General features: G+C 45.1%; 106 protein-coding genes and 1 pseudogene (2 of these 107 cut by a window edge). 58 read left to right on the forward strand and 49 right to left on the reverse strand.

Annotated elements, in window-relative coordinates; translation table 11 throughout:
* Both L5L91_RS11775 and L5L91_RS11780 read right to left on the reverse strand, forming a co-directional pair.
* Nucleotides 1-748 carry the 5' portion of a ketopantoate reductase family protein gene (locus L5L91_RS11775; protein WP_263236635.1) on the reverse strand. It extends 209 nt beyond the left edge of the window, so only the first 748 of its 957 coding nucleotides appear in the window; its start codon is at nt 746-748; the stop codon falls past the left edge of the window.
* 50 nt (nt 749-798) lie between these two features.
* Nucleotides 799-1,161: a VanZ family protein gene (locus tag L5L91_RS11780; RefSeq protein WP_105250138.1), complete on the reverse strand. Its 363-nt coding sequence runs from the start codon at nt 1,159-1,161 to the stop codon at nt 799-801.
* Nucleotides 1,162-1,316: 155 nt separating this feature from the next.
* Between L5L91_RS11780 and L5L91_RS11785 the strand changes: the two genes are divergently transcribed.
* Complete coding sequence (locus L5L91_RS11785; protein ID WP_006080274.1) at nt 1,317-1,802, forward strand: YajQ family cyclic di-GMP-binding protein; 486 nt, start codon at nt 1,317-1,319, stop codon at nt 1,800-1,802.
* A gap of 123 nt (nt 1,803-1,925) precedes the next feature.
* Here L5L91_RS11785 and L5L91_RS11790 read toward each other — a convergent pair whose 3' ends face one another.
* The 4 genes from L5L91_RS11790 to L5L91_RS11805 all read right to left on the reverse strand — a co-directional run bounded on the left by L5L91_RS11790 (nt 1,926) and on the right by L5L91_RS11805 (nt 5,200).
* The gene (locus L5L91_RS11790; RefSeq protein ID WP_131523725.1) at nt 1,926-3,341 is read right to left on the reverse strand and encodes an AmpG family muropeptide MFS transporter; all 1,416 of its coding nucleotides are present in this window, start codon (nt 3,339-3,341) and stop codon (nt 1,926-1,928) included.
* Nucleotides 3,342-3,625: 284 nt separating this feature from the next.
* Entirely contained in the window at nt 3,626-3,946 is a 321-nt protein-coding gene (locus L5L91_RS11795; RefSeq protein ID WP_028761869.1) for a hypothetical protein, read from the reverse strand.
* A gap of 73 nt (nt 3,947-4,019) precedes the next feature.
* The gene (locus L5L91_RS11800; protein ID WP_028761870.1) at nt 4,020-4,604 is read right to left on the reverse strand and encodes a peptidylprolyl isomerase; all 585 of its coding nucleotides are present in this window, start codon (nt 4,602-4,604) and stop codon (nt 4,020-4,022) included.
* A gap of 29 nt (nt 4,605-4,633) precedes the next feature.
* Nucleotides 4,634-5,200, reverse strand: coding sequence for a YajG family lipoprotein (locus L5L91_RS11805; protein WP_105250136.1), 567 nt, complete (start codon nt 5,198-5,200; stop codon nt 4,634-4,636).
* 227 nt (nt 5,201-5,427) lie between these two features.
* On the opposite strand from L5L91_RS11805, the gene L5L91_RS11810 reads away from it, so the two are divergent.
* The 9 genes from L5L91_RS11810 to L5L91_RS11850 all read left to right on the forward strand — a co-directional run bounded on the left by L5L91_RS11810 (nt 5,428) and on the right by L5L91_RS11850 (nt 13,691).
* Nucleotides 5,428-5,952: a porin family protein gene (locus tag L5L91_RS11810; RefSeq protein ID WP_372833719.1), complete on the forward strand. Its 525-nt coding sequence runs from the start codon at nt 5,428-5,430 to the stop codon at nt 5,950-5,952.
* 215 nt (nt 5,953-6,167) lie between these two features.
* Entirely contained in the window at nt 6,168-7,199 is a 1,032-nt protein-coding gene (locus L5L91_RS11815) for a DUF2804 domain-containing protein (RefSeq protein ID WP_263163834.1), read from the forward strand.
* A gap of 131 nt (nt 7,200-7,330) precedes the next feature.
* On the forward strand, nt 7,331-8,197 hold the full coding sequence (locus L5L91_RS11820) for a sterol desaturase family protein (protein ID WP_263163832.1): 867 nt from the start codon (nt 7,331-7,333) through the stop codon (nt 8,195-8,197).
* 169 nt (nt 8,198-8,366) lie between these two features.
* Entirely contained in the window at nt 8,367-8,990 is a 624-nt protein-coding gene (locus L5L91_RS11825) for a hypothetical protein (RefSeq protein ID WP_131523720.1), read from the forward strand.
* Between the two features lie 198 nt (nt 8,991-9,188).
* Entirely contained in the window at nt 9,189-10,583 is a 1,395-nt protein-coding gene (gene mpl / locus L5L91_RS11830; RefSeq protein WP_263181963.1) for a UDP-N-acetylmuramate:L-alanyl-gamma-D-glutamyl-meso-diaminopimelate ligase, read from the forward strand.
* A gap of 1 nt (nt 10,584) precedes the next feature.
* Nucleotides 10,585-11,244 carry a flavin prenyltransferase UbiX gene (locus tag L5L91_RS11835; RefSeq protein ID WP_263163829.1) on the forward strand — a complete coding sequence of 220 codons (660 nt, stop codon included), beginning with the start codon at nt 10,585-10,587 and terminating at the stop codon, nt 11,242-11,244.
* A 7-nt stretch (nt 11,245-11,251) separates the two neighbouring features.
* Nucleotides 11,252-11,782: a hypoxanthine phosphoribosyltransferase gene (gene hpt, locus L5L91_RS11840; RefSeq protein WP_028761726.1), complete on the forward strand. Its 531-nt coding sequence runs from the start codon at nt 11,252-11,254 to the stop codon at nt 11,780-11,782.
* Nucleotides 11,783-11,985: 203 nt separating this feature from the next.
* Nucleotides 11,986-12,924 carry an ABC transporter ATP-binding protein gene (locus tag L5L91_RS11845; protein WP_028761727.1) on the forward strand — a complete coding sequence of 313 codons (939 nt, stop codon included), beginning with the start codon at nt 11,986-11,988 and terminating at the stop codon, nt 12,922-12,924.
* Nucleotides 12,921-13,691 (forward strand): ABC transporter permease, encoded by a 771-nt coding sequence (locus tag L5L91_RS11850; protein ID WP_006080287.1) that lies wholly within the window; start codon nt 12,921-12,923, stop codon nt 13,689-13,691. The genes L5L91_RS11845 and L5L91_RS11850 overlap by 4 nt, the downstream gene beginning before the upstream one ends.
* A gap of 68 nt (nt 13,692-13,759) precedes the next feature.
* Here L5L91_RS11850 and L5L91_RS11855 read toward each other — a convergent pair whose 3' ends face one another.
* The 3 genes from L5L91_RS11855 to rluA all read right to left on the reverse strand — a co-directional run bounded on the left by L5L91_RS11855 (nt 13,760) and on the right by rluA (nt 19,064).
* Nucleotides 13,760-17,623, reverse strand: a complete 3,864-nt coding sequence (locus L5L91_RS11855; RefSeq protein ID WP_263163824.1) for a S8 family serine peptidase — start codon at nt 17,621-17,623, stop codon at nt 13,760-13,762.
* Nucleotides 17,624-17,829: 206 nt separating this feature from the next.
* A complete protein-coding gene (gene asnC, locus L5L91_RS11860) occupies nt 17,830-18,291 on the reverse strand; it encodes a transcriptional regulator AsnC (protein WP_263236638.1) in 462 nt (153 codons plus the stop codon).
* Between the two features lie 95 nt (nt 18,292-18,386).
* On the reverse strand, nt 18,387-19,064 hold the full coding sequence (gene rluA / locus L5L91_RS11865) for a bifunctional tRNA pseudouridine(32) synthase/23S rRNA pseudouridine(746) synthase RluA (protein ID WP_263236641.1): 678 nt from the start codon (nt 19,062-19,064) through the stop codon (nt 18,387-18,389).
* Nucleotides 19,065-19,267: 203 nt separating this feature from the next.
* On the opposite strand from rluA, the gene L5L91_RS11870 reads away from it, so the two are divergent.
* Nucleotides 19,268-21,184 (forward strand): peptidase U32 family protein, encoded by a 1,917-nt coding sequence (locus L5L91_RS11870; protein WP_263236644.1) that lies wholly within the window; start codon nt 19,268-19,270, stop codon nt 21,182-21,184.
* 198 nt (nt 21,185-21,382) lie between these two features.
* A complete protein-coding gene (locus L5L91_RS11875; protein WP_105250128.1) occupies nt 21,383-21,757 on the forward strand; it encodes a PH domain-containing protein in 375 nt (124 codons plus the stop codon).
* A gap of 140 nt (nt 21,758-21,897) precedes the next feature.
* Here the strand turns inward: L5L91_RS11875 and L5L91_RS11880 are convergent, their stop codons facing one another.
* Complete coding sequence (locus L5L91_RS11880; protein WP_263236646.1) at nt 21,898-24,294, reverse strand: toxin-antitoxin system YwqK family antitoxin; 2,397 nt, start codon at nt 24,292-24,294, stop codon at nt 21,898-21,900.
* Nucleotides 24,295-24,474: 180 nt separating this feature from the next.
* On the opposite strand from L5L91_RS11880, the gene L5L91_RS11885 reads away from it, so the two are divergent.
* Nucleotides 24,475-24,792, forward strand: a complete 318-nt coding sequence (locus L5L91_RS11885; RefSeq protein WP_263163818.1) for a cupin domain-containing protein — start codon at nt 24,475-24,477, stop codon at nt 24,790-24,792.
* A gap of 13 nt (nt 24,793-24,805) precedes the next feature.
* Here L5L91_RS11885 and L5L91_RS11890 read toward each other — a convergent pair whose 3' ends face one another.
* From L5L91_RS11890 to L5L91_RS11905, 4 genes are all read right to left on the reverse strand, one after another.
* Nucleotides 24,806-25,978, reverse strand: coding sequence for an AAA family ATPase (locus tag L5L91_RS11890; protein WP_263163816.1), 1,173 nt, complete (start codon nt 25,976-25,978; stop codon nt 24,806-24,808).
* 83 nt (nt 25,979-26,061) lie between these two features.
* Nucleotides 26,062-27,228 carry a dipeptidase gene (locus L5L91_RS11895; RefSeq protein ID WP_263236649.1) on the reverse strand — a complete coding sequence of 389 codons (1,167 nt, stop codon included), beginning with the start codon at nt 27,226-27,228 and terminating at the stop codon, nt 26,062-26,064.
* Between the two features lie 176 nt (nt 27,229-27,404).
* Entirely contained in the window at nt 27,405-27,851 is a 447-nt protein-coding gene (locus tag L5L91_RS11900; RefSeq protein ID WP_263163813.1) for a SufE family protein, read from the reverse strand.
* Nucleotides 27,852-27,920: 69 nt separating this feature from the next.
* Nucleotides 27,921-29,270 carry a cysteine desulfurase gene (locus tag L5L91_RS11905; RefSeq protein WP_263236651.1) on the reverse strand — a complete coding sequence of 450 codons (1,350 nt, stop codon included), beginning with the start codon at nt 29,268-29,270 and terminating at the stop codon, nt 27,921-27,923.
* A gap of 347 nt (nt 29,271-29,617) precedes the next feature.
* Here L5L91_RS11905 and L5L91_RS11910 point away from each other — a divergent pair, with 347 nt between their 5' ends.
* The 5 genes from L5L91_RS11910 (at nt 29,618) to L5L91_RS11930 (ending at nt 34,832) form a co-directional block, all read left to right on the forward strand.
* On the forward strand, nt 29,618-31,318 hold the full coding sequence (locus tag L5L91_RS11910) for a methyl-accepting chemotaxis protein (RefSeq protein ID WP_263236652.1): 1,701 nt from the start codon (nt 29,618-29,620) through the stop codon (nt 31,316-31,318).
* A gap of 280 nt (nt 31,319-31,598) precedes the next feature.
* On the forward strand, nt 31,599-32,438 hold the full coding sequence (locus L5L91_RS11915) for a MipA/OmpV family protein (protein ID WP_028761859.1): 840 nt from the start codon (nt 31,599-31,601) through the stop codon (nt 32,436-32,438).
* Nucleotides 32,439-32,447: 9 nt separating this feature from the next.
* Nucleotides 32,448-32,837: a DUF3019 domain-containing protein gene (locus L5L91_RS11920; RefSeq protein ID WP_219254491.1), complete on the forward strand. Its 390-nt coding sequence runs from the start codon at nt 32,448-32,450 to the stop codon at nt 32,835-32,837.
* Nucleotide 32,838: 1 nt separating this feature from the next.
* Complete coding sequence (locus L5L91_RS11925; RefSeq protein WP_105250123.1) at nt 32,839-33,543, forward strand: response regulator transcription factor; 705 nt, start codon at nt 32,839-32,841, stop codon at nt 33,541-33,543.
* Entirely contained in the window at nt 33,540-34,832 is a 1,293-nt protein-coding gene (locus L5L91_RS11930) for an ATP-binding protein (protein WP_263163808.1), read from the forward strand. Before L5L91_RS11925 ends, L5L91_RS11930 begins: the two co-directional genes overlap by 4 nt.
* Before the next feature lie 261 nt (nt 34,833-35,093).
* Here L5L91_RS11930 and L5L91_RS11935 read toward each other — a convergent pair whose 3' ends face one another.
* The 4 genes from L5L91_RS11935 to L5L91_RS11950 form a co-directional block, all read right to left on the reverse strand.
* A complete protein-coding gene (locus L5L91_RS11935; protein ID WP_028761861.1) occupies nt 35,094-35,552 on the reverse strand; it encodes a CC0125/CC1285 family lipoprotein in 459 nt (152 codons plus the stop codon).
* A gap of 21 nt (nt 35,553-35,573) precedes the next feature.
* Complete coding sequence (gene ompV, locus L5L91_RS11940; protein WP_168824821.1) at nt 35,574-36,347, reverse strand: outer membrane protein OmpV; 774 nt, start codon at nt 36,345-36,347, stop codon at nt 35,574-35,576.
* A gap of 232 nt (nt 36,348-36,579) precedes the next feature.
* Nucleotides 36,580-37,008: a hypothetical protein gene (locus tag L5L91_RS11945; RefSeq protein WP_173246641.1), complete on the reverse strand. Its 429-nt coding sequence runs from the start codon at nt 37,006-37,008 to the stop codon at nt 36,580-36,582.
* A 107-nt stretch (nt 37,009-37,115) separates the two neighbouring features.
* Nucleotides 37,116-38,156 (reverse strand): NADP(H)-dependent aldo-keto reductase, encoded by a 1,041-nt coding sequence (locus tag L5L91_RS11950; protein ID WP_263236655.1) that lies wholly within the window; start codon nt 38,154-38,156, stop codon nt 37,116-37,118.
* A 454-nt stretch (nt 38,157-38,610) separates the two neighbouring features.
* Here L5L91_RS11950 and L5L91_RS11955 point away from each other — a divergent pair, with 454 nt between their 5' ends.
* The 6 genes from L5L91_RS11955 to nqrF all read left to right on the forward strand — a co-directional run bounded on the left by L5L91_RS11955 (nt 38,611) and on the right by nqrF (nt 44,542).
* Complete coding sequence (locus L5L91_RS11955) at nt 38,611-39,984, forward strand: Na(+)-translocating NADH-quinone reductase subunit A (protein WP_105250119.1); 1,374 nt, start codon at nt 38,611-38,613, stop codon at nt 39,982-39,984.
* A complete protein-coding gene (locus L5L91_RS11960) occupies nt 39,984-41,216 on the forward strand; it encodes an NADH:ubiquinone reductase (Na(+)-transporting) subunit B (protein ID WP_028759366.1) in 1,233 nt (410 codons plus the stop codon). The genes L5L91_RS11955 and L5L91_RS11960 overlap by 1 nt, the downstream gene beginning before the upstream one ends.
* A complete protein-coding gene (locus tag L5L91_RS11965; protein ID WP_105250117.1) occupies nt 41,206-42,012 on the forward strand; it encodes a Na(+)-translocating NADH-quinone reductase subunit C in 807 nt (268 codons plus the stop codon). The genes L5L91_RS11960 and L5L91_RS11965 overlap by 11 nt, the downstream gene beginning before the upstream one ends.
* Nucleotides 42,009-42,629 carry an NADH:ubiquinone reductase (Na(+)-transporting) subunit D gene (locus L5L91_RS11970; protein WP_028761892.1) on the forward strand — a complete coding sequence of 207 codons (621 nt, stop codon included), beginning with the start codon at nt 42,009-42,011 and terminating at the stop codon, nt 42,627-42,629. Before L5L91_RS11965 ends, L5L91_RS11970 begins: the two co-directional genes overlap by 4 nt.
* Nucleotides 42,630-42,638: 9 nt before the next feature.
* Nucleotides 42,639-43,247 carry an NADH:ubiquinone reductase (Na(+)-transporting) subunit E gene (gene nqrE / locus L5L91_RS11975; RefSeq protein ID WP_105250116.1) on the forward strand — a complete coding sequence of 203 codons (609 nt, stop codon included), beginning with the start codon at nt 42,639-42,641 and terminating at the stop codon, nt 43,245-43,247.
* Between the two features lie 77 nt (nt 43,248-43,324).
* Nucleotides 43,325-44,542 (forward strand): NADH:ubiquinone reductase (Na(+)-transporting) subunit F, encoded by a 1,218-nt coding sequence (nqrF, locus tag L5L91_RS11980; protein WP_105250115.1) that lies wholly within the window; start codon nt 43,325-43,327, stop codon nt 44,540-44,542.
* Between the two features lie 119 nt (nt 44,543-44,661).
* Here nqrF and L5L91_RS11985 read toward each other — a convergent pair whose 3' ends face one another.
* The gene (locus L5L91_RS11985; RefSeq protein ID WP_263236658.1) at nt 44,662-44,979 is read right to left on the reverse strand and encodes an ankyrin repeat domain-containing protein; all 318 of its coding nucleotides are present in this window, start codon (nt 44,977-44,979) and stop codon (nt 44,662-44,664) included.
* Between the two features lie 166 nt (nt 44,980-45,145).
* On the opposite strand from L5L91_RS11985, the gene L5L91_RS11990 reads away from it, so the two are divergent.
* Both L5L91_RS11990 and L5L91_RS11995 read left to right on the forward strand, forming a co-directional pair.
* A complete protein-coding gene (locus L5L91_RS11990) occupies nt 45,146-45,463 on the forward strand; it encodes a hypothetical protein (RefSeq protein ID WP_105250113.1) in 318 nt (105 codons plus the stop codon).
* A 252-nt stretch (nt 45,464-45,715) separates the two neighbouring features.
* Nucleotides 45,716-46,915 carry a serine hydrolase domain-containing protein gene (locus tag L5L91_RS11995; RefSeq protein WP_263236660.1) on the forward strand — a complete coding sequence of 400 codons (1,200 nt, stop codon included), beginning with the start codon at nt 45,716-45,718 and terminating at the stop codon, nt 46,913-46,915.
* Nucleotides 46,916-47,060: 145 nt separating this feature from the next.
* Here L5L91_RS11995 and L5L91_RS12000 read toward each other — a convergent pair whose 3' ends face one another.
* The 4 genes from L5L91_RS12000 to yjjX all read right to left on the reverse strand — a co-directional run bounded on the left by L5L91_RS12000 (nt 47,061) and on the right by yjjX (nt 51,960).
* Nucleotides 47,061-47,480, reverse strand: a complete 420-nt coding sequence (locus L5L91_RS12000; protein ID WP_105250111.1) for a hypothetical protein — start codon at nt 47,478-47,480, stop codon at nt 47,061-47,063.
* A 161-nt stretch (nt 47,481-47,641) separates the two neighbouring features.
* Nucleotides 47,642-50,104: an ankyrin repeat domain-containing protein gene (locus L5L91_RS12005; protein WP_263236663.1), complete on the reverse strand. Its 2,463-nt coding sequence runs from the start codon at nt 50,102-50,104 to the stop codon at nt 47,642-47,644.
* A 241-nt stretch (nt 50,105-50,345) separates the two neighbouring features.
* A complete protein-coding gene (locus tag L5L91_RS12010) occupies nt 50,346-51,395 on the reverse strand; it encodes a bifunctional helix-turn-helix transcriptional regulator/GNAT family N-acetyltransferase (RefSeq protein ID WP_263192598.1) in 1,050 nt (349 codons plus the stop codon).
* A gap of 4 nt (nt 51,396-51,399) precedes the next feature.
* On the reverse strand, nt 51,400-51,960 hold the full coding sequence (gene yjjX, locus L5L91_RS12015; protein ID WP_263192596.1) for an inosine/xanthosine triphosphatase: 561 nt from the start codon (nt 51,958-51,960) through the stop codon (nt 51,400-51,402).
* Between the two features lie 258 nt (nt 51,961-52,218).
* Here yjjX and L5L91_RS12020 point away from each other — a divergent pair, with 258 nt between their 5' ends.
* On the forward strand, nt 52,219-54,783 hold the full coding sequence (locus tag L5L91_RS12020; RefSeq protein ID WP_263236665.1) for an acylase: 2,565 nt from the start codon (nt 52,219-52,221) through the stop codon (nt 54,781-54,783).
* Nucleotides 54,784-55,234: 451 nt separating this feature from the next.
* Complete coding sequence (locus L5L91_RS12025; protein ID WP_028761640.1) at nt 55,235-56,530, forward strand: aromatic amino acid transport family protein; 1,296 nt, start codon at nt 55,235-55,237, stop codon at nt 56,528-56,530.
* Between the two features lie 108 nt (nt 56,531-56,638).
* Here L5L91_RS12025 and L5L91_RS12030 read toward each other — a convergent pair whose 3' ends face one another.
* Nucleotides 56,639-57,082 carry a GNAT family N-acetyltransferase gene (locus L5L91_RS12030; RefSeq protein ID WP_105250107.1) on the reverse strand — a complete coding sequence of 148 codons (444 nt, stop codon included), beginning with the start codon at nt 57,080-57,082 and terminating at the stop codon, nt 56,639-56,641.
* A 213-nt stretch (nt 57,083-57,295) separates the two neighbouring features.
* On the opposite strand from L5L91_RS12030, the gene L5L91_RS12035 reads away from it, so the two are divergent.
* Both L5L91_RS12035 and L5L91_RS12040 read left to right on the forward strand, forming a co-directional pair.
* Nucleotides 57,296-57,592: a hypothetical protein gene (locus L5L91_RS12035; RefSeq protein WP_113939800.1), complete on the forward strand. Its 297-nt coding sequence runs from the start codon at nt 57,296-57,298 to the stop codon at nt 57,590-57,592.
* Nucleotides 57,593-57,801: 209 nt separating this feature from the next.
* The gene (locus L5L91_RS12040) at nt 57,802-59,136 is read left to right on the forward strand and encodes a dicarboxylate/amino acid:cation symporter (RefSeq protein WP_263236666.1); all 1,335 of its coding nucleotides are present in this window, start codon (nt 57,802-57,804) and stop codon (nt 59,134-59,136) included.
* A gap of 72 nt (nt 59,137-59,208) precedes the next feature.
* Here the strand turns inward: L5L91_RS12040 and L5L91_RS12045 are convergent, their stop codons facing one another.
* Nucleotides 59,209-59,625: an META domain-containing protein gene (locus L5L91_RS12045; RefSeq protein WP_263236669.1), complete on the reverse strand. Its 417-nt coding sequence runs from the start codon at nt 59,623-59,625 to the stop codon at nt 59,209-59,211.
* Between the two features lie 71 nt (nt 59,626-59,696).
* On the opposite strand from L5L91_RS12045, the gene L5L91_RS12050 reads away from it, so the two are divergent.
* On the forward strand, nt 59,697-59,927 hold the full coding sequence (locus L5L91_RS12050) for a hypothetical protein (RefSeq protein ID WP_028759411.1): 231 nt from the start codon (nt 59,697-59,699) through the stop codon (nt 59,925-59,927).
* A gap of 36 nt (nt 59,928-59,963) precedes the next feature.
* On the opposite strand, the gene L5L91_RS12055 is transcribed toward L5L91_RS12050, so the two are convergent.
* On the reverse strand, nt 59,964-60,980 hold the full coding sequence (locus L5L91_RS12055; protein ID WP_263236670.1) for a GGDEF domain-containing protein: 1,017 nt from the start codon (nt 60,978-60,980) through the stop codon (nt 59,964-59,966).
* A gap of 168 nt (nt 60,981-61,148) precedes the next feature.
* Between L5L91_RS12055 and L5L91_RS12060 the strand changes: the two genes are divergently transcribed.
* Together L5L91_RS12060 and L5L91_RS12065 are read left to right on the forward strand one after the other, a co-directional pair.
* Nucleotides 61,149-61,691 carry a GNAT family N-acetyltransferase gene (locus L5L91_RS12060; protein WP_198572836.1) on the forward strand — a complete coding sequence of 181 codons (543 nt, stop codon included), beginning with the start codon at nt 61,149-61,151 and terminating at the stop codon, nt 61,689-61,691.
* A 61-nt stretch (nt 61,692-61,752) separates the two neighbouring features.
* On the forward strand, nt 61,753-62,103 hold the full coding sequence (locus tag L5L91_RS12065; protein WP_263236672.1) for a hypothetical protein: 351 nt from the start codon (nt 61,753-61,755) through the stop codon (nt 62,101-62,103).
* A gap of 38 nt (nt 62,104-62,141) precedes the next feature.
* On the opposite strand, the gene L5L91_RS12070 is transcribed toward L5L91_RS12065, so the two are convergent.
* Nucleotides 62,142-62,546 carry a GNAT family N-acetyltransferase gene (locus tag L5L91_RS12070; RefSeq protein WP_263236674.1) on the reverse strand — a complete coding sequence of 135 codons (405 nt, stop codon included), beginning with the start codon at nt 62,544-62,546 and terminating at the stop codon, nt 62,142-62,144.
* 159 nt (nt 62,547-62,705) lie between these two features.
* Here L5L91_RS12070 and L5L91_RS12075 point away from each other — a divergent pair, with 159 nt between their 5' ends.
* Nucleotides 62,706-65,120, forward strand: a complete 2,415-nt coding sequence (locus L5L91_RS12075; RefSeq protein ID WP_263236677.1) for a TonB-dependent receptor domain-containing protein — start codon at nt 62,706-62,708, stop codon at nt 65,118-65,120.
* Between the two features lie 130 nt (nt 65,121-65,250).
* On the opposite strand, the pseudogene L5L91_RS12080 reads toward L5L91_RS12075, so the two are convergent.
* From L5L91_RS12080 to metK, 3 genes and pseudogenes are all read right to left on the reverse strand, one after another.
* Nucleotides 65,251-65,576: pseudogene (locus L5L91_RS12080) on the reverse strand (transposase); the annotation flags it as partial.
* A 77-nt stretch (nt 65,577-65,653) separates the two neighbouring features.
* Nucleotides 65,654-66,139, reverse strand: a complete 486-nt coding sequence (locus L5L91_RS12085) for a hypothetical protein (RefSeq protein ID WP_263236679.1) — start codon at nt 66,137-66,139, stop codon at nt 65,654-65,656.
* Between the two features lie 156 nt (nt 66,140-66,295).
* Nucleotides 66,296-67,447, reverse strand: a complete 1,152-nt coding sequence (gene metK / locus L5L91_RS12090) for a methionine adenosyltransferase (protein ID WP_028761631.1) — start codon at nt 67,445-67,447, stop codon at nt 66,296-66,298.
* A 445-nt stretch (nt 67,448-67,892) separates the two neighbouring features.
* Between metK and tkt the strand changes: the two genes are divergently transcribed.
* The 6 genes from tkt to nhaD all read left to right on the forward strand — a co-directional run bounded on the left by tkt (nt 67,893) and on the right by nhaD (nt 76,266).
* Nucleotides 67,893-69,887 (forward strand): transketolase, encoded by a 1,995-nt coding sequence (gene tkt / locus L5L91_RS12095; RefSeq protein ID WP_263139495.1) that lies wholly within the window; start codon nt 67,893-67,895, stop codon nt 69,885-69,887.
* Between the two features lie 116 nt (nt 69,888-70,003).
* The gene (gene epd, locus L5L91_RS12100) at nt 70,004-71,020 is read left to right on the forward strand and encodes an erythrose-4-phosphate dehydrogenase (RefSeq protein ID WP_105250098.1); all 1,017 of its coding nucleotides are present in this window, start codon (nt 70,004-70,006) and stop codon (nt 71,018-71,020) included.
* Nucleotides 71,021-71,155: 135 nt separating this feature from the next.
* Nucleotides 71,156-72,331, forward strand: coding sequence for a phosphoglycerate kinase (locus tag L5L91_RS12105; protein WP_168824858.1), 1,176 nt, complete (start codon nt 71,156-71,158; stop codon nt 72,329-72,331).
* A 223-nt stretch (nt 72,332-72,554) separates the two neighbouring features.
* Nucleotides 72,555-73,622: a class II fructose-bisphosphate aldolase gene (gene fba / locus L5L91_RS12110; protein WP_028761627.1), complete on the forward strand. Its 1,068-nt coding sequence runs from the start codon at nt 72,555-72,557 to the stop codon at nt 73,620-73,622.
* Nucleotides 73,623-73,827: 205 nt separating this feature from the next.
* Entirely contained in the window at nt 73,828-74,565 is a 738-nt protein-coding gene (locus L5L91_RS12115) for a YdiY family protein (protein WP_263196716.1), read from the forward strand.
* A gap of 231 nt (nt 74,566-74,796) precedes the next feature.
* Entirely contained in the window at nt 74,797-76,266 is a 1,470-nt protein-coding gene (nhaD, locus tag L5L91_RS12120) for a sodium:proton antiporter NhaD (protein WP_173246601.1), read from the forward strand.
* A gap of 193 nt (nt 76,267-76,459) precedes the next feature.
* Here nhaD and L5L91_RS12125 read toward each other — a convergent pair whose 3' ends face one another.
* Both L5L91_RS12125 and L5L91_RS12130 read right to left on the reverse strand, forming a co-directional pair.
* Nucleotides 76,460-76,984 (reverse strand): hypothetical protein, encoded by a 525-nt coding sequence (locus tag L5L91_RS12125; RefSeq protein ID WP_263236681.1) that lies wholly within the window; start codon nt 76,982-76,984, stop codon nt 76,460-76,462.
* A 10-nt stretch (nt 76,985-76,994) separates the two neighbouring features.
* Nucleotides 76,995-77,816, reverse strand: coding sequence for a cytochrome c3 family protein (locus L5L91_RS12130; protein WP_263236683.1), 822 nt, complete (start codon nt 77,814-77,816; stop codon nt 76,995-76,997).
* 438 nt (nt 77,817-78,254) lie between these two features.
* Here L5L91_RS12130 and L5L91_RS12135 point away from each other — a divergent pair, with 438 nt between their 5' ends.
* The 3 genes from L5L91_RS12135 to L5L91_RS12145 all read left to right on the forward strand — a co-directional run bounded on the left by L5L91_RS12135 (nt 78,255) and on the right by L5L91_RS12145 (nt 81,050).
* On the forward strand, nt 78,255-79,004 hold the full coding sequence (locus L5L91_RS12135) for a transcriptional regulator (protein ID WP_105250092.1): 750 nt from the start codon (nt 78,255-78,257) through the stop codon (nt 79,002-79,004).
* Nucleotides 78,997-79,551: a hypothetical protein gene (locus L5L91_RS12140; RefSeq protein ID WP_263236685.1), complete on the forward strand. Its 555-nt coding sequence runs from the start codon at nt 78,997-78,999 to the stop codon at nt 79,549-79,551. Before L5L91_RS12135 ends, L5L91_RS12140 begins: the two co-directional genes overlap by 8 nt.
* A gap of 95 nt (nt 79,552-79,646) precedes the next feature.
* Nucleotides 79,647-81,050, forward strand: coding sequence for a hypothetical protein (locus tag L5L91_RS12145; RefSeq protein WP_028761621.1), 1,404 nt, complete (start codon nt 79,647-79,649; stop codon nt 81,048-81,050).
* Here the strand turns inward: L5L91_RS12145 and L5L91_RS12150 are convergent.
* The 6 genes from L5L91_RS12150 to L5L91_RS12175 all read right to left on the reverse strand — a co-directional run bounded on the left by L5L91_RS12150 (nt 81,031) and on the right by L5L91_RS12175 (nt 91,372).
* Complete coding sequence (locus tag L5L91_RS12150; RefSeq protein WP_263236687.1) at nt 81,031-83,268, reverse strand: PAS domain-containing protein; 2,238 nt, start codon at nt 83,266-83,268, stop codon at nt 81,031-81,033. The genes L5L91_RS12145 and L5L91_RS12150 overlap by 20 nt on opposite strands.
* Nucleotides 83,269-83,458: 190 nt before the next feature.
* Entirely contained in the window at nt 83,459-84,166 is a 708-nt protein-coding gene (locus L5L91_RS12155) for a TatD family nuclease-associated radical SAM protein (RefSeq protein WP_263172500.1), read from the reverse strand.
* A 228-nt stretch (nt 84,167-84,394) separates the two neighbouring features.
* Nucleotides 84,395-87,586, reverse strand: coding sequence for an efflux RND transporter permease subunit (locus L5L91_RS12160; protein ID WP_263236689.1), 3,192 nt, complete (start codon nt 87,584-87,586; stop codon nt 84,395-84,397).
* The gene (locus L5L91_RS12165; protein ID WP_113939815.1) at nt 87,586-88,797 is read right to left on the reverse strand and encodes an efflux RND transporter periplasmic adaptor subunit; all 1,212 of its coding nucleotides are present in this window, start codon (nt 88,795-88,797) and stop codon (nt 87,586-87,588) included. Before L5L91_RS12165 ends, L5L91_RS12160 begins: the two co-directional genes overlap by 1 nt.
* A gap of 362 nt (nt 88,798-89,159) precedes the next feature.
* Nucleotides 89,160-90,419, reverse strand: a complete 1,260-nt coding sequence (gene srmB, locus L5L91_RS12170; RefSeq protein ID WP_263236690.1) for an ATP-dependent RNA helicase SrmB — start codon at nt 90,417-90,419, stop codon at nt 89,160-89,162.
* 236 nt (nt 90,420-90,655) lie between these two features.
* Entirely contained in the window at nt 90,656-91,372 is a 717-nt protein-coding gene (locus L5L91_RS12175) for a tRNA1(Val) (adenine(37)-N6)-methyltransferase (RefSeq protein WP_263167463.1), read from the reverse strand.
* Between the two features lie 528 nt (nt 91,373-91,900).
* On the opposite strand from L5L91_RS12175, the gene brnQ reads away from it, so the two are divergent.
* The 6 genes from brnQ (at nt 91,901) to L5L91_RS12205 (ending at nt 97,849) form a co-directional block, all read left to right on the forward strand.
* Nucleotides 91,901-93,313 (forward strand): branched-chain amino acid transport system II carrier protein, encoded by a 1,413-nt coding sequence (gene brnQ, locus L5L91_RS12180; protein ID WP_168824874.1) that lies wholly within the window; start codon nt 91,901-91,903, stop codon nt 93,311-93,313.
* A gap of 120 nt (nt 93,314-93,433) precedes the next feature.
* A complete protein-coding gene (gene xerD / locus L5L91_RS12185; RefSeq protein WP_105250086.1) occupies nt 93,434-94,336 on the forward strand; it encodes a site-specific tyrosine recombinase XerD in 903 nt (300 codons plus the stop codon).
* Between the two features lie 140 nt (nt 94,337-94,476).
* The gene (gene dsbC, locus L5L91_RS12190; RefSeq protein ID WP_105250085.1) at nt 94,477-95,202 is read left to right on the forward strand and encodes a bifunctional protein-disulfide isomerase/oxidoreductase DsbC; all 726 of its coding nucleotides are present in this window, start codon (nt 94,477-94,479) and stop codon (nt 95,200-95,202) included.
* Nucleotides 95,203-95,296: 94 nt separating this feature from the next.
* A complete protein-coding gene (gene recJ, locus L5L91_RS12195) occupies nt 95,297-97,021 on the forward strand; it encodes a single-stranded-DNA-specific exonuclease RecJ (RefSeq protein ID WP_263236692.1) in 1,725 nt (574 codons plus the stop codon).
* Between the two features lie 17 nt (nt 97,022-97,038).
* Nucleotides 97,039-97,374 carry a hypothetical protein gene (locus L5L91_RS12200; RefSeq protein ID WP_258547618.1) on the forward strand — a complete coding sequence of 112 codons (336 nt, stop codon included), beginning with the start codon at nt 97,039-97,041 and terminating at the stop codon, nt 97,372-97,374.
* 34 nt (nt 97,375-97,408) lie between these two features.
* Entirely contained in the window at nt 97,409-97,849 is a 441-nt protein-coding gene (locus tag L5L91_RS12205) for a GNAT family N-acetyltransferase (RefSeq protein ID WP_263236695.1), read from the forward strand.
* Nucleotides 97,850-97,915: 66 nt separating this feature from the next.
* Here L5L91_RS12205 and ahpF read toward each other — a convergent pair whose 3' ends face one another.
* The 4 genes from ahpF to L5L91_RS12225 form a co-directional block, all read right to left on the reverse strand.
* Nucleotides 97,916-99,487 (reverse strand): alkyl hydroperoxide reductase subunit F, encoded by a 1,572-nt coding sequence (ahpF, locus tag L5L91_RS12210; RefSeq protein ID WP_263236697.1) that lies wholly within the window; start codon nt 99,485-99,487, stop codon nt 97,916-97,918.
* Between the two features lie 163 nt (nt 99,488-99,650).
* Nucleotides 99,651-100,220 (reverse strand): alkyl hydroperoxide reductase subunit C, encoded by a 570-nt coding sequence (ahpC, locus tag L5L91_RS12215; RefSeq protein WP_105250080.1) that lies wholly within the window; start codon nt 100,218-100,220, stop codon nt 99,651-99,653.
* A gap of 357 nt (nt 100,221-100,577) precedes the next feature.
* Nucleotides 100,578-102,113 carry a leucyl aminopeptidase gene (locus L5L91_RS12220; protein ID WP_263172488.1) on the reverse strand — a complete coding sequence of 512 codons (1,536 nt, stop codon included), beginning with the start codon at nt 102,111-102,113 and terminating at the stop codon, nt 100,578-100,580.
* Nucleotides 102,114-102,202: 89 nt separating this feature from the next.
* Nucleotides 102,203-102,946 (reverse strand): spermidine synthase, encoded by a 744-nt coding sequence (locus L5L91_RS12225; protein WP_263172487.1) that lies wholly within the window; start codon nt 102,944-102,946, stop codon nt 102,203-102,205.
* A 106-nt stretch (nt 102,947-103,052) separates the two neighbouring features.
* Between L5L91_RS12225 and L5L91_RS12230 the strand changes: the two genes are divergently transcribed.
* The 3 genes from L5L91_RS12230 to L5L91_RS12240 all read left to right on the forward strand — a co-directional run bounded on the left by L5L91_RS12230 (nt 103,053) and on the right by L5L91_RS12240 (nt 104,611).
* Nucleotides 103,053-103,598: a mechanosensitive ion channel family protein gene (locus tag L5L91_RS12230; protein ID WP_106651494.1), complete on the forward strand. Its 546-nt coding sequence runs from the start codon at nt 103,053-103,055 to the stop codon at nt 103,596-103,598.
* 16 nt (nt 103,599-103,614) lie between these two features.
* Nucleotides 103,615-104,058, forward strand: a complete 444-nt coding sequence (locus L5L91_RS12235) for a hypothetical protein (RefSeq protein ID WP_131525118.1) — start codon at nt 103,615-103,617, stop codon at nt 104,056-104,058.
* 91 nt (nt 104,059-104,149) lie between these two features.
* Complete coding sequence (locus L5L91_RS12240) at nt 104,150-104,611, forward strand: hypothetical protein (protein ID WP_263236698.1); 462 nt, start codon at nt 104,150-104,152, stop codon at nt 104,609-104,611.
* A 137-nt stretch (nt 104,612-104,748) separates the two neighbouring features.
* Here the strand turns inward: L5L91_RS12240 and L5L91_RS12245 are convergent, their stop codons facing one another.
* The 4 genes from L5L91_RS12245 to fccA form a co-directional block, all read right to left on the reverse strand.
* Nucleotides 104,749-105,036 (reverse strand): hypothetical protein, encoded by a 288-nt coding sequence (locus tag L5L91_RS12245; RefSeq protein ID WP_263236701.1) that lies wholly within the window; start codon nt 105,034-105,036, stop codon nt 104,749-104,751.
* Between the two features lie 49 nt (nt 105,037-105,085).
* Nucleotides 105,086-105,823: a dienelactone hydrolase family protein gene (locus L5L91_RS12250; protein WP_263236703.1), complete on the reverse strand. Its 738-nt coding sequence runs from the start codon at nt 105,821-105,823 to the stop codon at nt 105,086-105,088.
* 68 nt (nt 105,824-105,891) lie between these two features.
* Nucleotides 105,892-106,881 carry a 2-hydroxyacid dehydrogenase gene (locus tag L5L91_RS12255; RefSeq protein WP_105250073.1) on the reverse strand — a complete coding sequence of 330 codons (990 nt, stop codon included), beginning with the start codon at nt 106,879-106,881 and terminating at the stop codon, nt 105,892-105,894.
* Between the two features lie 258 nt (nt 106,882-107,139).
* Nucleotides 107,140-108,933, reverse strand: coding sequence for a fumarate reductase flavoprotein subunit FccA (fccA, locus tag L5L91_RS12260; protein ID WP_113939829.1), 1,794 nt, complete (start codon nt 108,931-108,933; stop codon nt 107,140-107,142).
* A gap of 498 nt (nt 108,934-109,431) precedes the next feature.
* Here fccA and L5L91_RS12265 point away from each other — a divergent pair, with 498 nt between their 5' ends.
* From L5L91_RS12265 to L5L91_RS12275, 3 genes are read left to right on the forward strand one after another with little or no spacing between them, the layout of a single operon-like run.
* Nucleotides 109,432-109,842: a hypothetical protein gene (locus tag L5L91_RS12265; protein ID WP_105250071.1), complete on the forward strand. Its 411-nt coding sequence runs from the start codon at nt 109,432-109,434 to the stop codon at nt 109,840-109,842.
* A 5-nt stretch (nt 109,843-109,847) separates the two neighbouring features.
* A complete protein-coding gene (locus tag L5L91_RS12270) occupies nt 109,848-110,417 on the forward strand; it encodes a class I SAM-dependent methyltransferase (RefSeq protein WP_219254551.1) in 570 nt (189 codons plus the stop codon).
* Nucleotides 110,418-110,447: 30 nt separating this feature from the next.
* Nucleotides 110,448-110,738 carry a hypothetical protein gene (locus L5L91_RS12275; RefSeq protein WP_105250069.1) on the forward strand — a complete coding sequence of 97 codons (291 nt, stop codon included), beginning with the start codon at nt 110,448-110,450 and terminating at the stop codon, nt 110,736-110,738.
* 83 nt (nt 110,739-110,821) lie between these two features.
* Here L5L91_RS12275 and L5L91_RS12280 read toward each other — a convergent pair whose 3' ends face one another.
* From L5L91_RS12280 to L5L91_RS12290, 3 genes are all read right to left on the reverse strand, one after another.
* Entirely contained in the window at nt 110,822-111,007 is a 186-nt protein-coding gene (locus L5L91_RS12280) for a cytoplasmic protein (protein ID WP_106651481.1), read from the reverse strand.
* A gap of 86 nt (nt 111,008-111,093) precedes the next feature.
* Complete coding sequence (locus tag L5L91_RS12285; RefSeq protein ID WP_131524697.1) at nt 111,094-112,527, reverse strand: cytochrome C biosynthesis protein; 1,434 nt, start codon at nt 112,525-112,527, stop codon at nt 111,094-111,096.
* 275 nt (nt 112,528-112,802) lie between these two features.
* Entirely contained in the window at nt 112,803-113,228 is a 426-nt protein-coding gene (locus L5L91_RS12290; protein WP_131524696.1) for an organic hydroperoxide resistance protein, read from the reverse strand.
* A gap of 139 nt (nt 113,229-113,367) precedes the next feature.
* On the opposite strand from L5L91_RS12290, the gene ohrR reads away from it, so the two are divergent.
* From ohrR to rlmC, 3 genes are all read left to right on the forward strand, one after another.
* A complete protein-coding gene (ohrR, locus tag L5L91_RS12295; protein WP_263163773.1) occupies nt 113,368-113,865 on the forward strand; it encodes a hydroperoxide resistance transcriptional regulator OhrR in 498 nt (165 codons plus the stop codon).
* Between the two features lie 135 nt (nt 113,866-114,000).
* Nucleotides 114,001-115,176, forward strand: coding sequence for a glycerol-3-phosphate dehydrogenase/oxidase (locus L5L91_RS12300; RefSeq protein WP_263163771.1), 1,176 nt, complete (start codon nt 114,001-114,003; stop codon nt 115,174-115,176).
* Between the two features lie 109 nt (nt 115,177-115,285).
* A protein-coding gene (rlmC, locus tag L5L91_RS12305) for a 23S rRNA (uracil(747)-C(5))-methyltransferase RlmC (RefSeq protein WP_263163770.1) crosses the window boundary here: on the forward strand, nt 115,286-115,343 show its 5' end (the start). It continues 1,115 nt past the right edge of the window; 58 of the gene's 1,173 nt are visible here — the first part of the coding sequence; the start codon lies at nt 115,286-115,288; its stop codon lies off the right edge, out of view.

The raw sequence follows: 115,343 nt of genomic DNA on the forward strand, positions 1-115,343 counted from the left end.
GAGGCACGCCCTCGAGTGTGGCAACCGTGACTAACTCGTCGAGAATGCCTTTAATCATGTCACTAAAATCTGGCTCGGCGAGTGTGCCATTAGGACATTGATATAGTGCTGTAAGCGGATTAATCGCGGCATTAACGGCGAGTTTCTGCCATAGACAAGGCACAATGGCATCCACCCATTCACTGTTGGGGATAGCCGCCAGTAAAGCATTGCGATAATGCTCAGTGAGCTCTGTACCTGCAAAATGCCCAAATTGAGTTAGCCCTTGTCCAGTTTGCCTAATTTGCCAACTGGCTTGACGTAACACCCCTTGGGAAGTTGTCCCTAGGCTTAGCCCTCTGTCATCAGCTTGCGCATCAATTAGCGGCGCTAGGGCTAAATGAGGTCCCATTCCATTGTGTAACAACAAAATGTGGCATTGTCTGGGCAGTTGGTTAAGTAAGGGCAAAAGTGCATCGAGCACTTGATAGGCTTTGACGCAGACAATCACGAGGCGGATATTAACGAGCGCATTGGCCGCTAAGATAGGCACAGAATACTGGAGTGCTTGTGTTTTATGTTGATTATCATTGGCCAGCGCTAATGGAGTGACGCTAAGTGTCTGCTGTATAGATGCAATTGAATCGCGGCCGATAAGACCAACACTCATGCCCGCTGTAGTCAGTTGGTGGCAAATAAGCTGCCCAACGGCACCAGCACCTAAAATCGCAATATCCACCACGCGATTTATGTTCACAGCATGAGTCATATCTGTAGCCTTAAGGTATCGGTCATCAGTACCAGTTTGAAGCGCCTGAGTTAATCTTCTCGCAATTGCGCTGCGCGGAAGTATTTGCCATAGGCCCAATTGCAAAAGTAAAACAGTGCAATACCCGAAAAGTCGGCAATAACATCACCCACAGAAGCGCTACGGTAGGGCAAACGTGATTGCACCAACTCAATTAAAATGGCGTAGCTTGCCAGTGTGAGAGATAACCAATACCACTTAGGTTTGAAAGCAAGATAGGTGAGATAGGAGAGGCAAAAAAAGCTCCCAAGATGGCCTACCTTGTCGATATTCGGAATACTTTGCGAATAGGTTGGTCTGGAAAATACCAGATAACTGATCACGACAAAGGCTACGGCTAAAGCCAGCTTAAATAGGGTATTTTTAGTTATCACAAATATGTTTGTATTAGCTTAGAGTGGGGCAATGATAGGAAAATGTGTGGCTAAAGTCACCCATGATTACGCTTTTATTCTAGGCTTTACCTTCAACTTAGGCTTGTGTGTGGGTAAACTAGCTGCATATTAATTTGATATGGGACATAAAAACTATGCCTTCAATGGATATTGTGTCAGAAGTGAATGAAGTTGAACTGCGTAATGCGGTTGATAATACTAAGCGTGAGCTGGCGACACGTTTCGATTTTCGCGGTAAAACGGCTGACGTGGAATATAAGGATCATGTGGTCACGTTAACCGCTGAAGATGACTTCCAATGCCAACAATTAGTGGACATTTTACGTATGCAACTGAGCAAACGTAATGTGGATCCGTCTTCGATGGAAGTCGATGAGAAAGCCATCCACAGCGGTAAAACCTTCTCCCTAAAAGTGAAGTTTAAAGAAGGTATAGAAACCTTAATTGCTAAAAAACTGGTCAAGCTAATTAAAGACAGCAAACTTAAAGTACAAGCGTCTATTCAGGGCGAGAAAGTACGAGTTACAGGTAAAAAACGTGACGATTTACAAGCTGTCATGGCGTTGGCACGTGAGTCTGAGTTAGGCCAGCCTTTCCAATTTGATAACTTTAAAGATTAATCGAGCAGAATTGGTTTAACGTGATGCAGTATCGCGTTTGCCATTTCGTCTTTAAATATAAAAAAGCCCTCACACTAAGGTGTGAGGGCTTTTTTATATTGATGACATAAGTGCTATGAGACCTTAATCCGAGTTTGTTGGTGCACTTTTTGACGAATCATCCATTAATGATGTGCTTGGATGCGGGGCATACTTGTTGACTAAGACAACCAAAAACAACACTGGAAAGCCAATAACACTGGCAGCGACAAAGAAGTTCACATAGCCAAATGCGTCGACATAAGCGCCCGAGAAGCCCGCGATAAATTTAGGGAAAAGCAACATAATCGAAGACAGTAAGGCATATTGCGTTGCACTGTAGCCGTTGCTAGTGAGACTCGAGAGATAGGCAATAAATGCCGCCGTGGCTATCCCAGCGCTGAAGTTATCCACGGAAATAGCAAAGGTTAAAAAGGGCACGTTGTAGCCAATCACTGCCTGCCACGCGAATAGCAGATTGGTTACGGCAACCAGTAAGGCACCGAGGAAAAGGATTTTCATAGTTCCGAAGCGAGCTAACAGAACGCCGCCAAAGGCTGCGCCGACTAAGGTCATGATCAGGCCATAGATTTTACTTAAATAGGCAATTTCTTCCTTAGTGAATCCCATGTCCACATAAAAGACGTTCGCCATAATCCCCATCACAATATCCGAGATCCGGTAGCAAGAAATCAGTAATAAGATGAGGATAGCGCTGCGGCCATAGCGTTTGAAAAAGTCGATAAAGGGTAAAATACTGGCCGTATATACCCAAGATATGCCCGCTGCGATAATTCTAGGATAACGTGCACTTAAGCGTTGTTTTAGCGCTAATTCAGTGGCATCGGCGGCGCGGGTATCGACTTCGGGTTCGCGGCTAAAAAGCGTGGTCAAAATCCCAACAGACATCAATCCTGCCATAATCAGGTAAGAAGTTTGCCATGCCACTAAGTTGTATGCCGTGTTACCGGGTTCAACCCAAGCCGCTATGGTGAGTGCGCCTGCGGTGGCGATAATCATGGCGCTGCGATAGCCCACTTGATAGGCCGCTGCTAGTGCGGCTTGCATCTTTTCTGGGGCTGATTCAATCCGAAAGGCATCAATAACAATATCTTGGGTGGCTGAGGCAAAGGCGACCATTAATGCGAACAGTGCCAAGCGCTCGAGATCTTTGAGAGGGTCACTAAAAGACATGCCTAAGATGGCACCAACCAATAACAACTGAGCGAACAGCATCCAGCTACGGCGGCGGCCTAGAAATCGAGTTAGCAGCGGCAATGAAAGCCGATCGACTAAGGGTGACCAAGCCCATTTAAACGCATAGGCTAAGGCTATCCAGCTGAAATAACCGATTGAAGTGCGATCAACACCAGCTTCACGCAACCAAAAGGATAACGTTGAAAATACCAGCATTAATGGTAGACCAGCAGAAAAACCCAGTAATAACAGGATCAAAACCCGCTTGTGATAATAGACACTGAGGGCATCGAGTGTACGTTGAATAAAACCTGTTGCGGACATAGGCATGAGTCTAAGTGTTTAATCCGCTTAGCTTACGGGTAAGGTGCCATAGGGTTCAAGGGCTAATGGTATTCCTTTTACTTTGGAGTCCCGTTTAGCACTATAAGATGGTTGAATATGGCTCGAGAGTTAACTGCTTGTAGCTAAAAGTTTACCGCTTATCTTTATCGCTAGCATAGATCTTGATAGTAAGGAGAGCGTAATAATGTACACACGAGGAATTGGTTTACGAAATAAAAAAGGCCCTATTACAGGGCCATTTTTTATCGATAGGAATGCTGAACTTAAGGTCTTATCCCGATGCATCCCTGCGGCACTCGGCCTCCTAAACTCAGGTAGTCACAGCAATCATTTACTTGCTTACGCAGATATTGATTACCGCGGATCACACAGTCAGGCCACCTGTTAAAGCTGTGGAGCAAGTGCCAAAACACTTTTTCAGTTTCAGTTTGCGCTTCGCCAGTCGAATTCAGTTGCTGCCATTCTTCTAACGTGTCCCATAAGTAAAGTTGCACTTCATGGAAGTCGAGTTCTTCACTCAAAAACGCTTTTCCATAGAAGGCGAGTTGGGGCGCTTTATTATCGATGAACTCAGTTGCCGTCATCGTTTGCCTCCTTTCTGTTTACTATCACAGTATAGATGCAAAATTAGCGCTTTTGCTCGAAATTATATTTTGATTACTGTTTTGGTAATAATTTGGCTTTTTTCAATATGATAGGGGTAACAGGAACATCGGGCCAATTGAGCTTAGTGTTAGTTCCTGTCTCAACGACAGCCATAGCTTCGAGGACGGTTTTACCTTCAATCACTTCACCAAATACGGCATAACCCCAACGACGTTTAGAGGGATCGAGTTTAGTGTTGTCGGCTACGTTAAAGTAGAACTGACGAGTGGCTGAGTGCGGCTCGTTTTCACGTGCCATGGCGATAGTGCCCATGCTATTTGTTAGGCCATTTCCTGATTCGTTGACTATCGGCTTACCCTCGGGGAGCTCTTCATACTTGGGGGTGAGTCCGCCGCCTTGCACCACAAAGTCACTGATCACGCGGTGAAATATTGTGTTGTCGTATTCGCCTTTAACGACATGAGTTAAAAAGTTATCGACAGTGATTGGTGCACGAGTTCTATCTAGCTCGACCACGATTTTGCCTAAGCTAGTATCAAATTCGACTCTGGGATACAAGGTATCGGCCTGAATGTCGAGTGCGAGGCTATGATGACTCATAAAGATGAGTAAGAGGGCTGATATCCAACGGAGCATATTGATTTCCTTATAATAAACTGACGCTGTTATTTTTGTAGAAACTGATTAAGCTCAGGATCGTTTAGAATCTCGCCGGTAAGTTGGCCGAGCAATTTGTTCATATCCAGTTCTAAGGTTGCAAAATCGGGCGTTAAAGGACCTTTTAAAGTGCCTTTGGCTTTATAGCGTTTAACCAGCTCTTGGGTGGAGTTTTTGGCTTGAACTGCGATTAACACACTGTGTTTTGCCTCATAGCCAAAGGTCTTTTTAGTGATATCCATTTGCAATTCTTCTAATTGAATTTGCACTGAATTAGTTGCGCTTGGGTCGATTTGGTAGCCCGCTTGAGCAAAACCTGCGCGGAATACTTCATCGAGTAACAGTTTAGGCGGTTCGCTCGGGCCAACTAAACGTGTTTTTGTCCCTTCTTCAATAAAACGAGCAACATAATCGACTGTGCGTGTATCTACCGTTTCAAGAGCGATAGGTACAAGTTGCGCCGTTTGTTGGCTGATATTGGGCACTTGAGGGCTGAAAGCCATATGAGTCGGATTTTGGCTGGCACAGCCCGCGAACAGCAGGGGGAAAGTCAAGGTCAGTAATAGCCGTTTCATGGGATCTCTCGTACAAGTAAAAGTGGCTACAGCATACCAGAAATCACTTTTGATGCCACAGAACACCGTGATTCAGTTGAGGTACAGCTTTTATTGCTAATATCTTGTGCTCATTATTCACATCCGTGTTTTCTGTGCATTCACATCATTTATTCGCATAGTTACAAGGCATGGAAGGCAGGTTAAATATGGAAAAAATATCATTCACTTCGTTATTTGTTGGCCTGATGCTGGCGTCAGGCATGATGAGCTCCAATGCGCTCGCGGGCGATTCTGCCCATATACTGGGTGGTAGTTTAGGTTACGGTACCCAAGAGTTTGAAACTAAGAACGGTAAATATGATGCGGGTGACACCTTAACCAGCGACTTATATTACCGCTATATGCTCAACGAGCATTTTGGGTTTGAGGCGGGTTATTTAGCGGGTTCAGGTGGAGTGGCGAGTGCGCTTGTTAGCGTCATCAGTGAGATAAAAGATTTACGTTACCAAGGTGTTAGAACCGCCGCTTACGGTGAGTATGCTTTGTCTCGTGGTAACAGCCTGTATGCCAAATTAGGCGCTGCTTATACTCAAGTCAGCTATGAGATAGATAAACAGGATATGGACTCGGATGATGTCGGTTTTTATGGCGCCGCAGGCTGGCAATATCGATTTAAGTCAGGATTTGGTTTGAATTTGGAATACCAATATATCCCGATGAAAGAGCTTGAATTACAGGGGATCAACTTTGGTATTAGTTACCGATTCTAATCTCTCCTTATCCAACGATTAAAGCGCCTTTAGGCGCTTTAATCGTTTTACAAACAAGGAATTTAAAACATTAAACCGAATATTGACTGGCAACAAAATAACAACATTTTGTCCTTGCACTCTTTTAATGCAATGGGGGACAGGTTAGAGTAAAAATTCGATGTTTAGAATGAGAGAGCATAGATGCTCCCGCGTCTTTTTTGTAAGGCTTAGCCATGTTAACGATAGCAACGCAAATCGCCCCAGATAGCCTGATCAATTCGAAGGGGTTACCCCATTTTGGTCATTTCGATGGCATAGTCAAAACCCTAGGTTTAGCGGACTTTACCTATTTTGATACCATGGATAAACCTGCTTCAGCGTGGGCTAAGCATTTCGATTATAAACAATTTCAGTTTGTCTCTTTGGTCACGCCGCGTTATGTCCTAGGCATCGCGCTTGCCGATATTGCCTACGTCGGCAGTGCTTTTTGTTATTTATACGATATAAAAACCAACACACTCACCCAGCTTGATTGGTTAAAACCTTTGAGGTTTGGCTATCAGATGACGCCATCGCCCGCCGAGGGGCGAAGTAGTATTGGCCGTAAAGGGGCGCAGTTAAGCTTTGAAATTGTAGAGGGCGGTTGGCGGTTAATCATTGATACTAAAAACATTCAAGCCGATGTAACTTTACACTCAGCCCCCTTAAGTTTGCCTATGGCTATGTGTAGTCCTACTGGATACAACGGCTGGACTTACACACAAAAGCATAATGGTTTGACCGTTAAAGGTAGTTTGACTGTGGGTCATGAGCCGCAGCCGCTGAATCAAGCTTTAGCAGGCTATGACTTTTCGGCGGGTTACATGCGCCGTGATACCAGTTGGCGCTGGGCGTCAATTAACGCGCGGATCCATGAGGGCATTATGGGACTTAATTTAGCGGCGGGTGTCAATGAAACTGGGGCTACTGAAAATGTCTTTTGGATTAATGGTGAACGTCATTTACTCGGGCCAGTGCAATTTGAGTTTGATCGCCATGCCACGCTCGGCGCCGAGGTTTGGCGAGTCTACAGTCAAAATGGCCAAGTGGATTTGCAGTTTGCGGCGCGCAATTGTCGCAGTGAAAAGCGTAATTTGCTCTTGCTTAAGAGTAATTTTCGCCAATTCATCGGTCATTTCAGCGGCATGATTACCGATAATCAAGGACACAGTTACCAGATAAATAATGTTCTGGGGCTCGCCGAAGATCACTATGCCCGCTGGTAGCTAACGGCGACTAACGGATCGCAGCTGCCTGCGTTGTGGCGTTGAATGCGGTTTATAGAATGCAGTCAGAATTTTTATAAAAGTAACAATAAAAATAACCATAAAATAAAAATAGAACAGGATGATCTTATATGGATATCGCCTCGCTGATCCAGCACCCAGAATTGTTACTGCTGGTGCTCGCACCTTTGTTTTTCGTGTGTATTTTGCTGGAATGGTACTTTGGCGATAAAAGACAAAGGCTACCGTTAAGTGCACGTTATCGCGGCCAAGAAGTGCTGTGTAATTTCAGCCTCGCGGCCATGCATCAAGGTGCTGATTTACTCACTGGTTTGTTGATCGCTAAGCTGTATTTGGCGATTTTTGGTTGGAAGTTACTCGATATTGAAATGGGCCCATTGAGCTTTATTGCTTTGATGGTCGCGCAGGACTTTTGTTATTACTGGTTCCACAGGGCGAGCCACAGAGTCCGCTGGATGTGGGCGGCTCACGTGGTGCACCATAGCTCTGAGAATATGAATTTTAGCACTGCGTTTCGTCAGAGTTTAATGTATCCCTTTGCAGGCATGTGGGTATTTTGGTTACCGCTGGTGGTCATAGGTTTCGATCCAAACTGGGTGGTGTTTGTGGTATTACTCAATCTGGGATTGCAATTTTTTGTGCATACCCAAGCGATTAAATCACTCGGACCGCTGGAATGGGTCTTCAATACTCCATCACATCACAGGGTGCATCACGGTCGTAATCCCCAATATATAGATAAAAACTATGCGGGTGTGCTGATTATTTGGGACAAGCTGTTTGGTACTTTTGAGCCCGAGGTAGATACTGTGATTTACGGCATAACTAAGCCAGTGAATAGTTTTAATCCCTTTAAAGTGACTTTTAGTGAATGGCGAGACATGTTTGCAGAGGTCACAGCGACAGGGTTGAGTGTTAAACAACGACTGCGTATCTTGTTTGCTCCACCTTCCAGCAGTTTAAAAAGCGAGGAATAACAATCCACTGCATTTTCCAAGTTAAATAGCGCAAATGGCTAATAGAGTCTTGAATTTAGCCTTGCTAGCCTATATTCCGTTTTTTGCCACTGTTTTGGTGTAAAAATGTACAATCCCATACTTTGGTGGTACTTTTTGGGGTAAGGAATTTAACTCGGGAGGACTTATCATGATGGATGAACCTCGATTATCCGCGGAGGAGCTTGCTTGTTTTAGCGAACTTTTTTCGCCGACTCGTGTGGGCACTGCCTTGACTAACGATCCCCTGATCAATCATGTGCTCACAGTCACAACTGAAGTGCCGCAAGTTATCGCCTCGATTCTCGGTAAGGCAAAACTCACTCTATTGGCCGAAGTCGGGCCCTATAAACTCTGGTTTCCGCTACTGATGAAAGTGGATGACTTTGGTCAGTTTCAACCCACTTTAGGTGTACCTGAAGTGCTAGATGCCTCGGGAGTGGAGCGCAGTTGGCGGTTAACTCAAGCCGATGATGTGTGGATATTCGACCACGATCAAGGTGAGCAATGGTCTGTTGCCTCGCTATCTAGTTCTGGCATGGCCATTCGTGCTAAATCACAGCAGCAATTTAAACAATTGTTAGGCAGTAAAGATCTGCAATTACAATTGCCCAATGGCGAGACTATGCGCGTCGATATCGAGCCTATTCGTAGCGAGAAAGGTCTGGCTTTCGTTAAGTTTCAGGCCGAAACCGAAGAGCGTGAAGCGTTACGTCAATTCTTATTTAGTCGTCACCGTAGCCAGCACGCTCAGCTCTACCGTGACTTACGTTAGGACCTGCATTGCGACAGTTTTCGGCCTTGTGTTAGTTGACCTGTTATCTAAAAATCTCAGTTCTGCAGCTCAAATGTGAAATCTACGGATTTAAAAACTGTCATTTGCGATTGCAGTGCTTTTCACCGATTGTTACCTGCCAATCTGTCGCCCGATGGATTAGAATGGCGGTGAATTCAACACATCAGAGCGAGCGGTATGCACGTACATATTTTAGGGATTTGTGGAACCTTCATGGGTGGTCTAGCGTTATTGGCTAGGGCCAAAGGGCACAGAGTGACGGGCTCGGATGCCAATGTCTATCCTCCAATGAGCACGCAACTAGAGGACCAAGGCATTGAGCTTATTCAAGGTTTTGATCCTAGCCAGCTGGGTGAAGCAGGGCACTATCCTGACTTAGTTGTCATTGGTAATGCCATGAGCCGGGGTAATCCTTGTGTGGAAGCTGTGTTGAACATTGGCATCCCTTATACTTCTGGCCCGCAGTTTTTAGCCGATCATATTTTGCCTGAGCGTTGGGTGCTGGCAGTGTCTGGCACTCACGGTAAAACCTCGACATCTAGCATGTTAGCCTGGATTTTAGATGATTGTGGTTATGAGCCTGGGTTCTTAATCGGTGGCGTACCGCAAAACTTTGGTGTGTCGGCACGTTTAGGTAAGACCGCTTTCTTTGTGGTTGAGGCCGACGAATACGACAGTGCCTTCTTCGATAAACGTTCGAAATTCGTGCATTATCATCCGCGTACCTTAGTGATCAACAATCTTGAGTTCGATCATGCCGATATTTTTGCCGATCTGGCTGCGATTCAAAAACAGTTTAACCACTTAGTTCGCACCGTTCCTGGTGAAGGCAAGATCATTTGGCCCGCCGATTCCCATGCTGTTAAGCAAACGATTGATATGGGTTGTTGGAGTGAGCAAGAAACCTATCATTTAGCCGAATCGACCAGCGGTTGGTATGGCAAAGCGTTAAGTGATGATTGCCATCGCTTTGAAGTATTTTTTGATGGCGAATCTCAAGGCATTCTCGAATGGGATTTGATTGGTCAACACAATATTGAAAACGCCATGATGGCCATTGCTGCCGCACGCCACGTGGGCGTTAAGCCGAGTGCTGCAATTGAAGCTTTAGCTAAGTTTATGCCACCTAAGCGTCGACTCGAATTACTCGGAACCGTTAACGGTGTGAGCGTATATGACGATTTTGCCCACCATCCGACGGCCATTGCGACCACGTTAAAAGGCATGCGGGCTAAGGTTGGGCAGCGCAAGATTACTGTGGTACTCGAGCCGCGCTCAAATACCATGAAGAGTGGTGTCCATAAAGACACCTTAGCTTTTTCTATGATGCAAGCCGACGAAGCCTTTTTATATCAAGCCGATACCATCGACTGGAATATGAAAGAAGCTATGGAAGCGGCGGTGATCCCTGTGACTGTGTTACATCAAATTGATGATGTGGTCGCGAAAGTCGCAGCAACCGCCAAAGCAGGCGACACCATAGTGGTGATGAGTAACGGTGGTTTTGGTGGGTTACATAAGAAGCTGCTGGCCGCATTAGAACAGGCTTCAACTGTAGAGCAGGTTAGCTAAGATGGCCTACGCAAAGTCGACTAAGGCGATTAGCTTAGCTTGGACGGGCGCCTCGGGTGCTCCCTATGGGCTTAAGTTACTCGAGTGTCTGTTGGTATCGGGATATCAAGTGTTTATGATGATCTCCAGTGCCGCTCGAGTGGTATTGGCGACGGAACACGGCTTACAGTTAAGCGCCAACAGTGACAAAGCCCATGCCCAGCTGTTGGCTTTGCTGCACGAAAAAGGCGTGATTATTGCTGGCGAGTTAGTGGTATTAGGCAAAGATGAGTGGTTTTCACCGCCTGCATCGGGTAGCGCTGCACCTAAACAAATGGTGATTTGTCCTTGCTCAACGGGGACGTTAGCGGCAGTTGCTACCGGAATGAGTAATAATTTACTCGAACGCGCCGCCGATGTGGTGATTAAAGAGCGCGGCCAACTTATCCTAGTACTGAGGGAAACTCCTTTTAGTGCCATACACTTAGAGCATATGTTAAGCCTTTCTCGCCTCGGCGCGACCATTATGCCCGCTGCACCCGGCTTTTATCACAATCCCAAATCGGTAGAAGATCTGGTAGACTTCATGGTCGCTCGAATTCTCGATCATTTGGGCGTTGACCATGCATTAACGAGTCGCTGGGGTTATGACAAACAGTCTAACCGCGACCTCGACAATTGAGACTTATATGAAACACACCACCGAAGTGATGATCTCTGCTGAAGAGATAAGCCAGAAATTGGATCAAATGGCCGAGCTAATCAATGCCCATTATGCCCACAGTGAACGTCTGCTGATGGTAGGCTTGTTAAAAGGCTCTGTGGTCTTTATGGCTGACCTGTGTCGCCGCATTAAAGGCCATGTTGAAATCGATTTTATGTCGGTTTCCAGTTATGGCAATACTATGACCAGCTCACGGGATGTGAAAGTGCTGAAAGATGTGCAATCAGATATCGCCGGTCGCGATGTGCTGATTGTGGAAGACTTGATTGACTCAGGTAATACGTTAAGCAAAGTGCGCGAGATGTTGTTACTGCGGGAGCCTAAGAGCCTTGCACTGTGCACCCTGCTGGATAAACCTGAACGTCGTGAAGTGGATGTGAAGGTCGATTTTATCGGTTTTACTATCCCTGATGAGTTTATCGTAGGTTATGGTATTGATTATGCCGAGCAGTATCGCAATCTACCTTATATCGCCAAAGTCGTACCACTCGATTAAGTGTCCGATACAGTTTAAAACTCCCGCAGCAGGCGGGAGTTTTGCTTTTTGCGGCAATATAAAAAGTATTAATGATTGAATCATTAAAGATTGTCTTTTCAATCAATTAGCTATTTTTTTGCTTTAGTTCTGCAACCCATCATTGTAATTGTGTTTTTTAGCACCATCTTATTACTTTCTAATGTGTAAGGATCGGTACAAATATGGCGAATATTACCCATGCTCTGGTACTCGAAGGGCTTAAAAAAACCTATAAAGGCGGCGTCGAAGCGGTCAAAGGCATCAGCCTCACCGTCAATCAAGGGGATTTCTTTGCCTTGCTAGGCCCCAATGGTGCGGGTAAATCCACCACGATTGGTATTATTAGCTCCTTAGTGCAGAAGAGTTCAGGTACGGTCAAAGTCTTTGATTATGATATTGATAAGCAGCTAGAACACGCCAAGCTCTGCATTGGTTTAGTGCCACAAGAGTTTAACTTCAACCAGTTTGAAACCGTGCTGCAAATTGTGGTGAATCAAGCGGGTTACTATGGTGTGCCAAAACCTATCGCCCTTGAGCGTGCCAAAAAATACTTAAGTCAACTGGATCTGTGGGAAAAGCGCAATAGCCCTTCGCGGGAATTATCCGGCGGCATGAAGCGACGGTTAATGATTGCACGCGCTCTGATGCACGAACCTAAATTATTGATTTTAGATGAACCTACCGCAGGTGTGGATATTGAACTGCGCCGCTCTATGTGGGAGTTTCTCAAACAAATTAACCAGCAGGGCGTGACGATCATCCTGACCACTCATTACCTTGAAGAAGCGGAAATGCTTTGCCGTAATATCGGCATTATCGATAAAGGTATTTTAGTGGAATGCACTAGTATGAAGGCGTTGCTGAGTAAGCTGAATATGGAGACGTTTATTCTCGATCTTCGTCGCGATACAGAAACGGCCCCCGTGCTCGATGGCATGGCTTGTCGCTTAACCGACTCTCATACCTTAGAGGTGGATGTAGCGAAAGAGCATAATCTTAACGATGTCTTTAGCCAATTAAGCGCAGCCAATATTGAAGTGCTATCGATGCGTAACAAGTCTAATCGGTTAGAAGAACTCTTCGTCGAACTCGTGAAGAAAACTCAGGGAGCCTCAGCATGAATCAGCTCTACTTTATTGCCTTTAAAAGTATTTTAAGTAAAGAGATTAATCGTTTTACGCGAATTTGGATCCAGACCTTAGTCCCGCCAGCGATTACCATGACCTTGTATTTTTTGATTTTTGGTAACTTAGTCGGCAGCCGGATTGGAGAAATGGGCGGCGTATCTTATATGGAGTTTATCGCCCCTGGTTTGATCATGATGTCGGTGATCACTAACTCTTACTCGAATGTCGCTAGCTCATTTTACAGTGCCAAGTTTCAACGTAATTTAGAAGAGTTGATGGTGGCACCTGTGCCCCATTATGTGCTGATTGCTGGCTACGTAGGTGGCGGCGTGGCGCGCGGTTTGTGTGTTGGCCTGATAGTGACGTTAGTGGCCATGTTCTTTGTCGACATTAGCTTACATCATGCAGGTTTAGTGGTGATGACAGTGTTTTTAACTTCAGTGTTATTTTCATTGGGTGGCTTAATTAACGCTGTTTTTGCTAAAAGCTTCGACGACATTAGTATCATCCCCACCTTTGTGCTTACCCCATTAACTTACCTTGGCGGCGTATTTTACTCCCTGTCACTCTTGCCCCCATTTTGGCAAGGCGTGTCGGCACTTAACCCTGTGGTCTATATGATCAACGTGTTCCGCTACGGCTTTTTAGGCTTCGCCGATATCAGCGTGCCATTATCCATTGCCATTATGATCGGTTTCTGCGTCGCACTTTGGACCTTAGCGTATTACTTAGTCTCGCGCGGAATCGGCCTGCGTTCCTAGACATATTTCTTTAGAGCTTAATAGAAAAAGGGAGCCATTAAGGCTCCCTATTTACTGTCAACAACTCGTTACTTCATACGACGGCGCATTGCCGCCAGTGGTAACAATAAGGCGGTTAGCCAACCGAGTGAACCTCCTCCATTGTCTGTATTTTTATTTGGTGCAGCAACCGCAGTCACTTCACCAGTATTACTGTTTAATGTGCCATCATTCGCAATAACAGTAAATGTATAGGTTCCCTGCTCTTTTGGGGTAAAGCTAATATTTTTTGCTGCAGGATCAAAAGTCACTGTAGGACCTGATGTCTGTGTCCAAATATAGGTGAGTGCATCGCCATCGACATCTTTAGCATTTGACATGACGGTGATTTTTTGGCCTGTAGGCAAGGTTTCTCCTGTTGGGGCGACAGTTGGTGCATCATTGACATTAGCAACTGTCACAGTCACTTTAGTCGCTTTTGATACGTTGCCATCGGCATCTTCGACGCTGTAAGTGAAGCTATCGGTGCCAAAGAAGTCTTTCTTAGGCTGATAAGTTGCAATGCCAGCTTCACTGATAGTGACAGTACCATTGGCAGGTGCGTCTACTACAGTTGCTTTAGACAATGTACCTACAGGAGCAATATCCAAAACACGCTGTGCACTGGCGGTTATGCCATTGCCTGTGATTGATGCGCGAGCAACTTTTTGATCTGGATTGATATCATTTGCGAGCAAATCAATTTCTATTGAGGTTTCTTCTGTAGCCTCTGCCATATCGCCAGTGCCAAAGGAGAATTCTGTCGCTTTAGCCAGATAGTCGATAGTAACATTACCTGCCGTTGTGTTTTTCAGCGTCAATGTATTACCTGTTACAACCGAATCACCTTCACCATTAAAGTGGTAAGTTGTTCCAATTGTTCCGCCTATATTTTCAGCGCCGATAGTGACGTTTGAAGGCATATTTGGAATATTTATGTAATTGAATACAACCTCTTCAGTATTACCTGTCTTAATCCAAATGCTAAACGTATAAGGTGTATTTGATGTATCACCATAGAGTTGGCCTTTATTCCACTCTAAAGCTAACCATTTAACTCCATCATCATCTGTGAATACACCAACGGCTAAGTCACCACCGCCAGTATCGCCAGCAGATTTATCTGATAAATCAAAATCTGACCAGAAGGGCGCTAAAATGTTATTTGGGTTACTGCCATCAGGTAGCTTTTTGTTCGCAAATGTACCACTTGCACTTCCTCCTCCAACAATCGCTAGACCATTGTCAGACATAGTGATGCTGGTATAGCTAACACCATTGTATTTAAAGCTAGGCACAGTAAAGGTGAATGCTTGTTCATCACAACCTTCTGGACAAGTAATTGGTTTGACCCCTAGACTCACTATGCTTGGGAAACCAGCAGAGCCCTTAGTTGTCGTCATTTTAGGAAGATTAAGTGACCCAACCCAAGTAATGTTGCCTATATCTTCGTTGATTTGTAAACCATTTTGCGTCGCGCCAGCTAAGCTAACTTTTACATCATCTTTCGATGTTAGTTTCGTGCCTTCTGGTGCTTGCGCTGTAATAGTTACTGTACTGTCAAATGAGTTATTGTTAATCACAACTGATATTGGAATCGCATCGGTTGCGTTAAGTTCGGTTTTCTTGCTCATAGTCGAAATCAGTGAGGCATCACTTGACTCTTTAGCTAACACAGCCAAAGGTAAGTGAGCATCTTGCAGTCCTTCGGTGCTGCTTATCATTACATTACCAAAAATCCACTCACCATATTCTGCGAAAGTTGAGTCAACGGTTACAGTAAACGTGGCAGAGGCTCCTGCGGCAAGTTCTAAGCTAGAAGGTGATACTGTTATACCTGTACTATCGGATGAAGTTGATAAGTTCCAAGATGTTTTTGCGTCACTCTTGTTATATACCGTTCGAGTGAAAGTACATGGACCAACACAAGAGTCTGATGCGATGGATGGTTTGTCGAACGTTAATATAGCTTTGGCTGCAGCATCTAAATCCATACGTCCAGCACCCATACCAAATGGTGTGGCTGGTGTTGTTGCATCATCATCTAAAATATCATCAAATTTAGCTGTTGATGTTAAAGCAGTTTTAATATCGTTTGCAGACCAATCTGGATGTAATTGACGCATCATAGCTGCAGCACCTGCTACGTGCGGGCTTGCCATACTGGTGCCAGAGATCATATTAAAGTCTTCACCACCATCATCAGGAGAAAAAGCTGACAGAATGTTGGTACCAGGTGCTGCAATATCCGGTTTAAGAATATTTTGGTTGCCATCAGGACCGCGTGAACTGGTGCTATTTAGGTTATCAGCAAGTTCAGAAACCATGATGCGTTTAGTTTTTGCAACTATCGTACCTGTTGTTGCAGCATCTCCCATGGCTTCAATTACGGCTAAACCTGCATCTTTCGTAATCATGACTGCAGGGAATGGTTCACCAGGCATAGACATAGTCGTTGGTGCACCTGCCGCATTGTTATAAACTACAAGGGCTTTAGCGCCTGCAGCTTTTGCGTTTGTGGCTTTTAATGAGAAGTTACATGTTCCGCGAGAAATCAATGCAATGCCATCTTTGAATGAATCCGCAGCAAAGGCATCACAACCATTGGCATTTTCAGCATCTAAATTAACGGCCGCAATCACTGGAGCGGTAATATCTTCTGAAAGCACTGCATCAGAACTTGGGATAGCAAGTAAATCACCACTACCGGTATTAAAGCTATTAGCGAAAAAACGCCCTGTTGTAGTGTTAGCAACAGTTATTCCTGATTCAATACAAGCAGGGCAGCCGATAGTTTGAGGACCATTACCATCGTTACCGGCAGCGCTAACTACAACAACACCCGCAGCTTCTGCAGCTTCAAACATGGTTTTGTATGGGCTGCTAGCTGGATCACTACCAGCACTTCCCCCCCATGAGTTGTTGATTACATCTGCACCATCATTAACAGCATGCTCTAAGGCTTCCATTAACATGATGTTAGAGCCGGTTCCGCCTGTGCAATCAGGCTTACTGTAAAGAGCCTTGTAGACCATAAGGTAAGCTGCTGGTGCTACGCCAGATAGTTGAACGGGAATATCTTTATAAGTAGTTGATATCTTGTTACCGACAGCGGTACCTGCAACGTGAGTGCCGTGACCACCATAGCTAAGTGGACTCATGTATTCATTAGGACACACAGGTGATGTTGGCTGTGACCAACGCGCAACGATCAGCTTGTTGTTACAGAATGAAGCATCGACAGTCGAGCAGTAGTCATCCGATGGTCGACTACCGCTGGGGGCTGTGAAGCCTGCATCGGTAAACATGGGATTTTCCGGACGAATACCGCCATCAATAATAGCAACTTTCATTCCTTTGCCCGCATTAGCCATGCCGGAAACGGCTTCCCACATAGCCGGGGTATTAATCACTTGGTGTGATGCATCCATGCTAGTTTCATATATAGCCTCTGGGTATACAGCTTTCACTCCAGGCATTTTGGCTATTTTTTCAACACTTAGTCCTTGGCCAACAACTGTTATACCGTTAAAAAGTGTTTGGAAATGACGTTCCACTTTTGCATTTGGCGCAATTTTAGCTAAATTGCTAGCAAAAGCGTTTTGCTCTTTAGCTAGGTGACTTGAATAGCTTTTGACATTAGTAGATTGAATATCTAGTTTTTCTTTTTTCGAATTTAAAGCTGTTGCTGCGAAGTTGCCGATGCCGCCTCTATACTTAGCTAGTGCAGGAGATTCCATCTCAACAATAAAACGTTGTGGAGCATCGAGGTTAGTGGCTGATGTTTGCTGTTTAGTATATTTATCATGCGCGCTTATTTCTGGAGAGTAAGGTTTAAATGTAAATTCACTGTTAGCAATAGCTGCGCTTGAGAGTAGTGCAGCGGAGATAGCGATCGATAGTTTTGTCTTCACAACTTCTTCCTTGTCAATTAATGCTTTCAGCACTTTATTAAACGTGCCCGTAGCTGAATTGTTATAGTTTTTGCTGCACTCTTTGGTGTCAGCAATGAAGTTGTAACACAAAAGTATCGTATGGTTAACACTTTTGCGGTAAAAAAGATGTTAATCACACTTTGGTATTTGTTATGTTGTTTGTAGGTGTTTGCTGTTTTTCCTGTTTAAGGTTTAACCGCTCTGACGATTGGGTTTTGTAGGCTGATCAAGGTTTCTGTCGACTGGATTTCATCGATAGATTGAATGCGATTGATGAGCACGTGTTGTAAGCTGTCGATGGATTGGCACATGACCTTGACGAAAATACTGTAGTTGCCTGTGGTGTAATAGGCTTCGACGACTTCTTCGAGAGCGTTGAGTTTGGCGATAGCTGCGGGGTAATCGCCAGCACTTTTAAGGTTGATACCGATAAAACAGCAAACGTCATAGCCTAGGGCTTTAGGGTTTACCGTGATCTGCGCACCTGTAATGATCCCCGCTTGCTTCATTTTTTCTACCCGAACATGGATAGTGCCGGCGCTAACGCTAAAGCGTTTAGCGAGTTCGGCAAAGGGTGTGCGGGCATCCTGCATTAGGGCTTCGAGGATATGATTATCGAGTTGATCGCGCTGAAATGCGGTATCCATAAATAAACTCTCTATAACGTAGTGAATTGTCATAAAGTTACGTTTTTTTATGGGGAATTGCTACCGATTTTGCCCGTATTATTTGATTTTAGTGATCATTGTTCGCCCAAAGGCTCACAAAAAGGGACTTTTGTGCTAAAAGTCATACTGACACCTGAGTAGGGATGTTTGATGGTGAGCTCTGCTGCATGTAGTAATAGTCGAGGCGCTAAGGATTTTGCCAGTGAGTCGGCATAAAAACCATCACCTAAGATCGGATGTCCTAGCGCCATCATATGCACCCGTAATTGGTGTGAGCGGCCTGTGATTGGCGTCAGTTTAACCAGCGTTGAGCGTTTGGCGCGGCTCATTACTTGGTAGTGAGTCAAAGACGGTTTGCCAACAAGATGATCGACTTTCTGTTTAGGGCGATTTGGCCAGTCGCAGATCAGTGGATAATCAACGCTGCCAGTGTCATTTTTGACATGGCCTGCAACCCTTGCATAATAGGTTTTGCTGGTTTCTCTATCGTGGAACTGACGTTTTAATTCCCGCTCGGCGCTACGAATAAGGGCGACAACGATCACGCCAGAAGTCGCCATATCGAGGCGATGGACGATTTGGCAATGGGGATGCTCAGCTTTTACTCGAGCATAGACACTGTCGTAATGGGCGGGGTCGCGACCGGGCACAGACAACAATCCTGAAGGTTTGTTGATGACGATAATGTCTTTATCTTGATAAAGAATATCGAGCCAAGGAGTGGTCGGTGGTTGGTAAATAAAATCAGTCATAAATAGTGCCTATTCGTCAATGCGGGGCAAAGATACTCTGCTCGGCTTGAGGGTGCAAGTGTGAGGCCCAAAGATCGGTTGTGCTATTATCCTCGCTGACAAAAGTAAAGCGGATTAGTTGATGATTTGCTGATAGAGCTGTATTTGAGTTTTTGTTATACTCCTGTCCTTTTCGTTAATGATCATTTTGAGTCTGTGAAGCCATGAGCCAGCCAGAGATATACACTCCCGAGAATCTTTCTCACGTCCATAACCGTCTTGAGTTATTGGCGCCTGCAAAAAATGCTGACTACGGTATCGAAGCCATACGCCATGGTGCCGATGCGGTATACATAGGTGGTCCTGCATTTGGTGCGCGGGCAACGGCGGGTAACAGTGTTGAAGATATCGCGCGCCTGTGCACTTATGCTCATCAATATCATGCTCAGGTATTCGTCGCCCTCAATACCATTTTGATGGATAACGAACTGGCCGACGCCGAAAAACTCATTTGGCAATTGTACGAAGCGGGAGCTGATGCGCTGATTGTGCAGGATATGGGCGTATTGCAGCTCAATTTGCCGCCGATTGCCCTGCATGCCAGTACCCAAATGGATAACCGCAGTCCAGAAAAAGTGGCGTTTTTAGAGCAAGTTGGTTTTTCTCAGGTGGTGCTTGCCCGTGAATTGGGCTTAAGCCAAATCCGTGATGTCGCCGCGCATACTAATATGCAACTCGAATTCTTTATCCACGGTGCTTTGTGCGTGGCTTACAGTGGTTTGTGTAACTTGAGTCATTCCTTTAGTAACCGCAGTGCTAACCGCGGTGAATGCTCGCAAATGTGCCGCCTGCCAGGGAATCTTAAAACCCGTCAAGGGGATGTATTAGCGCAGAATGAACACTTATTGTCTTTAAAAGACAACAACCAAACCGAAAACCTTGAGGCGCTAATCGATGCGGGCATTCGCTCGTTTAAGATTGAAGGTCGCTTAAAAGATTTAAGTTACGTTAAAAACGTCACTGCGCATTATCGCCAAAAGTTGGATGCGATTATGGCGCGTCGCCCTGAGTTTAAGGCTTCGTCCCACGGCCGCTGCGAACATAGTTTTACCCCGGATCCTGAAAAGACCTTTAACCGTGGCAGCACAGATTACTTTGTTAACGAACGTAGCCAAGGAATTAAAGATTTCCGCTCGCCCAAATACATAGGCGAAGAAGTCGGTAAAGTGGTCAGCATAGGTAAATACTTTATCCAAGTGAGCTCTAGCCATGAGTTTAATAACGGCGATGGCTTAGCGTTTTTCCCCGCGAATTTTGCTATGGCAAAACAATCCGATGACAAGCTGCAAGGCCTGCGGGTTAACCGTGCCGAAGGGTTAAAACTGCATATATTGCAGGTGCCAAAGGATTTAAAGGTCGGCATGACTTTATATCGTAACCATAACCAAGCCTTCGAAGCCCTGCTATCGAAAGAATCTTCTAAGCGGATTATCGGCGTCGATTTACGGTTGAGTGACACCCAAGACGGACTCGCACTGACATTGACCGATATCTATGGCCTAACCGCCACAGTGAATTTAGTGGTCGAGAAGACACCTGCGACTGATGTCGATAAGACCTTACAAAATACCCGTACTCAGCTGGGTAAGCTCGGCAGTACCGACTTTGTTGCCCGTAGCATCAGTATCGATACGGCCCAAGCTTGGTTCTTGCCTGCATCAGTGCTCAATGGTCTGCGCCGTGATGGTGTGGCCGCTCTAGAGGCTGCTCGTGTGCAAGGTTATGTGCGTCCATTGCCGTGGAAGCATAACCAAGATGCAGTCTATCCCGTCAAGCATTTGAGTTACTTAGGTAATGTTGCTAACGAAAAAGCTAAGGATTTTTATCAACGCCACGGCGTGATTGAAATTCAAGATACCTATGAGAAAAATGGTGTTACCGAAGATGTGCCATTGATGATCACTAAGCATTGCCTACGCTTTAACTTCAATCTGTGTCCGAAAGAAGTGCCGGGGATCAAGGCCGATCCTATGGTGCTTGAAATCGGCAATGATGTACTCAAGTTAGTCTTTGACTGTCCTAAATGCGAAATGATGGTGGTCGGCGAAAACCGTCAAGTGCGAGGCCAGAAGCACCTTTAATATTTGTCATTAGGAGCATTGCAGAGTGTAATGCTCCTCACACCCATTCAGCCTGCATCCGCGCGCTTAATTTGCCTACCTATATCTATGTTGCCCTCACCATTGCCACTCTCATATTTTCATCAAAGCCTTATATTGCACATGCGGTAATGAGCAGATATCTTATTGAAAATAATATCAATAATAAGGGATGTTAAAATGGGATTGTTAGACGGTTTACTCGGTAATGCTGCTGAGGTTGATTTACAGGAATTAGCCGAGGAATTAAGGCCTATCATGGGCATTCAAGAAGAATTAAAACTCGCCTACAAAGTGATCCGTGATTTGTTTATTTTCACCAATAAACGCCTGATCTTAATTGATAAGCAGGGACTTACAGGCAAGAAGGTTACTTACCATTCAATACCTTATAAATCCATTACCCATTTTGAAGTGGAAACGACAGGGCATTTTGATATGGATGCCGAGCTTAAAATTTGGATTTCAGGCCAGAGCGAACCTTTAGTCAAAGAGCTCAAGCGTGGCACGGATGTCGTGGGTATTCAAAAGACTATTGCCACTTTTGCACTTTAATTTTAGTGCAGCGGCTTAAGTTTTAGTGCTATCAAGCTTGGAATTGTTATCGCAAGCTGACGGTTAATGTGAGTAAGGTAAGCCAAGTTTTATCTGGGCTTACCTATCCTCGCTATCGAGTGTGATTCAAATCTGCTTGATTAATTTAACACTATCCTACTTGTGCTAGTGGAGTGCTCTATCGGTTCGCCCGCCATAGTATAGGTTTCGGAAAGCTTGAGTTTGCCTTGCTCATCGTATTGATTGTGGATGCCGACCCAGAATTGCTCCTGTCCCTGAATTTGTAAATTACCTTCTTCGGCAATCTGGCGATTGGGATGATAGCGTTTCATTGCATAAAGCTTGCTTTCATTATCAAATTTTAAGTGATAAGCCAATATGGGTTCTTCGGTGTGAGCGGCGACATCTGCTATTGTTTTATCTTCTCGCTGTTTTGTCGTGGTATTGCCATTGGGTGCGTGATACTTCTGACGAGATAAATATGCGTTATTGCTACTATTGCTAGCATGATGTTCGCTGTTATCCGAACGGTTATTTGGTCTGTTACTTTGCCCATCAGCATCGTCTTCATCATAGTCATAACTAGGATTTTCTGGGCTATCCCATTCAGGTTCTTCATCTTCCTGAGTTGCTATATTTTCATGAAAATCAAAGTAGTGACGGCTTTCTATCAGTTGGCCTTGTTCATCTAGCCAGGCTTCGCGGTACACTTGTCCTTGGGGCGTAAAACGTTGCCAATGGCCGATATCGAGGTAACGACCATTAGTAATTTGGATTGTGCCAGTTTCTAAAATTAAACCTTGAGGGGACAAGGATTTAGAGCTAAATAAATCCCCTTGCGTACGGGTGAGTAACCAGCGAATGGCGCCATCTTCATAGTATTCGATGCGAGTATCGGCAATACCTTCTTGATAGTATTCCCTTTGATTATTATCAAGATTATAGCCGCAGCGGGTATTCGAGTGACTCTGATAGGATTCGAGGATCCCTTTGTTATTATAAAAGCTGGACTCTTTGAGGTAGCCTTGGCCATCACGAACTTCATATTCAGAAATTGTACGTATCGTGCCATCTTCATAAAACCAGCGAGCAGTGCCATCACGGTTGCCCTGTGTGTGCGGTAAGTACATCTGAATTTGCTGGTTTTCGTGGTATTCAATAAAAGGGGCTACCGAGAGGTTATTTTTATATTGGCCTTCGGCCGAAAGCACGCCACTTTTATAATAGCTTCTAAATAGACCTTCCCTGAGTCCCTTTTCAAGATAGATCTCAAGGGCGAGTTGACCATTGTCATGATACCAAAGGGCCATGCCTTGTTCTTTACCATTCTCAAAATAGATTTTTTCTTCAAGTTGACCATTGGGATACCATTTTACATGTTCGCCATGTAATTGGCCTTCGGTATTGAAGGGTTCACGCCATGCAGGCTTACCTGTGTCGTAAAACTCTTCAATGACTTTGCCCGTCACATCATTAAACACTTTTTGTTTAATCGCTCCATTGGGATGATACCAAACGGCTTCATATTCATAGCCTTGGTTGTAATATCTTTCAGCTTCTAGTGAACCATCAGGGTAATATTGTTTTTCAATTCCGTGGATAACATCTTGCACTAAGGGCCGGATCAGCTGTATTTGTCCAGATTCATAGTGGCGAGTTAACGTATTGATATAATAGCCATTGCTATCTTGTTCGGCGGTTTCTTTAAGCTGACCATTGCCATAAAAGTATTGAATAAATTGACCTTGGGGATGGCGATCGTCTATTTGATTGATCTTGCCCTCATGGTCGTACCACGTTTGTGTTCCAAGTTGCTGATCATTAATAAAGTTGCCTTCAAATAACAGGGTACCTAGGGCATTGAATTGACGGGTCACGCCATTACGTTCGCCAAAATAGTTTGAATCGACGGCTTGGGTAAGTCCTGGGCTTTGGGTGATGATTCTAAGTATACCCGCACCATCTTCAGTATTGAGTTGGTGAAAAGTGCGGTGCAGTTGGCCTGTTAGGCTGGCGTAATCTTGAATATCGCCTTGCACTATATTGTCTGCATCGAGGGTAAAGTGGCTTATCAATAATGCATCGAGATTGTTAAGCTCAACTTGCCACAACGCCTTTATTTGGCTGTTCTTTTTGGGGGTGATACTGCACACTTTTACCTTGTCGAGCCAAAAGTGCTGCTCGGGGAAAGGGAATTGATTGCTGATTTCGAGGCGGTCGAATTCGGTATGGTGGAAGTCGCAGCATTCATTGGCGTTTTCCCAGCCCAAGAGTTCTATGACTTGGGGCGTATCGTAGTGATAGAGAGTTAAGCCGTGGTCGGCATTTTCTTCGCAAGAAGTCGCGTCTGCCTTTGTCGCATGAATTTTTAAGCTGAAATGACGCTGGAATAGCGGCGCAGCAACTGACGGCTCCTGCGTTAAATCTTGTTCTTGGCTGAGTGTTTGTGATTCAGTTTGAAGATGAATGTCTTTTGGAACGCGGCTAGTTTGGTTTGAGGGAAATAACTTGGCTTTGAGTGCGCGAAACAACGACATTGGGGGAAATCTCCATATCCATATGTAAAACAATAAGCTTATCTGAGGGATACTCATGGCAATTGAGTATTTCTGTGCGCATATCATAGCGGTTTATGGATTAGTTTCTCAATGCTTGATTGCTCCAAATACCGTTTAATCAGAGTGGCACATTAATAAAAGCAGAGGAATAAAGACAAAATGCTTGATAACTTTTTTGCAAAATTTCCCACAGATTTATCGGTGGAAGTGTTTGAAAAACTGGCGGGCAATAACACTGTGACCATTGAGCGCATCGTTTCCAATGGGCAATCTACGCCCGAAGGTCAATGGTACGATCAAACTCAACATGAATGGGTGATGCTGCTCAAAGGCGAGGCGACGCTTGAATTTGAACAAGGTGAACCCGTTACGCTAACCCCTGGAGATTACTTAACGATTCCGCCCCATCAAAAACATCGAGTCGCTTCGACTTCTATAAGTTCAGAAACCCTATGGCTCGCGGTATTTTACGATTAATTAAGGCTATAGGTTAACGATTCTGCCATAGCCAACTGGGCGTATTGAGTAAGTCTTGGCCTTGGATCTGCGTTTGGCCTAAGGTTTTGTCTAAGGCTAAGGTATTGCAGTGTTCAAATTGACTTAAGGCATTAATAAGCCGATTAGCATGGGAAACCACCCACAACTGGCACTCTTCCGATACCTTAGCGATTAAGCGTGCAAGCGCAGGTAATAAGTCGGGATGTAGGCTAGTTTCTGGCTCATTTAACACCATAAGCTCTGGCGGTCTTGGGGTCAGTAGGGCGGCGATTAACAGCAAATAGCGCAGGGTGCCATCCGACAATTCACTGGCATTGAGTGGCCTTAATAAGCCATTTTGATGAAATGCGAGTACTAAAATACCGCCCGCTTGGGGTTCAATGCGAACTTTAGCACCGGGAAACGCATCGCTCACCGCATGATCAAAAGCCGTTTTATCACCTATCTCAAAAATGGTTTGAATTGCTGATGCAAGGTCGCGCCCATCGTGGTGCAATACTGGCGTGGCTGTACCTAATTGTGGACGACGGGCTGGCGCTTCTGCATCGGTTCTGAAGTGATCGTAAAAGCGCCATGCGCGGATACTGTCGCGAAGCTTGAGCACTTCAGGGCTGCGCTCTGGATCGGCAAGTTCGGTAAAAATACTGTCGCCGGTTTGCAGGTGTGCGCCTAAGGTTATCCAGCCTTGTCCGTCAGCACTGCGACTCTTCACCATAGGACCACGGCGCTCAACCAATACAGTTGAGGGTCTATACTTAGGCCCGTTCCAAATGGCTTCGCGCTTGATTTGTGGATCTAAGCCAAACAGCGTAGTGGCGTCGGGTTTGGGTAAACCGAGTTCAATAAGATAGCTAAAATCTTCGCCAGCAAATCCAAGCTTTAGGCGTTTTGGCGCTTGCCTGACGGTGGCTTCAATGGCGGTGTCGCCTGCTAGCATATTTTTGGTGGGGTTTTCTGGTCCCGCCCAAAAGCTGGAGTCGAGTCCGCCTTCTTGGGCTAAAGCATTGACAACGCCGCCTTGCGCCGTTTGTGCGAGTAAACGTAGTGCCTTGTATAGATTCGATTTACCACTGCCATTCGCCCCAGTGATCAAATTGAGTTGCCCTAGGGGCAAGACGATTTCACGCAGAGAGCGATAATTGAAAATAGCGAGTGTGGTCAGCATAGAATATCCAAGACTGAAACAAGCTGATAAGCCAGTAAATTTATCGACAAAGTAAATTAAACATGACGATAAAACAATGGCATTTACAGTAGCACTTTGTTGAGCACTCTTTGCCAGTTACCACCCATAAAACGGTCGCGGTCGGTAGATTTAAAGCGCGCCTTGGCTAAGGCATCGTCGATACGGCTCATGCGGTCGATATGATTCAGCTCGGGGATTACTACATGCTTTGGCTCTGCATCAAAACCTAGCACGCCTTTCGCCCTCAGGCTGTACCACCATTCTTGATATTCTTTAATGCCTTTGGCGTTGTCATTGCCGAGTGCCAGTAGGTTTTCTTGGCCTCGGAGCGGGAAGTCATTAGCGATTGCCACGCAGTCCACTCCACCAACACGCATAACGTATTCCAGTTGTCGAATATAATCATCAATCGTGGGCACGGCATTATTGGTAAGCCAGAAACTCATCATAAATACGCCGAATACGCCGCCGCTATCGCCGATGGCGCGGATCACTTCATCGGGAGAACAACGGGCATGGTTTACTATACCGCGCGCTGCGCCGTGGCTTTGCACTATGGGTGATTTAGTGATTTTTGCGACATCTAAAGCGGTTTGAGCGCTGGAGTGACTCACATCGACTAAGATATTGGCATGATTGAGTTTGGCGATAAGCTCGTGCCCGTGGGCCGTGAGTGGTTTATTGAGTCCGCCACTGGCATCATTATCTAAGGCGCCACCGGCAAAGGTATTGCCGTAATGGTGGGTGAGTTGCAGTACGCGTAGCCCTTGTTGATGAAACTCATCTACCCGCGCCCACTGGTTAGCTTCACTGTCTTCTTCGACACAATCTGCGCCTTGGATTTGAAAGTATACCGCAGTGCGCTGGCTGTCGCGGGCACGTTGAATATCTCGCCCCCTCAGACCTTGCAGTAAAATATCGGGATGATCGCTCACCCGTTTAGCGGCCTGCTTAATGCTTTCCATACAAGCTTTATAGGTGCGTTTGTAGTTTTGAGTGCCATCGGCTTGTTCTATGGTCTCAATAGCCGAAATATCGCAAAGATAGGCATCGAGCTTAGCGGCAGTTACATCATTTAAGTCATCGGGAAGGAAGGATAAACCATCGACATATATCCGCCTTTGTTGGGCGGCAAAGCTAGGTAAACTGGCGAGTGGACTTAACAGAGTTGCTGCGCCAAGACCTTTAAGGAGTGTACGACGGTAGTGATTGACTGCCTTGATGGGCATGCTCGGTTCCTATCAATAACGCAAATGTAACTTCTTTATACCTTTTTAGGGCGTAGAAGTCTTTGATTAAATCCCTTTTTTGGCCTTTGCCCCTGAGCAAGAGTTGTGATTATTTGTTGTTGCCGAGTGGTTTCAATTATTGCTTGTCGCAGTAAATGAAAACCCTCGGGTTATGATTATCGAGTGGCTTCAAGCATTGCTTTTGCCAGTGAGTTAAGGCCGTTGGTGCGCGATGGGCTGAGCTGACCTTCTAGGCCCAATTGTTTGAAGTAAGCTATAGGATCAAATGCTTGGATTTCAGCGCGGCTTTTACCATGGCAGGCGCCAAGCAATAATCCAATCAATCCCTTAACGATGCGGGCATCGCTGTCGGCTAAATAATAGTGCCTGCCAGCCTGTTCTAGATGATAAATCCACGCATCACTTTCACAGCCTTTTACTTGAGCGGCCTCGATGCGAAGCTGAGGGCTTAAACTTGGTAAGTCTTTCCCTAACAACATAATTTGGCGATATCTTTCCTGCCAGTTAGGGGCATTGGTAAAACGCGCCAGCAAGGTTTCGGCATCTTGCACTAAATAGTGAAAATCGGCCTCATTTGGCATAGGCATGATTGAATCTGTCATAGGGCTAAATCCTATCTAACTTATTTTGAGCATCGTATGAGTGGCGTAGAGCAGTGGCTAAATGCTGGATTACAGCAGCAAGTCTTTTACCGAGGCTAACGCGGCAATAAAGCGGTCGATATCGTCTTTATTGGTGTAGATACCGATAGAGGCGCGGCAACAGCCCTTAAGATTCAGACTCTGCATTAATGGCATGGCGCAGTGATGGCCGCAGCGCACGGCAATACCTTGTTGATCCAGTAAAATGCCCACATCTTGGTGATGTTCATCGGCAAGATTAAAGGCGACGACGCCGATATTGTCATCAAAGGCGCCGTATAAATGCACTTCACCGAGCGCGCGCAATTGGCTTTGTAAATAGTTAACTAGTTCAGCTTCATAAGCTTGAACCTGCGGAGTGAGCTCGGTTTGTAAAAATGTAATGGCCGCGCCCAAACCTATGACTTCAGCAATCGGCGGTGTGCCCGCTTCTAAGCGATTCGGCAGGTTGCCAAATTCTGTCGCCTCAAAACTCACGCGTTTAATCATCTCGCCGCCAGTTAATAGTGGCGCGAGATTATCTAACGCGTCGAAACGGCCGTAAAGCACACCAACACCAGTGGGACCATACATTTTATGCCCCGAGAAGACGTAAAAATCACAATCGATTTCAGTCACATCCAGCGTTAAATGCGCCACTGCCTGCGCGCCATCAACTAAGGTGATAGCACCTTGTTTTTTCGCTAACTGCACTAGCTGAGCCACGGGATTGACTGTACCTAGGGCGTTGGAAACATGACATAGGGCGACGATTTTAGGCTTTAACTCGAGCAAGGTTTTATAGGCGTTAATATCTAAGCGGCAATCCTGACAGAGCGGGATTGGTTTAATCATTGCCCCTGTGCGTTTCGCCAGTTCCTGCCAAGGCACTATATTGGCGTGGTGAGCGGCGGCGTCGATTAATATCACATCGCCAGCGCTTAATTGGGTAGTCAGCCCAAAGGCGACTAAGTTGATTGATTCTGTGGTGCCGTGGGTAAAAATGATTTCTTCGCGGCGTTTTGCCTTCAAAAATTGTTGCGACTGATCGCGCACGTTTTCATAGCTTAAGGTCGAACGCGCTGATAACTGATGTGCAGCACGGTGTACATTCGCATTGTCGTTAGCGTAAAACTGCGCCATCACATCTAACACCATTTGCGGTTTCTGGCTGGTGGCTGCGGTGTCGAGATAACACAAGGGATAGACATCAAGCAGTTGATTTAACGCTGGGAATTGCGACCGAATCTGAGCATTTAGCTGATATGCCTCAGATGAGCAAAGTGTCACTGTGGTATCAGGCATAGCACTCGCTGAGGCATGGGCTGTTTCAATGTCAGCCATTGTATTCGTCGCTGTGTTAGTCACAGTATTTGGCGTAGGCGATGCAGGTTGAGTCATAGATGAGGCTAAAGGCAATGAAAAAGGCCATGGGATCTTCTGTGATCTGCCATGTGAATGCAAGTTTTAGCGGTTTGTTGAGGCGTTGGTATCGGACAGTGGTATTGAACGCCTAATTTCACCAAGGTCTGTTCAAACTGTTGCCTAATAGATATTTCGCACGCCTTAAACGGTTTTAGACTCTAACGCATCATTGAGCTTAGCTATGATGCGATTTTTCTAATGTTTAAGTTTTTCTTTTAAATTCAGCTAATACTTTACGCTTAATTCATCCACCGAAAGTTAAAACTCCGACTATCCTAAATTGGACGTCCTTCGTTGTCAGTGTTTTGCTGGAGAGTAGTTTTATGGTGAAGCTTTTAAAAGACTTACGGATTAAACATAAGATGATCGCCCTCGTTGGGGTGATGTTAGTGCTGATCTTGATTTTGTCTGGATTTAGTCTGTTGAAGATGCAGCGTGTATCGGAGGAAATTCATGGCATTGCAGAAGAGAATATTCCATTAGTCAGGCTATCGACAGACATCACCATTAAGCAGCTTGAAAGCTCTGTCATTCTAGAAAAAGCGTTTCGTGCCGCGGACATTGAAACCGCATCGAGCCAGCAAATTTTAGTGGCTTTTATTGCGGATGTTATCAAGCACAATGAAGACATTAGCAAGGAGTTACTCTCGACTCAGTCTATGCTCAATGAGGCATTAAAAGAGGCTGAAAATCCGCAATTACATGAAAAAACTCAGCAGTTAAATCAAGAGATTGGCACTATTATTCAACGTTTTGGTAATTATGAAGCCCTGCTTGCCACTGTGATTACTGGAATACAGCAAAAAGAAGAACCTGCAGCCTTGGCTAAGCGGGTTGAATCTTTAGAGATTGCGCAAAACGAATTTAATACTGAGCTGAGGCAATTCGTTGAGCGTTTAGAGCAAATGACCCAAACTGCGGTTTCTGTGACTGAGGAAGAAGAACTCAGGGCGATTTATGGCTTAACGATTATTTCGATAGTGTCTTTAGTCATAGGATTATTGATTGGCATCGCTTGCAGTCAATACATGGTCAAATCTATCAATCGGTTACGTAATTCTGCCGCCATGATGGAAAAGGGCAACTTTAACCAAGAGTTACGTGTCGATTCCAAGGATGAATTAGGCGAACTTACCGTCAGTATGAATCAAATGGCGTGGACCTTAAGTAAAACTGTTGGCCAAGTGATTGCTCGAAGTGAAGAAATTGCCTCTATGGTGACCGAGCTTAATGCGGTGGCCGAGAACAATCGTGAGGCCATGTTGAGGCAGCAAGATAATACCGATCAAGTAGCTGCTTCTATGACCCAAATGGCGGCAACGATCACTGAAGTGGCGAGCAGTGCCGAAACCGCTTCGTACTCAGCGGGACAAGCCGAGCATAAAGTGAAAGAAAGTTGTGAAGTTGTCGATGCGAGCGAAAAAATCTCGAAGCAGTTGGTTGCCAGCGCCCAGTATTCAAATCAACTTATTCAACAGGTTCAGGCAAGTACGGGAAAAATCCTCAACTTTGTTTCAGTGGTCGATGCGATTGCGGGGCAGACGAACTTATTAGCTTTGAATGCATCGATTGAAGCGGCACGGGCGGGAGATCAAGGTCGTGGTTTTGCTGTCGTTGCCGAAGAAGTGCGGGCATTGGCAACGCGCAGTCAAACGGCCACGCAGGAGATCAGCGATCTTATCCAAACACTCGTGAAAGATGCCAAATCCTCAGTCGAATCCTTCGCCAATAACGATAAGCAAATCAGTGAGTCATCACTGCTCGTTAATCAAGCCAAGCAACACTTATTTGAGATTTTAGATGCGTTGACTGAACTGACTCAGGCTAATACTCAAGTCGCGACCGCTAGTGAGGAGCAAGCCGTGACCGCCGAAGATATTAGTGAGCGCATTAATGCGATTCGTGATTCGGGTGAGTTGGTACTCAGCAGCGCTAACGAAACAGCTAAAGCCAGCGAGTCACTGTCTAAGCAGGCGAATTCATTGAGGGAAACGATGCAGCAGTTTAAGGTGCGAGTTGTTTAAATGCATTAGCCCATAATTCAGTGTGCCAACGACTGACAGTGGTTAACTTAACTGCGCCACTTCATCTTAGCTTGAGCCTCATTTGTGCCTTAACTCAATGTGAGGTGTGTATATCCCCAAACAATTTGAAGATGCAGGATTCAAGTTGTTTGGGATATAGGTCTCTCTTGTTATCCGACACACAATTGCCGTAAAAATGATACTGGTTGTGCAGTGACTTGCAACAAACTGTTGTAATATGTAGCGCTAAATAACGACTAAAAATGTGAATTAAATGGGCATGCGTATTCTTTGGCTTCTTGTGTTAACACTGAGCATTCTTCCTAGAACCGCTGCAGCATCAGATATTGCGAGCAGTGTTACTGGAGGAACTAATCGCCTTGCAGACGGCGGTGATTTTGAGCTGGGCATGAGTGTTTACGGGATTAATCAAGTCGATGTTCGGCAAACGGATTCAGGTTCTGCACAGTTGTCGCTGTTAGTCAGTGGCATGTACCAGTACAAAGGGCTGTTTGTTGAGATGATCCATCAATCTCAAGATGGCATTAATTTGGGATTTAATCTGTGGAGCTCAGAGGATTGGTCATTAGAACTGCTATTGGCTAACTTGCAAGGTTCTTGGTCCCGTCCTGATGTGGATCCCAGTACGCTGGATGAAGCTGGCCGCAATGCTTATCTACTATCGGAAGATTCTCTCTATGTTGGTGCCGGTTTTCGTGCCACACGTTATTGGGGCGATAACTATGTTTTTCAGTATAGATTAGTATCTGATTATTATGATGATCAAGGTATTCAAAGTTCTGCTAGATTGGGTAAGTCTTGGCAGGTTCGTAATTGGAATTTTCACGTATTGGGGAGCGTAGGTTACTCATCTGCCACCTTGAATCGCTATCTTTTTGGGATCAGTAAGGAAGAAGCCACTGAACGCTTTCCCGAGTATCGACCGGATAGCTCTTTCAGTTACGGCATGGAGTTAGGGGTTGCCTATCCGCTGAGTGAAAATTTTGTCTTTCGGGCCATGTATCGCTTCAATGTGTTATCCCAAGAAGTGACCGACAGTCCCTTCAATCAAGCGAGTTATACATCGTATTTTAATGCTTCTCTTAGCTATGTGTTTTAGGAGGAGGGCATGAACCGATTTTATCAATTGTTAGCGGTAGTGATGCTGAGCGCGCCTTTTTTGGCTTGGAGTCAGGATGATGCCGTTATTTTTACCGCAACCCCAGAACGCTGCATTGCACTGCATAAAGGGCAAACTTGCTATCAGGATGTATTGTTTCGATGGCAGACACCCGCGAGCGGCGAGTACTGCCTCATACTGACAGACCGTCAGCACCAGTTAACCTGCTGGACTGGCAAAGCTTTGCAAGAATATCAATATAGTTTTGAAGGGGATAAAACGGCGACTTTTAGTCTTATCCGTAATGATGATGTGCAACCGCTCGCGCAAGTTAAAGTGGTCGTGACATGGGTTTATAAGGCCCCTAAACAGAGTCAGTCCGGTTGGAGGTTATTCTAATATGTCAGTTGCAAAGCATATCTTAGTCGTAGAGGACGATACCTCACTGGCAGAGTGGATCAGTGATTATTTACTGGATCACGGTTACGGAGTCACAGTGGCCAGCCAAGGTGATTTTGCCTTAGAGATGATAGCCGATGAGATGCCTGACTTAGTGCTACTCGACGTGATGATGCCCGTTAAGAATGGCTTCGATGTGTGTAAGGAGGCCAGGGCATTTTATACTGGGCCCATTTTATTTATGACGGCTTGCGTTGAGGACGGCGATGAAATCCGCGGGTTAGATGCCGGGGCTGATGATTACCTCACTAAGCCGATTCGACCACAGGTGCTGTTAGCGCGGATAAAGGCCCTGTTACGCCGAGTGAGTGATGAGGAGCAAAAGCAGCAATTAGTGTTTGATTCTTTAGTGTTAAATGCGACGGCAAAGTCAGTCACCATTGATAAACAGCCGCTGGATTTGAATGCCAATGAGTTTGATGTTTTGTGGCTGCTGGCATTGAAGGCGGGCACGATAGTGAGTCGCAATGAATTGGTGGCCCAACTGCGGGGCATTGAATACGATGGCCTAGACCGCTCGGTGGATATTCGCATATCGCGCTTACGCAAGAAGTTGCAGGAAGCGTTGAGTCAGCCCTATAAAGTAAAAACCATTCGTGGCAAGGGATATTTGTTTTGCCGCGATGAGGCCGAGCAAGCTTTATGAAGAAGTTAATGACTTCTCTGGTGCTGGTCGTGCTGGTGGCCATTGCCAGCCTAGGCTGGTCGATAAGTGAGTTTGCAACACTTATTGATCCTGATAATGAAACGCCTAGCCCAGCAACTCACCTCGCGGCATTAAAACTGCTGGGCGGCTCACTGGCGCAAACCTTAGATAACGATCCCGCTCCAAATAATGCGTTTATAGACAACTGGAATCAGCGAAATGCAGATCAATTGTCTTTGGTGAATGAAGCGGATTTTGTCTTACCCTCAGCCCTAAAGACAGAGTTTTATTCAGGGGAATCATTACTGCTGGAGTCCGATGATGGCATCTCTTTGCACTATTTATTGCCTAAAACGGGTCAGGTGCTGAATATCAATACCCAGATAGTGACGCCCGCTGATGTGAGTTTTAACGCGAACAAGCTGTATACCATGCTTTTTTATGGCGGTGTGGTGGTGATTTTATTGGTGTGGGTGTCTCCTTTAATCCGCCAACTGGTTAATCTCAGTAAGGTGACTCAAGCATTTGGTATGGGAGAATTACAGCAGCGAATTGTGGTCAGTAAAGCGTCCTATATAGGCACAATAGAAAGTGAATTCAATCGCATGGCAGATCGCATCCAGCAATTGATCGATGACAATAAATTGCTTAGTCGGGCAGTTTCCCATGATTTAAAAACTCCGATTGCGCGGCTGCGATTTGGTATTGCGGCGTTAGAAGAAACCCAAAGCGAACAACTTAGGGTGAAGTATTTTCAGCGATTGAACCGCGATCTGGACACTATGGAAGAGTTGGTCATGACACTGCTCAGCTATGCCCGTCTCGATGAGGCGAATATCCAACCTGATTGGCAACCTATTGAGCTTAATACTTGGTTGCTGGAAAAGTATCAAGGCCAAGTATACTCAGGGTTTTCAGTGGAACTCATCACCTGCCCAATACCGTTGAACATCAAAACAGATCCTAAGTACTTGTCAATGCAGGTGAATAACTTGCTCAGTAATGCGCTGCGTTTTGGCCGTGCCAATATCCGGCTGATGTTGGCATCGGAAGATGGGATTGCGTGGTTACACGTTGACGATGATGGCCCTGGCATAGATGAACAGGAATCTGCTCAAGTGATTAAACCTTTTGTGCGTGGTCAGCATAGCCGCGGAAATTCCGGTCATGGCATGGGTCTGGCGATTGTCGATAGAATTGGTTGTTGGATGGGTTCGCCATTACGTATTGGCCGTGCTCCTGACTTGGGTGGGGCTCGCATGTCACTAAAATTCAAGGCTGAAGTTTAAAGTTGGGGTTTAATATGATTGGTGTAATGCGAGGTTTGAGTCGTTTTTGTCTGTTTCTTTAACATGAGCTGAAGCGAGCAATGCGGTTAGGCCTGCGTCATCTAATCTGCTGAGTTGATTTAGAGGCAGAGGCAGAATGACTCAACTCACTATACGAATGAGTGCTTAACGAATTGGTGCTAAACAGGGGGGATTTATAAATAAAACGCACCAGCCTTGATACCTAACGAGAATCTAGACTGGTGCATTTTTGATGAGCAATTAACTTTTCACATTGACATTGTTAAGTATGTAATCTGTTTCATAGATGCGGGAACTCGCATTTTCTGGCTTGCTATGTAAACCTGTGACTTCGACCATGACAGAGGTTTCTTGATTCATCGTTGAACTCCCCCACAAGATATCCTTACTCGCGCTCGCTCCTACTCCAAACTGGCCAATTGCATCACGATCGGTTTGTTCGTGAGTAAAAGTGAAGTAGTTATAACCCGCTTGTTTGCATAACTCTGCTGACTTACGCATGACGTACTTTCGGGCCAATGCGCGGTCAGTGTTGGTATTGCCAACAAAGCTTATCTGCCAGCTATCGGGTGCAATCTGTGCGGTTTCAAATCCTTTACCGAAAGACCAAAATTGCTTTTCGGTATCGTAGGAAGTGGCACAAGCTGAAAGCATCAGAGCTAATCCAGCACATAAAAACGTTTTTCTGATAAGTGTCATGGTCTTGTCTCGTCAGGTTGTTTAGAAGCTATAGTTCACGCCAAGGGTAGTCACCCACTGGTTGTTACTGTCTATTAGCGGAGAGTCTGCCATGTTGGCACCTATGTGCGAGTAACCTGTGGCTTGAGTAATATCTAAATGCTTAGTGACTGGAATAACCAAAGCGTAGCCTAGCTTATAGGCAAAGGTGCCGTCGGCTTGATAGGCAGGGCGCTGCGCCGTAGCTTCAGATGACGTCACACCTGTGTAGTAGTTTGCAAAGTCTTTACTGAAGTAGTGCACACCCGCATAAGGCACCAGATCACCGAAGCCTACATTTATTGGATGGTAATAGGTGATATCAGCCTGAAAACCATCATAAATATTGGTGACATCGTGTTGGAATTTAGTTGATAGCGTGCCATTTCCTAAATGAATGTCAGCGTTTAAACCCAGATCACCACTGAATTTGCGATCCTTCATGCCCGTTAAAATATCCGCATCATCGGCATCAAAGCCGGGATTGGCAACGGCAAAGATACTGAAATTAACGGCACTATCGTTCGTGCCTAAAAAGCGGTAGTTGATGCCGGACAGATCGGCGTTGAAGTCTTCACCATGGTAGCCGCCATTGAGGTAGGCACCTGTCTGGTGATCTTGACCCTTATAAAACTGACTACCAGTAGCAACACCTGCGCCAGCAAAGAACTGATCTTGATGACTATAGATATTACCGTTACGAATGTAGGTATTGCTTTCAGCAAGAGCGTGGCTTGACATCAAAACACTTGTGATTACAAAGCAAAGTTTTTTCATTTTTTTATCCTTAAGACATCTGTCTAGTGACTGTGATGCCACTATATTTCACTTCTTAAAAGGACTCTGTATCCGAATGTAACCTAGATAAGGTTTGAAAGGAGGGGAATCTCTTATTAAACGAGGAGGGATTAGGTTTGTAATAAGGTTTTAAGATTATTAATTTTTAAAATTGATAGCATCAAGAGCGTTTCTTGATGCTATTAGGTCATCGAATTAACCAAGTAGCAGACTAATTCCAAACTTTACACTGATTACAAATAGCGACACCGTTATATAGGTCATGCGTTCTTCTACTTTTACAGATACTGCATGGCTGACCGTCAGCATTTTCATCTAAGATTGCAGCATGTTCTACTTGGGGGATTTCCTGCGGAACTACCTCTGAGCCACAATGTTTACACCTTCGGGCTGCGCATTTTATTTCTTCAGCGCATTCTGGGCAGTCACGATAAAGTGATTTATCTTCTTGAACATTTTCATTTGTGTGTGCTTGAGCCTCATTTTTCGTGATTGCAGGCATACAAGCAACGCAAATAATGCCAATCAATGGACTCACAATAAATGAGATGAAGAACCATAAAACGGCTGATCTGTTTTTACTGGAAGCTATAATTGCAGTGACAAAACATAGCATTAGCCAAAAAAGTATATAGAACATGATAAGGTCCATTTAATTAATTGAGGTGTGATTCTACCGCTGAAAAGCCTATAGCATCAGGTGCATTTACCTGATGCCATAGTTCCACTATTTAACCCGATTATCGACTAAGGGCAAGGTAATCTAAATTGATCGGACAGTTGGTTTAATCGCACTAATAGCTCTGGTGATAAGGTGACTTTTAAACTGTCGATGTTTTCTTTCAGTTGATATAAGTCGGTGGCGCCTATGATATTGGAGCCGACAAACTTACGTGAGTTAACAAAAGCTAACGCCATTTGTGAGGGCGTGAGTTTGAACTCGCGGGCCAAATCGACATAGGCTTTTGTCGCCTCCAGAGCCATTTGCGAACCTGTATAGCGGGCGAAACGCTTAAACAAGGTCAGGCGCGCGCCTTCAGGCCATTGGTCGTTGCAATATTTTCCCGTCAAGGCGCCAAAGGCCAGTGGCGAATAGGCCAGTAATGGCAAGTTTTCGCGGTGACTGATTTCGCTCATGCCGACTTCGAAACTGCGATTAAGCAAGTTATAGGGATTTTGCACACTCACAATACGCGGCAAGCCATGTTTTTCGGCGAGTTGCAGGTACTTCATCAAGCCCCAAGGCGTTTCGTTCGACACACCGATATAGCGCACTTTACCTTGGCGGATCACTTCGGCGAGCGCTTCTAGGGTTTCAAGTATCGGTGTTTGATGTTCATGCTCTTGTTGATCGTAAAACAGTTCACCAAAGAAGTTGGTATTACGGTCAGGCCAATGGATTTGATAAAGGTCGATAGTGTCTATTTGGAGGCGTGCTAAAGATGCATCGACCGCTTGGTGGATGTTGTTCCAGTCCAGCGCCATATTTTTGCGAATGTAATCACTTTTACCCCCTGGTGCGGCAATTTTAGTGGCGATCACTAAGTCGTCTCGGTTACCGCGGGCCTTAATATATTGCCCTAGGATACGCTCGGTTTCCCCTTGGGTTCCCGGCTTAGGTGGTACGGGATACATTTCCGCCGTATCGATAAAGTTGATGCCATTGCCTATGGCGTAGTCCAGCTGTGCAAACGCTTCGGCTTGGGTATTTTGTTCGCCCCAAGTCATAGTGCCCAAACAAATTTTACTGACCTCAAGATTAGAATGCGGTATGCGTCTGTATTCCATCTATTTCTCCTACGGAAACTCTCTTAGTTTGAGGCTACCAAGCTTTTGCTGTAAAGCAAAGGTTAAACCATAGGTTGAAATGTTAGTGCGCTAAAAATAGCCTGCAAGTTTAGCCATCCTGCCCCATTTTGAGGCATGCCATTGGTTGAAGTTTGTTCGCTGAGTTGCTCTTTTAACGGTTTTAGCGCTTTACTGCTCTGAAATGGAGATTTTTGCTTATTTTTGTAAACCTTAGGTACTACTAAATCAGTAATGACGTATTTATGAATAAATTGTTATAAAACTACATTTGCAGATTACAGTAAGTAAGGATGTGAATCTGTGTCACAAAATTGCGTAAATTTACGTATCTAACTTACGAATTTGCAGCGGAATGTGACGCCAATATCGGAATCTGCGTTAACAAATCTCTACCCTAAATTTATCTAAAAATTTTTCATGGTTGATATTTGTGATGGCAGATTTTTCAAACCAAATTGTAACGATCAAAAAAGGCCTCGACTTGCCGATTGTTGGTGAGCCGCGACAGGTCATTGAACTCGGTGCTAAGCCATCCCAAGTGGCTGTTCTGGGAGAAGAGTTCGTTGGGCTTAAGCCGACGATGTTGGTCGAAGAGGGTGATTTTGTTCAAAAGGGCCAAGCCCTATTTGAAGACAAAAAAACGCCAGGAGTCTTGTTCACTGCACCCGCTAGTGGCCAAGTCGTAGCGATTAACCGCGGCGAGCGTCGAATTCTACAATCAGTCGTCATTCGTTGCGATGACGGTGAAAACCGCGATGGGCAGATTTCTTTCGATATCCATCAAGACATCGCCGCTCTCCCTCGGCCAACCGTTCAAGACCAGTTGGTGAAGAGTGGTCTATGGACTGCCCTGCGTACTCGGCCTTTCTCGCGCGTGCCTGCGCTCGATAGCACGCCAGCAGGTATTTTCGTCACCGCTATCGATACTAATCCACTGGCCGCTGATCCCCGTTTGATTATCGCCGAGCAAACTGAGGCTTTTAAAGCTGGCTTGCTGGTGTTGAGCCGTTTAACCGAAGGCAAGGTTTACCTGTGCCAGGATAAGGGCGAAGCGATTGTTAAAGAAGCATTACCACAACTTGAGGTGCGCCGTTTTGATGGTGTTCATCCTGCGGGTTTAGTGGGCACTCATATTCACTTTACTTTGCCAGTGAGTTTAGAACGTCAGGTATGGCATATCGGTTATCAAGATGTGATTGCCTATGGCAAGTTATTCCAAACTGGTGAGTTGTATACCGACCGCATCGTCGCCTTAGGTGGCCCGAGCGTGCTGAACCCGCGTTTACTGCGCACTCAGTTGGGCGCTGAGCTAAGTGCCTTAGTGAGTGATGAAATCAAACCTGGCCATAACCGCGTGGTATCGGGATCTGTGTTATCTGGCCATACCGCGGCGGGCGTACATGACTTTTTAGGCCGATTCCACAACCAAGTATCAGTGTTGAGCGAAGATTCGCAGCACCATGTTCTCCCTTGGGTGCGCGGTGGTTCTGACAAATTCTCCATCACTCGTGCCGTAACATCACGTCTGTTTGGTGCGACTAAATTGTTCGAGTTTACGACTCATCAGGGCGGTTCAGCTCGCGCCATGATGGCTTTTGGTCAGTTAGATCGCGTGATGCCCCTGGATATTTTACCCACCTTACTCGTTCGAGACTTAGTGGTGCGTGATACCGACGAGGCGCAAGCCTTAGGTGCATTGGAGTTAGATGAAGAAGATCTGGCGCTGTGTACCTTCGTATGTCCCGGCAAATATGACTTTGGTAAAGAATTACGTGCCTGTCTAGATGTTATTGAGAGGGAAGGTTAATGACCAAACAAGTGAAAAAACCTGATTTACAGGACGCCTCTGATTTACAACAAGAGTACTACGCAACGGGTAAGTCGATGAAGGGCTTTTTGCGCTCACTCGTCATTGCCAATGGTCGTAGCACTAAGGGCCAAGTGCATGTGCGTGACGCGATTGACGTGAAACGTACCATGACGCTAGTCGGTTTGTGTTTACTGCCCGCCATTTTATTCGGTCTATATAACATTGGCCTACAGGCACAGCTTGCGCTCGCGGGAGGATTATCGACACCAGATATTTGGAAGTTAGAAATCTTTAATACCCTGTTTGGCAGCCTTAGCCAAGACACTGGGATATTAGGTTTATTCCTCTATGGTCTTAGTTTTTATCTGCCGATTTACCTGACAGCACTGCTCACCAGTTTGTTTTGGGAAGTGGTGTTTGCGCGGGTTCGTGGTCAAGAGTTGCACGAAGGCTTCTTCGTGACGGCCCTGCTGTTTACCTTAATCTTGCCAGTATCGACACCGTTGTGGCTGGTGGCCATGGGGATTTCCTTTGGTGTGGTTGTGGCTAAAGAGCTGTTTGGCGGCATGGGATATAACTTCCTTAACCCTGCGCTGGCGGGCTTGGCTTTTATCTACTTCGCCTATCCATCTGAAGTTTCAACCATTAAACAGCTCGTTGCCGTTGATGGTTTCTCTGGTGCAACGGCGCTGGCACAAACCGCAGCGGGCAAGTTGAGTTTTGCTGATTACTCTTGGTTTAGCGCCTTTAGCGATCCTAACTGGTGGAACAACTTTTTTGGCTTTACCGTGGGCGCGATTGGCGAAACCAGTACCTTAGCGATTTTGATCGGCGGTTCATTATTGCTGATCAGCCGCTTAGCGGATTGGCGCATTGTGCTCGGTGTATTGCTGGGCATGATAGCGACAGCAACGCTGTGTAATTACATCGGTTCTAGCAGCAATCAAATGATGGCAATGCCGTGGACTTGGCATCTTGTCACTGGCGGTTTTGCGCTAGCAATGATGTTTATGGCCACCGATCCTGTAACCACTTCGTACACTCGCCAAGGCAAGTTTGCCTACGGTGCTTTGATTGGTTTTATGACTGTGCTTATCCGTGTCGCTAACCCCAAAATGCCTGAGGGCGTGATGTTAGCCATTCTGTTCGCCAACCTTTGGGCGCCGCTGTTCGATTATCTGGTGGCCCGCGCCAACATCAAACGGAGATTAAAACGTCATGGTATTTAAGAAAGATACTGTGGTGGGGACCATGATCTTCACCATCACGCTCTGCCTCCTGTGCTCTTTTATGATCACAGGCACAGCAGGCATATTGAAAGAACGTAAAGTCGCCAAAAAACGTGACGAAGTGCAGCGCTATGTGTTGATGGCCGCCGATGTGAACTTAGGTCAGGGCAATGAGTTTAGAGAAATTTTCGCTAAATCCGTTAAGCCATTATTGATCAACTTAGATACAGGCAAGGTGGACTCAGACGCTAACGTCCTCGATTTCGATGAGCGTATGGCGGCAATTAATCCTGAGACTTCAAGTGCGCCGAAAAAAGATATTGCCAAGATTAAAACCCGTGCGAACGATGCCCGCGTGTTTAAAGTGCTCGATGCCAACGGCAAGTTAGACAGCGTGGTTGTGCCTTTCTATGGCAAAGGTCTGTGGTCGATGATCTACGGTTATGTGGCGGTTGAACCCGATTTCAACACCATTAAAGGGCTCGTCGTGTACGAACACGGTGAAACCCCAGGTATCGGCGATTTTTTAACTGATCCTAAGTGGGTGTCACTATGGAAGGGTAAGCAATTGTTTGATGAAAAAGGCAAGTTTTCGATACGTCTTGTGAAAGGCGGCGCTAAAGAAGGCGATATTCATGGTGTCGATGCGGTGAGTGGCGCGACCATGACGGGCCGCGGCGTGCAGCGCGCAATGGAGTTTTGGTTTGGCGTTGAGGGCTTTCAAACCTTCTTCAATCAGCTGAAAGCGACGGCCACGCAGGGTGAATTGCAAGGTGAGTTGGGAGAGGCAAAATGAGCAACACTTTATCCATGCGTGACATGTTAACGGGGCCAGTGTTTGCCAATAACCCCGTCGCGATGCAAGTGCTGGGCGTATGTTCGGCACTGGCGGTCAGTAACTCAATGCAAACCGCTGTGGTGATGACACTGGCAGTGACCTTTGTGTTGGTGTTTTCTAACCTGATTATCTCTGCCATCCGTAACTTTATCCCGACCAGTGTGCGGATTATCGCGCAGATGACGGTTATCGCCTCCTTAGTGATTATCGTCGACATGGTTCTGCAGGATGTAGCCTATGAGTTATCTAAGCAACTTTCTGTATTCGTTGGGTTAATTATCACTAACTGTATCATCATGGGCCGTGCAGAAGCTTTCGCCATGAAGTATCCACCGCATTTAGCGGTCGTCGATGCGCTCGGTAATGCGACAGGCTATGGTTTGATTTTGATCAGTGTCGCCTTTGTACGCGAGCTGTTAGGGACGGGTAATTTATTCGGTCACCCTGTGTTCACCACCATCGAAAATGGTGGCTGGTACTTGCCAAACGAGATGTTCAAGTTACCACCGAGCGCCTTCTTCCTGATTGGTGTGTTGATCTGGACTATCAATGTGATCCAGCGGAAACGGGGTTAAGGAGCAGATATGGAACACTATATAAATCTATTTTTGCAGGCCACTTTTATCGACAACATGGCGCTGTCGTTCTTCTTGGGTATGTGTACTTTCTTGGCCGTGTCTAAAAAGGTGTCAACCGCCTTTGGTTTAGGCGTTGCCGTGATTGTGGTGATGACCTTAGCCGTGCCGTTAAACCAGCTGATTTACGTCAAAGTGCTCGCACCTGGCGCTCTGTCTTGGGCGGGATTACCCGGTATCGATTTAAGTTACCTGCAACTGATCACTTTCATTGGTGTGATTGCGGCGTTAGTGCAAATCCTTGAAATGTTTTTGGATAAGTACATTCCTAGTCTGTATGACTCCCTTGGGATCTTCTTACCTTTGCTCACAGTGAACTGCGCGATTTTTGCTGGGGTGATCTTTATGGCGAACCGTGATTACAACTTCGGTGAGTCAGTGGTGTTTGCGATGGGCTCGGGTCTTGGTTGGGCAGTGGCGATTGTACTGCTGGCGGGACTGCGCGAAAGAATGAAATTCAACGCGATTCCCGAAGGCTTACAAGGTATTGGTATCACCTTTATTACTACAGGCTTGATGGCGCTGGGCTTTATGTCTTTCTCAGGGATCTCGCTGTAACGCTACAGTAGGCGAGCCAAGAATTGAGAAAGTGAAACCAGATTCTTTTTAGAAAAGAGCTAGAAAAGGGTAATACGATGGAAATGGCAATTGGCATAGGCATGTTCACGCTAGTGGTCTGTCTATTGGTGATAGTGATTCTAATCGCCAAAAAGAAATTAGTGGCTACGGGTGAAGTGACGATCAGCATCAACGAAGATGCCGAAAAAAGCATTCAAGTTGCCGCGGGTGACAAGTTACTCGGCGCTTTGGCGAGTCAGAGTATTTTTATTCCGTCTGCCTGTGGTGGCGGCGGAACCTGTGGTCAGTGCCGAGTGAAAATCAAATCGGGCGGCGGTGACATTCTGCCGACTGAAATGGGCCATATCACCAAGAAAGAGGCTAAAGAAGGTTGTCGTCTCGCCTGCCAAGTCTCAGTGAAAACCGATATGGAACTTGAGCTCGACGAAGAAATCTTTGGGGTGAAGAAGTGGCAATGTCAGGTGATCTCTAATGATAACAAGGCAACTTTTATCAAAGAGCTATTGCTTGAGTTACCCGAAGGTGAAGATGTTCGCTTTAAAGCGGGGGGTTATATTCAAATTGAAGCACCAGCCCATGTGGTGAAATACGCTGACTTTGATATTCCTGAAAAATACCGTGGCGATTGGGACAAATACGGCCTGTTTGACATTGTCTCTACCGTTAATGAAGAAGTGTTGCGCGCTTACTCTATGGCCAACTATCCCGATGAAAAGGGCCGCATTATGCTGAACGTGCGGATTGCGACGCCGCCATCGGCCAATGTGCCAGCGGGCAAGATGTCATCTTACATCTTCAACCTGAAAGCGGGCGATACAGTGACCATTTCAGGGCCATTCGGTGAGTTCTTTGTGAAGGAAACCGATGCGGAAATGGTGTTTATCGGTGGCGGTGCCGGCATGGCACCTATGCGTTCACACATTTTCGATCAGCTTAAGAGTAAGAAAACCACACGTAAAATGAGCTTCTGGTACGGTGCTCGTTCGACCCGTGAAGTGTTTTACCAAGCGGATTTCGATGCCCTAGCAGCCGAGAATGACAACTTCGTCTGGCATGTGGCGTTATCTGAGCCATTGCCTGAGGATAATTGGACTGGCTACACTGGCTTTATTCATAATGTGATTTATGAGAATTATCTTAAAAATCATAAGGCACCAGAAGACTGCGAGTACTACATGTGTGGTCCTCCAATCATGAACTCTTCAGTGATTAAGATGCTTGAAAGCCTAGGCGTTGAACCAGAAAACATCCTACTCGATGACTTTGGTGATTAGGTTGTAAGTGAGTAATAAAAAATCGCGTTAGGCCCAGCTTAACGCGATTTTTGTTTATAGGGCTTTTTATCATTTCGCAGTTTTTAGCTTTCGCATTTTGATGCTATTTAGCACCTCACCTAGCTAAAGGATTTGCCGCCGTGGCGTGTTAAATAGCTCACCATGCGCTCACTCTCAGCGGTATAGCATCCCATGCGAAACTCACCCTGCCAGTAAGCAATATCGAGCGGATGATACCCCTGCGAGTTTGGATGATTCACATTGGCCCCCGCATCCACCAATAATTTGAGCAGTTCAAAAGACTGCAACTCACAGGCATGCAAGAGTGCCGTCATCCCGCCATCGTCCACGCCTTCAAGATTAGCGCCATTGGCAATAATGCGCTTAACAGCAAGCGTATCTTTGGCTTTAACCGCATCGATGAGTTCAGTGCTCATTTGATCGCTATTTAACCTCATCCAAAGGATTTAATTTAAGTGGATTTAGCCTAGGTTTCTTTAACTTGTGGGCGAAACTCCGTAAGCTGAATAGCTTATACCTAAATGCTTATGTCTACAGGTATAACTTATCATGGATGTAATAGTTGTAGGATAGGAGGCTTGTTTGAAAAAGTTAGCAGTAGTATCACTTATCTGTTTCTCCCTCAGCGCATGCTCTTCACTCAATGAAGTTAAATTGGATTCTCAATCGGTATCCAGCTACATAGGTGAAAAGGTCAAAGTCACCACAATATCTGGCGAACAAATGGAATTTCAAGTCGAAAGTGCAACGGAACAGCAGATCGAGGGAGAAGGGCAACTAGTCAAAATTGAAGATATACAGACGTTGGAAGTTGAGGAGTTTAGCCCGCTAAAATCGATATCACTTTCTGCAGGCTTATATATGTTAGGTGCGATAATTATTACTATTGTCGTTTTATAGCCATTTTGAATGTGTATTAGCTACAACTTGAGATATTCAGTCTACAAACTGGGGCAGGCTACCACTTGGTTTATACGGCTCGGATTAGCTTCGTCGCCCTAGGTATCACTTTGTTGTGTCATTTTTATATGGAATATTTCCTTTATAATTCAATTGTAAAGATTAAATTATATTATCCATAAAAAGCGCTTGTGATAAGCTTGCTTTTTTCTAGCAGGCAGCATTATTTGTTAATTACGTTAAGGATAACCCATGCGTTTGAGTGTTATCAGTACCCTGTTGACTGGTTTTTTATTATTCCTAAGTGCCAATAGTTTTGGTCTGTTATTAGAAACAGGTGCTGAACAAGAGCAAATTGGGCAAGGCAGTAACTCGATTGCCGTTGAAAGCCAAACCGCATCTTCAGTATCGAGGGTGGCGGAGATCAAGACCTTAATCCAAACCGCGATAAAGGATTCGCCGCAGCCATTTAGTGGCAGTGTTATCCTGCTTGAGCAGGGCAAGCCGCAGTTTGAACTGCAAAAGGGTGAAGGTATTAGTCAAGATTCGCGCTTTGTGATGGCATCACTTTCTAAACAAATCACCGCAACCTTGATATTGCAGGCACTCGATGCGGGGAAACTTGATTTAACTCAAACGCTTAATCATTATCTTTTTGGTGATGCTGAAGGGAAGAATAAGGCGCTAAAAGGCATGGATGCAGGTGTAAATCCAAGTGCGGATGCATTGAATACCAGTCAATATGATGAGCGGATTACGCTACACCAACTGCTGACTCATACATCGGGCGTCGATAAACTGGGTAAGGCCAATCGATTCGAGCCGGGAAGCCAATTTGAATACTCCAACTTCGGTTATTCACTTTTAGGGCAAGTGCTTGAGAAGGTTAATCACCAATCCTTTGCCGAGCAAGTGGCGCAGTTTGCAACGCGATACCAGCTTAATGGCTTGAGTGCTGAGCTTGGCAGTATTGAGGCAATTCACGCCAAAGTGCCTTCACTCGCCGTAGGTTTACAGGAAAGCGAGGTGATTGCCCCTGCTGACTTAGTGCTTGATGAAGCTTTGTTGCCCGCAGGGGGATTAATTACCTCTGCGCCAGTTTATGCCGCCTTTCAGCATCTATTACATTCTGGCAAGTTGATGAGCGCAAAGAGTTATCAACGGATGACAACGGCGTATACCGAGATCCAATTCTTATGGCCGAATATGCGCTATGGCTATGGGGTGAGGATCAATAAGGACGATGGTCTCATCGAATACAGTCATACGGGCTATTTATCTGGCTATATGTCGATGACACTGCATTATCCTGAATTCAATTTGGATCTGGTGATGCTGGAAAATCTATCGCTAAATCTTAATGATCGCGCTCGAGTATTTGAACTGCATAATCAGATACGTCAAATCATTCGTAGCCAGTTACTGCTTATTAAAACATCACTTGCACAGTGATTTGAGTAAACTGACTACTGACATAAGTGCCCTTATGCTGATATTAAGCACGGTACTTTAGTACTTAAAAGATTACTAAGATATAGTTTCTGCGGGAGATAGTGGCTACTATCTCCCGCGTTAAGGGAATAAATAGAGTCTTTTACTACTTAATGTCGCCATATTTAATTGAATCACGACTATCTGTTTCATATATCATTTCATATTCATAGTTCAATGAGTCTAACAAGCTAATTATATAATCTTCGGATTTAATTCTTTCGTATCCAGGAAAATCTTGGTGGAAAATGATACTCAATAACCAGCTGCATTCAGGTTTTGATGGTGCGAAAGTATTTTCATCAAGATCTACATTGGGGAATAATTTAATGAATGTGCCTGTCTCTTTATTTAGATTCCAATGGTAATGTTTTATCCTGAATGGTAAAAAACTCTCAAGCATAGTAGGGTTCTTAGCTGTAGATGTTTTTCTATCTATTAATGCTAGAAATTCTTTGAGTTTATTATGAATTGTTTTTTCATCTTTACTTGTTGATTTTATACCAAATAGTACTTGATGTTTCATATGGTTGAATCTCCTCATTGAATAGATTTTATCGGCACTGGTGTCTTTTAAAGAGCCATTTTCTTTAGTTAAGGGTGTAAGTTTGTTAGCTAACAGAGAATTTAAACTCTATTTTAATGATTAACGTCCCTAACAAAGAGACGTTAATCTGTGACTGACAGTTACCAAAAGCGCTTTCTAAGTGCGGTCTCGATATCAATCTCAACCCTAAAGTACTGTAAAATCGTCCAAACTGAATCGACTAAGGCTTCGGTAAGCGCTGGATAATCATCCTCGATAATTCCGTTAATTTCTTCGACGGTTTCATCGATATATTCCTGAACACCTTCCTCAAATTCGGCCTTTGTCGCTTGATTGCGGAAAAAGCTAAAGTTGTCGAGCTTTTCTATCAATTGATCAATAAGGACTCTCACCGAATTGAGTTGCTCAACTGTGATCGTCGGATCGGTGGCGATCAGTTTAAAAAAGCTATGCACTTTGGTTTTGAGATCGAATAGCGTTGGGATTTTATCTCGATTTGCCGCCGCATTACTCACCTCTAATTTGGCTTGCTTGACGGGGGCAGGTGTCACATTCACCTCAGATGCTTGCGGATTGGCCGTCATAGGCTCGGCATTGCTCGAAGCTGTTGCTGGTATTGCGCGATTGTGGGCTATGGTTGTGGGGGCTGGCGGTATCTCGCGTCCCAGTGTTTGTAGCAGGCGGCGCTGGAAATAGCTTTGCGGCAGGGCTTTGCTAAGTGCTTGCTCAAGCTGAGTTTCACTGTAGGAGGCTATCTGCAGCAGCGCTTCGAAAATCTCTTTATATTCTTGCTCAATAGCCGCTATTAGCGGGCTATTGCCTAAGCTATTGGTCACGGTTAAGTCGGCGCCATATTGCTGCAAAAGTCTTAAGATCCGCACAGCTGTTGATTCAAAGCGGGGGAACTCGATTGAACTGCCACCTATCACAGCGCAAAGGGCAGGAGTGGTGTCTTCGGCATTGATGGCATTTGGGTTGGCGCCATGTTCGAGTAGCGCTTCTACGCAGGACTGTGCGCCGTAGTAACTGGCGCACATTAATGGCGTAAATTGCTCATCTACTGAGAATTCTTCTAACTTTGCTCCATGGCGCAGTAAGAGTTCTACGGTTTTTCGCCGCATAGGGCCGGTAATTTCATCCCACCAGTAGGTCGAAATCGCCTTGTGTAGAATGGGTGAGTTATCGTGGCCACAATGGGTAAAAATATCCCCGCCTTGGTGAATGAGCCATTCAAGTAGTTGGCTTCGACAGGAGATGGCCGCCGCGGACACATAGTTAGTGTTGTAGATATTGGTGAGGCTTAAATCTAGCCCCTTGGTGAGCAGATATTCCATCACTTGGATAAGCGTTGCTTGATCTTCTTTCCCTGAACCACGCTGGCAGATAGTGAGTAAGGTTGGTTCATCCACCGCCCCAAATTTTTTATTGATATCCATACCATATTGCAGGAACAGATCGAAAAACTCGGGCAGAAAGGTTTTCTTTTCGACCATTGGATAAACCAATAGTCGTAAATTCGACCAGACTAACATCTCATAGGGTTTACCCGTATTCACAAATTCGGCATTTGGATTAGCGTCATATTTGAGCAACAGTTCAAGGGCTTGGTAGATGTAGCTCCGTTTATTCGGATCGGTAAATTGGGCATTATTAATATATTGGTTGAGCAAGGGTGAATGGTCGGCATCAGGCGGTGTCATCCTATAGATGCGATTGATATCGACGGTGGCCTTAATCAGTTTTTTGATAATCCTAAGGTCAAATTCTGAGGTCAATGCCGCATAGACCAAACTTTTAGCATGGGAGTCGGCTTTGAGCTGCGGATAATGGTCTAACAGGTATTCAGTGTAGTCTTGCGCTTTGGCGTAAACGCATAGTTCGAGTAAATTGGCATCATCCCAGAAGCTGCTATCGTTGGCCATAATATAGCGTGACTTTTTAAATGCAGGGAAGCGTTTAACTAAGGGAGAAAATGTTTCTACTCCCCAAAATTCGCTCGAAGAAATAATGTTTTCAATCAGGCTTAATTTGCCAATGTCTAATGGGATATCTTTATTAATGATATGCAGGAACAGATCTTTATTGCGTTCATCATATAATATTTCTAGTGGGTGATTTAATTCACCATTAGTCCAAAAGCTCACCGGTTTATTGATATCTAAGTTAGCTGCAAGTAGAAGGTCGATCATGTCTCTACGTTGATGGTCTTGATAGATATATTGCGGATTAGGATGAAATAGGTAGTTGAGCCAGCAATTATTATATTGATTTTGAAAGTAAAGATTGGCACTAGAGTCTAGGTATAGGGTAACGAGTTCTGAGTTGTTATATTCAATAGCCGAATGCAAGGCACTGAAACCATTATATTCTATTTTAGCGCCTTTGCTGAGCAAGTATTTTATAAGCACTAAATCGGACTGAGGACTGCAAGATAGTGGAACTAATATATTGCAGGGCGAAATATTGAGATCAATAAAGTTGAGATCTCCACTATCGGCAAGAAATTGATCAACTTTCTTTATTTTAGCCGAGGTCGAAAGCGTGTTATCTAGGCATATTTCCCGAAGTGTGAGTTTCTTATCACTAAAAATCCAACTGAGCATAATGTTCCCTATTTAATGCCGTTAACAAAATGGTATCAAACACCTTTCAATTTATTAAAAATTGAGTGGGGTAAAATTGCCATATTTTAATGCATTTAAGTTAAGAAAAACTATGCCCTAAGACTGATAATTAAAATGATCCTGTTTGAATAACATTTTTTGATACAAATTGATAATGCCAAACAAGTTGCATGATGACATGTTTGGCATTGTTACTTTGATTGGAATTCTGCTTCATATCCTATTGATTAAGATCTAGCAGCATCGGCATTTCGCAGGCGTCGTGGCCTGTGTTCCCTAGGGGAGCCGACAGATGTACAAAGCCTAATTTCTCATAGAGTTTTACGGCTTCATTTAGTACAGCGGTGGTTTCTAAATAGCAGCTTTGATAACCCGTTTCGCGGGCGAAATCGAGTGCCATTAACGCTACGCGTTTTGCGAGTCCTTTGCCGCGGATTTCTGGCATAAAGTACATTTTTTGCAGTTCGCAGACGCCATCATTGTTAGCTAAAGGCGCAATACCGGCGCCGCCTAAAATGCGGCCCTCTAATTCAATAATCCAATAGTTGGCGCCCGCTTGGGAGTAGATCTGGCTTAGGCAATCTAAGGTCGGGTCCGCCACGCTATAGCCTTTATCCGCGGTTAAGCCGTATTCGGCCGAAACATCGCGGATGACTTTGGCAATTGCGGCATCATCTTGGGCTGTGGCTTGGCGAATGTGACAACTACTTTGCTGCTTGGCGTTATGTACGGCTTGGTTATATAACACGAGGGCCTCTTCGATTTGTGAAGTTTGCAATGGAGTCAGTTGGGCTAAGATCCCTTGGAACAATTGATTTTGCTGAGTATCCAATTTAACGAGTAACTTCTTACCCGCAGGTGTCAGTTGCACAACTAAGCAGCGACTGTCCCGTGGGTGCACCTGACTCTGGGCAAGATGTTTATCGATCAAATGCTTGATAGCGCGGCTCGCATTGGACTTATCAATGCTGAGTTTGCTTGCAAGCTCTTTGATGGTCAGGGGCTGCTTGCCTATCTCAAACAGGGCATGGGCTTGCACGGGCGAAAGGGGTAAATCCCCAAAGGCGGCGTTGAGCATGCCTAAATTTCTCACCAGATAGCGAGACAAATGCCTGAGTTGGGCGGATGAGCCTGACTCAGTCGTTTGCTTAGTTTGAGTCACAGGCTTCGCGGGATCTTGAGCCAAAGGTGCGTTTGTTTGAGCCATAGTCGAATAGGTTTGGTTGCATGTCACAACTAAGTTAGCGGGCTTTAATTCCTCTTGCAACATATTACTAACAATCGACTGTGTAAATATCAGGATTCAATAATGGCGCCATGGCGAGAATAATCGCTTGGGTGTAATTACTTTCACGGGTCGCATGGCCGTGGGTGAGTAAACCTATGGCACCGCCTTTTTGCTTAATATTGATTGTATTGAACAACCTATCCATGACATCCCCGAGTTCTTCCCCCGCTTCTAATGCCCGATAAACTTGCATTGGTAAAGGTAAAATCGCACTGCGGCCAATGGCAAGCTGGTCTTTATGGCCAATCGCGATATAGGCGAATGTGGCAGGGCCAAAGTCGAAACAATCGACACCGCCTTCCATCGCAAAATAGTAATCGGCTTTAGTCTCTTGCGGGTCCTGCTGTTGACAATAGCGCACCCGATTGATCGCCCCTTGGCGAGTGTCGAGATCTGTCATTGGCTGCGCCGCAACACCAGAAGGGGCATCCATGCCGCTGGCTTCTATGATGCTCTCAGGGAACAGCTGTGCTATGGCGTTAGTTGCCGCGTTGATTTTTACTGGGTTTTTAGAACCCACTTTTATCTTAATAATGTTTTGTTGCATATAAGTTATTTATTTTGGATTTTAATGTGGACGCTCGTTTGAATCATTGCTTAAATGGTCTGAGGTGTCTAAGCGTTTGGGTTTTCTATTCTGCCACAGTCGTCGGCGAAGCTCAGTAAAAAAGCCAACAGTAGGGGAGGCAATAGCCAGCCTTAGGGACTAGGAAGCGACATGCAACTATTGCTCCTTCAGTAATTTGGGCTGGAATAGGCAGTAAGGCTATGTCATTGAAGGAACCAAAACCAAGAGATAATAATAATGAAATTCAACAAACTCGTGATTGCTATGGGAATGGCCTGCGGTGTAATACTGACCGGCTGTAACGATAGCGAAGATAGCACTACGCCTACCGAACCTGAAACTCAACTGCAAGCTTTTGCCCCCAATGGTTTACTCAAAGCCAGTATTCGCCGTACGACCTACGGTGTGCCGCATATCCAAGCTGACAACTTAGAAAGTTTAGGTTTTGGCAGCGGTTATGCGCAGGCACAGGACAACTTATGTGTATTAGCCGATGGTTTTATCAAGGCGAACTCACAGCGTTCTATGTACTTTGGTCCCCATGCGTCGATTGACTTCACTACGGGTCAACCTACGGCGGAAGATAACGGTAACCTTATCTCAGATTTTGCCTATAAAGCGCTAAAGATCAGAGCGCAAGCCGAAGAAAAATGGCCGAAATTTAGTGAAAACTCTCGGGCACTTATCCAAGGTTTTACCTCTGGTTATAACCAATATCTTGCTGATGTCGAAGCGGGCACACAAACGGCAGAACCTTTCTGTGGTGGTCAGCCTTGGGTGAAACCCATAGTGCCAGAAGATGTGGTGACTTATTTGTTTTCTATCGCCTTATTACCGGGCGCAGCTAACTTTCTCGATCTGATTTTTTACGCGAACCCAGGAGATGCACAGGAATACATGCCGCGTATCGTTGGGCCCGCGCCTAGCCAAGACCAAACTGCGTTTGTGGCCGATATGCAGTCTAAGTTGATTGCCCGCGCGGCTCGTATCACGACACCAGAAACCAATCCCCGCGATTTAGGCTCAAATGGTTGGGGTTTAGGCAAGGATAAAACCGAAAATGGTAAGGGCATGGTGCTAGGTAATCCGCATTTCCCGCATACGGGTAACCTGCGTTTTTGGCAATCCCATATTACGATCCCAGGGCATTTAGATATGATGGGCGGCTCGTTAGTGGGTATGCCAGGACCGATTAATATTGGTTTCAATAAAGATCTCGCTTGGACTCATACCTTCTCTACTGCTGAGCATTTTGTGATGTATAACCTTGAGTTAGTCTCGGGTGATCGGATGCAGTATTTGTTTGATGGTAAACCTATGCCGATCACCAAAGAGACAGTGTCGGTTCTAGTGAATGCAGGTCCTGCGGGCATGCTGGTCGCCGAGAAAGATATTTATACTACGGCCAAAGGCCCTATGGTCGAAGCTCCTCCCGCTTTAGCGCCTTTTGGTTGGGATGATGGCAGTGCCTTTATGATCCAAGATGCCAATATGGGGACTATGGACCCTGTTGACCATTGGTTAGCCATGAACATGGCGACGAACAAAGAAGAGTTCCAACAGGCATTTAAGGACTACGATGGCGTCATCTTCAATAACACTATGTACGCCGATAAAGAGGGCAATGCTTTTTATATCGACGACTCAACTGTGCCAGGATTATCTGAATCGGCAGTTGTGTTGTTAAAAACCTCACCGGATATTAAAGCGGCTAAGGCAAAAGCCGGATTTACGATTTTACCCGGTAACACTTCGTTGTTTAGCTTCGATGGTCCTACGCCCTATGAGCGTGCGCCCAAGCTTGAGCGCAGCGACTTTGTGCAAAACTCCAATGACTCCTTTTGGTCGACCAACTTGAATGAACCGCTGACTTACTTCTCGCCTATGTACGGCGCAGAGGCTGGACAGCTATCACTACGTACACGGATGGGCTTGAGTTTAATGCAGGACGCCGCGGGGGCTGATGGCAAGTTCAGCTTGGAAGAACTCGAAGCGGCGGTGCTGTCGAATCGCAGTTATCTCGCCGAGTTAGTGCTGCCTGACTTGATTGCCCAGTGTGATGCCCAAGGCAGTACACCTGTGGTGGTGTCGGCGAGTTTATCTAAGGATGTCTCTTCGGCTTGTGCGGCATTAAAGGAGTGGAACGGTAAGCAAGATAACGACAGTAAAGGTGGTGCTTTACTACGTGAATTTGCCCATCTATTCAGCCAAACAACTATGTTGACCCAAGGATTCGATCCCACAAATGCGGCAACGACACCTAAAACCTTGACTACGGATGGTAGTGCCTTAAAGGCCTTGGCGCACAGTGCGCTTAACCTTGAGGCCGCAGGCTTTGCCATAGATGCGCCATTGGGGGATGTGCAATTTGTGGAGAAATCGCTGCCAGATGGAACGCCAAGCGGGTCGCGTTTACCTTGGCCGGGTAGTCATAATGCTGAAGGTGGATTCAACGTGTTTTCAACCAGTTTGTCGGGTGATGACACTTTGATCCCGCAGCACAAATACGCTGCTGTGATGGATGTGGTCACTGGCAAGGCGATGAGTTCTGGCTTAACGGCGAAAGGATACCAAGTGCGTTACGGGTCGAGTTGGATGATGGCGGTGAACTTTACCGATGAGGGGCCTGTGGCGCGGGGGATTTTAACTTACTCTGAGTCGAGTAATATCTTAACGCCTGCGTTTGCTGATCAAAGTATCTTGTACTCGAGTGCTAAAAGCTTCCGTCCTTTGTTGTTCAAAGAGGCTGACATAGCACCTGCTGTAGTGTCGACGACTGAGCTGACACTACAAAAACCATAAGTCAGATTTTGCGCTTTAATCGTTAGCGGCTCACTTCGGAGTTGAATCTGGATGAGCCGTTTTTTATGCGTGTTTGCGACTGATAGCGATTTGTAAAAATTTAACATTAACGACTGTGATCTCGATCTACCTTAGGTGTGAGTATGCGGCGGCTAGTCTCGTTTTGTTGATTTTTGTGACATATGCCCGGTTAGCTGTTTTTCTCGGCGCTTATGCAATGTCACTGGATTTCGCTTGAGGTGAATACCTTGTATTTTTAAGTGGCTTTTTATGTATATGTTTTGATGCTGTATTGAAAACTTATTACATTAAATCAGCGATCTAGATCTCAATATCAGTTTATTATGAAATTCCCTTACATAAAGCCGTGTCAGATCAACTTTTATGGGCTTTTTTTGGTTATCCTTAGCGCGAATTTATTATGCTAGTCACACCGTAAGGTAACTTTTATATGCAAAAAGATGCGACCAGTGTTCTTGGAACACCTCAAAGCACACAGAATCTAGATTCAACGAAACACTTACCTTGGACTCGCCAAGACACGACTTGGATGTTGAGTTTGTTCGGCACTGCCGTTGGCGCTGGAATTTTATTTTTACCTATCAATGCGGGCATGGGCGGCTTTTGGCCTCTTGTGTTAATGGCAGTGATCATCGGTCCTATGACCTATCTTGCCCACCGTGGTTTATCTCGTTTTGTTTGTTCATCAAGCATTCCAGGTAGCGACATTACTCAAGTAGTTGAAGAGCATTTTGGTGTTGGCGCGGGTAAAGCCATTACCGTACTGTATTTCTTTGCTATCTACCCGATTGTATTAATTTACGGTGTGGGTATTACCAACACTGTTGATAGCTTTATCGTCAATCAGTTAGGCATGGCATCGCCACCACGCTTCATTCTATCGGGTGTATTGATCCTCGGTATGATGGCTGTAATGGTCGCAGGTGAGAAATTCATGCTCAAAGTGACACAATTGCTGGTGTATCCGCTGGTGGGTATTTTGGCCTTTATGTCTATCTACCTGATCCCTGAATGGAAAATGGATGCTTTACTCGTCGTACCAGAAGCGGGTGCATTTTTAGGCACAGTTTGGTTAACGATTCCAGTTTTAGTGTTTGCCTTTAACCATTCTCCAGCGATTTCACAGTTTTCTGTGTCATTGAAACGTGACCATGGCGCGAATGCTTCTCGCAAAGCTGATGTTATTTTACGTAATACTTCCATGATGTTAGTGGGCTTTGTGATGTTGTTTGTGTTCTCTTGTGTGCTGTCATTATCGCCAGCACAATTGGCCGAAGCGAAAGCTCAGAATCTACCGATTTTGTCTTATCTCGCCAACGTGCATTCAAGTGGTTTTGTGAGCTACTTTGGTCCATTAATTGCCTTTATCGCGATTGTGTCTTCTTTCTTTGGCCATTACATGGGCGCGACAGAAGGCATGAAGGGGATTATTGTTAAGCAGTTAGACACGAATAAAAAAGGCATTTCAGAGCAAAAAATCAACAAATTTATTCTGGTGTTTATGTTTGTGACGATTTGGGCCGTGGCAATCAAAAACCCAAGTATTTTGAATATGATTGAAGCTTTAGGTGGCCCAATTATCGCGGCTATCCTGTACTTGATGCCTATGTATGCTGTATACAAAGTGCCAGCATTAAAAGCGCACCGTGGTCGCATCAGCAATATCTTCGTGGTTATAGCGGGTTTATTGGCAATGACGGCTATTCTGTTTGGTTTCTTTCGTTAAGTTTTAATCTAGTAGGAACGCGGTTTGAATGTGAATCGTGAGTCGTAAAAAGAAAAGGATCGTGCCATTGGCCCGATCCTTTTTTATTACGTATAACATTTGAATCGCTTATTTTTCTTCGTACATTAAGTAGTAACTCTGCTTCATCCCTAACGCTTGATAGGTCTGCTGTGCGGCGAGATTTTCTTGCTCGACATATAAACGGAAGCTTGCGGCACCACCATTGGCTTCGGCCAGTTGTTTGACTTCGCTGTAGAGTTTGGCATAGATGCCTTGGCGACGATTTTTCGGGCGAATATACACACTCTGGATCCAGTAATAATCCTTCGCACGCCAATCGCTCCATTCAAATGTCACCATGAGCGAGCCGACTAGCTCACCTGCGATTTCAGCGACCAGGTAAAACCCTTTTTGCGGGCTCTCAAGTAGCGTGCCCACACCTCGAGTCAGTGTCGCTTCATCTAAGGCTAGGCCTTCGGTTTCTTGGGCCATGGCCTGATTAAACTGCACTAAGGCGATTAGGTCTTGAGCCTTAGCTTTACGAATCAACATACTACAACTCCTAGGCGGTTATTTGGCAATACCGCTCTTGTTTAGTAAACAACATTTTGTGATTCACTTTATCATGGAACGACGAGGGATAACGAGTTTGGCAGTGGCAGGTTAGGCACTGATATTATTTATTGCTGTGGATATTTGTACGACTAAAGTCTTATCTGCTAGGCTTATCTCTAGTGTCCTTTCGCTGAATTAAGTGAGTTAATGATGGGATTTATTAAGTCTACTCGCCGCTATAAACTTAAAATTTTACCCGTCTATGATATTGCTGCTGATGAACAGATAAATCATCGTCTGCATTTTATTTTAACGCTGTTGAGCTTTGGTTTATGGGGTTTAGTTTGGTGGTGGTTGGTCTTAAAAGCTAACGGTAAGTCCGACTTTATTTTCAGTGGTTTTGATGACGATTATTGGAGTTATTTGATTGAGCGTGAGCAACCGCCTGCGTCGCTTTATCGTCAGCAAATAGCACCAAAAAAAGTCACAGAATATTTTGATGCTTAAGCAGGAATACTAACATCTCAGCGGCCAATTTAACAAACTTGGTTTGGTTAATATTACTGATTTTAAGGCGGTTTAGCTCAACGTGACCCAGATCATCCCTCGATTAAAACCCCTCTGCTAGACTCGGCGATTGCCCCATTTAGACTGAGAAACTAGCGCGCTAGTTTTGGTCTTTGCCCCATCATAGTTTCGAATTCAAGGTTATCAATATGACAAAACAAAAGTCGTCAGCATTAGGCCGTGTTTGGTCTCGCTGGATGTCAGTGCCGCTGTGGCTGCAAATTGTTATCGGTATGGTGCTAGGTATTTTAGTGGGCATCATCTTCGGCGAGCAAGCGACTCACTTAAAACCGATAGGCACCTTGTTTGTTAATTCCATTAAGATGCTGATTGTGCCATTGGTATTTTGCTCACTGATTGTGGGCGTTACTTCGATGCAAGATACGAACAAGATGGGGCGTATTGGTTTTAAATCTTTTGCGTTTTATCTCTTTACCACGGCTATCGCGATCACTATCGGTTTGATTGTCGGTTATGTTCTTCAACCCGGTGCAGGTTTAGGTTTGTCATTGGCAGATGGCACGGCTGAAACTGCCAAAGAAATACCTTCTTTAGTCGATACTTTGATCGACATAGTACCGACGAATCCTATTGCGGCTTTAGCAAGCGGGCAAATTTTGCAAGTTATAGTATTTGCGATTGTTTTAGGTATCGCCTTAGTGCTGATTGGCGAGCATGGAAAACCTGCAATTAAAGTGTTCGAAAGTTTAGCTGAGGCCATGTATAAAATGGCCGACATGGTGATGAAGCTCGCACCCTACGGTGTATTTGGGCTAATGGCTTGGGTAGCGGGGGAGTATGGGATTGATATGCTCTGGCCACTGATCAAAGTCATTATTGCTGTGTACCTTGGCTGTTTTATTCATGTGATTGGATTCTATAGTTTTTTATTGCGCGGATTTGCTAAATTGAGCCCGCTGCAGTTTTTTAAAGGGATTAGCAATGCCATGTTAGTGGCGTTTACCACGTCGAGCTCTGCGGGCACGCTTCCTGTGAGTATGAAGTGTGCGAGTGAAAATTTGGGGGTTCATAAGAAGATCTCTAGCTTCGTATTACCGCTAGGCACCACAATCAATATGGATGGCACAGCATTATACCAAGGGGTCACAGTGCTGTTTGTGGCACAGGCGTTTGGTATCGACCTGACTGTCGTCGATTATCTCACCATTATTTTAACGGCGACGTTGGCCTCTATTGGTACTGCGGGTGTGCCCGGTGCGGGTTTAGTGATGTTGACTTTAGTACTCACAACCGTAGGGCTTCCCTTAGAAGGGGTGGCATTGATTGCGGGGATTGACCGTATTTTAGATATGGTGCGTACTGTGGTAAACGTCTCCGGTGACTTAGTGGCGACGACTGTCATTGCAAAGTCTGAAGATGAGTTGGATATGGCGCATTATAATGCCGACATAGATCAAAGCGCCGTAATCGCCGAACAGAATATCGCCCTCGAAATTGCAGCGGCTAAGAGTGTCAAAGCATAGGGAGCTTTTATTGCTGGTTAGTGAACTAAAAAACCGCCATTGGCGGTTTTTTTATGCTGACAAGTTTTATGGTTACTTCATTTGGCTTAACATTAACACTGGCTTGTCGTCGCTGTTAAGTAAGGTAAGTCGGCCTTGCACTAATTTTGCTTTGGTAACTAATGGCATAGCTTGCATCACTTTGTGCTCTTGCTGCATTAGGGCATCCACACAGGCTTTCATTGTGCTACCGGCAGGAGATAGCTTAAGCTCTTCGCCTTGCTGAGTATATTGACCGAAAAAGTTATTGCAGCTGTTGTTGCCGTGTAATTTACCTTCGGCCTCAAAGGTGATTTGCGCTGGGCTGTAATCGATAGTCGGTTGGCCTTGAACCATTTCAATGTGCCAGCGGCCTTCTAATGGAATGGTATCATTTGGGGCTATATCGGCACTTTGGCAGGCTGTGATGCCTAAGAGTAATGCACCTAAGATGAATGTTTGTTTTAACATCGTTGCGGTTCCTTTTTCCATGATTATGGCCATAGTGTGACAAGTTTTTCGTAAGATCTAAAGGGGTTTATATGACAGGCTCATTTAAAAGTACTCTGAATTTGTTGAAGTTTTTACATTGGTTAGGTGTATTGATGCTAGTTTGTGGACTTGGGTTTTATATGTTGACGCAATGGAGTCTAGAGATAAGCGGCATGTTATTGATCTCAAGTCTGATTGGTTTAGGGTTGGTTTTAATGTCGCCCTATCCTGTGGTGCTGTTTATCCAATGGGCGAAGCGCCAAGATGAGCATTCCAAGTAATTTTGTACTGCCTAATTAAGCCTAAATTTCATTAAATCAAAGCTCAGCCGAATCTGCGGCGGGATTATCGTACAAGCTTGAGTCAATGGCGGGTTCTACTGGCGTGTCTGCGGCTTGGGATACAGGTGGGCGCATTGAATCGAGTTTATCCCGTGCGAGTTCTATCATGGGCGCAAGTTTGGCGCTGGATTCTGGAGTGAAGAAACTGTAACTCGCATCGAGTTTAAGTTGGTGGTTTTGCTGTTCTAACTGTTTTTCTACCCGCTTCATAATATGTTGAATATCTCGTTCACCATCCACAAAAGCAAGTACCACAAATTGAGTGCTGTTGTAATGGGCGGCAACGTCAGCGGTTCTTATCGTATCTTGGATCAACTTGCCTAACAGCCTGTGGTGATTATCTTCGAGGGGGATGGGTGTGTTATCCGTGCTCAGTAATTCAAAGAAGATGATACCTGCATGGGCGCCAAAGCGGCGGCCTAAATTGAGCTGTCTTGGCGCCATCATCAAGAAGCCGTAATGGTTGAGCATGCCGGTTTCTTGGTCGCGCATCAAAAGGGATTCAATTCTATGGTTCTGACACAGAAGGGATAATTCCTGTTGCAGTAAAATCTGAAATGGTTCGAGCATAGCGGCATTGACTAGTGGCTCTGTTATATGCGGGTTGAGTACACACAGGGCACCAAATTGGCTACCATCCGGCCAAGCGATAGGACGTGAGAGAATATGCTGAATACCATCAAAATCCCTTGGTAAATCTTCTAACATAAAGCTGCCGAGGTTTTGATATAAACCATCAGGTTGGCTGTTTTGTATCTGTTTGAAGAGTTCGAGTGCTGGTGGATATAAAGTGCCCGCGGTAAATTGTGGTGTTTCAGTGATTGCGCTGACAATGATCTCAAATCCTGCGCTGGTCTTTTGGAATATAAAAACCGTGTTAGCGTTGTAATAGCTTTTGATGAGCTCACATTGGTGCATCCAGCGAGTGAGATTCACTTGTTGATTGTCGCTATCAAGTAAACTCAAGTTGGGATTAATGGTTTCGGGCAACATACAAACGCCTAACTAGGGCTAAATATTCATTAAGTTTGGGAAATAAAAGGGGATTTAGCAAATCAAGGCACTAAATAATACCTTGTTCTAGCTGTGCCTATTAACCCAACCGAGTATACTGGCGGGCTGAAATTGGGCCCAAAGCCGAAATAATGCTGTGAGAATACTGTGAAAATTAGACTAGCCTTACCTCAAGATGTTGATTTATTAGCGATGCTAGAGAAAAAACATCTTAATGATGAATTAGCTTCCGCCAGTATGGGGTTACAAGGGCAAGCTTTTTCCCACAGTGAATTGAGCGAATTAGTGCAGCACCATTGGGTCGTGGTGGCGCAGGTTGAGCAGCAGATCGTCGGTTACGTGATTGCAGGCCGTTGGGGATTTTTCGAACATTGGCCCATTTACCGCACTTTGTTGAATCGGTTGGGGCAACTCGATTGGGATGGACCTAAATTAACTAAGGCCAACTCTTGCCAATATGGGCCGATATGGGTGCAGCAAGCCTACCGTGGGCAAGGGATTTTCGAGGCATTAGTCCGTGAAATTCGTCGCCAAGTTGCTCCGCATTTTAGCTATATGTTGACCTTTATTGCTGAAGATAATGAACGTTCCTTTGCCGCTCACTCGGGTAAAGCGCACATGCAGGTTGTGGATTTTTTCACCGTTTCTGCAAGGGATTATTATTTAATGGCGGCAAAGACCCAAGCTTAGTTGTTCGACGATAAGAATTAAGGGTTAAATCTCTACTGATATCAATAACGGAGATAAATACATGCATGTGCAATTTGTTGAGTCATTATTAGCGACTTATGCCAAGGTCAATTTATCGGCTTGGGACAGCTTGAGGTTAGTCTTATCTGAATGCGCTCACCATGAGTATGAGGCGAGGGGATTTGAAGTCGAGTTTTTATCTGACTTAGGTGCATTGCAACATTATTGGGTACAAGTGGGAGATATTTGGCTCGATTGTGGCCGAATCAATGCCTATTCGGCGACGATAACGCAACTGAGCGATGCGCAAGTCAGCCGCGCGAATACAAAAAAGGCGTTGGAGTGCGCCATTTTATCCCAAGAGCAGATCGGTCTACTCTGCATGCAAAATGCCCATTTCGATCATTGCTGAGTGTGTTAATTCAGTCCGTTTCTCAATCGCTTTTTTGATCAATACTTCTTCATCAGAAAGATGCGCTGAGGGTCAGTGGTGACAGTGCCTATGATCTCAAACCCTTGTTTTTCATAAAACACAGGTGCTTGAATCGATAAGGTATCCACTTGAGCTACCAAGCAACCCCGCTGTTTCGCCTCAGCTTCGGCAAGTGCCATCAGTTTATGCCCAAGCCCAGTGCCTCTGGTTTGGTCATCAACCCAGACAACATTGATTAAGAAGTTTTTATAGATAGTCCGGCCACCCACACCACCAATCAACTTGCCAGCTTCATCACGTGCAATGACAGTCAAAGGTACTGATTTCTCGGGTCCTAAGAGCCCAGCATTAAATTGCCTAACGCCGTCTACCAGCGCATCCACAATCGCGGTATTTTCTTCACTCATAACTTCAAATTTCATGTCAAAAACTCTTTCTTGAATGTGATTACTTTACAAAACGTAAATGTTATTTCTGTTGCATTCAACTTTTGATTGATCTCACTAATGTTAATCATTATCATTCGCGAAATCATTTATAGGTTACATTTGTAAACTAAGTTTACTAAACAGGAGAGGTTTATGTTATTTCGTCAAACTTGCTTGGCAGTTGCCATTACCGCTGTATTTGCGGGTAATTTTGTCCAAGCCGAAGAGGCTCCCGACAGAAAAATGGAAGTAATGGTTGTTACTGCCTCTGGATATGAACAGAAATTGGTTGATGCACCTGCCAGTATTTCTGTTATCACCCAAGAAGATTTGATGATAAAACCTTATACCACTCTCCTAGATGCAGTGCGTGACTTGGAAGGGGTTGATATTGGTGAAACCCGTGATAAAACAGGGCAAGGTACCATCAGTCTACGCGGTATGGGATCTGACTATACCTTAATCCTTGTCGATGGTAAGCGTCAGAATAACCATGGTGATATTTATCCAAACAGTTTTGGTGGCAATCAATTTGGTCATGTACCACCACTTGATGCTATTGATCGAATTGAAGTTATTCGTGGGCCAGCATCAACGTTATACGGTGCAGATGCTCTAGGTGGTGTGGTGAACATCATCACTAAAAAAGTGGGCGACGAATGGTCTGGCTCTATCACTCACAGCCGAACTCATCAAACCAATGATGCCTATGGTGAAGATATCACTACCGATTTCAGCGTGATGGGTCCCCTCATTAAAGGCGTTCTTGGGTTATCGATTCATGGCAGTATTTATGATCGAATGGGGTCTACACCAGAGTATGCACCAGTAGATTATCCCAATGGAGAAGTACGCACTCGTTCACTCGGTTTTGGTGGTGGCGGTAAAACCGTCGATAACGAAAATCATATGTTAGGTGGGAGTTTAAGTTGGACACTAAATGAACATCACAAAATTTGGTTTGATTTAGATTCCTCATCTCAAGATTATGATAATACACCACTGATCAATGATAACGGTGAACGAGAGTATCCGCTTGGTACTGTTGATAATATCGATAGTCTCTGGATTGCCAGTAACTTCTGCAAAGGCGGCGTAGGTTCCCGTGAGGCTGCTTGTCTAGCCAGCGGTGGTGAATGGGCAAGACGATCAAATCCGCGAGCGGGTTACAGCGAGACTCAAAAATTTACCCGTGATGCTTGGGCATTAACCCATGAAGGTGCTTGGGATTTTGGTACAAGCTTTGTGTCACTATCCTATGTAGACACACAAAATAATGGCCGCACACTGCCATTTACCACTGCTGAACGAGTATTACTACTGCAGATGATTGATGGTAAAGGGGATTACACCGGCATGACTGAAGCCGAACGTAAAGCGATTGCTGAATCCACTTTCCTGCCTAGACCTAAACGCGAAATGGCAAGTAATCAATATACGCTTGATATGAAACTCGATATTCCATTTGAAGCTGCAGGAAATCATGTCGCAGTGACGGGTGCGCAGGTGATTCGTGGTGAGTTGAAAGACGGTGTATTTGGTATGGAAGAAGGTACGCCGGGCGCAGTACAAGAACATAATATGTGGTCTGTTTTTGCTGAAGATACATGGAGCATGACTTCTGATTTATCTGTTACTGCGGGTTTACGTCATGATGATCATGAAATATTTGGCAACCAACTCAGCCCACGTCTATACGGTGTTTACACCATTAATAATGAGTGGACTGTAAAGGGTGGGGTGAGCACAGGCTTTAAAACACCTAAAACCACACAATTGTATGATGGTGTCGTTGGCTTTGGTGGCCAAGGAACCTCACCGCAATTTGGTAACCCAGATCTCGAAGCTGAAACCAGTGTGTCCAGCGAAGTCGCCCTGTATTGGTCTCATCCAGATGGCCATAATTTTAACGCCACTATCTTTAAAAATGACTTTGACGATAAGATTGCTTCACAACCCTGTGGTAAAGGTACGAGCATAGAATGTTCCGATGCGGGTGAATATGCTGATTTAGGTTATGCAGTCAGTAGCAAAACAGTCAACATAGATAAAGTTACTATTCAAGGTGCTGAGCTCGCGGGACGTTGGGAAATTCTAGATGCCTTAACGTTAAATGCTAATTATACCTACACAGATAGCGAGCAGAAAAGCGGTGCAGAGCAAGGCCGTCCACTCGGCAACAGTGCCAAGCATATGGCAAACGCGACATTAAAATGGGAGTTGACCGACTCATTTAACGTATTCTTGACCTCAGAATACCGTGCTAAACGTTATCGCTCTTGGGATATCATTAATGATGCTGCACTTTACTATAAGGGTTATAACGTGTTCCATCTTGGTGGTTCTTATCAGGCGAGTGAGTTTGTCACCTTCAACATGCGAGTAAATAACTTGTTTGATAAAGATTTTACTACATACGATATTGTCTTCACCGAATGTAGTGACACTAGCACCACTTGTGTCTCTGACGACAATGGCCAAAACGGATACACAGCATCTTACGTTGATGATTTTAATAACAAAGATAAGGCCCGTAACTTCTGGGTTGGTATGAATGTACGTTTCTAAACGAATACCCTGTGCATTAGCCATTATTTGATATTCATGGGCGATAGATAAAACTGAGAGTTACCCGTTTGATAAAGGTATCCACTATCAATTAAACAATAGGGTAACTCTCATTACTCATTACTCATTACTCATTACTCAGTGCACCTGCACTGTGCTGGTGAGTCCGCACTATCGAGCCATCAATAAAGACCCATTCCGTGTCGGCCATTTTCACTAAAGCTTTGAGTAAATAGGCCTGAATGTCTTTTTAGATCATAAATAAAACCGTCTAAAGACCGTACTCCAATGGTCCAACTCTTTGGGTAAATCTTGCTAAGGGGGGCCTGCTAGAAGGCGGTAAAGAATGCCTTCGAATGTTTGTCTATGTTCAGGTTTATCATAAACACGGCCTGTGCTTTTCATTAAAGGAAATAGTGTTTCCCAGCGTGCATTGGTTAGCATCAGTATTGGCATGCTGTCTAAAAATTATCCTCGAAAGCTCAATAGACCCTAGATGAAGTCAGAAAAATCAAAGGTGCTAGCGTATAAGCCTAAAGAATCAGCCATTGCCCGTTTGGGTAAGTACCAATATAACCAAAGGGGATTCTTCCACAGAGATACCAAGATAGGCGTTCACTCGTAAAGGCTGAAAGTTTAACGTCAGCTAGGAGCAGTGTTGCGAGCGTATCAGCGTCATCGGATGTCAGCGCGCATATTTCTGCAACGGGAATAATTTTCCAAGTGGAGAGGTAAGCTGACTTAGAAATTTCATCGACTTCGCTGTCAGAAATCCAAGCATGCACATCATTTACTACTGCCTTTGTTTTTAACGAATTTGCCAAGTCATGATCAGTTACACACAGGCTTTCATATTGGATTTCGTAAGGTGTTTCAAAAAAGGCTTCAGGATCGGATTCAAGAAAAGCGGCGATCTCCTCTAATGTACCGTATGTCTTTGCTGTTTCCTCTGGCAGACCTACGTTGGCTGCCCATGCACAAGATTGAAGTTGCTGTAATAAGATGGCGTTATCGGTCATGGGGTCTGTGCACTCTAATGGTCTGTGTATATGCTGCTTTTTATCTTGCCATATTTGTCTTAGCACTATTAATCTAACCAAATGTCAGACATAAAAAAACCGCTGGATAGCGGTTTTTTTATGGGTCTTAAGTGTAAAAATTGAAATGAATTAAGACTATAGACCTGCGTCAGCGCGCAATATTTCGGCTTTATCAGTAGCTTCCCATGGGAATTCGCTGCGACCAAAGTGGCCATAAGCGGCGGTCGCTTGATAAATTGGACGTGCTAAATCTAGCATGGCCGTTAAACCGTATGGGCGAAGTTCAAAGTGTTGACGGACTAACTTGATCAGCACTTCTTCAGACACCTTACCAGTACCGAAGGTCTCGATGCTGATAGAGGTCGGCTCTGCCACACCAATAGCGTAAGACACTTGGATTTCACAGCGATCAGCAAGACCTGCTGCAACGATGTTTTTTGCTACATAACGGGCAGCATATGCCGCGCTACGATCCACTTTTGATGGATCTTTACCAGAGAATGCGCCACCACCATGACGGGCCATGCCGCCGTAGGTGTCAACGATGATCTTACGACCGGTTAAGCCGCAATCACCTACTGGACCACCGATAACAAAACGGCCAGTTGGGTTGATAAAGAACTTAGTATCTTTGTTTAACCATTGAGCCGGTAATACAGGCTTGATAATGGTTTCCATCACGCCTTCAATTAAATCGGCTTGTGAAACGTCATCTCTGTGTTGAGTCGACAACACAACTGCATCGATACCGACAATTTTGCCATCATCATAGGCAAAAGTGACTTGGCTTTTCGCATCTGGGCGTAACCAAGGTAGCGTGCCATTTTTACGCACTTCAGACTGACGTTTCACTAATGCGTGAGCATAGGTGATAGGTGCAGGCATCAGAATGTCGGTTTCGTTGTTAGCATAGCCAAACATTAACCCTTGATCGCCAGCCCCTTGCTCTGCAGGGTCTGCGCGGTCTACACCTTGATTAATGTCGGGTGATTGCTTACCAATGGCGTTTAATACTGCGCACGAGTCTGCATCAAACCCCATATCTGAATGGGTATAACCAATTTCACGCACCGTTTTACGGGTGATTTCTTCAATATCAACCCAGGCAGAGGTAGTGACTTCACCACCCACTAATACCATGCCGGTTTTGACATAAGTTTCACACGCTACGCGTGCTTTTGGATCTTGAGCCAGAATTGCATCTAGCACAGCATCAGAAATCTGATCTGCAATCTTATCGGGATGACCTTCTGAGACCGACTCAGAAGTAAACAAGTGCTTTGCCATAGTAGGAAAATCTCGTCGTTAGCATTCAAACGTGTAGAAGCATCTACATCTAGACGGCTATTTTAGTTTAAATCCGATTGCCGATCACCCCCGATAATAAAAAATCCTCTCAGATTGTGACCTGAAAACGACTACGCTCTGTCATAAATAGGTTATTTTACTTATATTTCATAGCATTAAGTTTACTATGTTTTTGAGAAATTTATTTCTCCATTACAAGTGATCCTTGCTATGCCCTCTCAAGTAAACGCCAGCAAAGTGACTGGCTTGTTTCTGCGACTTGTATACCCAAGCGACCTGAATCCTGCATCTTCAGGTTGTTTGGGTACATATTCGCCCATCTTTTGCTGAGTGAATGGTAATTTTAGTTTGCGTCACACTGGCATGTAGGGGAAAATATGCATCCAAATTGCCCGCTAGACCCCACAAACAAGCAGGAGAGAGCATGTCTTCCCGTAAAGTACTCGCAAACGCAATCCGTGCGTTAAGTATGGATGCAGTTCAAAAAGCAAATTCAGGCCATCCCGGCGCCCCAATGGGTATGGCAGATATTGCTGAAGTGCTGTGGAATGATTTCCTTAAGCACAACCCGAACAATCCGAAATGGGTAGATAGAGATCGTTTTATCCTCTCTAACGGTCACGGTTCAATGCTGATTTACTCTTTACTTCACCTGACTGGTTATGAATTACCAATTGAAGAGCTAAAACAGTTCCGTCAATTGCATTCTAAAACACCGGGTCACCCAGAATACGGTTACACACCAGGTGTTGAAACCACAACGGGTCCACTCGGTGCGGGCATCAGCAACGCTGTCGGTATGGCGATTGCTGAGAAAACCTTAGCGGCACAGTTTAACCGTGATGGTCACGATATCGTTGATCACTATACTTACTGCTTCCTCGGCGATGGCTGTTTGATGGAAGGTATTTCCCACGAAGCCTGTTCATTAGCCGGTACTTTAGGTTTAGGTAAACTGGTCGCATTTTGGGATGATAACGGTATTTCTATCGATGGCCATGTTGAAGGCTGGTTTACCGATGATACGCCAAAACGTTTTGAAGCTTACGGCTGGCATGTGATTACCGGTGTTGACGGTCACGATAGCGCGGCAATCCGTGCTGCTATCGAAGCGGCGAAAGCGGTGACTGATAAACCAACAATGATTTGCTGCAAAACCATTATCGGTTTTGGTTCCCCCAACAAATCTGGCAGCCACGATTGTCACGGCGCGCCACTAGGCGATGCAGAAATCGCAGCCGCCCGTGAATTCCTTGGCTGGCCACATGCACCATTTGAAATCCCTGCTGACGTTTATGCGGGTTGGGATGCCAAAGAAGCAGGTGCTGCCCGTGAAGCGGCGTGGAACGAGAAGTTTGCAGCATATCGCGCAGCTCACCCAGAACTGGCTGCTGAATATGAGCGTCGCGTTCTGAAAGGTGAATTACCGGCTGATTTCGAAGAAAAAGCGCAGGCATTCGTGCAAGCATCACAGGACAAAGCCGAAGGCATTGCGAGCCGTAAAGCCTCACAAAATGCTATCGGTGCATTTGGCGCTATGTTGCCTGAACTGTTAGGCGGCTCTGCTGACTTAGCGGGTTCTAACTTGACACTGTGGTCAGGTTCTAAAGGTATTCAAGACGACCCAGCTGGTAACTACATTTACTACGGCGTGCGTGAATTCGGCATGAGTGGCATTATGAACGGTGCTTCGCTGCATGGTGGTTTCATCAATTACGGCGCAACGTTCATGATGTTCATGGAATATGCTCGTAACGCAGTGCGTATGTCGGCACTGATGGGCATTCAAAACATCTTCGTTTATACCCATGACTCTATCGGTCAAGGTGAAGATGGCCCAACGCATCAGCCAGTTGAGCAATTAGCTAACCTGCGTATGACGCCAAATATGGCCGTATGGCGTCCATGTGATGCGGCAGAAACGGCAGTTTCTTGGAAAGCTGCGATTGAGCGCCGTAATGCACCTACGTCACTGATCTTCAGCCGTCAAAACCTGAAAGCTCAAGCGCGTACCGCTGAGCAATTAGCTAATGTGGCTAAAGGTGCTTATGTACTGCAAGACTGTGCGGGTACACCAGAACTGATCCTGATCGCAACTGGTAGCGAAGTACAATTGGCAATGGATGCAGCCGCTGCACTGACTGAGCAAGGCAAACACGTTCGCGTAGTCTCTATGCCATCGACAACTGAGTTCGATAAGCAAGATGCTGCTTATAAAGAATCTGTATTACCACGTGCTGTGACTAAACGTGTGGCTATCGAAGCGGCGCATACCGATTTCTGGTACAAGTATGTCGGTTTTGAAGGCACAGTTGTGGGCATGACCACATTTGGTGAGTCTGCACCGGGTAACGTGCTATTGAATCACTTCGGTTTCACCGTTGAAAATGTGCTGAATGCTGCAAAATCATTGGGCTAATGGCTCAAGGGATTAGATTCAATACAAAAGGTTAAACTTTTTAAGTGTTAATCTGTATAATGCGGCCTGCAATCGTTTGCAGGCCGTTTTTGTATTAAGAGGAAATTGAGACCTCAATGATCCGAGTCGCTATCAATGGTTATGGCCGTATCGGCCGCTCTATTCTCCGAGCTTTATATGAGTCTGGAAAACGGCAGCAAATGCAGATTGTCGCGATTAATGAATTAGCTAAACCTGAAGCCATTATTCATCTGACCCAGTACGACACCACCCACGGTCGGTTTGCGCATAAAGTGAAGCTTGTTGATGATCATATGCTGATTGGCGACGATGCGATAAAAATTCTCCACGAGCCCGATCCGGCAAAACTCCCTTGGCACGAGATGGACATAGATATTGTCTATGAAGCCACAGGCGTATTAGTCGATCGTCAAAGCTGCGAAGCCCATATTCACGCCGGCGCTAAACAAGTGCTGATAAGTCATCCATCCTCAGCCGATGTCGATGGCACTATCGTCTATGGTGTAAACCACGATTTACTTCGCGCCGAACACACTGTGGTGTCCAACGCTTCTTGCACCACAAACTGTATCGTGCCAGTGATCGATGTGCTTGACCGCCACTTCGGCGTTAAAAGCGGTGCCATTACCACTATCCATTCGGCGATGAACGATCAGCAAGTGATTGATGCTTACCATGATGATTTGCGTCGAACCCGCGCCGCGGGCCAATCGATTATCCCTGTCGACACTAAACTTGCCCGCGGCATTGAGCGGATCTTGCCGCACATGAAAAATAAGTTTGAGGCGATTTCGGTGCGCGTGCCCACCATCAACGTGACCGCCATCGATTTGTCCGTGACCTTAGAAAAAACCGTCGATATTGCCACAGTCAATCAGGTGCTGGAATCAGCCGCCAATGGGCGATTTAACGGCATCTTAGGCTATACTGATGAGCCCTTAGTCTCATGTGATTTCAACCATGATCCGCGCTCCAGTATTGTCGATGGTACCCAGACCCGCGTGAGCGCCGGTCAGTTGGTGAAGTTACTCCTGTGGTGCGATAACGAGTGGGGTTTTGCCAATCGTATGTTAGATACGAGTTTGGCGATGATCGCGGCCAAGCGAGGCTGATAAAAGTAGATTATTCACTTGTGGGTCACTGAATTTATGCCAATTCGATGGGATGTCGAGCGCCGAGCGGCAGTCAATTCATACCGGCTATAGTGTGAAACAGTTTGTTTTTTGATTATAAAAGGAAGCGTTACCATGGCAATTATCAATATGTCAGATCTGGATCTACAAGGTAAGCGCGTGCTTATCCGCGAAGATCTCAATGTCCCTGTCAGCAATGGCGTCGTCACCAGTGACGCACGTCTGCGCGCCTCTCTACCGACTATCGAGTTGGCCCTTGAAAAAGGTGCGGCTGTGATGGTGATGTCGCATTTAGGTCGTCCGACTGAAGGCGAATACAATGCTGAATATTCTATGCAACCTGTGGTCGATTATTTGGCAAAAGCCCTGTCTTGTCCTGTGCGTTTAGCGACGGATTATTTAGATGGCGTTGACGTTGCCGTGGGTGAAGTGGTTGTGTTCGAAAACGTGCGTTTCAACGTGGGTGAAGGTAAGAACAACGAAGCCTTATCGAAAAAAATGGCGGCGCTGTGTGATGTCTATGTGATGGACGCCTTCGGTACAGCACATCGTGCCCAAGCATCGACCCATGGCGTGGGCATGTTTGCCCCAATTGCCTGTGCCGGTCCATTACTGGCACAAGAATTAGATGCCTTAGGCAAGGCATTAGATAACCCTGCGCGTCCAATGGTGGCGATTGTCGGTGGCTCTAAAGTGTCGACTAAGCTGACCGTGCTAGAAAGTCTTTCAGGCATAGTTGATCAGTTAGTGGTTGGCGGCGGTATTGCCAATACTTTCATTGCAGCGGCGGGCTACAATGTCGGTAAATCGCTGTATGAAGCGGATTTGATCGACGAAGCTAAGCGTTTAGTGGCTAATGCTAAGAGCCGTGGCGCCGATATTCCTGTGCCGACCGATGTGGTCGTTGCGGGCGAGTTTAGCCCAACAGCAGCGGCAACGTTAAAATCGGTTAGCGAAGTCGCTGATGGTGAAATGATTTTTGATATTGGTCCAGATAGCGCTGAAGCACTGGCTAAAATCATCGAATCTGCTGGCACTATCGTGTGGAACGGCCCTGTGGGCGTGTTCGAATTCGACCAATTCGGTGAAGGTACTAAGCGTATCGCCCAAGCGATTGCTGATTCAAAAGCGTTCTCTATCGCTGGTGGTGGTGACACTTTGGCTGCGGTTGATAAGTACGGTATTGCCGATAAAGTGTCTTACATTTCGACTGGCGGCGGTGCTTTCCTCGAGTTCCTCGAAGGTAAAGAATTACCGGCTGTGGCTATGTTAGAAAAGCGCGGCGCTTAATCATTAAGTTTTAAAAAACGCGGCGCATAAGACGCCGCGATAAGCTCTGATAACATCAAAGCTTTGATAAAAAGTAAAAAATTATAAAAAAACCGCCCGTATTCATCTAAGGTACTTAATTTAAGTTGTTTATTTAAGGTACAGAGTTGAATGCGGGTATAAAAATCCATCCAAACGATAGCGACCTCGGTGATAGATATCACCCTATTATTGGAGTTAAAAAATGGCGTTAATTTCCCTACGACAACTACTTGATCACGCAGCAGAACATGGATACGGTGTGCCTGCGTTTAACGTTAACAACTTAGAGCAGATGCGTGCCATCATGCAGGCCGCTGAAGCAACAGACAGCCCTGTGATAGTGCAAGCTTCTGCTGGCGCGCGTAAATACGCTCGCCCACAGTTCTTAAAATATTTGATGGCAGCAGCTCTTGAGCAGTACCCAGATATTCCTGTGTGTATTCACCAAGACCACGGTACCGATCCTGATATTTGTCAGCGTTCTATCCAATTAGGCATGTCATCAGTCATGATGGACGGCTCTTTGATGGCTGACGGCAAAACGCCTGCATCGTACGAGTACAACGTTGATGTTACCCGTCGTACAGTGGCATTTGCCCATGCGTGTGGTGTGTCAGTTGAAGGTGAAATCGGCTGTTTAGGCAGCTTAGAAACTGGCCAAGCTGGCGAAGAAGATGGTGTTGGTGCATCAGGTATTTTAAGTCACGATCAAATGCTGACTAGCCCTGAAGAAGCGGCGCGTTTCGTTGCCGATACCCATGTTGATGCACTCGCGATTGCTATCGGTACTAGCCATGGTGCATATAAGTTCAGTCGTAAACCGACGGGCGATGTACTGCGTATCGACCGCATCAAAGAAATTCATGCGCGTATTCCTAACACTCACTTAGTGATGCACGGTTCATCTTCTGTGCCACAAGAGTGGCTAAAGATCATCAACCAATATGGTGGTCAGATCCCAGAAACCTACGGTGTACCATTAGAAGAAATCGTAGAAGGTATCAAACACGGTGTACGTAAAGTCAACATTGATACCGACTTACGTTTAGCATCAACGGGTGCCGTTCGTAAATTCCTAGCTGAACACCCAAGTGAATTTGATCCACGTAAATTCCTGAAAGCATCCATGGAAGCCATGGCCGATATCTGTACGGTTCGCTATGAAGCTTTCGGCTGTGCAGGTCAAGCATCTAAGATTAAGCCATTGTCTTTACAAGCAATGTATAAAGCGTACCAGTCTGGTGCGTTAGATCCTAAGATCAATATGTAAGCGTTATTGCTGAGATAAAAACCCGCTAAAGCGGGTTTTTTTATACTTAAAATAGCTGCAATTTTCATTTTTTAATCGTAAATGTTAATATCGCGCAGATTTTCAGGGGAAAATACTAACCCTTATTAATATGTGCTTATTCAGCATCGCTGGGACGAACAGATATTTATAGGGATTGGATTTAACGGAACAGGAACGGATAAACATGAAGAAAGTACTGACCGCAGCACTATTAATGACTGCACCTTTTATGGCGACAGCTGGGGCCGATTTTGTAAAAGGCGATGAGACATTCGCAGGTGAAGCTGAGCTTGGTGCAACCTTAACCACAGGTAACACTGAAACCTCATCATTCAAAGGACGTTTAAATCTTAAGCATGAGCTTGGCGATTGGGAGAATCAGTACTTACTCGAAGGTTTATATAAAGAGGATACAGGTTCTGTTACCGCGAAACGCTATTTAGCGGGTGCACAAGGTAACTACAAGATGACAGATCGTAGCTACTTGTTTGCTAACGGTAATTATGAAGTCGATCCTTTCACCGGTTATGATTACACGCTATCTGGCGCCGCGGGTTATGGTTATAGATTCTATGATACTAACAAGACCTTTTTAGATGTCGAAGTCGGTCCAGGTTATATCTATCAGCGTCTTGATACAGAGCAAGCACTTATCGAAGGCCATGATACCAATGACAGCGTCGTTGCTCACGGTGTGATCAACTTTGAAACCGAAATCACTGACACCTCTAAATTCCAACAACGTTTCGTTGCCGATTACGGTGATAAGCTCGATGCCCGTTCTGAAACTTCGTTAACGGCGAATATTATCGGCGCATTAGCAATGAAGTTTGCCATTATTGTGCGCTACAACAGCGAGCCGTTGGATAATAAGAAAAGTACAGATACAGAAACCAATATGACCTTGTTATATTCCTTCTAATGCTGTGACGCTGATTAGAAACTAAAAAGCACCTTTGAGGTGCTTTTTTATTGGCTCTTTTTAGACTAAGTTAAATGTTCCTTTATTAGTTATCGCTGTAGTTATACAAAAATTAATGTTTTAAACGCCTTTGGTTATAGGGTAATGCATAGAAAGTTGCGTTTTATCAACATTTACTATGCCGAAGCTATGGTAATTTTCGACTAATTTCCTACGTAGAGATGAACTTTAATGAAATTACAGCGGTTGTTTAAAGGCAGTGGAATGGCGTTATGGAGTCTATTCTGCGTTGCAATATTGAGCGGATTCTCACCTGCAGCATGGGCTATGACAGAAGGGATAGAACGGCTTAATTTAACCGCCTCGAGTGTGGGTTATGTTGCCGTCTTTGTGTTTGTACTTGCATACATAATGGTGATGGCTGAGGAGTCGTTACATTTACGCAAGTCGAAACCTGTGCTGGTCGCGGCAGGGATTATCTGGGGCATGATAGGTTTTGTGTATGTACAAAATGGTATGTCTGAAGTGTCGGAAGCGGCATTCAAACATAACTTGCTTGAATATGCTGAGCTTCTACTCTTCTTACTCGTGGCGATGACTTATATCAATGCTATGGAAGAGCGAAATTTGTTTGATGCCATTCGTGGTTGGCTTGTCGGCCGTGGTTTTAGTCTAAGAACCGTATTTTGGTTGACGGGGTTTATGGCGTTCTTTATCTCACCCGTGGCAGATAATTTAACGACTGCGCTATTGATGTGTGCCGTGGTGATGAAGGTGGGGGCAGGGCAACGCAAGTTTATCACCCTAGCCTGTATCAACATTGTTGTTGCGGCTAATGCGGGTGGCGCGTTTAGCCCGTTTGGCGATATCACGACCTTAATGGTGTGGCAAAAAGGATTAGTGCACTTTAGCGATTTCTTCCATCTGTTTATTCCTGCTTTAGTGAACTTTGCATTACCCGCTGCCATTATGAGTGTGTTTATCCCACATTTCGTGCCAGAGCCAGAAAAAGAGCATGTTTATACTAAGCCGGGTGCTAAGCGAATTGTTGCGTTGTTTTTACTCACAATCGCTACGGCAGTGTGTGCTCATTCCTTCTTAGGTATGCCGCCTGTATTGGGTATGATGACGGGATTAGGTTTCTTACAATTCTTTGGTTTTTATCTGCGTAAAACCTTCAATCGTTCCGTTGCCCGCGAACGTGCAAAGGCTGAATTGCGTCAGGACGAGCAGCGTCTGCAGCAACTTGGTAGTGTGGTGCCCTTCGATGTGTTTAGCAGAATCTCCCGTGCTGAATGGGATACCCTGTTGTTCTTTTATGGTGTAGTGCTATGTGTGGGTGGCCTTGGCTTTATGGGGTACTTGAGCTTAGTATCTGAGGCTTTGTATTCCAATTGGGATACGACCTATGCCAACGTGGCTATCGGTCTGTTGTCTTCGGTTGTTGATAATATTCCGGTGATGTTTGCTGTGTTGACGATGAACCCTGAGATGGCCTTAGGCCAATGGTTACTGGTAACGTTAACCGCAGGAGTTGGGGGCAGTTTATTGTCAATTGGCAGTGCTGCAGGGGTCGCGTTAATGGGACAAGCTAGGGGGATTTACACCTTTGGGGCCCATTTGCGTTGGACACCTGTCATTGCGCTGGGTTATATCGCGAGCATTTTAGTACATATGTGGCTCAATGCTGCGATGTTCTAAATAAAAGTACTGCTCATTCATCTTTTGGGCTGTATTGACGTTTGTGAGTCGTTTTATAGCAGATAATATCGCGAATTATTTAGCGAACAACATCGATCTAACAAAATTCAATCGCATAACGTCTAGATATCAATGAATAAAATAGAGGCATCCGATGGATGCCTCTATTTGTTTGGATATGTCATGGGAAGGATTATTGCGGTAGAACTTGGATTAAATCCAGCTTGTTATTGGCTTTTGCGCCGTAGATCTGAATCGCGACTTTAATTTGTGCCACTGAACCACTTGGATCCTGCTGAGCCCAATCTAAGCCTGCTATCTCAAATTGATATTGACCGCTTGTGACTTCGGTTAATTTACCGCTGCATTCTCCAAGACTTTGGCAACGATAATTTTGGGTAACATGCCAGTGTTTCCATGCCTTCGGATTCGAGGATTCCTTGGCTTTGTCGGGGAACCCAAAATAGTAAATATCATAGGTTTTTGCCGCAGTGATCGCTTCTTGTTGCGCATCCGTCAGTGAAAATTGAATTGTCCCTGTACTCGAGTCAAATTGCTCAAGCTTGAGATTTATCTGCGTTGCTTCATCAATGTTTATTGCATTTTCGACGGGAGGTGGCGGTGTCGGCGGATCTTCAGGCTCAGTGTTATTGCTGTCACTGCCACATCCTACGAGCATTAATGTCGCGAGGGTCAATGTGAGTAATGGGTATTTCATCACAGTCTCCTTAATTGAAATGCCCTGTATGGCAAGTGGTGCATTCCATGTCTGTTTTTACACTTGCCGCTGAGCCTAATGTGCTAGTACTACCGTGACAAGTTTGGCAATCTTGTGCATTTGGTGTTGGCTTACTACCAACAAGGGCGCCGATATTCTCCCCTTGATAGGCACGATTTAATACATCGACTAAGTAATAAGCCATAGACGCGGATAAGCGGTAACAGCGTTCACCTTTTTTCGCGAATGGTAAGCCAGAAGACTTTGACCAGTTACTGATAGATGAGTGACATAACACGCTCTTGGCTTTTGATGAACTGCCCACAAGAGCCGTTTTTTCTGCTGTCGAGCCAATACCAGTAACAAATTCAGGTGAAGATAAAGGGAGCGTTGTATTTTCGTAGTAGCGGAAGGTATTAGCTATCACGGCGTTATTGTGACCATTAATGTCATCTAAAATATTCACTAACATGCCTATCGCATTAAGATTACCGCAGAGCGTGCCTTGACCCGTTACCCCTGCAAAACCATAGGCGGCTAATGCCGTTGGAATTGTTTTGAACTTGTCTGCATCGGCACTATTGGATTGGGCTAGCATAGTCACAACGGCATGAAAAACTTGGTGCATACAACCACCACCCGTTTCATAGGCCAGTTTTGCTGTTGCCATTGCATCAAGTGGAACGTATTTAAGTTTCTCACCTATCGCTAATTGATATTGACCATCGGCATTCGTTGCCGCGAGAACCGATGTTCCCATGAGTGTTGCACCTGCCGCAGCGGTGCTAATACCAATAATACGGGTTAATGCTTGACGTCTATTTATGCTCATTATGTATTTCCTCTATGTAGGATTACTTCTATTTATCAAATGCTAAAGATAAATTGATGACGTAAATTCTAAGCATGCTTGAGATAAATATTGTGATTTACGCCGGAGGATATTTGTCTTTTACATGAGCGGTAAATAGCGTTACTACAATAGAATTAACCGACTTAAATTCTGCATTTAAATTAACTAAACAGATTGCAAGGTGCTCATCGTCCCGATATTTATTATATTTATTATATTTATGTAAATTTATGCCGAATTTTCCATGTGCTAAATGGCATTTATTCCTGTGAGTTAACGCATGTTTTTGCCTAATAGCGCTGAACTTGGGGGTCGTCTCACGAAAATTAACTATTTGCTGACTTGGGTTAGCAAGATCACATTAATCATTAGTTAGTTTGCATAGACTTAACTTTGTGTTTTTATGGAGTTGAGTGGATGTTGATGCAATTGGGAGACTGCAGGTTTGATCGGGAACGAGGCATACTGATTGAGTTGTCTCGCGATGAATCTTGGCATCTTCCTCGAGCCGAGTTACAAGTGCTTAATTTGCTTGTTGAGCATCAAGGTAAGTTGGTTTCTAAGCATATGCTGAAGACGGGGGATGGAAAGCATCCGCCGCTAACTGATACCTCTGTGGCCCGTGCTGTCTTTATGCTTCGCAGCTTTCTTGGACCTCAATATGAGGGCTTGATTGAAACCGTGAAAGGCCAAGGTTATTTACTTCAACCATCTAATGGGACTGAGTTTAGAGGTGTTAATTACCTCAGATTGCATACAGTGCCTTTGTGGAGTGCCTTAGTATTATTCGGGTTTATGTTAGCGTTTTCGGTGTTTTATTTGAATCATACGGATCACAGCAAGCCAACCCAAGCACTTATGACCTCAATATTACCTTTGGCTTCTGGCCAGCAAGTACGATTACACTTATTTGCTGATTCCAATACTAATAACACTTTACTCTTCGAATTAGGTGAGCGCTTAAGTGCAGGATTAATCGCCTGCGGTCAAAGTGATTGGGCTGATGTTTATGCTTCTTTGTCCCATGATAAACAAGTGCTTAATATTACTTTTCGAGGCGAAAAACTCGGTCAGTCAGTGATCCGTAATATTAAAATCAGTGATTTCACTCGACCGAAAACCTTCATCGATGCTGCTTGGCTGCAGGAGGTTAACATCTGTGGCTAAATGGCTAAAGTGGACGATTAATATTGTTATCTTGTCGGCATTGATTATGGCCTGCGGTGTGATATACAAACAGTCGGCTACCAATCAGACGATGATTTTAAATTGCAGCTCTGAATTATTCGACCGCCATTCTAGTGCCAATTCTAGCGGCAGTTCGAGTGTTAGCAGTGACGGTAAATTTTACCTACTCGTGGATGTTTTGATTGCCGCTGACAATACGCAGATCAATTATCGTTACTTTAATATTGACGGTACGAGTGCGGGCAATATTTTAATGCAAGGCAAAGTCGACAGTATTGAGGCCAATAGCATGACCTATAAAGTTACCGTTAAAACGAAAACGGAATCTGAAATTGAAAAGCAAAAAAATTGGCCAGAACATATGAAATATCTATCCTATATCAGCAGCTTACATTTTAATGACTCGGAAATGCACAATCTCAGTATCGAGGTGTTAGATATGGATGACACCAAAGATTATGCCGTGGTCCTTTTTCAGCCTAGCAATACCATTTGTGGATGCAGAATCGTAAATAGTCGAATTTAATCAGTGAATTTGAGTTTATTTCAGTTAAGATTAGTGCTCATTGATTTGTGATTACTGTGGTGAGTCTCCAGTGAGGGATTCATGAAAAGGGTGTTGTGTCTAAGATACGTGTAAAGCAAGAAGAATCCCTGTCGATTAAGTTCAGCCATCAGATGGAAAAGGGCGATAATCGTCAGCTTGATCTCTATTTCTTTTTACCTAAGGAAATGGGCATAGGCTCGCGCACGCTCAATGAAGAAGAGTACTACTACAGCTCAATAGTTGGACGTCGCTCATACTATTCAGAAGGCTTGCACTTACCTCTGGTGCAGGGGCGTTTTGCCAGTTTAAATCGCCGTACTGTTGAAGAATTCAGATTGTACCTAAATCTCTTCGCCTATCAGTTTGCGGTTGCGGTTGAAAACGATGTTAAAGAACTCAATCAAATCACAGATGTAACCCATTTTTATTTTGCCCTCGACGAATTACGCGAACAAATTGCTCAGTTGCTGAAAAAGTTTCGCCGTAACGAACCGGGTGATCCCAAATGGAAATCTTACTTTGAAAATGCTGATAACTACTTGTCTTGGTTTTGTGAGCAGCAGTTACTCAAAGTGCTCGCTTATGCGACTCGTACCAGTGATTTCAACGATATTTTAGAGCGGGTACTCACGCTCTGCCGTAATGAATGTGCCTATCGTGATGAGCATAAGTACAACTCAGCGCAAACTAAGCAAGATCCTAATCGTATCTCTAATAAGATGTTGTTGTTGCGCCGTTTAATCCAACAAGGTGTGGTACTCAAAGAAGAGTTAAAGCCTTTAGGGATTGGCCTTAAAAAGTTTACGACAGGACTGGCGACCGCGTTAGTGATGTTGGTCGTGTCTGCGTTGATAATTCAAGCGCAGGGCGCCTTTAGTGGTTTTACTATTGCGCTAGTGCTGACCTTGGCCGTGATCTACGGTTTCAGGGAAATCTTTAAGGACGATGTGCGCAATGCCATGTGGCGATTTATTCAGCGGGGTCGACCACGTTGGAGCCGCATTTTACGGGATACTACGAGTCAGGCGGTTATCGCTAAGCAGTTGGTATGGCTTGAGTTTATGCGTCAGCAAGATCTACCCGAAAAAGTCAGTGACATTCTAAAGCACAGACATAGCCAAAATAAGGTCGATGCGGAAATTCTGCACTATAAAATCGCCACTAAGGTGAATCAGAGTGAATTCCAAGCGGGATATTCGACTATTCAAGAGCAAGTGAGCTTTAGCTTAGTGCCTTTTGCCCGTTATTTAGAACGGGGTAAAGCGAAGATTTATAAGGAAGTTGAAGGCAAAATTAGTTATGAATCGGTTGAGCGGCGCTATCAAGTCAACCTGATTTTAGTGTTGCGTGATGGGCGCGAAGCCCCACAGTATATTCGCTATAAAATCACCATGAATCGCTCGGCAATCATAGAAATTACCCAGAGTCAGTTGCCTGACTCCGTTAATGCACCCGAATCTACGATTGATGACGAGTAAAGGCTTGACCGATATTCTGATCGTTATTTTGCTTCGCCCGTTTTAGGGCGACTTCGGCATTATTCAAATATTGCTCTAATGTCTGGCCTTCTTGATAACCCGCAATACCAATACTAATACCTTCCCCTAAGCCATTACCATTGAGCTTTTCCATCATATTGAGGGCAAAGTTGTGCGCATGGGTGGCGTCTGTGTCAGGTAACATCACAATGAGCTTCCCTAGCTGCCAATGCAGAATTTGATAATTAGCTGGAATTTCAAGCAATAATTGCACTTCTATTTCTTGCTGACGATTTGCCAGTTGGTCGATATCACTCATGTGGCTTAGCATGCCCTCTGGATTGATATCCATTAACAGTAAGCTTGAGCTGAGACGGCTTGGTGGCGGCAGAGAGTTAAAGTAACGTTCTAAATCTGCCAAATTCAGCAGAATAGTACTGCGATGGGGCACAAGGTTACGCTTCTCTGTGCCTCGACCACGCTCGGCGGCTTGCTCTAAAGTGCAGACGATATAATCAATCTCACCATCGGCGGCCACATGGCCCTTCAAGGTAGCTTGCAAACAATTGGAATGCGCCTGTTTAGGTGAGCATAGAATTTGCCCTTGCCACTGACCTTGCATGGCAATTTGGGCGCTGATCCTCTGCCATTGATTGCCTAAATCATTCGCGAGTAATGACGCTAAATCTTGATTTAAATCGCCATTGAGTTGCATTAGCGCATCGAATACTGGATTGATTTTAATCAGTTTACCGTTAGCATCTGTGAGGGCTGTCGCGACTGTGTTATCGCATAAAAGCTCACTGAGAAAAGCATTTTGTTTGCTGCTGATTAACTCACTGATGTCCTCAAGGGTGATTAATAGATGTGGTGAGCCTCGGCTCGCCCTTGGTGCTTGGCGGATATGAACCCGCAGCGTGGGGCCATCGATACTGTCTAGACTGATTTCACCAGACCATTGACCTGTTTTATGTACCTGCTCCATTAACTCCGTGTAGGTTTTATCATCGAGGCATAAGGTACGCTGTAGGCTTCGGTCTGTCAGTTCATCTAATGGTACTAAGGTCGCTTGTGACGCTTTAGTATTTGCGCTGATGACTCTGGCATTTTCGTTTACCATCATAAAGCCGATGTCACTATTAAATAAGCCATTAGCAACATCAATACTGTATTGGCGTGAACGCTGTTGTAAGCGATACATGTGGCTGAGTAGTACAACCCAAGCGGCTAAAACCGTTAATATTAACGATGCCACAATGACAATGTTTTGCCATTGTGAGAAACGAGCAGCTATGTCTGAGTTGCGCACATAGGAGAGTAAAAAATATTCTCTGTGGGTCTCAGGTTGTGCTGTGAGTTCGATTTTAAGGTAAACAAAAGTGGCTTCTTCACCGTGGAATTGCCCAAAGTTGCTCATGGACATATCGCGCCACAGGGCCGGATAGCTCTGTTTTAAACTTGCTCCTAAGGTCTCTGGCATATTGCTTAGAGGGGCGAGATCGCTAGCGCCAGCATAGAGTAATCCCTGAGTATCAAGCACTAACATAGGGGATTTATTGCTCGAAAAGGCTGGTTTTATGGCCTCCAGCATTTTTACCATAGAGTTGTATGTCACCAGATAACCGATAGAACTCTGATCGGGCTTCTCTAGCCACGCCATTTGATACATATAAGGTTCAAGTATGCCGTCTATCGGAATAAATTCCAGCGGTGAGGTATAAACTTCTTTGCCACCCATGCTCCGACTCGCTCCAAGTAAGGTCGGTGGTAAGGCATCTTTATTGAAATTAGGGGGAGTTGAGAATTTATAGTTACCTTGGGGATCGTACAGTGCAATGCCGAGTAACTCAGGAATATGTTTTACTAGATCTTGCCAGTTTTCCTGCAATTTAAGTTGTTGCTTGGCGGTAGGATTGCTTAAGTATTGTTTTAGCAGTTCCCCATTGGCGAAAATTTGGGTTCGAAATTGCTGAAAAGACACTTTATCTGCGATCAATGAGCCTATGGTTTGCAGTTCACTGTATCTTTGCGTTGCCCACTCTTCTTGCAGGCGTCGTTCACCTAACGTAATGATTAAGTGAGTTAAAATAATCATGCCAATCACCAGCATAGAAAGCTGGCTTGCAATAGCGAGTAAGCGTTGATGCGACCAATAGATCCCTTGAGTTAAAGAGAGCAGTGGCGCAGCGGGATACGTGCTTGGGTTATTCTTCAGCATGAACCGATTATGAGTGGGTGAACTGTTAATTTCGCTATGTTAACACGAAAGAATTGTTACGACAGTGCCAAGTTACTCAGCAAGATTCCTTGAGTAAAAGTTAAGACGATTCACACATGTACCACTCACGTAATCGACAGTGTTATCTGCTGGGGTATTTCAGTCGATTTTGGCTGTATTAGAATGCCGTTTAGCCTAAGGCGCCTAATATGCGATGCTTGAATTCGCAGCCGTAGGACTCAACTTGTTCACGACAGATGTCGATATCAACACCCGCTAATCCTTCGATGGCTGAAACTTGTACCGTTTCAATATAGTGTGGCGCTAATGCGATGAAAGCATGTACGGCGGCATAAGAACCGGCGAGTTTGGGGCGACAATGTTCCATATAGGCGGCTTCATTATCCGCATTGAGGGAAATGGATAAACTATCAACGCAGTTGGCTAGTTCCGGCAAAATATTGCGCCTATGGACTAAATTACCTAAACCATCGGTATTAATACGTACTCGTCCGCCTCTTTGTTTAATTTCTTTCGCCACCGCCAGCAAGGTTGGAAGATTTAAGGTCGGTTCACCATAGCCACAAAACACATATTCTTCGAAGTCTTTAACATCGCCAAGCAGTGGAATGATTTCTTCGGGCTTAGGTTGGTGACACAGTGCCAGTTGATATTCGTGGATCTGTTTACTGCCATTATGTTTTGGACAAAACGCGCAGCGCAGGGTGCAGCGACCCGTAATATTAAGGTAGCGACTGCGACGAATATCATAGACAAGCGTTTCAGTCGCACAGGTTTCATTTGTGCAAACTTCATCTGTTATGAGACCGTTCGCTAGGGTTTCTGTGGTGACAACTTGTGGTTTATCAATATTTTGCTTGTGCAGATGCTCAGACATAATGATGGGTTTCATTCTAACGATAGCTGACGACTTAAACACAGTGTAGCGAAAGCCTGATGCGATAACTGTCAACTAGATCGCAACTTGAAAGCTCAAGCCACTCGCGGCAGACTCAAAATGACATAGATGATTGAGAGGTTATTGACTCGCACTGAGGATTAAAAAGAGAGCCTAAGCTCTCTTTTTAAGGTTCAAGATATTGATTAACTGCTTCTAGTTAACTTCCTATAGATAGTCTTTTTTATAGTCAGTGGGGACTGGCGGCTCTAAATGCTCAGGTGTAAAGTCCACTTCATGGTCTTTTTTAGGCTGCCACCACCAATTGAAGAAGCGGCTGCTAGTGCGCTTAACGTCGTCGAGTATGATGTACAGCAAGGGTACTAAAATTAGCGTCACAACGGTCGAGAACAGGATACCGAAGGCGAGGGATGTCGCCATAGGGATCACAATTTGCGCCTGCAAACTACGTTCGAGAATAATAGGCACTAAGCCGACGAAGGTGGTGAGTGACGTCAGGATGATCGCCCTAAAACGATAACAGCCTGAATCGACCGCCGCCTGCCTGACCGATTGCCCTTGCTCCCGCGCACGGTTCACAAAGTCTACCAAAATCAAGGAGTCGTTCACTACCACTCCCGCTAATGCCACTATGCCGCAGAGACTTAACACGCTCATCGCGAGTCCCTGAATTAAGTGACCAAACAGGGCGCCGATAATCCCGAAGGGGATCACAGACATGATGATTAACGGCTGACTGTAGGATTTAAGTGGCACGGCCATCAAAGCATAAATGGTGAACAGTGCAAAGAAGAAGCCTTGCATCAAACCGACCATGGCATTCTGTTCATCCAAACTGCCACCGTCCAGTGCAGTTTGGATTTTAGGGTACTTGGCCTGCAATTGTGGCAGGTAATCTTTTTGGATTTCCTGTACCACTTTTGAAGGTTCAACGATGTTTTTGTTGGCATTTGCCGTGATGGTGATCGCTCGCTTACCGTCAACACGGGTAATTGAGGCGTAGGATTCACCTTTTTCAATTTGTGCCACAGTCGAGAAGGGAACCGAAGTGCCTGTTGGCGTGCGGATCAGCATATTTTCAAGATAACCCACAGTACGACGTTGCTCTAATGGGTAGCGCACCATCACCTTGATTTCTTCTTTATTACGCAAAATCCGTTGGGCTTCGTAACCGTAGAAACCATAACGTACTTGGCGAGCTAAATCGGAAAGCGTGAGGCCAAGGGCTTCTGCCTCTGGACGTATCTTCAGGCGAATTTCATGGCTGCCCGATGAAAAGTTGTCGGCAATATCGTACACGCCTTCATAGCTGGCGAGTTTTTGCTTCAATTCTTTAGAGGCTGCGGACAGCTCATCGAGGTCACTCGAGGTCAATCTGAAGGAAATATCGCCGCCAGCATCGTTGGTGCTCGCGTTAAAGCTGAGTTTTTTGACTGACAAAAGCTCGGGCAATTGTTCACGCCACGCGGCAGCAATCGTCACTCCATCGACTTCACGGTCTTCACCTTTCGTCAGTTCGGCAAAAATGAAGGCCGAGGTACGGGAGCTCATATTGATAAAGCTATGCTTCACCACTTGATAGCCGTTATCTTTCTCCATTTTTTCGTTCATCTTGTACAGGGCTTCTTCTATGCTCTGTACCACTTTTAAGGTGTTACCTTCGGAGCTGCCTTCATCCATTTCAAGTTCAACTTGAATAAAGTCTGAGGGAATGTCAGGGAAAAATACCCAGCGCACTTTGCCACTGGCGACTAGGGCAATCGACAGAATCAATACACCGATAAAGGCCGCGACCACGTTGTATCTGTGTTTGATACAGCGCTCGAGGAAGTTGCGATAGCTGTGGTGAATAAAGTATTGCACTCTGTCGTTAAAATTGGCTTTTAGGTGGCCAAAGAATCCCTTTGGTGCGCCAGTTTTTTTAAACTTCATGTGCGCTAAATGCGCTGGCAGAATGAATTTAGACTCTACCAGTGAGAAGGCTAAACAGAGGATGACCACCATACCGATGGATTTCCAGATAATCCCCATAGGGCCAGAAACCATTAACATGGGAATAAATGCCGCAATTGTGGTTAAGACCCCGAAGGTCGCGGGCATCGCCACTTTTTGCGCGCCGCGGATCACGTTCTCAACCGAGTGACCGTGGCGTTCGACCTCTGTGTAGGCACTCTCGCCGATGACAATGGCATCATCCACCACTATTCCGAGCACCAAGATAAAAGCGAATAGGGTCAACATGTTGATCGTCATGGAGAAAGGTTCGAGCGGCATGACCAACATAGTGCCGAGGAAACACACGGGTATCCCCATCATGACCCAAAATGCTAACTTCAGATCGAGGAACATGGCTAAGATGATAAACACCAACAAGGCACCGTAAAACATGTTCGACATCATCATGTCTAAGCGGCCCTGGAGATAGTGGGTCATATCACCCCAAGTATCGAGTTGAGCGTTCGCTGGCAGTGTGGCGCGGCGCTGCTCTACGTACTGTTTGACTTGGTCTGCAATGTCTAAGGCGTTTTGATCATCAATGCTGGTAACTTCAATAATCGCAGCGGGTTTGCCGTTAAAGCGGGTATATTCCAAACGTTCTTCGAAATCATCTTTGATGGTCGCGACTTGTGGCAGCATCACGCGGCTACCGTCTGCGCGAGTTGTGACGACTATATTGGCAAAGTCATCGCCCGTGTAGGCTTGGCCTTTGGTGCGCAATAGAATATCGCCATCTTGAGCACGAATAGAGCCACCTGGTAAGTCTAAGGAGGAGTTTTGCACTGCTAATGCGACTTGTGAGAAGGTCAAGCCGTACTCTCGTAACTTATTCTCAGAAACTTCAATACCGATTTCATAATCGCGCACCCCTGTGACTTTCGCACGGGTTACCGCGGGGAGTTGGGTTAAATCGTCACGAACCGATTTAGCCAATTCTTTCATATCGTGGAGTGTCATATCGCCATAAACAGACACCCAAATGACGTTATTCTCAGGTTTGATTTGAGAGATATTCGGTTTTTCGATGTTCACTGGGAAGGTTGAAATTGCATCTAACCGCAGTTTGGCTTCATCGAGAATGGTCTGCACTTCGTAACCGTCTTCAACTTCAACGGTAATCGAGCCAACGCCTTCGCTAGCCACAGAAGTCACTTTCTTAATGCCGTTGATATCTTGGATGGCTTCTTCAATCTTGATGTTGATGCCTTCTTCGATTTCCTGTGGCGCCGCACCTGGATAGGCGACGGAAATATTTAATAAATTGAGTTCGAAAGAAGGAAAAACCTCTTTATTAATCAAAATACTGCTGAACAGGCCGCCGATGAGCAGAACACACATTAATAAGTTCGCGGCTACACTGTTGCGGGCGAACCAAGCTAAGATCCCTTTTTGAGTGTCCATTATTTGACTCCAGCGGCCGCAAGACTCGATTCAGGAGTATTTTCTTTTGGTGTCTCAGTGGGCAATGCCGCTTCACCTAAGATTTTAACCATTTGCCCATTTGCCATACTGTTGAAGTGGGTCGTAGCGACGCGTTCGCCCGTTTTTAGACTGTCTTTGATGAACACATTCTCTAAATCACTACGAACCACATTTACTTGGCGCATTTCAATGATATTTTTGTCGTTGACTAGGGCGACTTGGTCGTTACGAACCACATGGCGGGGCAATTTGACTATGCCATCGACAGTGCGGCCCTTGATGACTGCATTGACGAAGCTGCCGTATTTAAGCGGTAAGCTACCTGGCACTTTATTCGCGCGCAGATAGGGATCTTTGATTTCTGCGACTAAATACACCATGCGATTTTCGGCATCGATAACACCTTCACTACGGATAATATTGCCTTCCCAAGTATTTTCTTTGCCCGCCAAAGAGGCGCTAAGCGTGACTTGGGTATCGGGATTATCGACAGACTCTAGATAGGCTAAATCATCATTAGAAATGGGTAAGCGGATTTCGGCAACGCGAGTATCGTAGAGCTCACCTAGATTAGTGCCTAAGCTAACGTATTGCCCTAAATCGACATTTCTAACTTTGATTATGCCATCAAAGGGCGCGCGAATAACCGTGCGCTCAAGGTTACGTTGGGCGCGCGCCAGTGCTGCCTGCGCATATTTTACGTTAGCTTGTTCTTTTTTGAGTTGCGGGATACGTAGACCTAACTCAGGGGGCAAGCCCTTGTCGTAGCCTTTGAATTCGATTTTAGCGACTTCACCACGGGCTATTTCTTCGTTCAGTGCGGCGGTGGCTTGGGCCAGCGTCGCTTCGGCTTGCATTAAGTCAGCCTCGTAATCTGAGGGCTCGATTTGCGCTAATTGGTCGCCTTTCTTGACTATGCCACCTGCAACAAAATGAGGGGAGATAGTGAGCATTCTGCCTTGAACTTCGGTCACGAGTTGGGTTTTATACTTTGGGGTAACCACGCCGTAGGAAGGTAAGTTTAGCGATACTGTTTGCTGAGTCACTTGCGTGACATCAACGATAGGAATAGGCATCTCTTCAGGTTTTTGTTCTGGCGCCTCCTTCGTTTGCATTAATAAGGCTGCGCCAAAGACAAACAGCAGCAGAATAAGAAAAGGAGACAGTCTCCTCAGTAGGGTCTTCATCATATAATGGTTAAATCCATGCTAATCGCGTAATGGGGTTAAAGTAGCAGAGTCGGCCACGCCAATAAATTTATTTTTGTAAATTAAATGTTTCTAAAAGTGATGCCGCGACAGATATGCGCATCATGCATCGATATTTGGGCGAAAATTAGAGCAGAAAGGTGATGAAAGGTTCAGTTAGGTAATTGGAATATATTGAAATAAGAATGAATACGTATTGGGGTTAACTGCTCTAAATCCGCCGCATTTCATTCTATATAATTAAACATAGCAGGATATTTTTAGTAACATCACCCACGTAAGTTATATTTTGGTAATAAAAAAGCCGCATATAGCGGCTTTAGTTTGGTAAGTTTAAGCGGGTGTTACTTTTTCTTACGGGCGATTTTACTCGCTTTCTTTGCCGCTTCTTTCTTGCTCGTTTTCTTCGCAGCTTCTTTCGCTTTCACTTTGGCTTTTTTCTTACCCGGTGTGCGCGCTTCTTTATTCTTTGGACGCAGCTCTTCGATCACGCGGCGTTTCAACGGTTGCTCGATATAACGCTCGATTTTACCAACGATACGCATGTCGTGGGCTTCGGCAAGCGAAATCGCGGTACCTTTTGCGCCAGCGCGGCCAGTACGGCCAATGCGGTGGATATAAGTGTCGGCAGAACGTGGCATATCGAAGTTGATCACATGAGTGATATCGTCGATATCGATACCGCGTGCAGCCACATCGGTCGCCAACAAGACATTGACTTCACCTTTAGTAAAGCGACTCAAGGCTTGGAAGCGTTTCTTCTGTTCCATATCGCCACGCATAAAGGCGCAGGGAATACCGACTTTAAGTAACTGGCCTTCTAGGCTAGAAACGATGTCGCGGGTTTTCACAAATACGATAGTCCGTTTGACATCTTCTTGGCGTAGCAGATGACACAACAGCGCAAATTTATGATCTTTATCATCGGCTAAGTGGATCCATTGGTGGATCTTGGCTTTTTCACTGCGAGGGGCTTCAACATCGATTTCAATCGGGTCGTTTAACACTTCACGGGCAAAACGTTGTACACCGCCGCCTTCTAAGGTGGCAGAAAACAGCATGTTCTGTTTGCGGCCTTGGGCTTCAATAGCAATGGCTTGCACCACAGAAGAGAAGCCCATGTCTAACATGCGATCGGCTTCGTCGATAATTAAGATATCGACTTCTTGTGCATTGAAATTGCCTTTGTCTAAATATTCCATCAGGCGGCCTGGGGTCGCGACCAGAATATCGACGTTGCCTGCTAAGGCCTCTTCCTGTGGTCCATAAGGAACGCCGCCAGTAACGATAGCAATATCTAAACCTTGGCCTGTGGCTAGGTGACTCGCATAACGGTGGATTTGGCTGGCTAACTCACGGGTTGGCGTGAGGATTAGCACCCTTGCTTGTCCAGCAAAACGACGGGGGAAGTCGATCAAATGTTGTAGCGATGGCAGTAAAAAGCTCGCTGTTTTACCTGTTCCTGTCGGGGCGCGCGCAAGAATATCTCTTTGCTCTAAGGCGTAAGGAATCGTTTCTTGCTGAATCGTAGTGGGTGAATGATGCCCCATGGCATTAAGCGACTCTAATAAGCTAGGGTCAAGCTGGAAATCTTCAAATTGCATGCGCAGCGTCTCGACGGATAATAGCGAAGCATTATAAAGGTTATGGCGGTTAACTTAAATAACTTATCTAGATCTCCTGTGTTTATCTTCTGTGTCAGTAAAGTTTTATGGTAATTGGCATAAGTTAATTACTTTTAGGTCAATGTATTAGCATTTAATTTGTGGGAAATTGGACCTTTCGTTAAATTTGCCAAACTTAGCGAGCTTTACTTAATGTGTCAGGATTGGACTCGATATCAGTATTTAAGGTAAAAATCTCGAACCAATTGCACCATGGTTTGTGTGTATTGGCCTGAACTTTCACGAATAGTGATATCACTGAGCTTTGGAGCCATTTGTGGATGAGTCTTGTGGGCGAGCACGCAGAGTACTCGATTAGCGCTTTTCCCTACAATGCTGATAAGGTTGGTTATTTCAATCAAATTGAGCTGAGAGTGCGTTAGTATTTCGTCGAAACGCGCCATACTCTGCATTGGTAATATGAGGCTTGCTTTTCCTTGTGGTGCTAGGCACACATGAATGGCATCGAGTAGTGCGGTAAAGCTTAAGCTATCTGTGTGGCGGGCCATAGCGCGCTGGGATTGTATCGCTTGCGTGCCTTGCTCAAAATAGGGGGGATTACAAATTATGTGATCAAAATACTCTTGATACTCAGTTTGTTGGCAAAAGTCTTGGATGCTGCAATTAACTAAGGTCAGTCGATTAGCCCAAGGACTATTGTGGAAGTTATGTTGGCAAGCATGGGCGGCATTGGTGTCTAATTCGACACTGGTGATATGTGCTTGACTGCGCTGAGCTGCCATTAAACTGAGTAAGCCGCTGCCTGCGCCTATATCTAAGATTGATTTCGCGGTGGTCAGTTGTGCCCATGCCCCAAGGACGACGCTGTCTGTGCCTACGGCCATGCCGCAATTCATGTCATCGATATGAAATTGTTTAAAAGTGAATGCCATGGGGAGTTAATTTTGCCGTTCTAAAGTGATTTAGGCCCAATATTGGGCGCGCAATATTCTAATTCTAGCCCTCGTTTTTAGCTAATGTTTTTAAACAGTCGCATCTGTCCTAGCTGTATGAATTTGTGTCGCCAAATCATTTACTATTTTACGTGGTAATACTAATTTCACTTAATTAACGCTTTAATTTATTGCCTTAGAAACCTTTTATTAGCAGTTAATTAGCATTATTTAGCTTTTTTTGCCTGAACGGACTTGTTGTCTTGTATTGATGCTTTAAGTCTGGTATTAGTTTCGCCCCCATTTTTAATCACTTTTAAGATTAACGGATAGGTAAACGAGTTTGTTGGTGAATTAGTCGTCAGTTAGGCTACATAAACGTTCGCCATCGTTTATAAACTCGGCAGATATCGAACATATTTACCACGGAATTGTGTAAACATAGATTTGCACTCCGGATGGGCTTTGTTTTAGCTATGGCTAATCGACACATAATCACTTAAGTTTGTAAAAAAACAATAAGACAAGATGGGGCTTCCAGTGCAAGACAATCAGATGAGTATCGGAGATACATTAGGCTTAGGTTTTATGACCTTTGCGTTCTTTTTAGGTGCGGGAAACCTAATTTTTCCACCATTCGCGGGTATGTTAGCGGGCGAAAATATGCCCCTCGCCATGTTGGGTTTTTTGATTACCGCCGTAGGTTTACCTTTAGTTGGACTGATTGCTGTCGCTAAGGCTCAAGGTAAGGTTATGGCTATGCTGCCAGTATTTGCAGCAACGACATTGGCCGTCGCGATTTACATTATTATCGGCCCTGCTTTTGCTGCGCCGCGTACGGGATTAGTGGCTTACGAGATTGGCGCTAAGCCATTTATCGATGACACTACGGCAACGTTTTTGCTGGGCAGTTTGGAATTAAACCTGACGCAACTGCTATACACATTAGGTTTCTTCGCTGTCACTATGTTGCTGGCGCTTTTCCCTGGTAAGTTGCTCGATAGCGTAGGTAAAGTATTAACGCCTATTTTATTGATTTTGTTGGTCGGATTAGCCGTTTCAGTGCTGTTTTTACCTGCATCCGAAGTAGGCCAAGCTGTGGGGGATTACCAACAGCATCCACTGACCAAAGGTATTTTGGAAGGCTATAACACTATGGATACGTTAGCATCCTTGATGTTTGGTATGTTGATTATTGATATCCTGCGTAAAAAGGGCATTGACCAACCCAGTGATCAAACTAAGTATCTAATCCGTGCAGCCTTTATTGCCGCCGCTGGTTTAACTTTTGTGTATGTGTCCTTGTTCTTTTTAGGTGCAACCGCCGGCGACATCGCTATCGGCACTAAAAATGGTGGCGAAATATTAACAAATTACGTGACCCGCGAGTTTGGGGAACTAGGCTCAGTCTTGTTGTCATCAGTCGTGACTTTAGCTTGTTTAACCACTGCGGTTGGGCTGGTGAGTGCGTGTTCTGAGTTCTTTAATGAGCTAATGCCTAAACTGTCTTACCGTTTCCTGGTGATCTTTTTAAGCTTGATATGTGCTGTGATTGCGAACGTTGGCCTAAGTCAGTTGATTGCTATTAGTATTCCCGTATTAATGACGATTTATCCTGTGGCTATTGCTCTTGTGGTTGTGACTTTCCTGACCGCTTATTTTGCGAATCCACAGTTTGCACATCGTGCAGTACTGAGCGTGGCACTGTTTTTCGGCATCTTCGATGGTCTTAAAGTGGCAGCGAAAAGTTTGACTGACGCTGATGGTCAAGCCATGAATGGCTTAGCACAGGTTTTTATCCATATAGTGAATGTTATGTCTCCAGTGTTATCTAAGCTGCCACTCTATGAAGAAGGTATGGCTTGGTTATTGCCGACCATTGCGACGATTGCACTGTGTTTAGTATTCGGTCGTGGCCGTGGTCAAACGGCTGCAGCCTAGGCTTTGCATTCTAGTTCTCGTCTTTATGCTTAACTCAGTTAAGCTTATGCAGGCTTAGACATATTTAAATTAATATCAACGGCGTATCATTTGATTACGCCGTTTTTTTATGGAGTATTTGTGCCTAAAACCTATATGCCAGATCCACTTATCGATGCTTTTCTTGATGATCTTTGGTCAAGCAAAGGACTGAGTGATAACACGCTATCGGCCTATCGTACCGATCTACGCCATTTTGATCGTTATCAAGGTCAGCAAGGCGTGACGTTACTCGCGGTTTCTCAGGCCGATGTTAGGGCATATCTGGCCTTTAGAGTTGAGCAGAATTTTGCGCGTACCAGTAGCGCTCGGCTGCTCAGCAGTTTACGGCGTTTCTATACTTATCTGGTGCAGACCAAACAGATTTCAGCCGATCCTATGGCCTTAGTCGAGTCGCCTAAGTTAACGCGCCATTTGCCGGATTCTCTGAGTGAGTCGCAGGTTGACCGTTTACTGTCTGAGCCCAATGTGGATGATGCTGTCGAATGCCGTGACAAGGCAATGCTAGAGCTTTTGTATGCAACTGGCCTCAGGGTGAGTGAACTTGTCGGCTTGACCATGGAACAAATGAGTTTGCGCCAAGGCTTAGTACGTATTGTGGGCAAGGGTGGCAAAGAGCGTCTTGTGCCGCTGGGGGAATTGGCTATTACCGAAGTGGAGGGCTACATGAAATTTGCTCGCCAAGAGTTGCTCGGTAATAAACAATCTGATGTGGTATTTCCGTCGAAACGTGGGCAGATGATGACGCGGCAAACTTTTTGGCATCGGATTAAACTTTATGCTCTGCGTGCGGGGATTGAAACTGCATTATCACCGCACACTTTACGCCATGCTTTTGCCACTCATTTGCTCAATCACGGTGCCGATCTGCGGGTTGTCCAACTGTTATTAGGTCACAGCGACTTATCGACCACGCAGATTTATACCCATGTCGCACGGGCAAGATTGCAGGAATTGCATCAACAGCATCATCCTAGAGGCTAAAAAAGGATTTAGTTACAGCATAAATTTGCTTTCCGCGCGGCTTGTCTGTAACTTTTTGCCCCTATACAGGGTCTATTGAATATCTCGAGTTAGAACGGCCCCAATATCTCGTTGTAGCGACACAATTTATAGGATGTCCCATGAAGTTGACCCCAGCATTATCCTTAGTTTTTGCCCTCCTAGTTGCACCACTTGCCAGCGCTGCCACTGCGACGTCTCCCGATACCGCTGCGATTAAGCAAAAACTCGGTGAGATGTTAGATGTTGAAGTCATTTCTATGCAGGACTCACCAATTGAGGGCTTGTATCAAGCCATGACCAACCGCGGCGTGCTCTATATTAGCCGTGATGGTTCAAAACTATTCCACGGTAGTGTGTATGATATCGATAAGGGCATGAAAAACTTAACCGAAGCCGCATTAGCGGGTCCGCGTTTAGAAATGATGAAGCCGCTTGAAGAGAATATGCTTGTCTATAAAGCGAAAAACGAAAAACACGTGGTCACTGTATTTACCGATGTTAGCTGTGGTTATTGCCGTAAATTGCATAGCCAAATGTCTGACTACAATAAACTTGGTATTACAGTGCGTTACTTAGCCTTCCCGCGCGCGGGTGTGCCGTCAGCTAATGCCGATGAGATGCAAGCTATCTGGTGTGCTAAAGATCCATTAAAAGCCATGACTGATGCTAAAGCGGGCAGCAAAGTTGCCGCGGCAACATGTGATGCTAAAATTGCTGAGCAATATGCTTTAGGTACAACCTTTGGTGTTAATGGTACGCCTGCAATCGTATTAGAAGATGGCAATATGATCCCTGGTTATCAACCGCCTGAAGACTTATTACGCACCTTAGAGGCTCGTCAGTAACAGCCTAAAATGTAAAGTTTATCCCACGAAAGGTGAGCTTAAGGCTCACCTTTTTGTTATCTTATTGCCACGATTTCATGAGAGTTTGAGTCCCTTGATCCATAAGATAGTCCGTCGCCCAACCGTTGATGATAGCCATTTACCCGCTCATCTTTCGCCGCTATTGAAACAGCTTTACGCTCGCCGTGGTGCGCTAACCCACGAATGCGAGCTTGTCCTTAAGGGTCTATTAAGACCTGAAACCATGAAAGGGTTGCCCGAAGCCGCGGCGCTTATCGCCGATGCAATGCAGGCTAATAAGTCGATTTTGATCGTGGGTGACTTTGACGCAGACGGCGCCACATCGACCAGTGTGTGTATGTTGGCGCTGCGGATGATGGGCTCGGTGAGAGTGGATTATTTGATCCCCAATCGCTTCGATTACGGCTACGGCTTAAGCCCTGAAATTGTTGCAGTTGCGGCTTCCAAACAGGCTGAGCTACTCATCACAGTTGATAATGGTATTTCATCAATTGACGGTGTTGCGGCGGCCAAAGCCTTTGGTATGCAAGTGGTGATTACCGACCATCATTTACCCGGCCATGAGTTACCCGCTGCCGATGCGATAGTGAACCCTAACCAACCGGGCTGTCCATTTGCCAGTAAATCGATAGCGGGTGTCGGCGTGGCCTTTTATTTGATGACCGCATTAAGGGCTGAATTACGGACGCGAAACTGGTATCAAACCCATGGTATTTCTGAGCCTAATTTAGGCACATTACTCGATATCGTTGCCCTTGGCACCGTTGCCGATGTGGTGTCACTCGATGCCAATAATCGTATTTTGGTTGAAGCAGGTTTGCAGCGCGTGCGAGCCGGGCGTTGCCGTGTGGGGATTACTGCGTTGCTTGAAGTGGCGAAGCGAAATCCGGCGCGCATTGTCGCATCTGACTTTGGTTTTGCCGTGGGCCCTAGACTGAATGCCGCAGGGCGACTAGATGAAATGGCACTTGGGGTTGAAACCTTACTCTGCGAAGACATGATGTATGCACGGCGCATGGCGGCAGAGCTTGACGGATTGAATCAAGAACGTCGTGAGCTGGAAGTCGGCATGCAGCAGGAAGCCTTAAAAAGCCTAGAGCACTTAAAGCTTAACGAAGCCGAGTTACCTTGGGGGATTGCTTTATTTCAAGAGGATTGGCATCAAGGCGTGATCGGGATTTTGGCCTCGCGCATTAAAGACAAATACCATAGACCCGTGATTGCCTTTGCCGATGCGGGCAATGGTGAAATTAAAGGTTCTGCGCGTTCGATCAAAGGCTTGCATATGCGCGACTTATTGGAGTTAGTGAACACTCGCCATCCGGGACTGATTATCAAATTTGGTGGTCATGCAATGGCGGCGGGTTTATCGCTCAAAGCGGGCAGTTTTGCGACATTTGCTAAAGCCTATGATGATGCGGTGCGTGAGCAGCTTAAACCTGAGTTGTTAACGGGCGAGCTTTGGTCCGATGGCGAACTCACTCCCGCAGAGTTGAATCTTGAAATGGCTCAGTTACTGCGCAATGCGGGGCCTTGGGGACAAGCTTTCGAAGAGCCGTTATTCGATGGTTACTTTACGATAGTGCAACAACGTCTTGTCGGTGAGCGTCACCTTAAGCTCGTACTCGAAACCCAATGCGGCACTGTGATGCTCGATGCCATTGCCTTTAATGTGGATTTGCATACTTGGCCAGATGCGACGATTAATCATGCCCGTGTTGTGTATAAACTCGATGTGAATGAGTATCGCGGCAATTTTTCGCTGCAACTTATGGTTGAGCAAATCGAAGCTATGTAAGCTTCTGATGACAAGGAGTGAAGTTGAAATCATTATCCGATAAAAAAATCCGCCAGCTACTTAAGCGTTTTGCTTGGATATATGTTGTCTGCTTAAGCATACCGTTTATCTCAACCTTACTCACCACTAAGGCTCAGGGGCAAATGCTACTTATGGGGATTTGGCCAGCAGCCTCCTTGTTTTACTTTCTCGCTTACCGTTATTTAGCTAAATCCTTTAAGTATGAAATCAATCGTCACTTAGCCTTTAGTTATCATGGCGGTGGCACTTTAGCGGGGGCTTTGTATTCGTTAGCTAAAGTGGTGTTATTAGCGATGGCATTTATGATATTTATGAGTGCCAATAACACCTGAACTGACGTTAACGGAAAATTTCGGAGAAAGGAAAATGCAGCAGGAAACAGGATACAGAGTCAGTACAGACCAAGCTGAAATGAATCTTGAGGTTATCCATGGCTTTATTAGTAATAGCTATTGGGCGCAGGGCATGCCAAAGGCGCTGCTACAAAAAGCGTTAGCCAATAGCCTGTGTTTTGGGGTATTTGATAAGGACAATCAACAAGTGGCTTTTGGCCGCTTAATCACAGATAAAGCCACTTTTGCCTATCTTGCCGATGTGTTTGTACTTGAGTCGCACCGTGGCTTAGGCTTAAGTAAGTTGATGATGACATCAATTATGGAACATCCTGAATTACAAGGTTTAAGACGGATAATGTTAGCCACCCGCGATGCCCATGGACTCTACGCCCAGTTTGGTTTCAACGCGGTCGATACCCCTGAAATGCTCATGCAAATTAGGCCTGCTAAGCCTTATCAATACCTTAGTTAACATCAAAAAAATAGCCAGCATTTGCTGGCTATTTTTGCGTTAGCTTTGATGTCTGTTGACGAAGCCTTAAGCGGCTTTGGTCGCGGCGGTTTCTTCATCGCTGTGGCGAATTAAGTAATCAAATGCGCCCAGTGATGCGGTCGCGCCGCTGCCCATGGCAATGATAATTTGCTTGAAAGGTGAGTTAGTGACATCACCTGCGGCAAAAATACCTGGGACTGAGGTTTGCCCGCGCTCATCGACTATGATCTCGCCCCTTGGGGTTAAATCGATCGTGCCCTTCAACCATTCCGCATTCGGTACTAGCCCAATCTGCACGAAGATACCTGCAAGTGCGACATGGTGACTCTCGCCAGTGGCTCTGTCTGTGTAGTTCAGGCCATTAACCCGAGTACCATCGCCAGTCACTTCAGTGGTCATGGCTTGGGTAATGATTTTAATGTTACCCATAGAAGCCGCTTTACGTTGCAGTACATCGTCGGCGCGCAGGGTTTTATCAAATTCCAGCACAGTCACATGTTCTACTATGTTCGCAAGATCGATAGCCGCTTCGATACCTGAGTTACCGCCGCCGATCACCGCCACACGCTTGCCCTTAAATAACGGGCCATCACAATGTGGGCAGTATGCGACGCCTTTGCCACGGTATTCTTTCTCGCCGGGGACGTTCATTTCACGCCAGCGGGCACCTGTGGCTAACAATACGGTACGGCTACGTAATTTAGCGCCGCTTGCCAGTTCAAGCTCGAACAAACCGTCAGTCGTCAATGACAAAGCTTTTTGGTTGTCCATGATGTCAACTTCGTAGTCTCGTACATGGGCTTCAAGGTTTGCCACTAGTTTTGGACCTTCGGTCGCTTTGACCGAAATAAAGTTCTCGATACCGACGGTTTCGGCCACTTGTCCGCCAAACTTGTCTGCAACAATACCGGTGCGAAGTCCTTTACGTGCTGCATAAATAGCGGCCGCTGCGCCGGCTGGGCCGCCGCCGACGACTAAGACTTCGAATGGCGCTTTTTCATTAATTTCATCGGCCTTACGGCTTGCGGCATTGGTATCCAGTTTATTGAGGATCTCGCCAATGCTGATACGGCCGGCGGCAAATACTTCGCCATTTAAGTAGACAGAAGGCACAGCCATAATGTTTTTGCTGGTTACTTCTTCTTGGAACAGGGCACCGTCGATCATCACGTTGGTGATCTTCGGGTTAATGGCCGCCATCATGTTCAGTGCCTGTACTACGTCTGGGCAGTTTTGGCAGGTCAGTGAGACGTAAGTTTCAAAGGCATATTTGCCTGGCAGATTGCGGATCTGCTCAATAATATCATCGCTGAGTTTGATTGGGTGTCCACCCGTGTGCAGTAATGCCAGCACGAGTGAGGTAAATTCGTGACCCATAGGCAGACCAGCAAAGCTGATTTGCGTATTAAGCTCTGGGTTAATCACTGTCATCGCCGGGATGCGTTCGCCCTGAACTTCTTTCAGGCTCACCAGAGAAGATAGGCTGACAATGTCTTGCGCTAAGCTTTTTAATTCTTGAGACTTTCTACTTTCATCTGCAGACACGACAAGTTCAACTGGTCTCTTGAGGTTTTGCAGATAGGTTTGCAGTTGATTTTTTAAATTCGCATCTAACATGTGATGACTCCAAAATCGCTTAAAAGGGAGAAGTAAGGGGGCCAGTCTAGGCCTTTGCAGGGGCGGGCTTAATCCTTTGCTGCGTGGCGCTACAACTGTGTCGGCTGTAACGCCAATCAGCTTGGGATGCTAGACTGGCGGGGTTGAGGCTTTGCAGGCTAAATTAGATTTTGCCAACGAGGTCTAAAGACGGTGCTAATGTTTCGTCACCAGGTTGCCATTTAGCTGGGCAAACTTCGCCATCGTGAGTAGCAACATATTGAGCTGCTTGAATTTTACGAACTAGCTCTTGAGCGCTACGGCCGATGCCTAAATCGTGAACTTCGCTGACCTTGATTTGGCCTTCTGGGTTAATCACGAAAGTACCACGTAGTGCTAAACCGTCTTCTTCAATCATCACGCCGAAGTTACGGCTGATAGTGCCTGTTGGGTCAGCCAGCATTGGGAAGTTGATCTTCTTGATGGTGTCTGACGTGTCATGCCATGCTTTGTGAGTGAAGTGAGTGTCAGTTGATACTGAGTAAACTTCAACACCCATTCCTTGCAGTTTTTCGTAGTGATCAGCCATGTCACCTAATTCAGTTGGGCAAACAAAGGTAAAATCTGCTGGGTAGAAGAAGACAACAGACCATTTACCTAACAGGTCTTGTTCAGTTACTGGAACGAACTCACCATTGTGGAATGCAGTGGCTTTGAATGGTTTGATTGTGCTGTTGATAATTGATTGAGTCATTTTATGCTTCCATTTAGTTGATGATGGCTTAAGTTCATAACGAGGACATTTGCTTGCGTCCTGTCGATGTGAAGCATATTACCGACTCGATTAAAATTAAGATAACGGATAAAAACTATTATCCTAATCGGTTTAGTCGAATGGTGATGCGATTAGGTCGGACTCAATCGGTTTTTCTACGACTGCTGCGGGTTTGGCGTGATTGGGTGTAGTCTGGGTTTAGTCGGCTGGTCTTTGGTCTTTGGTGATTGAGATAAGATAAATTTCGAGCATAAAAAAGGGATATCAATGATATCCCTTAAAGTGTAAATACAATTAAAACAAGATACTGAGGTTCTAGGTTCTAGGTTCTAGGTTCTAGTTCTGTGCTTTGGGTTGAGTTAACCAAGTGCTGAGTAAGCGCACGCCGTAACCTGTTGCACCCGCAGGCACAACAGCGGTATCAGTGGCGGTTAAGGCATTGCCCGCGATATCCAAATGTGCCCAAGGCTGTTCGCCCGCAAAGCGTTTTAAGAACATGGCCGCAGAGGAAGCACCCGCGCTGCCTTCTTTACCTGTGTTTGTGAGATCCGCGATAGTGGATTTAAGCTCATCCGCATAGGCTTGATCTAACGGTAAGCGCCAGACTTTTTCGCCAACCTGTTGACCTGCATAAGTTAGCTGCTGCACTAAAGGCTCAGAATCGGTAAACAAGCCTGCGTAAACATTGCCTAATGCACTCACTTTTGAGCCTGTCAGTGTCGCAACATCGATAATCACAGATGGCTTATAATTTTCTCTGGCATACCAGAGGCCATCGGCCAGCACTAGGCGACCTTCGGCATCGGTGTTGAGCACTTCAACGGTGAGACCTTGGGCGGTTTTAATCACATCACCTGGGATCATTGCATGACCCGATACCATGTTCTCCGCCATTGGCATAATTGCTACTACGTTGACAGGCGCTTTTTGAATCGCCATAGCTTTTATAGTGCCAAGCACTGTGGCTGCACCTGCCATATCTGACTTCATCCGCGCGATTGAAGTACCTGTCGCCTTAATATTGTAACCACCCGAGTCGAAGGTGATGCCTTTACCGACCAGTGCGATTGGCGCGTCTTTGCTACCAGGCCAATGGGCGACCACTAACTTAGGTGGGCGCTCGCTGCCTTTACCTACAGCAGCTAAGGCGCCCAGTTGTAGACGTTCGATATCTTTGGCTTCTAATACCGTGACTTTAACACCGAGGGATTTGAGTTTTCTGGCTTCGTTAGCAAAGCTGTCGGGATACATAATGTCTGCAGGTGCGTTTGTCAGATCGCGCGCTAAAAACACACCCGCTTCAACCGCTTGCAGATTTTTATGGTGTTTTTGGTTGCGACTTAAATCATCGACAGCGATTTGGTAATTCTTCTCGGCACGGGGGCTCGCTTTGAACTGAGTGTAGCGATAACTGCGTAGTTCAATTCCGTGTGCAAGCTCAGAGGCAAATAGCGGCGCAGCAGTTAAGCCTTGGGTGAGTACACGCACTGTAGCTTGGGGAACCGTATCGAGTTTGGCCGCAACATTGCCACCAATGGTATTAATGTCATCGGGCGTTAAGTTTTTTGCATCGCCAATGCCGACCAGTAAGACCCGTTTAGCATCAATTTCGCTGGGTACCAAAATCTCGAGGATTTCCCCCCGTTTGCCGGAAAAAATATTATCCGCCGTTGCTAGGTTTAATTGGTCTTGGGTCGACTGAGGTAAAAAGTCGATCCCATAGGTAGTAGAATCAGCGCTTTGGAATAGCACTAATGTATCTGAATTCAGTGAGCTACGAGTGTCAAAACTAAAACTTTCGGCGTTAGCATTGAGAGAGTTAAGGCACGCCAGAGCCATAACGCTTAACATAAATTTGTGCTTATTTTTCATGGTGACAGCTCATATCATGGAAGTGTGAGAAGAATATCAAAGCTCAGCCTTAGGGTTAACTAATTTACGCTATTTTGCTGATATTAGTATTAAATCCAAGGCCCAAAGCGTGTCAATGATCGATCAAGGGCAAAACCCAATTGTTGCGATAAAGATTGAGCACTACTTTTAAGGGCCGAGGTGCCTAAAAGCTGTGGCGATTGGCTCGCAAAAATCACCCAATTACCGCCGCCTGTGAGACAAGCGTTCACATGGGCAAAGTGTTGTTGTAAGTTGGCTAACAACTCGCGATTTTGGCTATGTTCTTTCCAGCAGTTCAGCACTAAATAACCGTTGGGTTTGATGAGGTTAGTGCACTGTTCAAGGAATATTGGCGAAAGCTGCCCTGTTTCAACGCCTTTGGCTGTGTAAATATCGGCAAAAATTACATCCACTTTTTTATGATCGCCAGCAGCTAAAAAAGCAATAGCATCATCATTGATAAGATTGAGCTTTTTACCTATCGGCAGCTGAAAATAGCGCTTAGCTAACTCAATCACCGCGGGGCGTAATTCCACCGCTGTTAACTTTATTGCCGCGTCGAAATTGCGCAGTGAGTGAATAATCGAGCCGCCGCCTAAACCTAAAACAATAGCGCTCTTGGGCTTACAAAACAGTAAAACCAACAGCATGGCTTGCACATAAGTGTGCTGGGGAATATGGGGCGCCGCCTTGAGGATCTTACTCTGCTCATCGTTATCCCCAAAGGACAAGATCCGTGAGTCGTCATAATCGATTATACGAATCGGGCCTAGTGCGTCTTGGGTTTCATGTAAGAGGGTCGAATCGGCCATATTGGATTAATTACTCGGTTTAGCTGTTTGGCTTGTTTGCACGGGCTATAACTGCTCGCGCAAAAAAGTTAGAATTCAGACAGTTTTAGTTAATTGAGCCGCTATTATGACAAATCAAATCCTGCTTGCCTGTATTTATCTTGCAGTGTTTATCTTTTTACAGCGCGCCTTAACCCATTGGGTTAGAAAACTCGCGCAAATGAAGCAAGTGAGTGTTGCACGGACCAGTTTAGTGACCCGTTTTATTTCCTATGTGATGTTTTTTATTACTCTGTCCTTGATGGCGGTCTCGCTCGGACTGGGCTATCAGGATGTGTCGCTATTTGTGTCATCCGCCTTTGCAGTAATGGGCGTAGCATTGGTTGCTCAATGGTCGATATTGAGTAATTTAACCGCTGGCGTGCTGATCTTTTTCGTGTTTCCCTACCGTATCGGTGAACGTATTAGAGTGGTTGATAAGGATGAAGATATTAGCGGCGTGATCATCGAAATCGCTTTATTCCATGTGCTTATTCACCGCGATAACGGCGATACCATCACTTATCCTAATAACCTCATGCTGCAAAAGGCAGTGTTAAAGCTCGCCGATCAAACTCCCTTAGCCGAACGTCAGGCCTTACTCGAAGGCAAAAAGAAGTTTGATCCTGAGTAACAAAGGATATAGATACATGGTCATTGAAGAAGATGTTGGCAAATTGATTGATACTGAACTTTATAGTTCATTACTCGTCTATGCAAAAAAGAATAGCAAAGTAAATGTGAATGAATGTGATCTACCTAAAGTGTTATTAGCCTATGATGCACAAAAAATAAACGCCGCCGAGTTTTCTATTTTAGAGATGGAGAAGATAGTGTCATCGAACATGCCACTATTTACTCGTTTCTTCGATAAAAAAATAGATACTTTTATTGATGCACCAGATGAGCAAGAGAGCAATGATGATGTTATCGCAACACTGCCTTTTTATAAAAATTTCTTGGTGATATACATTATTGAGTTCTGCCTCTTAATTGAAAAGCAAGATGAACTAGAACGTTATCTTAAAAAAATAAGAGTACCAGGCAGCAAAAAATATTCACGAAAATTAAAGGAGATAATGACTGCTTTGTAATTGAGAACAGTCAGAGTAATACGTGTATATAATTTTGAAAAAACTTGATAGATCTGACCATGGTTGGCAACCTTAGTTATTTGGAGTTCGCATGTTTGTAAAGTCAATAACCATTTTTCCTTTTGGTGATATTTCAGGAAAAGGTCAATCAAAAATCTGGGAAAGGAAATTAGATATACCTTATTTAGGGGATGGCTTTCTCATACGTATTTGGGGGACAAAAGAGGGACCAACAGTATCCCAATGTGAGGCATTCGATAAACTCATCAATAATGCAGAGCAGATTAGAAAAGATGCAACTGCTAGGATTATTCATTTCCTTACCTCTTCTGACATTGTTCCTACAGATATTGAGCTCTCCTCATCCAATGTTTGGACATTTTTGTTGCCATGCCTGATCGAAGTTAATGCAAATAATGAATACAGCCTTGGTGTTGGTAAGCTAGGTTCAAATGCCATTTCCATTGGATATGATATTTCTTGGGGTGAAGGTTTTCCTCTTTTGCAGATAGGTGTTTTAGATGGCTTTATCGATGAAATATATTCTGAATAGTGATTATCTGCTTTTTACTAGCAGTTTAATATATGAAAGGATGAATCACTAAAACCATAATATTAGTTAAGGTTTTAGTGATTCATTTGATTTTAAAAAGTTAGATCGTTAGGTGTATTTTAGATAATTACTGAACGCTATTTTAACGAGGCGATAAAGGCTTCAGACTTTTGGCGGTAGGATTCTTCAAATGCAATGATAGCAGCTATGATACCAGAGCCCAAAAGCACTTGTAGAGAGGGGATAAGAGTAGCTATGCCCACTGTCGACCAAAAGTTAAGGCTAAATCCCCGTGTCATCCAAAACTGACTCGCTAGGCCAATTAATGAAAGCGCGACGGCTAATAACGAAACAACGGTTGTTACTCGGGTAATCATTAATAGTAATGCTAAGTTTTTTGAGGATAAATTTTTATAGGGTTTCATTTTTACTCTTTCCTTAAGTATTTAATATCTTGTATGTTTAATTTATAAACTAGTGAAGCACTCTTTGAAAAAAAGCTACCGCTTGCAGGTACATTTGCAGTGCGAGTGCGGGATCATAGCGTTCGCCTTCATCACGCATAAAGGCGTGTTGGGCGTTGACTTCAAGCCAAGTGAAGTTACGGTTCAGCGCCATTAATTGCTGGTGGATTAGTACTCGTCCCTCCGCGGATACGTGGGGATCTTGCTTGCCGAACACTAACACTAATTCCCCTTGAATATCACCGCTGCGGCTCAATGAGTCATTACCGTAAGCGCAGGGTAGGGTGTTGGAATGAATGTCGGTTGGATAGAGGCAAAATGCACCTAAAATAGCGGGATTGAGTGCGGCGCGGTAGGCTAAGTGGCCGCCGATACACACGCCCATAGAGCCAACTTTGCCATTGCAGTAAGTTTGTTGAGTGGCAAAATCGATCAGTGCTTGGGTATCGATATCGTGGTGTTCTAGGGGTTTGGCAAATTTATCGGCGTTACCTTTATCTTTACCTGATTCATCATAGGCCAGCACAGTGCCTAAAGGATTCAGTTCATGGAACACTTCGGGTACTAACACCACAAAACCGTGGCCAGCAAGAATAGTGGCGGTGCGGGCGATGGGCGCAGTTTGCTGAAATATCTCGGAATAAAAGATGATACTTGGGAATATTCCCTGTGCTTCTGGGCGATAGATATAGGTGCGCATTAGCCCTGAAGGCGTGGAGATATCCTGAATTTCCTGAGTCACTAACATATTTATATTCCTCTATGAGGCTTCAAACGTTGAAGCCTCACTTTAGCAGTCAGGATTTTATCTGTCAGTTAAAACAATTCGTTACCTGAGAGTTCACCGGCACATAGTGCTTTTATATTGCTTAAGGTCGTTTTGGCAATGGCGCCTAGGGCTTCTTCGGTGAGGAAGGCTTGGTGACCCGTGAAAATCACGTTATGGCAGGCTGATAAACGACGGAATACATCGTCTTGAATAATTTCATTCGATTTATCTTCGAAGAACAGGCCTTTTTCGTTTTCGTATACATCGAGCCCAAGCGAGCCGATTTGCCCCAGTTTTAATGCTTCCATTGCGTCGAAAGCATTGAGTAAACCACCGCGGCTGGTGTTGATCACCATGACACCGGGTTTCATCTTGGCGAAACTGGCTTGGTTTAGTAAGTGACGGTTATCCGCGGTCAACGGGCAATGCAAGCTGATGATATCGCTGTTTGCATAAATAGAGTCGAGATCTTGATATTCAACATTCAGTGCGATGACAGCCGGATTGATAAAGGGATCGAAGGCAATGACTTTACAGCCAAAACCGAGTAATACCTTGATGGTTGCTACGCCGATTTTACCTGTACCAATCACGCCGACGGTTTTGCCGAACATGTTAAAGCCGACTAAGCCTTCGAGGGAGAAGTTGGCATCGCGGGTGCGTTGGTAAGCTTTGTGGATTTTTCGATTCAGTGTCAACATCAGTGCGACTGTATGTTCGGCCACGGATTCAGGAGAATAAGCTGGTACGTTAACGACTTGCATGCCTAAGCGTTTAGCGGCAACTAAATCGACGTTGTTAAAGCCAGCGCAGCGCATGGCGATAATTTTTGTGCCACCCTTAGCGAGTTCGACCAGAACTTCTTCACAGAGTGAATCGTTGACGAAGGCGCAGACAATTTCAAAACCTTCGGCAAGCTTCACTGTTTGCATGCAGAGACGATAATCGAAGTACTCAATTTGTGCACCAAACGCAGCATTTGTGCGGTTAAAGTGCTGCATGTCGTAATGTTTTGCGCTAAAAAATCCAATTCTCATTTCAGTCACCTAACGGGTTTGCTGATGTAATTATCTGGCAAAGAGTGTAAGTGAGTTAGGGCTTTTTGTCCTTAGCCTTAGAAAATTCCCCGTTAAAAGAGTGAGCTTTATCATCAATTGGGAATAAAAAAAGCGAGCCCCTGACGGCTCGCTTATTGATTGACTGCTTTTACTTGAAGTGTTCAAGCTAGGGCTCTCATATTGAAAGTCGTACTATATGAGCTGAGGGTTAGTCCTTTAACCCTCCGTTATTGCATTTTACTTTTTGTCTTTAGCGTATTTAGCTGCAGATGCACCCGCGATACGGCCATAAGTAACGATATCGGAAATAGCATTACCACCTAAGCGGTTAGCACCGTGAACGCCACCTGTGACTTCACCTGCTGCATATAAACCATCAATAGGCTTGCCCGTTTTTTCACTCTTCACTTCGGCTTTAGTATCGATCACAACACCACCCATAGTGTGGTGAACTGCTGGCGCGATTTCGAGAGCGTAGAAAGGTGCAACAACTAATTCACGTGGTAAATCAGGACGTTCAAATTGAGCATCTTTACCTGATTTAACAAAGCCATTATAAGCTTTCACTGTTTTAGCGAGTTCGGCTGCTGGAATATCTAACTGTTTAGCCAGATCTTCAATTGTTTTGCCTTCTTTAACAATGTTCAGGTGCACATAGCCTTCGATGGCTTTTAAGCTCTTACGGATAGAGTCATCGAATACCAAATAAGCACTTTCGCCTTTTTGTTGCAGAATCGCGGCAGACGCTTTGTCACGGGTGGTGATTTCGTTCATAAAGCGGTTACCTTCACGGTTAACCACAATCGCACCGTTACCACGTACCGCTTCGGTGATCATCACGCCACCAGCAGGTGAATAAGTTGGGTGAGCTTGAATAAACTCTAAGTCGCGAGTTGCAGCACCCGCTTGCAATGCCACGTCTAAGCCATCACCTGTTGCACCTGGGTGGTTAGTCGCTTTAAAGCCTTTTAACTTAGGATCATATTTAGCTACACGATCGTTATTTTTCGCAAAACCACCCGCTGCGATAACGACAGCGTCAGCTTTGACCACGTAATAACCTGTGTATTCACCCTTCACCAATACGCCGGTAATTTTACCGCTCGCATCTTCAAGAATACGTACTACACGGCTGTTTAAGCGGATGTCAGTACCACGTTTCACTGCATTGTCCCATAGAACTTGTGCTACGTGTGCACCCACGCCAGCGCCGCCTGTTGGACGGTGACTACGGTTAACACTTGCGCCACCCATACGACCTACGTCAGTCATATCGGCACCCATAGAGGTTAACCAATCGATAGAGTCTGATGAGTTGTTGGCTAAGGTTTTGACTAATTCAGGATCGTTAATATTGCGACCACCTTTCATGGTGTCGTCGATCATGATTTGTTTCTTGTCTGCGATACCTAGTTTAGCCTGTGGCTTAGTTTCTGCAGCGTTCATACCGCCAGCAGCAAGTTTAGTGTTTCCGCCTGGGATAGGTTCTTTTTCAAGCAGGATAACTTTAGCGCCTGCATCACGGGCTGAAACGGCTGCAGCAAGACCTGCACCACCTGAACCTATGATCACGACATCAGTGGTTTCTTTTGCGCCAGCGGCAATGGCTTTATCTTGAGCAGCTTTGTCTGCATCAACAGGCACAAACTTACGTTCCCACTTACCACCGTAAGGCATATCGAAGCCGAAGCTGTGACAAGCATCGCAATAGGTGACTGATTTTTCATGACCTTTATGGCAGCTAGTACAAGCAATTTCGCCAATTAGGTGAGATTTATGGGGTGATACTTTATCTTTAGGTGCAGCGGCGGCCAGTTCTTTTAAATCACCGTGGCAGCTAACACACTGAGCATTTTCATGGGTAAGGTTGTCGTTGGTGACGCCACCTTTGTCTGATACGTGGCAGCTGTCGCAGCTACCCATTTCACCGTGAAAATCGGCTAGCACTTCTGGTGCTGCATAGGCAGTACCTGCCATAGCGCCAGAGATCAGCATGGCTAGTGCTGTTTTTTGAATCTTTCTTGTGAACATGATAGTTCCTCCGCCGTACATTCATCTACTTAATAAGGGTTATTCATCGTGGCGTGATATTTATTTTTTACGCAGCTCACGCACTGTTAGAGCATTCTCCATTTGCAAATTTAGCACTATCTAAAGAGGTATATGTGTGTTCAGATCACATAACCTTTGTTACAGCGAAAATAACATATTTAAAATGTGCAATCGGATGGGAAATATTAATGAAGTTGAGACTAATCACTGCTTCAATACGGTATAACATGCGTGAGTTAACATATTGAATGGATTGATTTTAACTTTATAAAATAAAAAAGGCATAAATTATGGCTTTGGTGGTGTGTTTTATCTATTTGTATTTTATAGATATTATAATTTAATCTTGTATATTGAGGAGATGCCTTACTTATTTTTATATATTCTATAAATAATGTTATTTCAAAAGCCTTTATTGTATAAAATTATATTATCATTTTAATTAAATGTTACGCAATTGATTCTTAAGGGGTTGTAATGCACAAACAAGGCATATCAGAAAAACGTTTTTGGTTTCAACGTTTGAGTAAAACCAGTTTAAGGGCATTACATATTTTAGGGATCGTTGGTGTCGGTGGTGGTATTTTATTAGATGTCAATAAAGTGCAATGGTTGAGTTATTGGTATCTCGCGATGACGACGGGCAGCATATTAATGTTGTGGGAAATCGCACGGGATTGGCGCTGGCTGATCCAGCTTAAGGGAGTGTTAACTTTAGTAAAAATAGGCTTGCTTGGCCTGTTTGTGCCGCTGGCTCATTACAAACCTGAGCTGTTAATCGTGATACTTTTTTTGTCAGTGATCGTGTCCCATGGCCCTGCAGGGCTCAGGCATTATTCTATTGTGCATCGTCGGCAAATTGACTCGAAAAAAGAAATTAAGGGCTAATTGATATGTCTGTAACCCATACGTCAACTTTAACGCCTGCTGCGTTAATCACAGAGTTCGCTTGGCCTAATCCATCTGTGTCTAACTTAGACTTGAGTTGCTTCGATGGACTTAAGGTGCTCGATCTCGCTTGCGGTTCTGGGCGTAATGGTTTGTGGTTTTTAGCGCAAGGGGCTGAAGTGACTTTTATCGATCGAGATTTGTCAGCCATGTCACACATTGATCAGGCTAATGCTTACAAATTACAAAGGGATTTAGAAGCAGAGGCAGGACCATTATTGCCGGTTGAAGAGTACGATATTGTCTTAGTATTTAATTATCTGCATCGTCCATTACTGCCACAAATTGCTAAGGCGGTTAAGAGCACAGGCCTTATTGTTTATGAAACCTTTACAATGCAACAGGCGCAGATAGGTCGGCCACGCAACCCAGATTTCTTACTTACTGAAAATGAACTCAAATCAGTGTTTGCTAACTGGCAATCTTTACATTACTTTGAAGGTCGATTATGTGATCCGCAGTCCACTCAAAGCAGTTATAAAGCCCAGTTGATTGCGCGAAAACCTACAACGTAAATTTATTGATTGAGACTCAGAGGTCGTAGGATGTTTCCCTATCCAGAGCAATATCGCATTGCAACGCCGCCGTTGACGACCGCCTTTATGGTGGCGTGGGCTTTATTCAGTCACAGCTTATTTTCCGATGCAAATCCTGTCGCACTCTATCCGTTGTTAGCGCTATTTCCCTTGGTGATTGGATTACACTTATATTTGATTTTGTTAGCAAAAGGAATGGGGCGACTCGATCAGTGTTTCTATGCCTTAGTGCATATCCCACTGGCGTTTGTGGTGTGGACATTCACTATTATGCACGTGAATGGTAACGCTTTTTCTTAAATTCGCCTGACGTTTTAGAGAAAATAACAAAAAAAAGCGCCCTGATAATCAGAGCGCTTTTTTTGATTTTGTATTGCTAACAATTAGGCCGTGGTGTTGATGTTGTGGCCTGCATTGCCTACGGGTTTTGGCGCCGCAGCTGCAATTAAATCTACCGCGATTTGACCTTCGGCTTTTTGCTGCTCTTTGGCTAACTGAGCAACCTTAACGCCAATTGCACCATTTTCTAGATTCGGTGCGATAGCTTGTGTATTCAGTGAAATTGACATAACTAACCTCAATTGTAAGCTGGATCCCTTTATCGGCAAACCCAAGGTTAACTTTAGTCGTTACACATGAATTTGCCAATTTGCAATTATTTTGCCTTGGCCGTGAGCAGTTTGCGGCCGATAACAATTATTGCTGTAACGCCTAGCGAGCCTAAAATCAATCCGAGTGCTAGACTCACATTTTGCAGTGCTGTTGGGTCAATAACCAGTGCGATACCCATCCCCAACATCATCACGCCTGACATAAGTTTCAGGGTTTGGCCTTCTTTTTCGGTTAACTTACGTTTGCCTAAGGTCGCACTGAAAACGATAACAATAATAGCCAGCGGGATCACATATACAATATTGTATAAAACCAGATACATATAACGTTCAATGTCTGGCAGATTGTGCATAGATAGCACACTGGTGTAGATCATTGGGAAGCCTGCGGTGCAAAGTAATTCATAGGCGTTGGCGAGGATAGCTAATACAGTAGAACCTATGAGTAACGCGCCTAAGTTACTGGAATTGGATAGTTTCCCCATGCGTTTTATTAGACTCGTACGATTTTCTGCCGACATCGATAGTGTCACTTCTCCCTTAGTAAAGAAGTAATCTTTGATATTGATGACTCCAGCAATCAAAGCTAAACAACCCGCCGCTAAAATGATCATACCGCCATCACTGCCTGCCCCCAGCAGTTGGAAGATGTTTAGCCATGCTGTCATAAACAGGAAATAGATAAAGCCGGAGAAGAATACGAAAATCCCGCCGACGAGTAACATGCGGCTGCGACTCTTGGCATTAACCATTATCGACAGTAAAAATAGCAACACAAAGAAGGCACAAGGGTTAAAAGCATCGACACCTGCGAGCACTAAGGTGAGTAACGGCAGAGACATAGTCTCAGGTGTCACTACTCCCACTAAAGGTAATTCAACGGGTTGAACTTCTGGCTCTGCAACGGGCTCGCTTAAGCTGGTGGCATCACAGGTGCCTTCACCAGTATCCGTGCCACAAGTGCCAAAGAGCGGTGCATCTGTTTGAGCGCTTGTGGTTGTGCTGGTGGCTCCTTTGGTGGGGAGGTCAGCGTCGCTCAGTTTACCGCCAAGGGATAAATAACAATTCTTCAGTCGATTAACTAAAAACTCACCCGTGACTGCTTCACTTGAATATCCCACAATGGCCTTTTCGCAACTGGCCATATAGGGCACAGAACGCGCCTCTGTACTTGTTTTTTCGGCGATATTTTGCCAAATATCCTGCACGCCGGGATCTGACACCCTATGGGATTCGAGTTCTATCCAAGGGTATTTTTGCGGTAATGAATCAATGAAGGGATGGGCCTCTGCACAGTGCGGACAGGTTTTTGACCAAAAGAAATACAGCTTAATTTTGAGCTCACCCTGATCATTCACATAATGCCACGTTCGATCCGCTGAGCTTGAGGGTGTTGTCTCGGCCCAGCTCGGGATAGAAAAGGCAAAGAGGAATAATAGCGAGCAAAAGAGAGATAATTTCGATAGATATTTTGTCATAGCGCCTCCCACAGAGAGTGGGTTTAAGTATCGTCAAACGGTTCGATTATCTCTTACTCTACTTAAATCAATCATTTTGATTAAATTAGATATTAAGAAGTGTTAGTTAACTCGCGAATAATAATTTTTTGGGAACTGAAACCAGTTTATCTCCTTGTGAAATGGTGTGATGCACACTCACTCTCAGCTTGAGCTGTTATTGGCTAATAAAGAATAAAGCACCCGAGGGTGCTCTATTTCTGACGTTATCAACAGTTGTCGATGATGGGTTATGGTTAGCCTAGCGTTACGCCATTTACGCTAAGTTTCACGTCGATATTATTGCGCGTGGCGTTCGAGTATGGACAAACTTGATGTGCGTGACGCACGAGGGCTTCTGCGGCTTCTTGCGGTAAATCTAAGCTGACTTCTAAGGCAACCGCTAATGCAAAACCACCGGCGTCATTAGCACCTATGCCAACAACTGCACTGACTGGCGCTTCGGTAATATCCACTTTGCCGATTTTTGCGACGTGCAGAACGGCGTTTGAGAAACAGGCGGCATAACCTGCGGCAAACAGTTGTTCAGGATTCGTGGCAAGACCGCTACCGCCCATGGCTTTTGGATAGGCTAAAGCGACATCCAGTAAACCATCATCAGTGCTGACTTGACCTTGACGACCCGCTTTTGCTGTGGCACGTGTTTCATAAAGTGTTTTCATAGTATTAGACCTTTTAAGATTAAGGATTAAGTAAATTGACTTAAATTGTGCGCAATTCAATTGCGATAAACTATAATTCGATCTTTGGCGTGAATGCAAGTATATTGTGCGCAATATATTTAATTTGTCGGATCTTCCTATGGCAACAACTCAACCCAACACCCGTGTTAATACTGTCGATATGGCCGAAAATACCAGCACAGAGAATACCTTATGTCTTGAGAATCAAGTGTGCTTCTCACTTTATAGTGCTGCAAATGCTATGGTGCGTGCCTATCGCCCTTTGTTGGACAAATTAGATCTAACCTACCCGCAGTACTTAGTCATGCTAGTGCTATGGGAAGAGCAGGGGATTAGTGTCAAAACCTTAGGTGATAAACTTTTCCTCGATTCAGGCACGTTAACGCCATTGCTGAAGCGGCTAGAATCTAAAGGATTAGTGACTCGCGGGCGTAGCGAACAGGATGAACGCGTGAGAGTGCTGGCCTTAACGCCAGCGGGGCTTGCCCTCAAAACACAGGCAAGTGAAATTCCCCATTTGATGCGTTGCAAAGTCGGCGGCGAGGCGAGCGAACTAAAAGCCTTAAAGACTATGTGCGATCAAGCACTTAAGCAATTACATGCCAGTCTTGATTAAACTCTTATCGTCGAGATTTGATCTAAGATTAACTTATTGACATATTAACGCTTATTAGCGGTTCGACTGAGTGTAATGGGTTGTATGCTTGAGGCTCAGCGGGTCAGTCGTCTATTGAAGGTGCGAGAGTAAGTTATGGCCTGTTTCGATGTAGCCATTATTGGCGGTGGGATCAGCGGTGTCGGCATTGCCCAATATGCAGCAGCAGCGGGCTATTCCACCTTGCTGATTGAAAAGGGCGAAATTGGCGGCCAAACCTCAGCGAATTCCAGCAAGCTTATCCACGGTGGTTTACGCTATTTAGAAACCGGACAAATTAATTTAGTCCGCAAATCATTGCTTGAAAGGCGACATTTACTCAATCTTGCGCCATCACTTGTTAAAGCTGTGCCCTTTTATATTCCCGTGTACGACAACAGTCAGCGCAGTCCTTGGACCATTCGCGCTGGACTGAGTATGTATGCACTGCTGAGTGAATTTGATCCTTTAGGCCAATTTGTGTCAGTACCTGCTGTGCATTGGCATCGTTTCAAGGGATTAAAACTCTCTGGATTAAAAGCCGTATTTCAGTACTGGGATGCACAGACCGACGATAAATTGCTCACTCAAGCGGTGGCGCGTAGCGCACAGACACTGGGTGCTGAAGTCTATACCGAGGCTGAATTTCTTGAGCTGGAACACAAGCGCGAGACCTGTGAGCTGAGTTTTAGCCACAGGGGCGAAATCCATAAAGCCGAAGCGAAGCTTGTGATTAATGCTGCAGGTCCTTGGGTAAATGCTGTTTTAAGCAAAGTCTTGCCCCCACTTGCGGGTGTTGAACTCGATTGGGTGCAAGGCGCCCATGTGTTACTGGATATTCCTGCGCCCGATGGCATCTTGTATTTAGAGTCTTGCTTCGATAAACGGGTAATATTTGTGATGCCTTGGTATGGTCAAACCTTAATCGGCACCACAGAAACTGAATTAACTTCTTTAGATAGGCCGCCTGAGGCGACCGAATCTGAAATTAATTATCTGCTGGGGATCTACAAACATTATTTCCCACTAACGCCGGATATTGATGAGCTCAAGGCGCTAATAACCAAAACTTTCTGTGGTATTCGGGTCTTGCCTAAGCAAAATAGCCAAGCCTTTGAGCGACCGCGAGATACCTTAATGCAAACATCGATTTCCCATCCGCGAATACTCAGTTTATATGGCGGTAAGTTAACGACGTTTCGCAGTACCTCGGCCGAAGTGCTTGAATGGATTGAAAAGGCCATAGGTAAGCGGCAGTCTATTGCTGATGTTGATAAACTCACCCTATCTTGAGTGCGCCGTGAATTATGCACTTGATGCTGATTTGAATATGCTTCAAGGTGATTTTTACCTGTAAAACCGCTACAGTGTGGCGCTTTTTTACTGATATCTAGGATCTGCCGTGAATGCTGCTATTGTAAATACCGCCAAGCAATGTGGTTATTTTAACCAAGGTCAGT

The sequence above is a fragment of the Shewanella sp. SM55 genome, assembly GCF_025654025.1.
Lineage (GTDB): Bacteria > Pseudomonadota > Gammaproteobacteria > Enterobacterales > Shewanellaceae > Shewanella > Shewanella oncorhynchi.

What these genes read in the sequence shown, in the direction of transcription:
- L5L91_RS11785 (WP_006080274.1), top strand. Translation starts at nt 1,317, where the DNA reads ATGCCTTCAATGGATATTGTGTCAGAAGTGAATGAAGTTGAACTGCGT.
- L5L91_RS11790 (WP_131523725.1), bottom strand. Translation starts at nt 3,341, where the DNA reads ATGTCCGCAACAGGTTTTATTCAACGTACACTCGATGCCCTCAGTGTC.
- L5L91_RS11795 (WP_028761869.1), bottom strand. Translation starts at nt 3,946, where the DNA reads ATGACGGCAACTGAGTTCATCGATAATAAAGCGCCCCAACTCGCCTTC.
- L5L91_RS11800 (WP_028761870.1), bottom strand. Translation starts at nt 4,604, where the DNA reads ATGCTCCGTTGGATATCAGCCCTCTTACTCATCTTTATGAGTCATCAT.
- L5L91_RS11805 (WP_105250136.1), bottom strand. Translation starts at nt 5,200, where the DNA reads ATGAAACGGCTATTACTGACCTTGACTTTCCCCCTGCTGTTCGCGGGC.
- L5L91_RS11810 (WP_372833719.1), top strand. Translation starts at nt 5,428, where the DNA reads ATGCTGGCGTCAGGCATGATGAGCTCCAATGCGCTCGCGGGCGATTCT.
- L5L91_RS11815 (WP_263163834.1), top strand. Translation starts at nt 6,168, where the DNA reads ATGTTAACGATAGCAACGCAAATCGCCCCAGATAGCCTGATCAATTCG.
- L5L91_RS11820 (WP_263163832.1), top strand. Translation starts at nt 7,331, where the DNA reads ATGGATATCGCCTCGCTGATCCAGCACCCAGAATTGTTACTGCTGGTG.
- L5L91_RS11825 (WP_131523720.1), top strand. Translation starts at nt 8,367, where the DNA reads ATGATGGATGAACCTCGATTATCCGCGGAGGAGCTTGCTTGTTTTAGC.
- mpl (WP_263181963.1), top strand. Translation starts at nt 9,189, where the DNA reads ATGCACGTACATATTTTAGGGATTTGTGGAACCTTCATGGGTGGTCTA.
- L5L91_RS11835 (WP_263163829.1), top strand. Translation starts at nt 10,585, where the DNA reads ATGGCCTACGCAAAGTCGACTAAGGCGATTAGCTTAGCTTGGACGGGC.
- hpt (WP_028761726.1), top strand. Translation starts at nt 11,252, where the DNA reads ATGAAACACACCACCGAAGTGATGATCTCTGCTGAAGAGATAAGCCAG.
- L5L91_RS11845 (WP_028761727.1), top strand. Translation starts at nt 11,986, where the DNA reads ATGGCGAATATTACCCATGCTCTGGTACTCGAAGGGCTTAAAAAAACC.
- L5L91_RS11850 (WP_006080287.1), top strand. Translation starts at nt 12,921, where the DNA reads ATGAATCAGCTCTACTTTATTGCCTTTAAAAGTATTTTAAGTAAAGAG.
- asnC (WP_263236638.1), bottom strand. Translation starts at nt 18,291, where the DNA reads ATGGATACCGCATTTCAGCGCGATCAACTCGATAATCATATCCTCGAA.
- rluA (WP_263236641.1), bottom strand. Translation starts at nt 19,064, where the DNA reads ATGACTGATTTTATTTACCAACCACCGACCACTCCTTGGCTCGATATT.
- L5L91_RS11870 (WP_263236644.1), top strand. Translation starts at nt 19,268, where the DNA reads ATGAGCCAGCCAGAGATATACACTCCCGAGAATCTTTCTCACGTCCAT.
- L5L91_RS11875 (WP_105250128.1), top strand. Translation starts at nt 21,383, where the DNA reads ATGGGATTGTTAGACGGTTTACTCGGTAATGCTGCTGAGGTTGATTTA.
- L5L91_RS11880 (WP_263236646.1), bottom strand. Translation starts at nt 24,294, where the DNA reads ATGTCGTTGTTTCGCGCACTCAAAGCCAAGTTATTTCCCTCAAACCAA.
- L5L91_RS11885 (WP_263163818.1), top strand. Translation starts at nt 24,475, where the DNA reads ATGCTTGATAACTTTTTTGCAAAATTTCCCACAGATTTATCGGTGGAA.
- L5L91_RS11890 (WP_263163816.1), bottom strand. Translation starts at nt 25,978, where the DNA reads ATGCTGACCACACTCGCTATTTTCAATTATCGCTCTCTGCGTGAAATC.
- L5L91_RS11895 (WP_263236649.1), bottom strand. Translation starts at nt 27,228, where the DNA reads ATGCCCATCAAGGCAGTCAATCACTACCGTCGTACACTCCTTAAAGGT.
- L5L91_RS11900 (WP_263163813.1), bottom strand. Translation starts at nt 27,851, where the DNA reads ATGACAGATTCAATCATGCCTATGCCAAATGAGGCCGATTTTCACTAT.
- L5L91_RS11905 (WP_263236651.1), bottom strand. Translation starts at nt 29,270, where the DNA reads ATGACTCAACCTGCATCGCCTACGCCAAATACTGTGACTAACACAGCG.
- L5L91_RS11910 (WP_263236652.1), top strand. Translation starts at nt 29,618, where the DNA reads ATGGTGAAGCTTTTAAAAGACTTACGGATTAAACATAAGATGATCGCC.
- L5L91_RS11915 (WP_028761859.1), top strand. Translation starts at nt 31,599, where the DNA reads ATGCGTATTCTTTGGCTTCTTGTGTTAACACTGAGCATTCTTCCTAGA.
- L5L91_RS11920 (WP_219254491.1), top strand. Translation starts at nt 32,448, where the DNA reads ATGAACCGATTTTATCAATTGTTAGCGGTAGTGATGCTGAGCGCGCCT.
- L5L91_RS11925 (WP_105250123.1), top strand. Translation starts at nt 32,839, where the DNA reads ATGTCAGTTGCAAAGCATATCTTAGTCGTAGAGGACGATACCTCACTG.
- L5L91_RS11930 (WP_263163808.1), top strand. Translation starts at nt 33,540, where the DNA reads ATGAAGAAGTTAATGACTTCTCTGGTGCTGGTCGTGCTGGTGGCCATT.
- L5L91_RS11935 (WP_028761861.1), bottom strand. Translation starts at nt 35,552, where the DNA reads ATGACACTTATCAGAAAAACGTTTTTATGTGCTGGATTAGCTCTGATG.
- ompV (WP_168824821.1), bottom strand. Translation starts at nt 36,347, where the DNA reads ATGAAAAAACTTTGCTTTGTAATCACAAGTGTTTTGATGTCAAGCCAC.
- L5L91_RS11945 (WP_173246641.1), bottom strand. Translation starts at nt 37,008, where the DNA reads ATGTTCTATATACTTTTTTGGCTAATGCTATGTTTTGTCACTGCAATT.
- L5L91_RS11950 (WP_263236655.1), bottom strand. Translation starts at nt 38,156, where the DNA reads ATGGAATACAGACGCATACCGCATTCTAATCTTGAGGTCAGTAAAATT.
- L5L91_RS11955 (WP_105250119.1), top strand. Translation starts at nt 38,611, where the DNA reads ATGGCAGATTTTTCAAACCAAATTGTAACGATCAAAAAAGGCCTCGAC.
- L5L91_RS11960 (WP_028759366.1), top strand. Translation starts at nt 39,984, where the DNA reads ATGACCAAACAAGTGAAAAAACCTGATTTACAGGACGCCTCTGATTTA.
- L5L91_RS11965 (WP_105250117.1), top strand. Translation starts at nt 41,206, where the DNA reads ATGGTATTTAAGAAAGATACTGTGGTGGGGACCATGATCTTCACCATC.
- L5L91_RS11970 (WP_028761892.1), top strand. Translation starts at nt 42,009, where the DNA reads ATGAGCAACACTTTATCCATGCGTGACATGTTAACGGGGCCAGTGTTT.
- nqrE (WP_105250116.1), top strand. Translation starts at nt 42,639, where the DNA reads ATGGAACACTATATAAATCTATTTTTGCAGGCCACTTTTATCGACAAC.
- nqrF (WP_105250115.1), top strand. Translation starts at nt 43,325, where the DNA reads ATGGAAATGGCAATTGGCATAGGCATGTTCACGCTAGTGGTCTGTCTA.
- L5L91_RS11985 (WP_263236658.1), bottom strand. Translation starts at nt 44,979, where the DNA reads ATGAGCACTGAACTCATCGATGCGGTTAAAGCCAAAGATACGCTTGCT.
- L5L91_RS11995 (WP_263236660.1), top strand. Translation starts at nt 45,716, where the DNA reads ATGCGTTTGAGTGTTATCAGTACCCTGTTGACTGGTTTTTTATTATTC.
- L5L91_RS12000 (WP_105250111.1), bottom strand. Translation starts at nt 47,480, where the DNA reads ATGAAACATCAAGTACTATTTGGTATAAAATCAACAAGTAAAGATGAA.
- L5L91_RS12005 (WP_263236663.1), bottom strand. Translation starts at nt 50,104, where the DNA reads ATGCTCAGTTGGATTTTTAGTGATAAGAAACTCACACTTCGGGAAATA.
- L5L91_RS12010 (WP_263192598.1), bottom strand. Translation starts at nt 51,395, where the DNA reads ATGTTGCAAGAGGAATTAAAGCCCGCTAACTTAGTTGTGACATGCAAC.
- yjjX (WP_263192596.1), bottom strand. Translation starts at nt 51,960, where the DNA reads ATGCAACAAAACATTATTAAGATAAAAGTGGGTTCTAAAAACCCAGTA.
- L5L91_RS12020 (WP_263236665.1), top strand. Translation starts at nt 52,219, where the DNA reads ATGAAATTCAACAAACTCGTGATTGCTATGGGAATGGCCTGCGGTGTA.
- L5L91_RS12025 (WP_028761640.1), top strand. Translation starts at nt 55,235, where the DNA reads ATGCAAAAAGATGCGACCAGTGTTCTTGGAACACCTCAAAGCACACAG.
- L5L91_RS12030 (WP_105250107.1), bottom strand. Translation starts at nt 57,082, where the DNA reads ATGTTGATTCGTAAAGCTAAGGCTCAAGACCTAATCGCCTTAGTGCAG.
- L5L91_RS12035 (WP_113939800.1), top strand. Translation starts at nt 57,296, where the DNA reads ATGGGATTTATTAAGTCTACTCGCCGCTATAAACTTAAAATTTTACCC.
- L5L91_RS12040 (WP_263236666.1), top strand. Translation starts at nt 57,802, where the DNA reads ATGACAAAACAAAAGTCGTCAGCATTAGGCCGTGTTTGGTCTCGCTGG.
- L5L91_RS12045 (WP_263236669.1), bottom strand. Translation starts at nt 59,625, where the DNA reads ATGTTAAAACAAACATTCATCTTAGGTGCATTACTCTTAGGCATCACA.
- L5L91_RS12050 (WP_028759411.1), top strand. Translation starts at nt 59,697, where the DNA reads ATGACAGGCTCATTTAAAAGTACTCTGAATTTGTTGAAGTTTTTACAT.
- L5L91_RS12055 (WP_263236670.1), bottom strand. Translation starts at nt 60,980, where the DNA reads ATGTTGCCCGAAACCATTAATCCCAACTTGAGTTTACTTGATAGCGAC.
- L5L91_RS12065 (WP_263236672.1), top strand. Translation starts at nt 61,753, where the DNA reads ATGCATGTGCAATTTGTTGAGTCATTATTAGCGACTTATGCCAAGGTC.
- L5L91_RS12070 (WP_263236674.1), bottom strand. Translation starts at nt 62,546, where the DNA reads ATGAAATTTGAAGTTATGAGTGAAGAAAATACCGCGATTGTGGATGCG.
- L5L91_RS12075 (WP_263236677.1), top strand. Translation starts at nt 62,706, where the DNA reads ATGTTATTTCGTCAAACTTGCTTGGCAGTTGCCATTACCGCTGTATTT.
- L5L91_RS12085 (WP_263236679.1), bottom strand. Translation starts at nt 66,139, where the DNA reads ATGACCGATAACGCCATCTTATTACAGCAACTTCAATCTTGTGCATGG.
- metK (WP_028761631.1), bottom strand. Translation starts at nt 67,447, where the DNA reads ATGGCAAAGCACTTGTTTACTTCTGAGTCGGTCTCAGAAGGTCATCCC.
- tkt (WP_263139495.1), top strand. Translation starts at nt 67,893, where the DNA reads ATGTCTTCCCGTAAAGTACTCGCAAACGCAATCCGTGCGTTAAGTATG.
- epd (WP_105250098.1), top strand. Translation starts at nt 70,004, where the DNA reads ATGATCCGAGTCGCTATCAATGGTTATGGCCGTATCGGCCGCTCTATT.
- L5L91_RS12105 (WP_168824858.1), top strand. Translation starts at nt 71,156, where the DNA reads ATGGCAATTATCAATATGTCAGATCTGGATCTACAAGGTAAGCGCGTG.
- fba (WP_028761627.1), top strand. Translation starts at nt 72,555, where the DNA reads ATGGCGTTAATTTCCCTACGACAACTACTTGATCACGCAGCAGAACAT.
- L5L91_RS12115 (WP_263196716.1), top strand. Translation starts at nt 73,828, where the DNA reads ATGAAGAAAGTACTGACCGCAGCACTATTAATGACTGCACCTTTTATG.
- nhaD (WP_173246601.1), top strand. Translation starts at nt 74,797, where the DNA reads ATGAAATTACAGCGGTTGTTTAAAGGCAGTGGAATGGCGTTATGGAGT.
- L5L91_RS12125 (WP_263236681.1), bottom strand. Translation starts at nt 76,984, where the DNA reads ATGAAATACCCATTACTCACATTGACCCTCGCGACATTAATGCTCGTA.
- L5L91_RS12130 (WP_263236683.1), bottom strand. Translation starts at nt 77,816, where the DNA reads ATGAGCATAAATAGACGTCAAGCATTAACCCGTATTATTGGTATTAGC.
- L5L91_RS12135 (WP_105250092.1), top strand. Translation starts at nt 78,255, where the DNA reads ATGTTGATGCAATTGGGAGACTGCAGGTTTGATCGGGAACGAGGCATA.
- L5L91_RS12150 (WP_263236687.1), bottom strand. Translation starts at nt 83,268, where the DNA reads ATGCTGAAGAATAACCCAAGCACGTATCCCGCTGCGCCACTGCTCTCT.
- L5L91_RS12155 (WP_263172500.1), bottom strand. Translation starts at nt 84,166, where the DNA reads ATGTCTGAGCATCTGCACAAGCAAAATATTGATAAACCACAAGTTGTC.
- L5L91_RS12160 (WP_263236689.1), bottom strand. Translation starts at nt 87,586, where the DNA reads ATGGACACTCAAAAAGGGATCTTAGCTTGGTTCGCCCGCAACAGTGTA.
- L5L91_RS12165 (WP_113939815.1), bottom strand. Translation starts at nt 88,797, where the DNA reads ATGATGAAGACCCTACTGAGGAGACTGTCTCCTTTTCTTATTCTGCTG.
- srmB (WP_263236690.1), bottom strand. Translation starts at nt 90,419, where the DNA reads ATGCAATTTGAAGATTTCCAGCTTGACCCTAGCTTATTAGAGTCGCTT.
- L5L91_RS12175 (WP_263167463.1), bottom strand. Translation starts at nt 91,372, where the DNA reads ATGGCATTCACTTTTAAACAATTTCATATCGATGACATGAATTGCGGC.
- brnQ (WP_168824874.1), top strand. Translation starts at nt 91,901, where the DNA reads ATGGGGCTTCCAGTGCAAGACAATCAGATGAGTATCGGAGATACATTA.
- dsbC (WP_105250085.1), top strand. Translation starts at nt 94,477, where the DNA reads ATGAAGTTGACCCCAGCATTATCCTTAGTTTTTGCCCTCCTAGTTGCA.
- L5L91_RS12205 (WP_263236695.1), top strand. Translation starts at nt 97,409, where the DNA reads ATGCAGCAGGAAACAGGATACAGAGTCAGTACAGACCAAGCTGAAATG.
- ahpF (WP_263236697.1), bottom strand. Translation starts at nt 99,487, where the DNA reads ATGTTAGATGCGAATTTAAAAAATCAACTGCAAACCTATCTGCAAAAC.
- ahpC (WP_105250080.1), bottom strand. Translation starts at nt 100,220, where the DNA reads ATGACTCAATCAATTATCAACAGCACAATCAAACCATTCAAAGCCACT.
- L5L91_RS12220 (WP_263172488.1), bottom strand. Translation starts at nt 102,113, where the DNA reads ATGAAAAATAAGCACAAATTTATGTTAAGCGTTATGGCTCTGGCGTGC.
- L5L91_RS12225 (WP_263172487.1), bottom strand. Translation starts at nt 102,946, where the DNA reads ATGGCCGATTCGACCCTCTTACATGAAACCCAAGACGCACTAGGCCCG.
- L5L91_RS12230 (WP_106651494.1), top strand. Translation starts at nt 103,053, where the DNA reads ATGACAAATCAAATCCTGCTTGCCTGTATTTATCTTGCAGTGTTTATC.
- L5L91_RS12235 (WP_131525118.1), top strand. Translation starts at nt 103,615, where the DNA reads ATGGTCATTGAAGAAGATGTTGGCAAATTGATTGATACTGAACTTTAT.
- L5L91_RS12240 (WP_263236698.1), top strand. Translation starts at nt 104,150, where the DNA reads ATGTTTGTAAAGTCAATAACCATTTTTCCTTTTGGTGATATTTCAGGA.
- L5L91_RS12245 (WP_263236701.1), bottom strand. Translation starts at nt 105,036, where the DNA reads ATGAAACCCTATAAAAATTTATCCTCAAAAAACTTAGCATTACTATTA.
- L5L91_RS12250 (WP_263236703.1), bottom strand. Translation starts at nt 105,823, where the DNA reads ATGTTAGTGACTCAGGAAATTCAGGATATCTCCACGCCTTCAGGGCTA.
- L5L91_RS12255 (WP_105250073.1), bottom strand. Translation starts at nt 106,881, where the DNA reads ATGAGAATTGGATTTTTTAGCGCAAAACATTACGACATGCAGCACTTT.
- fccA (WP_113939829.1), bottom strand. Translation starts at nt 108,933, where the DNA reads ATGTTCACAAGAAAGATTCAAAAAACAGCACTAGCCATGCTGATCTCT.
- L5L91_RS12265 (WP_105250071.1), top strand. Translation starts at nt 109,432, where the DNA reads ATGCACAAACAAGGCATATCAGAAAAACGTTTTTGGTTTCAACGTTTG.
- L5L91_RS12270 (WP_219254551.1), top strand. Translation starts at nt 109,848, where the DNA reads ATGTCTGTAACCCATACGTCAACTTTAACGCCTGCTGCGTTAATCACA.
- L5L91_RS12275 (WP_105250069.1), top strand. Translation starts at nt 110,448, where the DNA reads ATGTTTCCCTATCCAGAGCAATATCGCATTGCAACGCCGCCGTTGACG.
- L5L91_RS12280 (WP_106651481.1), bottom strand. Translation starts at nt 111,007, where the DNA reads ATGTCAATTTCACTGAATACACAAGCTATCGCACCGAATCTAGAAAAT.
- L5L91_RS12285 (WP_131524697.1), bottom strand. Translation starts at nt 112,527, where the DNA reads ATGACAAAATATCTATCGAAATTATCTCTCTTTTGCTCGCTATTATTC.
- L5L91_RS12290 (WP_131524696.1), bottom strand. Translation starts at nt 113,228, where the DNA reads ATGAAAACACTTTATGAAACACGTGCCACAGCAAAAGCGGGTCGTCAA.
- ohrR (WP_263163773.1), top strand. Translation starts at nt 113,368, where the DNA reads ATGGCAACAACTCAACCCAACACCCGTGTTAATACTGTCGATATGGCC.
- L5L91_RS12300 (WP_263163771.1), top strand. Translation starts at nt 114,001, where the DNA reads ATGGCCTGTTTCGATGTAGCCATTATTGGCGGTGGGATCAGCGGTGTC.